The organism is Corynebacterium sp. TUM25020, assembly GCF_056388495.1.
The window spans coordinates 57,054-172,396 of record NZ_JBWJFG010000003.1 but is presented as its reverse complement, the minus strand read 5'-3'; the positions used below and the strand labels follow the sequence as shown (position 1 = coordinate 172,396).

The window sequence follows — 115,343 nt, the reverse complement described above, 5'->3', positions numbered from 1 at the left end:
GCTTGCCGACTTCCACCTGTCCTTCTACGGGCCCACCCGGCGCGAAAAGATCCACCCACTGAGTCGGCGCACTATATGGTGCGGGCACTCGCCCCTGATCTGCTGAAGTATCCTTGTCACCACTTCTTCCCGCAGCAGTACGGACCCCTTCTGCCGTTCCTGTCCGCGGGGATACTGCTCCCACTGCCAGCACTGGATCCAAGCTAGAGGGGAAGGTCGGAACTCCTGCCGGGCACTGACCTACGTTCCCGGTAGAAGCCACCAGTAGTACTCCGGCTTTGTCGGCACGCCCGATGGCCGCGCGTAGTTCCGCCGTATCTTCGCAGGCCACCATCGAAATATTAATGATCTTTACCCGGGTCTTCAGCGCTCGGTCGATTGCCCGAACAAGATCCTCTACCGTGCCCTCAGCCCGGTCGGGCGAGGCATTATGCCGAAAGGAAAATACTGTTACCTCTGGCGCCACTGCCCGCAGCACGCTAGTGACCATGGTCCCGTGCAGCACGCAAAAATCCCGGTCGCCCTTCACCCCTGGTGCGGCTGACCCCGTATCGATAACGGCCACGCTCACGTCGCGTCCCCGCGCCAAAGCATGCAAAGCGGGGTACGAGGGGGCGTCGATATCCGGTAAAGGCACAGTACCCGGTGCGGCGACGGTGCCTTCCTGGCAGGTGCCGCGCGGCGAAGAATCTTGAATGATCATCAGCCGATCCCCCGAATCGCCGCGAACAGCCCTGTAGTTTGCAGCGCCAGTGGGATGGCCACACAAAATGCGAAGGCTTCCACCATGTCGATGATCCGCCCCAGCATCGGTGAATTTATGCGCACAGCAGGTAGGGCGACCAGCACCAGGCATACCGCACCCCAATGCGTGTGGAGGGCTAACCACAGAAGCGTTGCAGCAGAGAGCACCGCTAGCGCGACCGAGTGTACAGGCCGAGTGCTCCGCGCGCTCACGCCGAGCACCGCCACCATAAGCAATAGCGCCATTTGCCAAATATTCAGTGGCTGCCCCCATGGAGTCAGCTGGTAAACACAGGCGCCCAACACCACCACGATGCCGACGACCAGGGCGGAGTGAACTTCCACCACCTGGCCCGCGTGCGTGGGCGTGGGCTTGGTGAACACACCGGTCGCAGGAACCTTCGGCAGCTTAATGCCAGCTAGTCCGATGGCGATCTGCCCAGAATAAGCCAGTGCAAACATTGCCAATAGCAGCGTGAGCCCTGGCCAGAGATTCACCGCTGCAAACACCACCCAGGTTATCGACACGATCCGTGCCGGGCCGCTGCGCCACACCAGGAGCGCGGCGACAAAACAGGCACATAGAACATTGACGTGCAGCCCCAACCCAAAGCCGAGGATCGCGGCGAGATAACTGAAATTGCGATGGTGCAAAGAAGCCGCCGCTGCAGCGAGAGCGGCCACTGCTGTAGCCACGAGCGTTGCGATGTCTGCGGTCGTACCCAGATTAGTGACGCCCCCAGGACCAATAAGCTGATTATCCAACGGGTGCCACGCAGGTGCCGTCTGTAAGCCAAAAAGCGCAATGATGGCTGCCGCGATCCAGGCTGCGGGGCTCGTGGGAATGGGGCCGGAGAGCTCTTCGACTGCCTCAGCCGGTGGAGCGGGGATGGTGGCGGTTTGCAAGGTCAATGACTCGCCGGGACGCACACCGGCCTCCGCTAGAGTGTGCTGTGGTTGAACCTGGCCGACGGCGCGGTGGAGGGTCCAATGTTCCCCTGGTTTCGCGTCGACGAGGTGTGGGATGAACTCCGCTACCGGTACATGATCGGCAATGGCGGCGTTGATGGTGGTGCCTTTGGCAGGCACGGAAATGCTGAGAGCCAGCACGTTATTCCCCCTGTTGAAAAAGTATGAACGCATGCAGGTGCGCATGTGGTGGGCACAAGATCCCCCCTGGATCTTGCGCCGATGTGGCTTACACGGCACAAATAGTAGCCGAGGGGAAAGGATTGCGCTTGCTCTGCGGAGCGAGCGAGGAAGGTTTAGAATCTAAAACCACATCCAAGGGGGTTGGATGGGGATTAACGGGGACAAACATAGAAATCGGGGGGATTTCTTAACATGCAAACACAGGCGCCACCGACGCTGCCTAAAGACAAACAACCTTTCCTCAGGCTGCTAATGCCTGCCGTCATGTTGGTGGCGGTGGTCGGTATGGTCGCCGCGATGGTGCTCTCTGGATCGGGGCGAAATCCCATCAGCTTTATCTTTCCGCTGATGATGCTGGGCAGCATGGCGATGATGTTCCAGCCGGGGGCGAACGTGGATGAGACTCGGCGTTCCTTTCATCGGCACATCGACGCCCTGAAAGATAGCGTGGAGCGGAGCCGCGAAGAGCAACTGCAGACCATGTTGGCAGCGCATCCACACCCGCAGTCACTGTGGACGCACGTGCATACCGGAACCGATGTCACCGCAGAACCGGGCGTGGTGCGCATCGGCACAGCAGTGCAAACTCCAGATGATCCTCTGGAAGTACCGGTCAGCTCCCCGCCGGAAGACTTAGAGCCGGTCAGTGCAATGAGCTTGCGCGAGGTTGTGCTGCGGTACGCCACCATCGAAGCGCCAGTGGCGGTGGAATTGGCTAGTTTCCACTGCATTGTGTTGCTCGGCGACGGTGCACCCGGATTGGCGCGAGCCATGCAAGCGCAATTGGCCATGCAGGATCCGGATGTCATTGGAATAACCGGCCCCTTTGAGCAGTGGCTTCCGCATGATGGGCCTCGCAAGGTGCATTTTTGCACGGGGGATAGCCCGGTGACCGCCGGCGCTATCGTCACGGACCCCAGCGAAGAATGGGTGGAAAACGCCAAAGGGAATGGCTTGCTGCTACAGGTGGATGGCACTGGTGATGGTTGCCTGCTCAGCGCCTGGACGCTCGACGGTTGGGTGCCCTTTGGAGTGGCAGACCAACTCAGCGAGGTGGAACTTGCTCACATTTGCCGAGCACGAGCAACGGTGAAATCCAGCACGTCATTGTTAGAACTTCCGGGCGGAGACTTGCGAGCGCCTATTGGGTTTTCCGGCGCGCCGGTATACCTGGATATCAAGGAATCCGCCTTGGGAGGTATCGGTCCGCACGGTCTCTGCGTAGGCGCGACGGGTAGCGGCAAGTCAGAACTACTAAAAAGCGTAGTGATCAGCTTCGCCCACCAGCACAGCCCGGAGGAGCTGAACTTTGTGCTGGTGGACTTCAAAGGTGGCGCCAGCTTTCTGGGAATGGATCGGCTGCCACACACCTCTGCGCTGATCACCAATCTGGCTGAAGAGGCGGGATTAGTTGACCGAATGCAGGATAGCTTGCTGGGGGAGATGCATCGGCGTCAAGAAAAGCTCCGCGCCGCGGGTTTGACCACAGCGGCCGAGTACAACCGCGTCTATCCGGGGCAGATGCCTGCACTGTTTATCGTGGTGGATGAGTTCTCCGAGTTGTTGCACGCCCGGCCAGAGTTCGCGGAGGTCTTCGCCGCGATCGGGCGATTGGGGCGAAGCCTGCGGATGCATTTGCTGTTGGCCACGCAGCGTTTGGAGGAGGGGCGACTGCGAGGCCTGGAATCGCATTTGAGCTATCGCATTGCTTTGCGCACGTTCTCGGCTTCCGAATCCCGCGCGCTGATCGGAACGACGGAAGCTTATGAACTGCCTGCGACTCCGGGTGCGGCGATCCTTTCGGCAGGCGACAAGGTGCGTTTTCATTCGGCCTACGTTTCAGGCCCCGAGCTGCCCCGGGATCAGCGACTCGTGAGACTACTCGGGACAACAGTGCATGCAGAGACAACGACCATGCAGATGGTGATCGACCGGCTGGCAGGCCCCAATAGGAATCCGGTGTGGTTACCACCGCTGCCGGAAGACCTGCCTGCCAGCGAGATCATTGAGCCCGGTGCGCCAGGCGTTGCTCGCATCGGCCTGGAGGATCTTCCTTTCGAGGGGCAGCAGGTGCCGTTGGATATCGACCTGCGCCGCAAGCATTGGGCAATAGTCGGCCAGCCCCGGACTGGCAAGACAACGGTGGTGCGCAGCTTGGTGCTGGCCTGGGCGTTGAGTTCACCTGGCTGGCCGGTATACATCTTTGATCCGGGTGGTGGGCTAAGAGACCTTGCTCGATTGCCTCAGGTAGCTGCGGTTGTGGGGCCAGCTGGGCTGCCACGGCTTTTCGACGAAATGGAGCAAACGGAGGGCCAGCGCCTGCTGATTATTGACGGACTAGATCAGGTGGGAGCCGCGGGAAATGGAAATGGCGAGGAAGAACAACGCTTGATCCGCCTGGCGACCACGGGGCTGGAACGCGGCTTGCATGTGGTGGTTACGGCTCTACGCTGGAATATCCGTCCGTCGCTGCGGGACGTGCTGACCGGGCAAATCGAACTGCGGATGACACCGTTGGATGCCCACTTCCGGGATGCACAGAAATCCTTGCCCGACGTGCCTGGACGAGGAGTGTCGCCCCGTGGAAAGCACGTGCAGTTCGCCAACTCCAACGCGCAAGACATTGAGCATGTCCGGATGGAAAGCGTGCAGCGTGGTGAGCCGGATCTAGCTATGCGCGTGTTGCCCGAGCGAATCGACTGGGAGGATTTGGGCGACTCTCAGGCCTTCGCCATAGGTGGCCCAAAGCTGGATCCAGTGCAGTGGGATCACGGTACTTTCCCTCACTTGGTCGCAATCGGCCAGGCGGGAAGTGGGGTGACGACCGCATTGCGCGCACTAATGCAGTCCGTGGCACAGAGCCAAAGCCATACCGGAGAGCCGCCGGAGTTCCTGGTCACGGACACACGCCGCGGTTTACTGGGCGTAGCGGGTTATCGCGTGCCGGAGGACTTCCGCAAAGACCTGGCCGAGTGGACCACTACGCTGCGGGCGCGAATTCCAGGTAGCGACGTGACACCCCAACAGCTCCGAGAACGCACCTGGTGGTCTGGCCCGGAGTTGTTCATCATCGTCGACGACGCGGACGCCGATCCCGGCCTTGACCAGCTTATTCCGCTGCTTCCCTATGCCGCCGATATCGGCCTTCACTTGGTGCTTGGCCGTCGTTCGGGGCAGTTCGCCAGGGCAGCCTATCAGCCCTTGATGCAGTCGATTCGCGACCAAAGCGCTTGGTTGCTGTTTTCTGCGCCCCGTGAGGATGGGCCGATTGCCGGGGTTCGTCTACTGCGACGCCCCCAGGGGCGCGCGGCTTATGTCCACAGTGAAACCTGGGAGGTACAGGTGGCGGAGATTGCCGATGAGAACTAAAAAGGCGCGCAATTGTTGACCAAGGAAACGACGGATCGGGGGACACAATGAGAGTAGATCAGAGGATCGGAGATTCCAGGAGCCTGCTGGCTGAAGCTGTGGCTTTGCAGGAATCGGGGATCCTGATTAGCGGTATGACGGTGACGGATCTTGCTACTGGCTTTGCCGTGACCGGTGATGCGCAGATGCAGCAGCCGGGGTATTTGCAGTATCGGGCTTGGTCCGATCCTACGGAGCAATCTCGCGGGAGACCGCTGGAAGAAACTGAATCGGAATGGGTAAAGGACGGAGAGGATAAAGACGTTGAATTCCAACGTTCCGGGCTGAGCCTAGGCAGGCTTTCGGAGCTTTATGAGATGCTCTGCGAAGTGCTCGAACAGCGTGCGGAACATCCCGACGCAGCGGCAGTGAACCCGCCAGAGTCACGTGAACGTTTCCCTTGGGGCATTGGTTTGCGGGAAGTAGACGTGCTGGTCACCGGAACTTTTGCCGTGAAGGTGGTGCATTATCTTCGGATTAGGGGAGTGCGAGCCCGATTGGTGGATAACGATACGGTGCTGCGGGTGGCTAGCGAACTGGCATTGGCGCAGCAAGAGTTGGAGCACCTGGAGCTTGAGTATCTTGACCCGGACAAACCTGTGCGGATTCAACGCGAGGGAAATGAATCAGCGGAAGAGCTCGAGGAAGCGGACATACGGGAAAGGCCTGACGAGGGGGCGTCAATAGATATAGAAAAAGCGGAGGAAAAGAGCGACCGGCGACTTCCGGCTGCGTTGGCAGCGCTGACGCTCTTCATCATCGGTGGGCTGGTGGCGACCTTCACTGTGTTTGATTCGCAGGCGGCTGATTCGCAGGCGGCTGATTCGCAGTTAGTGGACGCTCAATCAACCGATTCGCAAGCCGCAGACGTACAGGAGTCTGGCTCGTATGCCACCACTGAGGCGAATGAGCCATTTCCAGAACCACGCCGGAAAGGTTCAAAGGTCGCAGACTCAAGCGCGCGCCGGGCGGACATTCCAATCAGTGTGAATGTTGATGGGTGGCGGCTTGGCAGTGCAACGCGAGCACGTGAGGAATATGTCGGTGATGACGCGGGAATGCGTGTATTAGTAGCGGCGAAGCAAACACCCCTTAGAACACAGGATGAGCTGGATGCGGCAATGCTAGGTGCGCTGAAGGACGTGGAGGGGGTTGCAGGCGGAGTGACGGTTGTATCAACTCAGCCGGTGAGCTACGAGGAAAATTACGAGAACTCCACAACTAGGTGGCATGTACGGCTGGTGGATGGACACCAGATTTCAGTGGGGTGCCAGTACCGACAGTGGAATGAACAGCGGGAAAAGGTTTGCCAAGAGTTTGTGGATACAGCACGACCAAGGCGGTGAACCATTTTGGGAAGCCGTGAGTATAACTCTTGTGATGGTGCCTCTATAACGGGGAAGACCCGGCGCCATGAAGAGTGAAAACAGTATTTGAAATGGGGGAAGTTAGGGCATGAGCTTCAAAACAGATGTCACTACGATGAACCAAGCGGCAAGCAATGTCGACCGTGTGAAAGGCGAGGTTCAGGGTGAACTTTCGCGTCTGCGTGGTGTGGTGGAAGATGTATCCGGTAGCTGGAAGGGACAGGCGCAGGCTTCCTTCCATTCGTTGATGGAGCGTTGGGACGAGAATGCCCGCGACCTCAACGAGGCACTGCAGAGCATTGCGGACAACATCCGCTCCAACGCGGGTGACTTTGACAATACGGATGTCGATAACGCGGCGGCCTTTAACGCCTAGAGGGGGACAGTGATGATTCAGTACAACTTTGCTCAAATTGCCAATGCTGCGGATGACATCAATCGCGGAAACAACACCATTAATGGGTTGCTGGGGGATCTGAAACGTGACCTGCAGCCGATGGTGAACGAGTGGGAAGGCTCGGCAGCGGACAGCTATGCGGCTGCGCAGAAGAAGTGGGATGAATCCGCACGGGAGATTAACGATGTGCTGGGGCAAATCTCTCGCACGGTGCGTCAGGCGAATGATCGGATGAGCGAGATCAATACGAACGCTGCAAATAGCTGGGCATAGAGGATGATTTAAAACTTTTTAAATAATCTCTCAGCTTACCTTTTGGTCTTAATCTTGACCTAAGGGTGAGGCTGAGAGTTTTTGTTTTTCGACGTCCAGTTTGAGGAATTGTGGACTTTTGGAACGATGGGAGAAAATGTGACCCAATCGTGATGTGTGCTGCGAGCTGGACTTATGTATGTAGATAATTGTTTAGTGGCTTGGCGAAGACCATCTTGGTTGAAACGTTAATCATTTCATGCGTAGCGTCAATGACGTACGGGAAACGAAAATAATCAGCGACACCACTGCTGGTTCTACACCACTAAGTAATTCCCCACTGTTGGTACTCACCAAGCAAGACTTACCCCGTATTGCGTACCGACAAGGCGAAAGGATTTATCAACAAATGAGCAACGATATCAAGGATCTTTTCAAGGCAACCGCTTACGACAACGCCGGCGACAAGCTGGGCAGCGTCAAGGAAATCTTCGTTGACGACAAGTCCGGTCAGCCTACTTTCGTTGAGGTTAACCATGGTCTGTTCGGTATGAACTCCAGCCTGGTACCGATGCGCGGCCACAAGTTCGACGGCGAGAACCTGAACCTGGCCTTTTCTAAGGATCGTGTGAAGGATGCGCCGGACTTCGATGCTGATCAGGCTCTGACCCCGGAGCAGCAGAACGAGATCTACCGTCACTACGGCCTGGACAATGTTGAGGACACCACCCGTTACGGTGACACTGCAGGCGATCGCTCCGCTTCTGATGATCGCTCCACCCTGGATCGCCACGAGGCTGCTGATGGTCGCGGTGCCGCGGGCGCTGGTGCCGCGGGCGCTGGTGTGGCTGGCGCTGGCGTTGCAGGTGCCGGTGTTGCAGGCGCGAACACTGAGCGTGACAATACTCGCGACAACGCTGCTGAGCGCGAGGTCTCCGCTAACACCGCAGCTGCTGGCAACGAGGGTGAGATTATTCGCTCCGAGGAACAGCTGAACGTTCAGAAGGAGAAGGTGCAGACTGGCGAGGCTCGCCTGCGTAAGTACGTCGTCACCGACACCGAGACCGTTGAGGTACCGGTAACTCGCGAAGAAGTTCGCGTTGAGCGCACCCCGATCTCCGCAGAAGAAGCTGCAAACTTCAAGGGCAGCATCGATGAGTCCGGACAGGAAGCGTCTGTGACCCTGAGCGAAGAGCGCGTCAATGTAAACAAGGAAACCGTGCCGGTAGAGAAGGTCTCCCTGAACAAGGAGCAGATCACTGAGACCGAGCGTCACACCGAAGAGCTCCGCAAGGAGCAGATCGACACCGACATTGACGGTGACGTTCGCAAGTAAAACCAAGGGGCATTAGCCGCCAACACGATCGCGCGTTCCGCGAAGGTCGGTTAGTCGCCGACTAGCACTCAATCCCCGGTGCCTAGCTTCCCTGTAAAGAGGGAAGAGGTGCTGGGGATTTTTGCTGTCCAGAGGATTTTTGGTGTTCGGGACACTATGTAGTAAATTCCCAAGGGTTGTGTGCAATACGCGAACTTAGCTCTCGAGTCATTGCATTTCTGCGGGTCACAACCGGCCGCCGCAGAAGCACTGCACTAGATCGTTGCACGTGTTCATCTGGCTGGCAGTTCCAAGATCAAGACTTTAAGGAGTCCAGCGTGACTACTTTCCACCCAAAGAGCGGTGACATCACTCGTAAGTGGTACGTCATCGACGCCACCGACGTGGTGCTGGGTCGTCTTGCTGTTACCGCAGCTGACCTGCTGCGCGGCAAGAAGAAGCCCTACTTCGCACCGAACGTTGACTGCGGCGACAACGTCATCATCATTAATGCGGATAAGGTCCACATTTCCTCCAACAAGCGTGAGCGTGAGATGCGCTACCGTCACTCCGGCTACCCGGGTGGTCTGAAGACCATGACCCTGGGTCGTTCCTTGGAGCTGCACCCAGAGCGCGTTGTTGAGGAAGCTGTTAAGGGCATGATGCCGCACAACAAGCTGTCCCGCGCGTCCATCAAGAAGCTTCGCGTCTTCGCCGGCCCGGAGCACACTTTCGAGGCCCAGAAGCCTGAGACCTACGAGATCAAGCAGGTGGCACAGTAATGACTGAGTACAACGAGAATGTAACCGACGAGCAGAACGCTGCCGTCGAGGAGAACTTCGAGGGCGAGTACACCGCTACCGACGCAGTGAACGAAGAGTTCGTTGCCACCATCGGTGACTCCATCGCTTCCGAGGACGAGTCCGAGCAGATCGAGGCTGAGCCGGTTGTCTTCGAGGGCACCATCCAGACCGTTGGTCGCCGCAAGGAAGCTGTTGTCCGCGTCCGCATGGTTCCGGGCTCCGGCGAGTTCAGCTGCAACGGCCGCACCCTGGAGGACTACTTCCCGAACAAGCTGCACCAGCAGCTGATCAAGGCTCCGCTGGTTCTGCTGGACCGCGAGAACCAGTTCGACATTCAGGCAAACCTGAACGGTGGTGGCCCCTCCGGTCAGGCCGGTGCTTTCCGCCTGGCGATCGCCCGTGCTCTGAACAAGTACAACCCAGCAGAGCGCACCGAGCTGAAGCGTGCTGGCTTCCTGACTCGCGACGCTCGTGCCGTGGAGCGCAAGAAGGCTGGTCTGCACAAGGCACGTCGCGCACCGCAGTACTCCAAGCGTTAAATCGCTTCGCCCTTTTTGGTGGCGACGCCCCCACGCTCCAGCCGAGCAGTTTTTCGGCCGGGACGTGGGGGTTTCCCTTTATAGAAGCATTTATGACAATTTGCTGATATCGGGAGTGGCACCCGCCAGACCGGCGGGGTCGCCGGGTAGAATTGCGCCCCATGGGTAAATTGTTCGGAACTGACGGCGTCCGTGGTCTAGCGAACAGGAAGCTGACTGCAACGCTGGCAATGAAGCTGGGTGCTGCCGCCGCGCGCGTACTGGTATCCAAGGAAGAAGTGGGCGGCCGTCGCCCTACCGCTGTGGTGGGGCGCGACCCGCGTGTATCGGGGGAGATGCTGACAGCGGCGTTGTCAGCAGGTATGGCATCGCAGGGTGTGGACGTGCTGGACGTCGGCGTGATCCCCACCCCGGCTGTCGCTTTCCTTACAGATGACTTCGGCGCCGACATGGGCGTCATGATCTCCGCTTCCCACAATCCGATGCCGGACAACGGCATTAAATTCTTCGCTGCGGGTGGCCGCAAGCTGCAAGACGACGTGGAGGATGAGATCGAGGCCACGATGCTGGATCTGCCGGAGACCGGCCCTAAGGGGGCAGCAATTGGACGAATTCTTGATGAATCCGCAGATGCACTAGAGCGTTACCTGGCTCATGTGGGCACGGCCATTAATCATCCGCTGGATGGAATTCGCGTGGTGGTGGACTGCGCCAACGGAGCAGCCTCGACTGCCGCGCCGGAGGCGTACCGCCAGGCAGGTGCGGATGTCGTGGCTATCCACAGCCGACCCAATAGCTTCAACATCAACGATGGAGTGGGATCCACTCACATTGAGGTTCTGCAGAAGGCTGTTCTGGAACACCAGGCGGATCTAGGGCTGGCCCATGATGGCGACGCAGATCGCTGTTTGGCTGTGGACTCCGAAGGAAACGTGGTGGATGGCGACCAGATTATGGCGATCCTGGCCGTGGCCATGAAGGAAAACGGTGAACTGAAGCAGAACACCCTGGTGGCCACCGTCATGTCCAATCTGGGGATGAAGCTTGCCATGCGCGCCAACGGCATCAAGGTGCTGGAGACGCAGGTAGGTGACCGTTACGTGCTGGCCGAATTGTTGGCCTCTGATCTGTCGCTGGGTGGCGAACAGTCTGGGCACGTGATTATCTCCGAACATGCAACTACCGGTGACGGCACCCTGACGGGGCTTACGTTGATGGCGCGCATGGCGCAGACTGGCAAGCCGCTCTCCGAGCTGGCGAAGGTGATGACCGTTCTGCCGCAGACGCTGATTAACGTGCCGGTTGCAGACAAGACCGTGATCGCCGACGATGAGCGCGTTGTAGAAGCCATCGCCAAGGCAGAGGAGGACCTGGGAGATGCCGGACGCGTACTTCTGCGCCCCTCCGGTACTGAGGAATTATTCCGAGTGATGGTGGAAGCTGCAGACCCAGGGACGGCACGTCGCATTGCTGGGAAGCTGGCCGCCGTGGTTGCGGAGGTTTAGCGCCGTAGCTCTTTCCCACGGCTTTCTGCGGTTTCCCGCGAACCTTTTTTACATCCGCGCAGTCTAACTGTGTGGATGTTTTTGTTGTGCAGCGCCAATGTTGCGTGAATCGGGGCGAGTCTTCGAGCGGAACGAAGAACCCTTCGCCTGCAGGTTGCGTGTTTAGGGGATTGGCGGTGCCGGGGAGTTTCAAAAGGGGGAGTAAGAACAGTGGGAGAGCTACACATAGATCCACTATCGGCCGTTGATCAGGCGGGGAAGCTGCGGGAAGTACAACGGTGCTGGGCCGATCATTTGGGAGGGGTTCGTCCTTCCGTGCCAGCCTCAATCTTTGGAGCTGGCCTGCAGGATAAGGCCAAGCAGTTCCTATCACTGGTGGATCAGGGGCACACAGTCCGACTTAATCACGCGAAGCGTCTGGCAACTGCAGGGGATGACTTGGTGGGACTTGTCGGTCGAGTGGGGGATGCAGATATGGAGAGTTCCGCCAGCCTAAACGCAGGGGAGGGGTGGACATGACAGGCTCTTTGGATGTGCGTTTGCATGCTGCCCTCGGTATTTTGGCCAGCTTTGGGGGCCAGGTGGAAGGCGCGAAAACTGCGGCGTCATTTACTAACGGCATGAACCCCGAAGCGATTAGTGCCTCGCTTGGACCAGCGAGTAATGGCAAAGACAAAGTGCCTTTACTCGCAGGGCAGACTGACGATAAAGAGAGCTTCGATGGTGTGGCTGAAGGAAAGCCGGGAGAGGCCACGCGTAAGGCCGGCAAAGAGCAACTCAACCACGAGCGCTGTGTGCAGAACCGCTGCGTTGCTGTGCGGGACACTGCTGAGGTAATGGGGACTACATCGGAGTCCTCAGTAAGCACGATTGAAGGAATTGCGGAGAAACTCGAGTTCTTTGCAATTGCGTCGGGTGTTGTGGGATTCGTTGGAAAACCCTTGCTGGATCTGTTGGCAAAGGTGGCAGCGGAGGTTGCGGAGAACATTCTGCACAGTCGAAACAATTCCCTCGACCGGACGATTGACATGCTGATCGCAGATGCGAAACCCGCGGCAGAGCCGGGTAATTCGCAGAGCCCGGTGTGTCATGATCCGACACCTCCAAAAGTGAAGTGTCCCGAGGAGGTAAAGGAGCCACCAAAGTGTGAGCCTCCTGTGCAGCCTGCGCAGTGTACTCCGTTGACTCCACCTCCTCAGGCAGCAACGCCGGTGGTGACAGATTCGGCGCCTGCACCAGGGGTAGCTCCGGCTCAGATAGCCCTGCCGGAGGCTAACCAAACACTGCTGCCACCGCCTCCGCCACCGTTAGCTCCAGCAGCTCCATCGATGCCGTTGGCGCCTCCACTTGCGGGTAGTTTGCAGATCAATGTGCAGGGAGTAGCGAAGCTCTGGGCGGAGATTGTGCAATGTGCGACGGAAGCATTTGCGCCCCCTGCGGAAAGCTGTCCGCCGACTATCTCTGTTCCGGAACCGGAACTGGAATCAGAACCAGAGCCGATGCCGCCAGCGGAGCATTCATCCCAGCACGAAGAATGCGCAGTGGAAAAGCACACATGTACGGCCTCAACGGAGACGGAAACTGAGCAGAAGCCGGAGTCCGCGCCCAAGCCAGAACCAGCACCGGAACCGGAACCGGAACCGGACCCCAAGCCAGAGCCAGCGCCGAAACCAGAACCCAAGCCAGCGCCGGAACCAGAACCCAAGCCGGAACCGCACCGTTGCGAACCACCTGTCTCAGAGCACAAGGGATCCGAACACAAGGTGCCGTCTCCACCATCCGACCGGGGTGATCATAGTGAAACCAAGGATAAGCCGATCACACCTTCTAGTCAGTGGACCCCCGACGTCTGGGTATCAGCAGCAGGTACTGCGTCCATTGAGGTCACAGAGGCCTCCGTGGAGCTTGCGGGCGCCGGAACTGTGGCGGCGGGCGTCAACCTCGAAAGGAGCGGTGAGTGGTGACCCACAGAGAACAACTAGCAGCGCGCTACCAGCGCATCGTTGACGACTACATGGCCGAGGTCGAGGAATCCGTACGGGAGTTTGAGGAAACGCTCAAAGAATGCACGCGGCAGCTTGAAGAAGCGAAGAAAGCGCAGCGCGATGGCAAAGAAAATAAGACTGCTGCGCTTAGGGAACCCAGGAACGGATCAAGCGGAAGCGCCCGAATCCACGGAGCCCGCGGGATAAAGGGGAGAATCTTCGACTAGAAGATTTCCGCCAGACGCTCGTCCAGGTTTACGTTTTCCGGCAGGTTCTTGTACAGCTCATGCTGGGTGGATGTGCGAGTCTTTTTCAGCTCGGCGTGGCCATCGCGGAAAGACTTGTACTTGCCCTCGTGCTCGGCCAGTACGAAACCGGTCATCAGGCCACGTGCCAATTCCTGCTGGCTAAACTGCGGAAGGCCTGCGCCAAGTGCAAAATTGCGACCGTACTTCTCGTGGAAGCTGCTAGCGGAAGCACCCAGCAGTTCGCGATAGACAACGTCGCCACCCCAATGTGCGGCCATGCGCTTCGCATTGCCCTTAGGAGTCTCGCCCAAACGGCCGGCCTCCAGCACCAGGCCGGGAGCCTTCACATACTTTGCAGCCTCGGAAGCATCCGGGGAGCTATCAGCCGGGTAAACGGCCATCACGCCGGCGATGGTGGGTTGGGTGTCGTAGCCTTCGAGCTCGCTGCGGTGGCGACGACCCGTTGCGGCCAGCACTGCGGCGGAGGCACCCATGCCGTGGCCGGCGAGGTACAAGTCATTCGGCTGTACCGTCACGTTGCCGTTGCCCAGACGCACTCCGGCCAAGATCTGCAGGGCGGTCTCCAGATCCGCAGCGAAACCCCGGTGATTAGGAGTAAAGCCCTTTTCCGTGTCCGGTGCCGCCACCGCGAAGCCCCAGCTGGCCAAGTGTCGAAGCGTTGCATGGTAGGAATCCACACCAACACGCCAATCGTGACCGAATGCGATGCCGGGGATGCCGTTACCTTCTGCCGGGGTGTACACACGCCCGGGGATTCCAGCGAAGTTCAGGTCGCCGACCATCACGCGGTGCGGGCCGCGCTTGCCCAAGCGAGTAATCAGGTTCTTCATCTTATCTGCCACAGCCCCACAGCTTACCGAAATCGATCGCCCATTGTGTATCGTCAGAGGCATGTGTGCAATCGTTGGCTACGTAGGTAACTCCGAAGCGCTCCAAATCGGGTTGGATGCGCTGGAGCGAATGGAATACCGCGGATACGACTCCGCTGGTATCGCAGTTGTCGAGCAGGGGTCCCTGCATCTGGAAAAGAAGGAAGGAAAACTGCAAAACCTCATCGACCGCATCGATGAGGTCGGCCGTGATTCCTTCCACGGTTCTTCCTGCATTGGCCACACCCGCTGGGCCACCCACGGTCGCCCGAATGACGTCAACGCACACCCGCACCGCTCCTACGATGGCAAGGTCGCCATCGTGCACAACGGCATCATTGAGAACTTCTCCACCCTGCGCGCCGAGATTGAAGCTGCAGGAATCGAGCTGCAGTCCGAGACAGACTCAGAGGTCGCAGCACACCTGTTGGCATTGGCATACAACGAGGGGGAGACGGCAGGAGACTTCCAGGCGTCCGCACTGAAGGTTCTTTCCCGCCTCGATGGTGCATTTACCGTGCTGTTCGTTCACGATGATCACCCCGGAACCATCGTCGCCGGCCGCCGTTCCACTCCGCTGATCGTCGGAGTGGGCGAAGGGGAAATGTTCCTCGGCTCCGACGTGGCGGCTTTCATCGACCGCACCAAGAACGCTGTGGAGCTAGGACAGGACAATGCGGTGGTTATCACCGCAGATTCCTACGACATTTATGACTTTGCCGGTAACCCCGTGGAGGGCAAGCCTTTCACCATTGACTGGGATCTGGATGCCGCCCAGAAGGATGGCTTCGATTCCTTCATGATGAAGGAAATTCACGAGCAGCCCGCAGCCGTCCGTGACACCCTGGCCGGTCACTTCGATGGTCGTCGAATTGTCCTAGACGAGCAGCGCCTTTCCGACGAAGATCTGCGCGGTGTGGAAAAGGTGTTCGTCGTCGCCTGTGGCTCGGCCTACCACTCAGGTCTGCTAGCCAAGTACGCCATCGAGCACTGGGTGCGTTTGCCTGTGGAAATTGAGGTGGCCAGCGAGTTCCGCTACCGCGACCCAGTGCTGGATCAACGCACTCTCGTCGTCGCTGTTTCCCAGTCTGGTGAGACCGCAGACACTCTCGAAGCTGTGCGCCACGCAAAGATGCAGGGCGCTCGTGTCCTCGCAGTCTGTAACACCAACGGCTCCCAGATCCCGCGCGAGTCGGATGCTGTGTTGTACACCCACGCCGGTCCCGAAATTGGCGTGGCCTCCACAAAGGCTTTCCTGGCGCAGGTTGCCGCCAACTACCTAGTTGGCTTGGCACTGGCTCAGGCCCGTGGCACGAAGTATGCCGATGAGATCGCGGAGATCTACTATGCGCTGGAGGCAATCCCGGAAAAGATCGAGAAGACTCTGCATCTGCGCGAGCAGATCCTGGAACTCTCCAAGGAACTCGGCCCGGTGAAAACCATGCTGTTCCTGGGGCGCCACGTGGGCTTCCCGGTTGCGCTTGAGGGCGCGTTGAAGCTTAAGGAACTGGCCTACATTCACGCCGAGGGATTTGCCGCTGGTGAGCTCAAGCACGGTCCCATCGCATTGATCGAGGATGATCTACCCGTCGTCGTGGTCGTGCCCAGCCCGAATGGCCGTCCAGTGCTGCACTCCAAGATCGTGTCCAATATCCAGGAAATCCGCGCGCGCGGCGCCAAGACTATTGTGATTGCGGAGGAAGGCGACGAGGCTGTGCGACCGTACGCCAACTGGCTGCTGGAGATTCCGGGTACTACGTCACTGATGCAGCCACTGTTGTCCACGGTTCCGCTGCAGTTCCTGGCCGCGGATATCGCTCGCGAGTGCGGCAACCAGGACATCGATAAGCCGCGAAACCTAGCCAAGTCCGTGACCGTCGAGTAACTCGAAGCTCATTCTTTGTGACGCCCCCTGCCGTGCCCCCTTTCCCGGGATCCCAGGAGGGGTGGCTAAAGTTATGGACATGTCGGATCGTCACCTTGCGGAATTAGTCGTTGACCTGGATGCCATTGCGCACAATGTGCGGGTGTTCCGGGAAGCAGCGTCTCCCGCTGGTGTGATGGCGGTGGTGAAAGCCGATGCGTATAACCACGGGGTGGACAAAGTAGCGCCGGCAATGCTGGATGCCGGAGTCGAACAGTTGGGAGTGGCAACACTCGGGGAGGCCTTGCAACTGCGGGAGTTGTTGCGGGCAAAAGGGGAGCGCTATCGTCACGTCCCCATCACCGCGTGGATGTGGATGCCCACCGATGACCTAAGGGACGTTTTCGCCGAGGAGATCACCATAGGTATTCCCTCGTTGGCACATGCACGCACCCTGGTAGAGCAGGCCGTCCGCGCGGACGTGCCGGTGCGTGCATCCCTCATGGTGGATACAGGTCTGTCCCGTTCCGGGGTGAGTCCCGCCGAATGGGAAGCGACGGTGCAGCTGCTGGCCGCGCATACTGAACATGTGAACGTCACCGGTGTGATGAGCCATATGGCTAGCGCTGATGAGCCACAGTCACCGGCTAATGACCTGCAAGCTACCCGCTTTGCGGAAGCTATCGAGTTCTGCCGTGCCCATGGCTTGCAGGTGCCCCGCAATCACATTGCCAACACACCGGCTACGCTCAACCGTCCGGAGGTGCGTCACCAACTGGTCCGACCGGGCGTCGGGCTATATGGCATCGACCCGGCAGGGGCGGGCGTCGAGCTCAAAGAAGCGATGACGCTGCGCGCCCGAGTTATCACGACCCGTGTGGTGCCGAAAGGCGAGGGCGTGAGCTATAACCACACGTGGCAGGCTCAGCGAGATACCCGCACCGCAGTGGTGGCGCTGGGCTACGCCGATGGGCTGCCTCGCAGCGTGTCGGGGACGATGCAGGTGACAATCAACGGGCGTGCATATCCGCAGATCGGGCGGGTATGCATGGATCAGATCGTGGTGGAACTCGGCTCGGCAGAAGAACCCACCGACGTGCAGCCGGGAGACTGGGCGGTGATTTTCGGACCAGGTGGCACAAGTGTTGACGACTTTGCGGAGTTGGCGGGAACGATTAGCTATGAAGTGCTGACGATGCCACGCGGGCCTCGGATTGCGCGTGTCTTTAACGGTGGGGAGCCAGACTTTTCCGCCGACGGATCGCGCGACGTGGCCACTGCGGAGGACATGCGCCAATTGGGAAAACAACTTGGCGAGGTGCTGCAGGCAGGAACAGTCGTCGTGCTTTCCGGTCCGCTGGGAGCAGGGAAGACGACGCTGACTCAGGGACTGGCTTCCGGGCTCGGGGTGAAAGGGCGCGTGCAATCGCCGACTTTCACCATCGTACGAACCCACCGCGCTGGACAACGCGGTGTGGGACTGCTGCACATGGATGCTTATCGCCTGCTGGGAGCAGACGTGGACCAGGGAATCGAGCCTGGACGCCATATTGACCGCAACGAGGTGCTCGATGCACTTGAGAGTTTGGACATCGACGCAGACATCAATGATGTGGTTGTGGTTGCGGAATGGGGGCGCGGAGTGGTTGAACCGCTGAGCGAAACTGTGCTGGATGTGCAGATCGAACGAGGTAGTGTGGTTGGCGATGAAGGCGACGCTGCCGACACCCGTACCGTGACATGGCGCTGGAAGTAGCCTGCGGGTGGCGGAAACCTGGCAATTCCTTAGGAAAAACTGGGGAATCTCTCGGGTAGGTTTGCTCAGGTGGGGGTTGGTGTGTAAGAATGGTTGACGAATCACCGTGAGGGGTGTTTCACAAGACGCTGGCACTGATGGGCCTGATCAACCCGCCAGGCGTACACCGTCCCTGAGAGGTTTACTGCGAGAGCCTCTCAGGGACTTCTTGTTTTTAGCGGTGCCGCCTTGAACGTGAGCTATTTATTATCAATGTCTGGGGAGCGCTCCCGACAGATCAACAAATGCGCTTAAAAATGAGTAATCATGAGGCCGTGAGTTACCACATGGTTCTCAACAAACCAACCAAACAACAGCTGGATTCGTGGGCGCTGCAAACCCAAAAGCCTGGGGAAGCTGCATACAGAGAAGGCTTTGGCTCAGGTTCGCTGCTTGAATCCGGTTGGGTTCCAGCAGTCTGCTCCGCGGTATGATTCCCAAGGGAGAATGTCTGCGATAAACACGTTTCGAGGAGAATGCACATGACTACTTCAAAGAAGTTGCTGGCTCTGGGAGTTGCGGCAATTACCACGCTTTCAATCGCGGCATGTTCAGAGGATGAAGCTCCGCAGGCGGAGCAATCGTTTGAGGTGCAATCTTCGACCGCAGAATCTTCTTCCCCGGAGTCCACGGGGTCTGAGTCAGAGACTCCTTCCGCTTCCGCCAAAAATGAGAAGGAAGCCGAGCCAACTTTGGTTGATCCTGCAAATTCGCTTGAGCTGAGCAATGGAAAATTTCGCTTAACCAAGGACGAAGCCGGCCCCGGTTCTCCGGAGGACATCGTCACTTCATATCCGGAAATGCCCGATCATGGTTTTTCGGAGCTGCAGGTAACCGTGCCACGAGCTGAGAGGAACGGGATCATGCAGTATAAGAAGGGTTCAAAACTAGAGCTTAAGATTGCTGCGGCTGATCTCTCAAAGGTTCCTTTTGAAGAAAGAGAATGGGCGGCGCTGGACTTCAAGCTGCTGGACGAAAGCGGTGCTGACGTCTTAAAGGGACAGAATGTTCGTCCCGAATGGTTGCCGGGCTATCAAAATGTAAATTATGATGAGATCAAGTTTGAGAATAAGGATATTAAGCTATCGGATTACGCTGAGGCGAATGTTGCTTATAACCTTGAAAAGGAGGGGAAATTCACCCTGGAAATCGAGGTTGCAATCCCGGGCTACAAGCCATTTAACATCAGTCAGCCTTTAGTTGTTGCCTAAGTCGAAATGTTAGCTGCCACTGATGGTTCACACCTCATCGTCGATGATTTGATCGGAACCCGCAAGGTTTTATCTCAAGCAGTTAGTGTGACTCTTGGCCGGGCATCTGAATTCCCCATTGGAGCAGACGACCCTGCTATGCATCGCGCTTTTCTGCATTTCTGGTGTGACCATGGAATGTGGATGGTGCGCAATGTAGGCAGTTTCATCTCGGCCACTATCCAGCCGTCCTATGAAACCAACACGTATTCACCGGTTCGTCTCACTCCGGGAACGCAGTGGCCCCTCCCTACAGGTACTAATTTCATTCTGTTCGCGACTAGAAACCTGCGGTATGAGATTGAAGTAACGGTTGCCCGACCAGTCGATTCCGTTCCGCAAATGAATACTCCCTTGGCCCCATTCACAATGGGGACATTTGATCCAAATATCGAGCAGCAGCAGGTGTTAGCTGCGCTAGCAGCGCCGCTTCACCGTGACCCAAGTGCAGATCCGCGCATTGTGGTTCCTTCTGTGAAAGACCTTGCATGCCAGCTAGGCTGGGGAGAAAAGAAAACTTCACAGAAGATTCAGTACATGGCGGAGACGTTGAAAAGGTTGGGTGTTCCACAGTTTCAAGATGGAGTGAACATCCCGTGGCGCATCGTACTTGCGAAGTTCGCAGCGGAAAATCCGCATTTGTACTCTTAATTCTACTTGCTCGTATTCACCATGTTCACCATGAATTTTTCAAAAGCCCTTGTCCCTGAAGACTTTTTAAATGATTTAAGTGCCTTGGGGTACTCGAACGTCCAACAGCTTGGACAAGGTGGTATGGGCACCGTATTTCGTGCTTACAAGCGAAATCTAGATCGGACAGTGGCAATCAAGGTTGTTTCCCAGGATCGTGTTTCTAACCCTGAATATGTCCAGAGGTTCCACGCGGAGATGCGCACCATGGCGGCGCTTGATCATCCTGCGATCGTTCCTGTATACGACGGGGGAGTGACCACACATGGTTTTCCGTACTTCACAATGAAGTACATCGATGGTGAGAATCTTCATGACTTCTTACACCGACGTCGAGCATCGCGCCAGCTTCTTACTGTTCAGGAAGTTGTGCAGATTCTGGCTCCAATAGCCAGTGCGCTTGACTATCTCGCGGCGCTACCGAATCCTGTGGTTCATCGAGATATCAAACCGGCTAATATTTTGTTGCCCTCTTCAGGGATGAACGGTATTCCGGCTTTGCTAACGGATTTCGGTATTGCAATTGATCGAGAATCCACTCGTATGACTCGGGTAGGGATGCGTATCGGTACAGATGGATACATTGCACCCGAATTGTTGGTTACGAAAGACGTGTCGGAACCTCCGCAACCGGATGCGTTGAGTGAACAGTATTCCCTGGGCCTGGTTGCTTTTGAGCTGTTAACAGGCATTTACGTTCGTGGCTCCGTGACGTATGCACAGTGGGCTGTGAATCGACCAGTACCAGAGCTTAAAGGGCATTTGATAAACCCCGCGGATGCTTTACACGTTAAGAAGCTCAATGAGGTCTTCGCGAGAGTTTTGGATGGTAACCCGAAGAAGCGTTTTGCAACCGCCTCGGCCTTTATTTCTGCTTTGCGCTCCGCAGGAATGGAGCAGCAGTCAGCGCATGTGAAGCAAGGAGCGAAGCGCAAAGGAGTTCCGAAGAAACTACTAGTGCTTGCCACGGCGGGAATGGTGGTGGTCGCGATAGCTGCAGCAATCATTTCTTATCTGACCGCGTCCCAATGGGAAGGGGAAGATGCAGTTTTAGCTGACACTTTCCCACACATCGTGAGCCAGAATTCCGGAGGAGAAGGATGGCAATCTACGTCGTGCGAACATCGAGAACCAAGTAGTGGAGAGCTTGCCCGTATTGCCTGTAACTCGGGTCAATTTAGCGTGGTTGTTGCTCACTTCGAATCGGTGGAGGCGAGGAATGCCGTGATCCCAGTCGAAGGTGCTCAAACAATGAGATCAAGTCGATGCAGTGCGTTAACTATGCCGATGGGTTCGGATGATTCTGCCTATGGGGTGTTTCCACAAGGTGATCTGGCCGCCTACGGGTTTATTGTTTCTGGGGACAACGCAGAGGATCTGCGGTTGAAACTTCCGATCTGTTAGCCTCCTGCTACGTGTCGCCATTTTTGTTGCACTAAGTCGTATTAGTGCATTAATTCGAGCTGACTACACAAGAAGCCTAAACTTGGTCACCATGATTAACGTGCTGGCCGTCGATACCTCCACCAATTACGTCACTTGTGGTGTTGTCCGCATTTCCGCCAACGGCCAAGTCCGTGTGCTGGCGGAGCGTCTGGTGGATAACGTTCGCGGCCACATGGAACTACTCGCCCCCAATATTCAGGCTTGCCTGGACGAAGCCTCGCTTTCCCCGCGTGACCTGCACACCGTTGTAGTCGGTACCGGTCCAGGTCCGTTTACGGGGCTACGGGTTGGCATGGCTACAGCTGCTGCTTTTGGCGACGCCCTCTCAATTCCCGTGCACGGAGTTCCCAGCGCAGCTGGCACCGTGTGGGAACACGTAGTCTCCCAGGTGGGTGCGAAGGCCTTCGGCGATTACCTTGTTGTTTCCGATGCCCGTCGCCGGGAGTTTTACCACTCCCGGATCAGTTTTGTTCAGGGCGTAGCAGGGCAGTTGTGCTCGGAGGTGCAGGTTCCGGCTTCTGTCCACGCTCCCGATGTGGTGCTGGACATACAGCGACGACTGGATCGCTGGCCTCTACGAGTCCTGAGTGCCTCGGCGGTGGCTGATCAGGTTCAGGAGCTATGCGCCTGCCAGGAAGGTTGCCAGGTGGAGAGCCTGGACGCTCACCCCACGCCGCGTGGCCTCGTGCTTGCTGCGTTGGAATCTCGTGGTTCAGTCCCTGGGCTGCTCACAGATGCTCCAGCGTTGCGGGCACTGTACCTGCGCCGTCCGGATGCGAAGGAGCCCACGGCGAAGGCGATTTCGAAGGCACTGGATTTCTCCCGAGTTGGAGATCCGTATTCGGAGGTAAGCGAGCCTGAAAGCATTGCGGGGGTTGCCACGGTGACTAATGCAGAGCCCGCTGTGGATGCTTCCCCTCATGGCGCCCGGGTACGCCAGCTCAAGGTCACTGACGCGCCGGCATGTGCAACCATAGAGCAGCGACTTTTTACTGAAGATTCCCCCTGGTCAGCCGATGCGTTCGTTAGTGAGATTGCCGCGCCGCATACGCACTGTCTTGGCCTGGAGGTCGCCGGTGAACTTGTCGGATACGCCATCCTCGCAGTTGGTGGCCCGGCGCACGATCCGGAAGGGGAGATCCACACCATCGGTATCCTTCCCGAGTGGCAGGGCAAGGGATTGTCCAAACTACTCATGGATCCGCTCGTCACTATTGCCGACCGCCTGGGAGCCCCGATTTTCCTGGAGGTTCGCACCGACAATCAGCCCGCCGTTGGCCTCTACGAACGCTACGGCTTCGCCATCGAAGGCACGCGCAAAGACTATTATCAGCCTTCTGGGGCCGACGCCTTCACCATGGTGCGCCCTGGTTTTATTTCTGACGCCACCCCGGCTCCAGAGACCGAAAATCCAGATCGACCTCGCTATATCCTGGGTGTCGAAAGCTCCTGCGACGAAACTGGCGTGGGGATTATCGCCAGCACCTCAGCTGCCGACGGCGCCGAACAGCTGGAGATCATCGCGGACAAAGTGGCTTCCTCGATGGAACAGCACGCCCGTTTCGGTGGGGTGGTTCCGGAGATTGCCTCCCGTGCTCACCTGGAGGCCATGCAACCGACGATGCGCGCCGCACTGGCGGAGGCGCGCGCGAACGTCCCAGACTTCCACACTCCGGACGTGGTGGCTGCGACCGTAGGCCCTGGCCTTGCTGGTGCCTTGCTGGTCGGCGCCGCCGCGGCGAAGGCCTACGCGCTGGCGTGGGAGGTTCCTTTCTATGGAGTCAACCACTTGGGTGGACACGTGGCTGTGGGGACGCTCAGTGAAGGAGGGGCGACGGACACTACGGATACTACTGCCCCAGGTGAGGATCTCAACAATGCGATCGCTTTGCTGGTCAGCGGTGGGCACACACAGATTCTCCACGTCACCGGCGTGGGTGCCCCGATGGAGGAGCTTGGCAGCACGCTCGATGACGCGGCAGGTGAGGCCTATGACAAGGTCGCTCGTTTGTTGGGGTTGGGCTATCCCGGAGGCCCTGTTATCGACCGTCTAGCGGCTGAGGGGAACCCGCAAGCTATAGCCTTCCCGCGAGGTATGATGCGCCAGCAGGACTCGCGTTATGATTTTTCTTTTTCGGGCCTCAAGACCGCCGTTGCCCGTTATGTCGAAAAGGCCGATAGGGAGGGGGCAAGCGTTCCGATCGAAGATGTGTGCGCTTCCTTCCAGGAGGCTGTGGTGGACGTCCTCGTCACCAAAGCTCTTCGTGCCTGCGAGGATAAGGACGCTCGTGTGATGTTGCTCGGCGGAGGTGTTTCCGCAAACAAGCGTCTAAGGGAAGTTGCTGCCGCACGCTGCGGAGAAGTGGGCGTCACCCTAAAGATCCCGCAGGCAAAGCTCTGCACCGATAATGGCGTGATGATCGCCGCACTGGCCGCGCGTCTGGTTGCTGCAGGGGAGGAGCCGAGTGGTTTGTCGACGCCTACAGATCCCGCACTTGACGTGGAAGAGCCTATCCTGCGGAATCCCTAGTTTGCTGGCAAAATGTGTCTTGACTGTGTAAATATTCACAGATTCTTCTTCCTTTGGTTTCTTGGGAGACTTCATCCGGTGCCGTGTAGACAGGTTCAGCGGCATCAATAAACTCACGAGTTAGGAGCTCACAATGGCACGCAGCATGCTGGTCACGCCCGATCTTCAGGCGCGGGAACTCGACATTGATCTTTCAGAGGCCGCCGATGTCTTGGGCGGTAGCGAGCACGATCGCCTGCACGTGGTGTTCGTGGAGAGCGGTCTGACGGTCGCTGCTATTTACTCCTCTGATGCGCGTAAGGTTGAGAACCCGGAGCCGAACCCACTGGCCTCGATGGGGCGTAAGGAGCAGGAGACTGGTGATTCCAGCTTCATTTCTGATCCGGCTCGCGCGATCATCGGCCCGGTACTCTTCGTCGGCGACGAAGGCGAAGACCTGACGGACGAAGATATCGAGTCTATCCACAACGGCATCCGCGCGGTTGAGAACTACAAGACGGATAATGCCAAGGATTACGAGCTATGGCACAACGCGGTCATTAACCTGACCAAGGGTGTTTAGCACCGGGGTTTGTTGAGCGTTAGCACTTGCGAGGGTAGAGTGCCAGATAGGTTGTTTGACTCACAGTTGTTCACCCGCGACGACGGCTGTATCTGGAAAACCAACCGGCATAACAGTTCACAAGAGTGAAACCTACAGCTCGAATACACGGAGGTATTCAATCGTGGCTAACGTCAACATCAAGCCCCTTGAGGACCGCGTCCTCGTTCAGATCGTTGAAGCTGAGACGACCACCGCATCCGGCCTGGTCATCCCTGACTCCGCAAAGGAGAAGCCGCAGGAGGCAACCGTCATCGCAGTTGGCCCCGGCCGCTGGGCAGATGACGACGATCGCATCCCGATGGATGTAAAGGAAGGCGACACGGTCGTCTTCTCCAAGTACGGCGGCACCGAGCTGAAGTACAACGGCGAGGAGTACCTGCTGCTGAGCCAGCGCGACATCCTCGCAGTCATCGAAAAGTAAGCGGGTAGCTGCATGTCTAAACTCATCGCATTTGATCAAGAGGCCCGTGAAGGCCTACAGAAGGGCGTGGACGCCCTGGCGGACGCGGTGAAGGTGACCCTAGGCCCGCGCGGTCGAAATGTCGTGCTGGATAAGGCCTTCGGTGGCCCGACCGTAACCAACGATGGCGTGACCATTGCGCGCGACATTGACCTGGAGGACCCCTTCGAGAACCTGGGTGCCCAGCTGGTGAAGTCCGTCGCCATCAAAACCAATGACATCGCCGGAGACGGCACTACCACCGCCACCTTGTTGGCTCAGGCCCTCATTAACGAGGGGCTGCGTACCGTGGCGGCAGGTGCTAACCCGATCGCTGTGAACCGCGGCATCGTGAAGGGGACCGAGCGTGTATTGGACCTCCTACGCGAGCTGGCGCAGCCGGTTGCAGACAATGCCGCAATTGCCAACGTCGCCACCGTTTCTTCTCGCGACGAGAAGATCGGTGCCATGGTTGCCGATGCCTTTGACAAGGTGGGCAAGGACGGCGTTGTGACGGTTGAGGAGTCGCAGTCCATCGAAGACGAGTCCATCGTTACCGAGGGTGTCTCCTTCGACAAGGGCTACCTTTCCCCGTACTTCGTCACGGATCAGGAGACCGGCCACGCAGAGCTGGAGAACCCACTGATCCTGCTGGTGCGCGAGAAGATCTCCTCCCTTCCGGACTTCCTGCCGGTGCTGGAGAAGGTTGCTAATTCCGGTAAGCCGCTGTTGATCGTGGCGGAGGATATCGAAGGCGAGCCGCTGCAGATGCTCGTGCTGAATGCCATCCGCAAGTCGCTGAAGGTCGCCGCAGTGAAGTCTCCGTACTTCGGCGATCGTCGTGCGGCATTCATGGACGATCTGGCAATCGTCACCGGCGCTACCGTTATCGATAGCGAGCTGGGACACAAGCTCTCCGAGACCACCTTGGAGCAGCTGGGCACCGCGCGTCGCGTGAACATCACCAAGGAAGAGACCGTACTGGTCGATGGTGCTGGTTCTGCAGAGGCTGTCGAAGAACGTCGCAACCAGATCCGTGGTGACATTGAGCGCACCGACTCCTCCTGGGATAAGGAGAAGTTCGAGGAGCGCCTGGCAAAGCTCTCGGGTGGCGTTGCTGTCATCCGTGCCGGTGGCGCAACTGAAACCGAGGTTAACGAGCGCAAGCTGCGCATCGAGGATGCGATCAACGCAGCCCGTGCTGCGAGCCAGGAAGGCGTAATTGCTGGCGGTGGCTCCGTGCTGGTGCAGATCGCTACCGAGATCGAAGAGATGTCTCGCCAGGCTGAAGGCGACGAAAGTATCGGCCTGCGCTCCTTGGCTCGCGCCCTGCGCCGTCCAGCGTTCTGGATCGCGGACAATGCCGGTCTCGACGGTGCTGTAGTAGTTGCCCGTACCGCCGAGCAGCCGAATGGCTCTGGCTTTAACGCCGCTACCCTGGAGTACGGCAACCTGCTGGAACAGGGAATTATTGATCCGGTTAAGGTCACCCACTCTGCGGTGGTGAACGCAACGTCCGTTGCCCGCATGGTGCTGACCACCGAAACTGCTGTGGTGGATAAGCCTGCAGAGCCTGCTGCTAATGCAGGCGCACACGCAGGCCACGTGCACTAACCACTGCGAACCTGCCTAAAGCTAGCAAGGCAGATAAACAAAAAGAGGATGCTTCCCAGGATGTTGGGAAGCATCCTCTTTTTGCGTTGTGCACAGCGTGGATGATTGTGAAGCTTAAAAGATGTGGCGTAGTGGCCTTAGGAGGCTACGCGGCGGCCACGGTTGCGGGAAGTGGGGCGCAAGATTGCGTCGCGCTCAGATTCACTGAGGCCACCCCAAATGCCATAGGGCTCGCCCACGCTGAGGGCGTGGTTACGGCACTGCTCAATGACAGGGCACTCGCGGCAGATGGCCTTGGCACGGTGTTCACGCATGGCGCGAGCACGGCCACGCTCGCCGTCCGGGTGGAAGAAGACGGAAGAATCGGCTCCACGGCATGCGCCGTGAAGCTGCCATTCCCAAGTCGACGATGCTGGTCCCGGAAGCTGGCTGGGCTGTGGCATTAGGTGGAAACTCCTCGTGAAAAAGTCAGATGCTCACTTGTAGTGACGTCAGAGAGGTTCCAATCCTTAAGTAAATTTTAGGTAAAGGGTTGGTGCCCTGCGGGTGTCGGAAAGCTGTTTTGCTATACATTCTCCGAAAGTCTGTAGCTACTAACCTGCGGAAATGCGATTAGTTGAACAATTGATTAACTTGTTTCGTCGCCACGCCCAGATTCCCCCAAAGGGGGCTAAGAAAAATCCCGTACTGCTGTTTCCTACTGCGGGTGCGCAGCTCCGGTGTGGCTGAGCTAGAAGAGAGAGGAAAGGAAGAGGAGGGGAGGAGATGGGGAGACAGTGGGAGGTAAAGATCGGGAAACTCAGGAAATGTGGGAACATGGGTCGGGTTTAATTGATTGCACGCGTGTGAGGAGTATTCGAACAGTCCCTCCCTAATCGATCCGGGGCTGTCGGCGCGGTGTGATAGTTTCAACCCACATTGGTATTGACGTTCGAAAGCTTGACGGAGAAGAGGCGATGGCGGCAGCTTGGAATGCTGATAAGGAGATTCAAGATCTCCTGCCGGCGGCCATTGCACGGGACCGCCGGGCGGCTAATGACCTTATTAAGCTCATTTACCCCAGGGTGGTCGTATTCTGCCGTAGTAAGCTGAGCTCTCATGGCTATCCGACGCCGGAGGATGTCGCTCAGGACGTGTGCATCGCGGTAGCTAAGGCGCTGCCACGTTATCAAGACACCGGCGCGCCGTTTATGGCTTTTGTCTACCAAGTGGCGCGGAACAAGATTACGGACGCCTATCGCTCGCGTCAGCGGGACATGTCCGATCCGGCGGAGGAGCTTCCGGAGGAAGAATCTTTCCAGGATTCCCCCGAAGAGGTGTATTTGAGTCAGGATTCGTGTAACGACTTGGTTAAAAAGCTCGATATTCTGAGTGAGAAATCAAAAGAAATTCTTCTCCTCCGCGTGGTGCACGGCTACACAGCGGAAGAGACCGCGGAGATTGTAGGATCGAAGCCCACCGCCGTCCGGGTAGCGCAGCATAGGGCAGTGGCGAAGCTGAAGAAACACGGGATCATCCAAAGTAGGTAGTTACCTTCAAGTGATTTCAATAAAGAAAAGGGTTTAACGCCATGGCACAGAATGACGACTTCTGGGGAGACGAGGAGAGTTTCTCCTCGATCCTGGACTTGGATCGCATTCTCGATGCGATCGGTCGGGGGGAGTCGATCCCGGAAACTGAAAGCTTCGACTCCAACGATCCATTGTTTGCCGAGCTGGTTGCGACCCGCGAAGCGCTCCATCGGGATATTCCACCCGCACCGGACGTAAGCTTCCTCTTCCCGGACGAAGAACCCGAGTTGGCTGACGGTACGACCGGCCAGAATTCTCGTTTGCTGCGCACAGGTGCGAAAGCCGCAGCAGCGGGAGGCGTGTCCTTGACCAGCATGTTGGTAGCCGGTGGTGTGGCTGCCGCTTTGGCGGTTGGCGGCCTAGGGTATGCGGCGTATTCCAATTCCCAAGGAGCACATGTAAAGCACGAGGAATCGGCCGAGAGGGGGGCAGCCGAGGCGCTGAACTCCAGTGGTGTCGGTGAAGATGTCTCCGGCGGACAAGAGGGCGTCCTAAAGGAAGAGAACATCGCAGATAAGACCGACCGCGACGATAAAGACCGCGAAAAGGATAAGAAAGACAAAAAGGAAAAGGACGAGGCGGACAAGTCTACTGTCACCGAGTCCCGAGCTCCGCTCACCACCGTGGAGGAAATCCCGACCACCACTATTATTCTGGGCGGAACTGAATCCTCCATGCAGCCGGAGCCAGGTCTGCCAGTCGGCCCGATCGCGCCTACGAAGCCCAGTGAGCCAGTGGCTACGCCTCACCCGGAGAAGCCGACGCCGACCGCCAAACCCACGGTGTCGCACCCAGAGCCACGACCTACATTGGATGGCTATAGCGCGCCCGTAGATGCCCCAGCTCCGATTGAGGGCAGCTAACTTACTTACCCCTACAGAAACGGCGGGCGCAGGCCGTGGAACGCGAAATCGATAGCGTCCGCGTAGCCCAGGCAATAATCCCAGGTCACGTAATTATTTGGATTTGGCTGTGCCGATGGTTCGTGCACAGGGACAAGCTCATTGTTGAGCATCGTCGTGATATTCGACTCGATGATGTCCCAATCGTAGAAGTGCGTATCCTCGCAGTCCTCACACAACATCGCCACGCCACGAATCCCACGGGGCTCCAGCAGCTTGCGGAAATCACGGACATTTTTCAGATCTTCCCGCAGAGCCTGAACCTCGTCGGGAGACAGCGGCGGCACAGCTCCGTCGAACTCGTCAGGATCCAGGAAAGACGCTGGGTCATTGGGATCATCAGCGAAAGGATCCGGCGGCATTTGATCGTGGTTAAAGCTCACATCAACACCGTACCCTGTGGTCGGTGGTGGAAAGCAAAAACACGATTGGATTCGAGCCAGGGTCAGTACCCAACCCCGGGAAACAAAAATGCGCCTCAAGGGGTTATTCTGTAGTACATCGGCGAGAAGACGGCGAGAACTCCCTGGTGAGCAATCCCGGTGAGTTTGAGTAGCAGAAAATTCTAAAGGAAGGTCGGGCAACCCGTGACAAACCCTGAGATGAACGCGAACACCTACCCAGTTTCCACCGGTGGCGACGACCCCAACAAGGTTGCTCTGGTCGGACTGACCTTCGACGATGTCTTGTTGCTGCCCGCAGCGTCTGAAGTGATCCCCTCCGGAGTGGATACCGCCACCCAGTTCACCCGCAACATCAACTTGAACATTCCCGTGGCTTCCGCGGCAATGGATACGGTGACGGAAGCTCGCATGGCAGTAGCCATGGCTCGCCACGGTGGCATCGGCGTGCTGCACCGCAACCTCTCCATCGAGGACCAGGCACAGCAGGTAGAAATCGTGAAGCGCTCCGAGGCCGGTATGGTTACCGACCCAATCACTGCTTCTCCGGACATGACCATCCAACAGGTGGACGAGCTATGCGCTCGCTACCGCATCTCCGGCCTGCCTGTGGTGGACGATGAAGGCGTGCTGGTGGGAATCCTCACGAACCGCGATATGCGCTTCGAGACTGACTTCAGCCGCAAGGTCTCCGAAGCCATGACCCCCATGCCGCTGGTTGTCGCCCAGGAAGGCGTATCTGCCGAAGCTGCCCTCAGCCTGCTGTCTGAGCATAAGGTGGAAAAGCTGCCCATCGTCGATGGTGCAGGCAAGCTGACTGGCCTGATCACGGTGAAGGACTTCGCAAAGCGCGAGCAGTACCCGCTGGCTGCCAAAGATTCCTCTGGTCGCCTGCTGGCCGCTGCAGGCATTGGTACTGGCGAAGATGCATGGACCCGTGCTGGCAGCCTCGTAGATGCTGGCGTGGACGTGCTGATTGTCGACACCGCCCACGCACACAACCGTGGCGTGCTGGACATGGTTTCCCGCGTGAAGAAGGAGTTCGGCGACCGCGTCGACGTCGTCGGCGGCAACTTGGCTACTCGCGAGGCCGCACAGGCCATGATCGAGGCAGGCGCTGACGCTATCAAGGTCGGTATTGGCCCCGGCTCCATCTGCACCACCCGCGTCGTTGCCGGTGTTGGTGCTCCGCAGATCACGGCCATCATGGAGGCCTCCGTGCCGGCCAAGAAGGCAGGCGTGCCGATCATCGCCGACGGTGGCATGCAGTTCTCCGGGGACATCGCCAAGGCACTGGCCGCCGGCGCATCCACCGTCATGCTGGGCTCCATGCTCGCCGGCTCCGCTGAGACCCCCGGTGAGATCGTGACCATCAACGGCAAGCAGTACAAGCGCTACCGCGGCATGGGCTCCATGGGTGCGATGCAAGGGCGCGGCCTTACCGGCGAGAAGCGCTCCTACTCCAAGGATCGTTACTTCCAGGCAGATGTGAAGTCCGAGGAGAAGCTGGTGCCGGAAGGTATCGAGGGGCGCGTCCCCTTCCGCGGTTCCATCAGCTCCATCCTGCACCAGCAGGTCGGTGGCCTGCGCGCAGCGATGGGCTACACGGGCGCGGCGACGATCTCGGAGCTGCAGAACGCACGATTTGTACGCATCACCGGTGCAGGCCTGCGTGAGTCCCACCCGCACGACGTGCAGGGCATCATGGAAGCTCCGAACTACAACCCGAATCGCTAAAACCCAGCCTTAGCTAGTCAGAGCACACTTTTTAGGAGTGACACCCTCATGCAGGAATATGTGGACATCGGACGCTCGCGCACCGCGCGCCGGGTGTATGGCCTGAACCAGATCGACATCGTTCCCTCGCGGCGTACCCGCAGCTCGCACGATGTAGACACGTCGTGGAAGATCGATGCATATTCGTTCGATATTCCACTGATGTCCCACCCGACCGACTCGATCGTTACTCCTGAATTCGCTATCGAGTTCGGCCAGCTGGGCGGTCTGCCAGTAATCAACGCCGAAGGCCTGTGGGGTCGCGTGGAAGATCTGGACGCTGCCCTGCGCGGGGTCGTTGAAGCTGCCCAAAAAGCCGATGCTGCCCTGTTCGACGAGGAAGGTGTGGACGCCACCTCGGACTCCGGTATCTTCGGCGCCAACGCGGAGCTACAGCGCCTGCATTCCCTGGAGCTCAATGTGGATCTGCTGCAGGAGCGCCTGAACCAGGTGCGGGAATCGGGCGTGCGTTTTGCCGTCCGAGTTTCCCCACAGAACGCCCGCGAACTAGCTCCGGTGCTGATTAAGGCCGGTATGGATTTGCTGGTGGTGCAGGGAACCTTGGTCTCCGCCGAGCACGTGCACCGCGATGGTGAGCCACTGAATCTGAAGGAGTTCATCGGCAGCCTGGACATTCCAGTCATCGCCGGCGGCGTGGTGGATTACACTACCGCAATGCACTTGATGCGCACGGGCGCCGCTGGTGTGATCATTGGCTCCGGCCACACCACCAATAACGAGTCCCTGGGTATCGATGTGCCGATGGCTACTGCCATCGCCGATGCGGCTGCTGCGCGTCGTGACTACCTGGATGAGACGGGTGGCCGTTATGTGCACATCATCGCCGACTCTTCGCTGACCCGTTCCGGCGACGTGGCAAAGGCCATCGCCTGCGGCGCTGATGCGGTGTCTCTGGGCCTGCCCTTGGCTACCGCAGCTTCTGCAGGCGCCCCGAACTGGTACTGGCCATCCACTGCAGGTCACCCGCAGTTGCCGCGCGGTGTGGTGGAAGAAGTTGGCCTGGGTGAGCCACAGCCATTGAAGACCTTGCTTTTTGGTCCGACCTCCAACCCAGTTGGCGATGAAAATATTATCGGTGCTCTGCGTCGCTCGATGGCAAAGTGTGGCTACACGGATATCAAGAGCTTCCAAAAGGTCGACCTGGTCGTTCGCTAAGAAAAAGAAAGAACATAACTGATCCGCATGAAGATTTCCCAGTGGTGGCAGCGCACAACTGACCGGTTGCCGATGCAACTAGCGGTGCTGTCGTGGGCGTCAATAATAATCGGCGTGATCGGCATCATCGCCACGATCGTGCTCTACCTGGGCTACCAGCCGCAGCATGGCGACGAGACAGTGAAGATGAACGTCGGCGCGACTGGCGTGATGGTGGGGCTGTATTTCTTCGCCTTCGTGTTGTTCGGGGCGATGATTATTCAGGGGCGCACATGGGGTGTGTCGGGGCTGGTGCTCACGCACGTCACTTTGGTGCTGATTACGATTACGGTGATCCAGTCGGGAGTGTTCTGGCTGGCGGCAATCTTCGGGGTGGTGGCAGCGGTATCGTTGGCGCTGATTTTCTCTCCGCCGTCGATGGATTGGTACAAGCAGCGTTTCGCGGATAACCGGGGGTAGCGCCACCGGTGTGCTGCGCGGGGTGGACGTGCGTTAAGGTTAGGAACTGTGACTCAACAAGACCCAGCTGCCGCCGCTCCACGGCCCGTGCTTGTCGTGGATTTCGGTGCGCAATACGCACAGCTCATTGCCCGCCGTGTGCGCGAGGTTAACCTGTATTCCGAGGTCATCCCGCACACCATGTCTGCCGAAGAGGTTGCCGCGAAGAACCCTGCGGCTCTGATTCTTTCCGGTGGTCCTTCTTCTGTTTACGCGGATGACGCCCCCTCGCTTCAACCCGGACTGTTGGAACTGGGCGTGCCGGTATTCGGTATCTGTTATGGATTCCAGGCGATGACTCAGGCCATGGGTGGCACCGTTGCAAAGACCGGCCAGCGTGAATACGGACGTACCGAGCTGCAGATTCAATCGGAAGCTGGCGTACTCCACGCAGACATGGGCAGTAACCAGCAGGTGTGGATGAGCCACGGCGACTCCGTATCTGTGGCCCCGGAGGGCTTTACCGTGACCGCCCGCACCGAGGGTGCGCCGGTGGCTGCCTTCGAATGCCCGGAAAAGCGCATGGCGGGTGTGCAGTACCACCCAGAGGTGCTGCACTCTCCGAAGGGGCAGGAGGTGCTGCGCCGCTTCCTGCTGGAGACCGCAGGCCTGGAGCCGACGTGGACCGCGGGCAACATTGCCGAGCAGCTTATCGAGCAGGTACGCGAGCAGATCGGCGACGAAGGACGCGCGATTTGTGCCCTGTCAGGAGGCGTGGATTCCGCGGTGGCCGCTGCGCTTGTGCAGCGCGCAATCGGTGATCGCCTGACATGCGTATTCGTAGACCATGGCCTGCTGCGCGCCGGTGAGCGCGAGCAGGTGGAGAAGGACTTTGTGGCTGCCACCGGCGCGAAGCTGGTGACGGTGGATGAGCGCGAGGCATTCCTGAACAAATTGGCCGGTGTGAGCGAACCAGAGGCAAAGCGTAAGGCTATTGGCGCGGAGTTTATCCGCTCCTTCGAGCGCGCCGTTGCCGGTGTGCTGGCCGATGCCCCGGAGGGGGCCAGTGTGGACTTCCTGGTACAGGGCACTCTGTACCCGGATGTTGTGGAATCCGGTGGAGGCACTGGTACCGCAAACATCAAGAGCCACCACAACGTCGGCGGCCTGCCGGACGATGTGGAGTTTGAGCTGGTAGAGCCACTGCGCCTGCTGTTCAAGGACGAAGTACGTGCAGTGGGTCGCGAGTTGGGTCTGCCGGAGGAAATCGTAGCGCGCCAGCCATTCCCGGGACCAGGCTTGGGCATCCGCATCATCGGTGAGGTAACCGAGGAGCGTTTGGAGACTTTGCGCGCTGCCGACGCGATTGCCCGCGCGGAGCTGACTGCCGCTGGCTTGGATGACGTGATCTGGCAGTGCCCGGTGGTGCTGTTGGCAGATGTGCGTTCCGTGGGCGTGCAGGGCGACGGGCGCACCTATGGTCACCCGATCGTGCTGCGTCCGGTGTCCAGTGAAGATGCAATGACTGCGGACTGGACGCGCATTCCTTTCGATGTGCTGGAGAAAATCTCGACGCGTATCACTAATGAGGTGGAGGAAGTAAACCGCGTTGTGCTGGATGTAACCAGCAAGCCGCCGGGAACCATTGAGTGGGAGTAAGAAAAACTTCCGGAATTCTTATTTTGCGCCTCAAACTAGGTTAAGCTGTACCGCATAGTCATTTTGCATGGCTATGCAAAAGTTGGGTTTTTATTTCTATTTCGCATTTCCCATAGAAAAGGTACATATCTATGACTTCCAAGTTTGTTCGTAGCGCAACTGCCATCGCTGCAGCATCTGCATTGGCTTTCGGTGGGGTAAGTGTTGCTTCTGCAGCTCCGGCTGGTTCCCTAGGTGGACTGGTTGGCTCCCTTGGTGGCAAGAAGGATCTGGATGTTCCGCAGGGTGCCAAGGTTAAGCTGGGTAACCTTGGCGGTCCGGCCTTTAATGTTGATCTGTACAAGCAGGTTCACGGTGCGACTACCGTTGCTCCGGGGGCTACTGTAAAGACTCGCGTTGAGGTTCAGGGCGTCAAGGGTAAGACCACCGTTAACGAGATTATTGAGTGGATGCCTAAGGGGTTCCAGCTGCTCAAGGTTGAGCGTATTAAGGGAAGTCTGATCGGCGGTGACTCTGTCCACGAGCTGGGGCAGAGCGAGTATGCAGTGACTCAGAACAAGGACAAGACCGAGGTTCATGTTTCCTGGGAGGAAGGGCTGCTGATCAAGCACAAGCCCACTGTTGATACGGCCACTCCGCTGCTGCTGGACTTCACGTGGAAGGTTCCAGAGAAGGAAGGCACCTACAAGAACGGTGCTGGACTAAAGGTTGGTGCTGTGGTTAATAACTACAAGGTCTTCGACAATGGCACTCCGATTGTCGTGAAGAAGGGCACTGCTCCGTCTGGCTCGGGTGCTTCCGGCTCCTCGATCTCCGGCTCTTAACTTAAAGCCGAGAACTTTTCGGCCCGTCTCCGCCGCATGGTGGGGGCGGGCTGTTTCTTGTGTACTAGCGCTTCTTCTTGGCCGTACCGATTGGCTTGATGTGCGCCGTGCCGTCGATCTGTGGGTAAACGAACCAGGTGTATGCTCCTGCGATAACCCACGCGATAGCCATCAACGCCCACGAGCGAGTATTGAGTAGCGGTATCGCCATGAGGGCGATCCACAGTGGGAATAGTGGCGCAACCTGCGATGCGCTGGTGCGATAGCGCTCGCCGCGTTTTTCTACTTCTTCGCGCACCTGCCTGCGATATGGGTGGCTAAACGTTAGCAACAGCGCTGCACCGACGGTGGCTACCAAGACAATGACCTGAAAGCCAGGCGCTAGCGGAGCTGCCATGATGCCTACCGCTAGGCCGAAAAGTGCCGACCCAATGGCGCGCACGACGGTAGGTGGGGTAATGACGGGCTCGTTGCGGTTTTTGGAGCTCATGACTGCCCATTCTAGGTGACGCCACCTTCTCCGCCCCTTCCGGCCTGCGTCTTTAGTCGCGTGTTTGACGTCTCTTTAGGGGAGGGATATATTCGCAACCATCAAGATAGAACACGTGTTCTAATATGTGTTGTTGGTTGTGCAGCCATGTCCACGGGCACTGATAGAAGATGCCTAGAACATGTTGCGGTGGAACAGGGAAGGGAGGTGACGGGTATGGCTCAGGCCGAAACACAGGCGAGAAAGCAGACTACACGGCAGGTGGAGGCAACGACGATCGCCAGTTTGCGGCACAAGATGCGGCAGATCGAATCTGGAGGCGCTCTGACATCCGGTATTTCCAGCGCTTCGGTACTGGAGGTAGTGCCGACGGGGAACGAGGCGTCACAAAGAAAAGACAATGTGCGTGTTGCGCCGGTGCCGCAGTGGCTGGCCGAGCACCTACCGGGCGGTGGGGTGGCGCGCGGGCAGGCAACGCAGGTGTCGGACTGTCCCGCAGTATTGGTGGATATGCTCGCACATCTCACAGCGCAGGGGATGTGCGTGGCGGTGGTGGACTATCCGCGACTGGCGATTGCGGCAGTGGCTGCTGCTGGTGGGGATGTGGAAAGGCTAGTGCTCGTACCAGACTCCACACCACATACCGCAGCGGTGTTAGGGACGCTGGTAGAGGGGATGGATGCGGTGCTGTTCGCAGCCGGCGGGCAGAGCGGTGCTGTGAGTGCGACTTTTATGCGACCGGTGGAGGCACGGCTGCGGAAAAGCGAATGCGCCCTGCTGGTGTGTGGGCAGGCGTGGCCACAAGCGAGGATGCATGTGGATCTGCACGTATGTGGTGTGCAAGGGTTGCGCCGCGGTGGTGGGCGGATCCGCGCCGTGGCGATCGAGGGACGCGTGTGGGGGAAGGCCCAACCGCCACGTACAGTGCAGGCGACGATTGGTGCTGAGAATGTTGTGGATACAGGCGCAGCAGATGCAGCAGGTATAGAAGGCGTGACTTATGCCCACTCTGGGTAGAGCAGTGGGGAGAGCCTCGGGTAGCACAGCAGGGAGCGCAACACAGGCGCCCCGCAATGTACGAGTGGCTGTGCTGTGGTTTCCGGATTGGCCGGTGTATGTTCAGGCTCAATCACATGGGTGGGATGTGTTGGCGCCTGCTGCGGTGATTACGGACTACCGAGTTCTGGCTTGCAACGCGGCTGCGCGGAGCCACGGCGTCAAGATCGGTATGAAGCAGCGTCACGCGTTGGCGGCCTATCCACAGTTGAACGTGGCTGCGGATGATCCGAACCGGCAAGCGGCGGTACACGAGGATGTACTGAACGCACTGCAGGACGTTAGTGCGATGGTGGAGACCCTGCGACCAGGATTACTGGCCTTCCCTGTGGATGCACTATCCAGGTATTACGGTGACGAGGACACTGCGGTGGAAAAGTTGCTGGACGCTGCCGCACGGATTCACGCTGACTGTATGGCAGGGGTGGCCGACGACCTGGTGTCGGCGGTATGGGCAGCACGGCTGGGCAGGACTATCCCTCCGGGAGAGAGCACAGAGTTTATCGCCGAACTACCGATCGACGTGTTGGGAATTGAGCCGGAGCTGCGCGCCCCCGTACAGCTAAGCGCTACGTTGCAGCAGTTGGGGCTGCGTACGATGCGAGACTTTGCCGACCTTCCACGGGCAGACGTAGCAGCGCGTTTCGGGCAGGAGGCCGTGACCTGGCACCGCATTGCCAGTGGCCATGTGGATAGGGATGTCGCGCCCCGACGACGCCGCGAAGAATTAGAACTGCGCTACGAAGCAGAGGAGCCTATCGCCCGCACTGAAACCGCCGCTTTCATTGCCCGGCATGTGGCCACTGCGCTGCATAATAAGCTCTTCGCAGCGGGGGAGGCCTGCCTGCGCCTGGCTGTGCGGGCCTACTTGGAACCCCCAGCTGGCTATGCTGGGCCGACCGTTATTGAGCGGCTCTGGCGGTGCCGTGAGCCCCTCTCGGAACAAGACACAGCCCAGCGAGTGCGCTGGCAACTCGACGGTTGGCTCACCCGCCTGCGAGCAGGTGCGGGAGCTAACGCGGGTGCTGATGTTGGGGCTGATGCTGGGTTCGACTGGGCGGATAGCACCGCTGGTGTCACATGCATTGAGCTTGTGCCCGTGGAAACCGTCCCAGCAGGGAGCCTCGCCGCGCCACTATGGGGTGGACCAGACGAAGGCATCCGGGCCGCGCGGGCTGCCGCCGGACGGGCACAAGCGTTGATTGGTATGAACCGTGTGTTGCGTCCCATCCACCGCGGCGGTCGTGCAGTGGCGCGGCGCATCGTTACCGTTCCCTATGGAGAAGACGACCCAGAGGCCATTACCGCCCTGACTACTCGCCAGTGGGAAGGTCAGCTCCTGCACCCCCTGCCCGGCTTGATCGGGGCACCCGGATCACGTGACGCCTGCAACCCCAGCGCCGCACACCCCGCAGCACGACTGACGCTACTGGACCGCCACGAGAATCCAGTGCACGTTACAGGCCGGGGTTTGATGAGCGCACCACCGGAAACTCTGCGTTGGGGTGGCCGACGATTGCACATCACCGGCTGGGCTGGCCCCTGGCCCGTTGATGAACACTGGTGGGCAGAGGGGAAGCGCTATGCCCGACTGCAGATCTCTGCCCGGATGTCACCCCGTGAGGAGGAAACGCGCAATACCCGTCATGACGCGCCGGGCGAACAGGCATTTCTACTGGTGTGCAAAGGGAAACAATGGCGGATCGAAGCCACCTATTAGCAAAGCTATGCCCCCGTAACTTGCTACTCTAGATAACATGCCAACAACTAGAAACGCCCAGGCCGGACAGCTCAAAACCAGCGCTGACACCTTAGGCGGAGTCTACGCGGACATGTGCTCCCAACGGACCGATGAGACTCTTCCTGGCACCGCTAAGCCGGGTCGCTTGGTCCTTGCCCTGGAGCACCTCACCGCCTGGGGGCACGATATCCTCGACGGCGATGCCTTGGGGAAGGAGCTCAGCACAAAAATTGAGAAATTCCTCGCAGAAAACAATGCTCAGCTGCAGTTCATCCGGCGTCCCGGCCGGGAAGGCCAGCAACGTGCCGCCAACCCCACCCGCCAGCTCTACATCAGCTGGGCCGAGGGCTATGGCGATGATCCCACGCCCATTCTCGAAAGTCTGCAGATATCCGGTCCGGAGGCACTGCTCGATCTTGACCTCAGCGCTCCCGGCGCAGCCGGCGGCCAGCGCATCGACGGTCCGCTGTTACTGGTGTGTACTCACGGCAAACGCGACAAATGCTGCGCAGTATTCGGCCGTCCTGTCGCCGACGAGCTCACCGCCGAATACGGAGAAATAGTCTGGGAATCCTCCCACACCAAGGGGCATCGCTTTGCCCCCTCCATGATTCTGCTGCCGACCAACTACTCCTATGGCCGACTCGGCACTGCCGGAGCTCGCAGCATGCTGGAACGCGCCAAGCAGGGCGAACTGTGGCTGGAAGGCTGCCGTGGCCGCGGGCTGTGGGATCCGGTTGGGCAGGTCGCGGAGCTTGCCGTCGCGGAGAAGATGTCTAAAGAAGGCCGCCCCGTCAAACTGGCAACGATGCACGTTCGTAAGCCGGAAGCAGCCGAGGCTGAAGCCACGGACGCTGGCACCGAGGTGCGCATTGTGCGCGTTACCGACGAAGCTGGTGCACATAAAGAAATCACGGTGCGCCTGACTTCGCGCTCGGGTGGTACATCCGTTCCCTCTTGCGGCAAGAAGCCCAAACAGACCGTGACGTGGGACGCGGAGTTCTAAACCCATAGAAAAACCCCGGGGCAGTTCAGATTTGAACTAGCACCCGGGGTTTCGTCGCTAACTAGCGGCGCATGATCTTCTTCGATAGCCAGTTTCCGCCCAGCTGCGCGATCTGCACGATGACGATGATTACTGCAACGGTCGTCCACGTTACGGCGTCATTAAACGAGCGATAACCGTAGACAATCGCGAAGTCACCCAAGCCACCGGCGCCGATGTATCCCGCCATGGCGGACATATCGACAATGGCGATAAACATAAAGGTCAGGCCTAGGATCAGCGGCCCCAGCGCCTCAGGGATGATTACCGAGAAGATGATCTTCAGCGGCGAGGCACCCATCGCCTTGGCCGCCTCGATCACGCCCGGGTCGATGGCCACGAGGTTCTGCTCGAAGATGCGGGCAGCGCCGAAAGTCGCGGCGACGACCATACCGACGATCGCGGCCTCGGTGCCGATACGGCTCTGCACCACTAGGTCAGTTAGCGGACCGATCGCTGTCAGCAAGATGATGAACGGGATCGGGCGGATGAAGTTCACCAGGAAGTTCGTTACCCAGTAGACCGCACGGTTCTGCAGAATGCCGCCCTTGCGGGTGGTAAACAGTAGCAGGCCGATCATCAGGCCTAGAACCGAGGAGATCACAAGCGTGATCGAGACCATGTAGAGCGTGTCGAAAATGGCCTTTTGGAACGTGTTGCCGTAGCGATCCCAATCCATTTGCGCGAGGGTCATCGTGTTCATCGGATCTCCTCAATCTCGGTGGAGGACTGCATATGGCTGTGGAACTCCTCAATTGCCTGCTCGCCGGCGGCATCGTGCGCCGTCAAGCGCAAGGTAAGGCGACCGAAGCTGTGGTTTTGAAGGGTAGTGACGCCACCGTGGACGATGTTGACCGTCACTCCTGCAGCAGACAGCTTGGATACGGCGTCGAAGAAACCAATTCCCTCGGCCATAGTCACAGTGAAGAGGCGACCGTGCTCGGACTGTAGCGCCTCGGCCTCAACCATGTCCGGAGTGTTGCGCAGGGAAGTGGCCACAAAGTTGGCCGCAGTCTGCGTCTGCGGGTTGGAAAAGACTTCGTAAACGCTGCCCTGTTCCACGATGCGGCCGTTCTCCATCACGATGACGGAGTCCGCGATGGCGCGCACAACTTCCATCTCGTGAGTGATCACGACGATGGTGATGCCGAGCTCACGGTTGACCTTGCGGAGGAGCTCCAACACGTCGCGCGTGGTGGAGGGGTCCAGTGCACTGGTGGCTTCATCGGCCAGCAGCAAACTGGGGTTGGTGGCCAGCGCACGGGCGATGCCGACGCGCTGCTTCTGACCGCCAGAGAGCTGCTCCGGGTAGGCCTTGCCCTTATCGGAAAGGCCGACGAACTCCAGCAGCTCCTTCACACGTTCCTCGCGCTGCTGCTTAGGCATGCCCTGCAGACGTAGTGGGTAGGCCACGTTGCCTGCCACGTTGCGGGAGGAGAAAAGGTTGAACTGCTGGAAGATCATGCCGATATCGCTGCGCAGCTTGCGCATTTGCGATTCCGGTAGGGGAACGATGTCCTGGCCATCCAGCAGGATCTGCCCGCTGGTGGGGCGATCCAGGCCGTTGATCTGACGGACGAGGGTGGACTTGCCTGCACCGGAGTAGCCGATAATGCCGACGATGGATCCCGCCGGGATATGAGTGGTGATGTCCTGCAGGGCTCGAACTTCTTTCTTGCCCTGCTTGAAAACCTTCGTCACATCGCGGAAGACGATGTCTGTGCCAGTGTTGCTCGTGCCAGTGTTGCTCGTGCCGGTGGTGCCGGCACTGGGCTGGTCGACGCTAGGTTGCGCGTCTGAAGCCATAGGGAACCTCTTTTGAGAGTGGGGGTTAGGGAAGGGAGCTACTTCTTGATCTGCTTTTCGGTGTCCTTCAGGATCTTAGACAGCTCGTCTGGGCCCATCTTGACCTCGACGGAGGTGCCCTTGGACTGCTCGTTCAGCGCATCCTGAACGTCCTTGGAGTGCCAGACGTCGACGAGCTTCTTCAGATCCTCATCGTCCTTGTGCTCCTCGGTGGTGACGAAGGCGTTGATGAATGGCTTTGCAGCCTCTGCCTTCGGGTCATCCTGGACAATGGAGGACTTCGGGTCGATGTTGCCGCGCTCCAGGAAGGAGTTGTTGATGACGGCTGGGGTGCCGTCCTTGTAGGCGGTTACGGTCTGGGCGGCATCAACCGGGGTGACCTTGACCTTGGACTTGCTTTCATCAACATCGGCCGGAGTCGGGGAGAGAACCTTATCGTCCTTCAGCTTCACTAGACCGGCGGATGCCAGCACGTGGAGGGCACGACCCTGGTTGGTCGGGTCGTTCGGGATGGCGACCTCGCCGGCTTCCTCGATGTCCTTAACTTCGCTGTGATCCTGGTAGTACACGCCCAGCGGGATGATCTCGGTTGCACCGATCGGTACCAGGTTGGAACCGTTGTTGACGTTGAAGTCAGCCAGGAACATCAGGTGCTGGAAGTTGTTGACGACGATTTCGCCGTCCTGCAGAGCACGGTTCGGCAGGCTGTAGTCGCCGAACGGAACTAGCTCGACATTCAGGCCTTCTTCCTTAGCCTTCTGTTCGAAGACCTGCCACTGCTTTTGGCCCTGGTCGGTGGTGCCGATCTTGATCGTGTCATCGTCACCGCCGCAGGCGGAAAGGCTGAAAGCCATAGCTACCGCAGCTACTCCGGCTGCAACCTTTTGGCGAAGGGACATGGGAATCCTCCTGGATTGTCATGGGCCCGGATCTTTTTGGAACGTCCGGGCTGAACTGTGCGATTAAGGTAGCAGTCTAAACCAAAATGAACAACTTAGTCTAGTTTTAGTTTGAGCTTTTTCGGAAGCGGCCACATATTACCCATTAATAGAATATGTGTTCTATAGTTGGCCTGTGTCTAATGAGTCTCGCAAGCCACAGTCCAGGAGTTTCTCCCTAGGGTCACCACTGAGTTGGAGACAGCTCGAAAGCGTGCTGTCCGGACAAGGGCCTGGACTGCGGAACCTGCGGGCAATAGGAATAGGGGAGGAGACGGGAGTAACTGGGGGCGAAGGGGCGTCAACAAGAAAAACCGGAATCGCCTTTGCCGAGCTTCATGCCTGCAACACCTACAACTTCCTGCGCGGCGCGAGCCAATCCGAGGAAATGGTTGCAGCGGCGCGCGAACTGGGGCTAAGTGCTCTTGCATGTGTAGATCGCGATGGCTTTTATGGGGCAGCGCGCTTCGCAACGGCGGTGGCTGAGAGCACAGGGAGCTCCGATGCTGGCGAAACGAACCTCGCGACGGTGTTCGGTGCTGAGCTGAGCCTCGACGTGCCGCTCACGGTGCTGTGCAAAGGACGCGAAGGGTATGTGCGGCTAAGTCGCCTTATTACTGACGCCCGTATGGCCGACCCCGACAAAGATTCCGTACGGTACCCCGACCTCTCCCAGCTAGCAGAGGCAGCGGGCGGCCACTGGCTCGTGCTTCTCGACTGGCGGTGGGCAGAAAGCACGACAAGCGCATACACGGCAGCGCGGTTAATAAAGCTTTTTGGCACGGCCAATGTTGTGGTCGAGTTGCAGCACACAATGAACCCGGCGGATGCCGATCGCAACGAACGCCTCCACGCCCTGGCGATGCACTACGGACTGCGTGAGATCGTTAGCAGTGCCCCTACATGCGCCACACCGAAACACTCCCGGTTGGCCGGGGCGAAGGCGGCGCTGCGCGAACGCACAGACGTCGCTGCCGCAGAGCCGACCGTCCACCCGGTGGGCGGCTCGTGGCTGCGCTCGGGGGAGGAGATGCTGCAGCTCGCCGGCGATTGTGAGTGGCTAGCCCGTGCCGTCGAGACTTCCGTGCAGGTCGCCCGCGAATGTGCCTTCACCCTGGATCTTGTTGCGCCGAACCTGCCGCATTTCCCCGTACCGGAGGGATACACGGAAATGTCCTGGCTACGCGCTATTACCGCCCGCGGCGGAGCTGAGCGCTATGGACGGCGCGGTTCTTCTGCAGCCGCCAACCAGGCGTGGGCCACCATTGACCGCGAGCTGGAAACGATCGAACACTTAGGCTTTCCCGGTTACTTCCTCATCGTCCACGACATTGTCTCCTTCTGTCACGAGAACAACATCTTCTGTCAGGGGCGCGGGTCTGCGGCGAACTCTGCAGTGTGCTTTGCTCTGGGGATCACGACGGTGGACGCGGTGGCGTCGGGGCTGCTATTTGAGCGCTTCCTCTCCCCGGAACGCGACGGGCCGCCCGACATTGACCTCGACATCGAGTCGGGAAGACGCGAGGAGGTGATCCAATACGTGTACTCCCGCTATGGACGTGAGAATGCCGCGCAAGTGGCAAACGTGATTACCTATCGCCGCCGTGGCGCGATCCGCGATGCTGGCCGGGCTCTCGGCTACGCGCCGGGTCAGATCGACGCATGGAATCGTCACCCAGAACAAACCCCTGAGATTGTTTATGACCTCGCCGAACAGATGCGGGATCATCCCCGACACCTAGGAATCCACTCCGGGGGAATGGTGATCTGTGATCGTCCTATCGCACAGGTCGTACCTACAGAATGGGCGCGGATGGAGGGGCGCTCCGTGGTGCAGTGGGATAAGGACGACTGCGCCGCCGTGGGGTTGGTGAAGTTCGACCTGCTGGGGCTGGGCATGCTGGAAGCGCTTCACCATGCGGTGGATCAGGTGCGTGCGCACCGCGGACGGAACATCGAGCTTTGGCGCCTGGACCCTACCGAATCGGAGGTCTATGCAATGCTTGCCCGCGCCGATGCAGTGGGAGTGTTTCAGGTGGAATCCCGCGCACAGATGTCCACTCTGCCGCGTCTGAAGCCACGTACGTTCTATGACCTCGTAGTGGAAGTAGCGCTGATCCGCCCCGGCCCCATTCAAGGCGGCTCCGTGCACCCGTATATTCGCCGCCGCAATGGCCTGGAGCCCGTCACTTTTGACCATCCATGCCTGGAGCCCGCGCTGACAAAAACTCTGGGCATTCCGCTATTTCAAGAGCAGCTGATGCAGATGGCCGTGGATGCGGCGGGGTTCACCGGCGCCGAGGCTGATTCCTTGCGTCGGGCGATGGGATCAAAACGTTCTCCGCAGAAGATGGAGCGATTGAAAAAGCGCTTCTACCAGGGGTTAAAGAATAAAAACGGCATTATGGGCGCTATAGCCGACCGGCTCTGGGACAAGATCGTGGCCTTTGCCAGCTATGGCTTTCCCGAGTCGCACTCGCAGTCCTTCGCCTCCCTTGTTTACTACTCCGCGTGGTTCAAATATCACTACCCGGCGGAGTTCTGTGTGGCGCTGCTGCGGGCACAGCCGATGGGTTTCTATTCGCCACAATCCCTGTTGGCGGATGCTCGCCGCCATGGAGTGCAGGTTCTTCCCGTAGACGTGAACGCTTCTGCCGTGCAGGCCGATGCCGTCGTTCCCTTAGCGACGCCCCCACGTTCCAACCGACCAACGGGAGTTCATGGGCTAGGGCGCGGCACCGCTGAGCCGGTGGGGCAGATACGCCTGGGACTTAGTGGTGCCGGAGGAGTAAAGGGTATCTCCGCCGAAGTAGCGGGGCGCATTGTGGAAGCACGTGAAAGGCTCGGACGTTTCACCAGTGTGGAGGACCTATCGCGAGAGGCTGGCCTGACCACGGCTCAAGTGGAGAAGTTGGCTCGCGCTGGAGCGCTGGGGAGTCTCGGACTGACCCGCCGCCAGGCGATATGGGCTGCCGGGGTGGCTGCGACCGAACGCCCCGGAATGCTTCCGGGCACGTCCGGGGTACATGCGCCAGCTTTGCCGGGGATGAGTGCTTTTGAGATGGCGGCGTCAGAACTAGAAGCAACGGGCGTAACAACTGATGAGCATCCGGTGCAGTTACTCCGCTCGTATCTGAACCAGTGGCATCGACGCCCAAACGGTGCAAGTGGTGCAAGCAATGCAGGTGGTGCGGCAGTGGTGACCGCCGACAGTCTGTTGCACGTTCCCAATGGCACCCGCGTGCGCGTCGCTGGCGTGGTGACACATCGGCAGCGTCCCATGACCGCAGGTGGAGTGGTGTTCTTTGGGCTAGAAGACGAGACAGGGCTGGCGAATATTGTGGTCTCGCCAGGACTGTGGACGCGGCAGCGGGCAGTGGCATTGAATGCGAAGATCCTGGTCGTGCGAGGGATCGTACACAACGCAGAAGGAGCTGCTGCGGTGACGGCAGATCTATTGGAACAGGTGGAAACTCAGTTACGCCCGGCAGGCGAGATCGCAGGTGCACATGCGGGGGCGCGAGACTTCCGCTAAGCGGTAGCAGCCTTAGCGCACTGAACGGCTTAGTGATCTTGAACACGGGGTGCGGTGATTGACACAAGCGCAAGGGCAAAGAACAATCGTCCACGTGAACCGCCAACCTTTCGACTCCAGTAACCGCGACGCGCACCGTCGCGAGCGCGGAAACTCTGCTCGAAAGAAGCATCACCATCTGGCCGAGTTTTCTCAGGCGGGAAGCTACGGCGCACAATCGGCGCAGCACGCTCAACACACGCACCGCGCTCAGCACGCTGCGGAAAATTCTTGGCGGGGGAACAGACGGCGTCATAACCAGAACAATGAGGAAGCACCTGCTGGAAGGCACCGCAGGGAAGACGCCGCAGCGCATAGGCGGCCAACAGAACAGCAATTCCGCCGCCGCCGAATCGCGGCGACAACGTTTGCAGCATTCCTCCTGGTTTGTGCCGCTGGCGTGGGCGTGACAGTGCAGAAACTGACTCACGCTACCCATAAGGATCCACAGGCCCATAACACTGTGAAAGAACCCGCGGACTATGCCCCTACAGAGGCTGTGGCGATCCCGCCTACCAGTCAGAATGTGCAGGTCACGCCTGCGGTTGCGCGTATCCCGAAGAAGTTCCGCCCTATCCACGATGTCATGAAGCCAGGGCAGAATAAGACTCTGCTGGTCAATTCCAGCAACCGTGACCGCCGGTACATCATCAACGTGCCTAAGGGTGCAAAGCCGTACTCCAAGAAGGAAAAGTCCGCCAAACCCGGCAAGCCCATCCCTTTGATCTTTGCGTTTCATGGCTACCGTGAGCAGGCAGACCAGATGGCGCGCTACACGGGCCTGGCGGGCAAAGATGCGATCGTGGCATACCCACAGGGAGTGGGTAGTGCATGGGAGGGCGCCCCGTACGCGCGCGTGAAAAAGGGAGAGGATGTGCGCTTTGTCCGTGACATCCTGGACGAAATCTCGTCTACCTACGAGATCGACGCCAACCGTATCTATGCCACTGGCATGTCCAACGGCGGCGGTTTCGTGGGCAAATTGGCCTGCGAAATGCCAGATGAATTCGCAGCATTCGCGGCTGTGTCCGCCGCGTACTACTCGGGAACGTGGAAAGCCTGCGCAGAGAAGGGCTCAGATCCGAAGCACCCAGAAACAGTGCGTTTCAAGCGGGGAGCGACAAGCCCTTTTCTGGATATCCATGGACGCAAGGATCAGACGATCCACTACAGCGGTGGCCCGCGCTATGGCGACGAGTACTTGGGCGCATTTGAGTTTGCACAGCAGTATGCAAGTCGCTCTCGCTGCGTGGGTGCGCCGATCTCCACCCGCGTGACAGATGCTGTGCAACGCGTGCAGTGGCCGCATTGCGGACCAAACATGGAAGTCACTCACCTAGCCATCGGCGATGCTGGCCACACGTGGATGGGTGAGCGCACGGGCGAGGCAGGCGCGGCGGCCAGTGACCCTGAGAGTGAGAGAAAGTCGAATGCCGTGACGGCGACTGGGGAAGTCGCCGCGTTCTTTAAGGCGCACAGCCGATAAGGCCGCGCGCGTTTTAGGTAGAAAGATCCACGTCGTCGTATGCGATTGCGGGGTCGGTGAGCCAGGCGATCGCGCGGTGGCGTTCTACCAGCGTGGAGTGATCCTGGGGCTGTAGAACGCTAGGGCCGGTTGACATAGAGCCAGTAGGCGCCTGGGTCTGTTGCTCCACGGATACCCAGCGCAGGGAATAAACATACTCTGAGGCATCGCAGAGCTCGGAGAGGCTGCGCAGGTTGAGCTCGCTCGCGTCGCGTCCCTCACGATCGACGGCACGGAGGGCGCCCCGGAGGGCGGGAAGATCAACGGGGTTGAAGCCGAAAACATCAATGTCAAGGAGGCCTACTGACCAGGCAAGGAACTCTGCGGCGGTGTACGCCCAGGCCAGCTGGTAGGCATCTTCCTGCAGATCCTGACTGTATGCAAGGTTTCCGTCCGCACCAGCCTGCGCAGTCTCTGCGCGGTCAAGGAAGGCCTGCTCCACGGGGGTGAGATGTTCGAAGGAACGGCGGGAGCCAGCGCGGAGGGAGGCGAAGTCCACGGGCTCTCCATTGAGCACGTTTGCTGCGACCGTCGCCACTACGGCCAGGGTAACGGCTCGGTTGAAAACCTCCTCGGCCGGGCGGATCAGCAGCTCGCCTTCGGATCGCACTGGCGGCAACGTCGGCGCCACCTGGAAACCCTGCTGCCAAAGGCCACTGCGTACGCGCCGCATACGCTCCGCAGAGTCCGGGTGACGGGGCACAGAGTTTTCCTGCGCCCCAGTAGAAGAAGAGCTGCCGACCAGGGCTGGATCCAGCAAATCTGCCCCGCCGGCGTTGCGCACAGTGCCATCAGAAAGGAAGAAGACTGCATTCGCCTCACGAGCCCAGTCGGCGAAGTCTCCCAGATGGGAAAAATCAAAGTCGTCTTTACGCTCGAAGACGTAGTGGCGGCGCACATTATGGATGTGCTGCATCACAGCGTGAATATAGGAATTAAAGCTGCCAAAGCGCTGCTGACCTTGCTCGGCCGCGTATCCCTCGAAGCCCTCTAGATGTTCCAGCAGCTCACGGGTCTGCTGGTCATCATCCTCACTAGCGCCGTTGGCGGTGGTCTTCAAAAATGGTCGCTCGGTTTCCTCGAAGCACAGAGCGCGGGAGGCGATAGCGGGCTCGCCCGGCCCGTTGAAGGGCACGTCCGCTCGGACGGTGGAATAGGCGTTCACGTAGATGCTCATGTCTCCACAGCATAGAGTCTCTGCGCCAGATGTGCCGTGAACTTTCACCAGCCCACCAGCTGGGACCCACGTCACAGTGGCGGGGAAGCCTGCGCTAAAATACTAGAGTCATGCGCCATACGACTTCCCCCTCGCTTGCGCCCAACGGCACCGCCATTGCCTATATTGTCCGCGATGGTGGTTATCCTTACGCGGTTCAGGCGGCCCTCACCGAGGATGGAGTGGGGAAGGAACGACCCGTCCAACTGCCTACAGAGGGCCCTGTGACGCGCGTACTGCATTCCCCGGACGCGCAGTGGATCGCCTGCGAAGTATCCCCTAAAGGTTCGGAAAAGCTTGAGACCTTTACGGTTTCTACAGACCCTGGGGTGCAGGGGGCGTCACCACTCAGGAACACCTTTGACGCCCGCACGCGCCTGGTGGAGTGGGACCGCGACAACCTGGCTATGGACGCGGTGGCCGCCGACGGTATGACTGAGGCGCGTCTGGTGAACCCCAACACATCCCGCTACCTGGTGATGGACCGGCGCATTGATGCGCTGCTGGTCGCCGCCGAAGCCGGATATTGCCTGATGCGCGTTGGCCCGCGCGGCAACCGAGAACTTCTGCTGGTCACCCCGCAGGGCAGGTGGATGCCGCTGCTGTCACCGGAACCAGGCGCGACGACGGAGGACGGGCGGATACTGCCGATTGCGGATAATCGCCTGGTGATTCTGGTTGTCACCGACCACGGGGCGGAGCGGCGGCGTCTGCTGCGGCTGGTCGTTGATATTGAGGGCGAGCGTCCGGTGTGCGTTGAATCGGAAGAGTTGATTAGCAATCCCGAGGCCGACGTAGATGAATTCGTCATCAGTGAGGATCTATCGACCGCCGCGGTCCTGTGGAACCAAGCGGGGATTTCCAATCTGGAGCTTTTAAGCCTGGGCGACGAACAGCGCGTCCAGGTACGCCGCACTGTGGAGCTGCCGGGCATGGTGGCCGCCGGGCTTTCCATCACCGACGAAGGCCGATTGCTGGCTCTCACAGTCGAGGGGCCGAATCTGCCGCCGACGGTGGAGATCCTGCGACTCGAGTCCGGGCGCGTGGAACCACTGGACCCAAACCGAAGTGACCGCCTAGATGAGCGTGCTCGCCAGGGAGATGTGCCCGAGCTGGTTTATTACACTGCTCGCGACGGGCTGGAGCTTTCCGGATGGCTGTATCTGCCCGAGGAACCTGCGCCGGAGCGCCCCGTGTATGTGCACCTGCATGGCGGGCCGGAAGGGCAGTCGCGCCCCACGAACCACGATGTGCTCGCAGACATCGTTGCCGCTGGTTACACGGTATTTACTCCCAATATTCGAGGTAGCAAGGGCAATGGACGGGCATTCATCCACGCCGATGATCGCTATGGTCGCTTCGCTGCCATCGACGATGTGGCGGATACGGTTTCTTTCCTTTGTGACGCCAACTTGTGCACTCCTGGGCGGGTATTCCTCGGCGGTCGCAGTTATGGCGGGTTCTTGGCTGTGTTGGCGGCGGCTCGCTACCCCGACATGTTCCTGGGCGTGGTGGATGCCTGCGGTATGACGAGTTTCGAAACGTATTACGAATCGACGGAGCCGTGGCTGGCAAGCGCGGCGTCCCCCAAGTACGGGTATCCCATGCATGACGCGGAACTGCTGTGGGAGATCTCCCCACTGCACAAGGCCGAGCAGATCACCACCCCAGTACTGCTGATCCACGGGGCGAATGACTCGAATGTCCCACTGCAGGAATCCCAGCAGCTATATGACGCGCTGGTGTCGCACGGCCGCACGCCCCAGTTCTTGGAGGTACCGGGGGAGGGCCACCAATTTGTAAAGCCGAAGTCGCGGCAGCTGATCGGCGAGCGGATTTTGCAGTTCTTTGGAGAACTGAGTTAGCGCCTACCGAGCTAGATTCTTTAGCTATGGCGCGCGAGGGTGTGCAGGAGCCCCACGGCGAAAGTCAGTAAAGCGTCCTATCGTGGAACGCGTTGGATCCCTAGTTCCTCTAGAACGGGGACACAGCCCAAAAACACTTTGTTAGGAGAGCGAGCCTCGATGGCACACCAAAAGCGTCAGATTCCAAACCCCGTTGAGATTTTTGACCTTCTGAAGTTCAAGAAGCCGACCTTGGATTTTAAAGCCCGCCGCCTCAGCAATGCGCAGACGATTTGGGATCTGCGCGACATTGCGAAGCGTCGCACCCCGGCTGCAGCCTTCGACTACACCGATGGCGCTGCCGACAATGAGATTTCCATGAACCGCGCACGTAAGGCTTTCCGTGACGTGGAGTTCCACCCGTCAATTCTGAACGACGTCTCCCATGTGGACACGACTGCGGAGGTCTTCGGCGGTACGTCCTCTCTGCCTTTTGGTATTGCACCGACGGGCTTTACCCGCCTTATGCAGACCGAGGGCGAGCTGGCCGGTGCCGGTGCCGCCGGCCGTGCAGGCATTCCGTTCTGCCTGTCCACCCTGGGCACCACCAGCATCGAGGACGTGCAGAAGGCCAACCCGAATGGCCGCAACTGGTTCCAGCTATACGTCATGAAGGAACGTGAGATCTCCTACGGGCTGGTCGAGCGTGCTGCTCAGGCGGGCTTCGATACTCTGCTGTTCACCGTGGATACACCAGTGGCAGGCAACCGCCTACGCGATGCCCGCAACGGCTTTTCCATCCCACCGGAGATTTCTCTGGGAACGGTGCTCAACGCCATCCCGCGCCCCTGGTGGTGGTGGGACTTCCTAACCACGCCACCGCTGGAGTTCGCCTCCCTGACCAGCACCGGCGGCACCGTCGGTGAGCTGCTGGATTCCGCGATGGATCCCTCCATCAAGTTCGAGGACCTGAAGACCATCCGCGAGATGTGGCCGGGCAAGCTGGTCGTCAAGGGCGTGCAGAACCTGCCGGATTCTAAGAAGCTGGCCGACCTGGGTGTTGACGGCATCATCCTGTCGAACCACGGTGGCCGCCAGCTGGATCGCGCTCCGGTTCCTTTCCAGCTGCTGCCGGAGGTCGTCCGCGAGGTCGGCAAGGACGTGGACGTCGCAATGGATACCGGCATCATGAATGGTGCGGATATCGTTGCCGCCATCGCCAAGGGTGCGAAGTTCACCCTAATCGGTCGTGCCTACCTCTACGGCCTGATGGCCGGTGGCGAGGCCGGCGTGGATCGCGCCATCGAAATCCTGGCCAGTGAGGTGCGTCGCACCATGCGTCTGCTGCAGGTTTCCTCCCTCGACGAGCTGACCCCGGAGCACGTGACCCAGCTGAACTCCCTGGACATCAACCGGGTCAACGGAGTGGCAGCCGACGAGCAGAGCCTGTTCAGCTAGTCGCTGAACTTCATGCCCGCGTCGCTGAGGCGGCGCACGTAGGGCATCCCCAGGCCGGTGGCCGGAGTGAGCACTCCGCCGCCGGTTTTTCCTTGGTAGGCGGAGCCTGTCGGCAGTTCGGCGTCACAAAGAACAAGAGTGAGCGCAGCCTCGCTAAGCATCAGGGACGTGCCCTTGTACCCCGGGTCGGCGTCCAGGCTGATGGTGTTTGTGTACGTGCTGCCGCCGGCGCCGACGCCGTAGTGCTTAGCGTGGAAGAAACCGGCATCGCGTTCGGCCTCAGACGGCCCCTCGCCGGGCTCAGGTACCCAGCGAGAGAGGAACGTGCGCAGCTTGTCTTGGTTCAGCGCCGTCACTGCCGTGCCGAGCACTGCGCCCATGGTGAAGGCACGCATGCGCCCCTTCAGCCCCTTGCCGGTGTACTGATATTCGCTGTAGCGCATTTTATCGCCGTATTCGTAGCCGAGCAGCGCGTTCGAGCGGCGTACCACGCGCGTGTTGGAGCCCGCCATGATGAAAGGCCCGGCCCAGACGTCCTCGCTGCCGTCGCTAGCGCTAGCACCCCCGATGTCACTTTCCCGCACCACACCGAAGTCTGGCTGCTTGCCCAGCTCCGGCTCGTTGGCGCGGTCAGGGGAGAGGGTGTATGGGTCGGCCAGCAGCCGCTTCTTCTTCTGGCTGCCCTTGGCGGCGGCGAATTGTTCGCGCATCGAGTCGATCGTGCCGCCGGAGAGCCCACCCTTCATCTTCACGATCATGGTGGCGGACTTGAGGGTGTCTTTATTTTCGGCCGCCCTCTGTCCCAGCAGTAGCATTCCCAGGTCACTCGGAACGGAATCGAAGCCGCAGGCGTGGACGATGCGCGCTCCGCTGGCGGTGGCGCGGTCGTGGTAGGAATCAGCGGATTCGCGCATGAAGAGCGCCTCTCCGGCGAGGTCGACATAGTGCGTACCGTGGGTGGCGCATTCGCGAACCAGCGGGAAGCCGTGGCGGTAGTAGGGGCCGACGGTGGAGATGACCACGCGTGTATCGCGGACCAGCTTCTCTAGGGAGCGATTATCGCTGGAATCGGCGATAACCAGCGGGAAATCCTTGGCTCGCGGGTGCTTTGCAGCCAGCTGCTCGCGCAGGGCCTCCAGCTTGGTCTGGTTCCGGCCAGCCAGGGCGATGCGCACGTCGGCGGGGGCGTTGGCGGCCAGGTAGCCGGCGGTCAGCGCGCCGACGAAACCGGTGGCACCCATCAGGGTGATGTCGAAGCTGCGGGAGGGGGAGTTGCTCATGGCTACATTTGTACCGGTTAGATTGGGTGAATGACGTCTGAAAACCAGTTTGCGGGTGTGAACCCACCACTGCACGTAGTGTTCGACCGCCCGGAGATCCCCCCGAACACGGGCAACGCCATCCGCATGTGCGCGGGCACGGGGGCTTCGCTCCACCTGGCTGGGCCGCTCGCCTTCAAGTTCGACGACAAGCACGTGCGCCGGGCGGGGCTGGATTACCACGAACTGGCAGACGTGCACGTCCACGAGGGCATCGATGAGGCGCTGGCTCACGTGACTGACCCGGTACGTGGCTCGGGGCGGGTATTCGCCTTCACCGCGCAGACGGGCACGTGGTTCACGGAGGTGGACTACCGGCCGGGTGACGCGCTGCTCTTCGGCCCGGAGCCGACTGGCCTGGCCGACGATGTGTTGGCCGACCCGCGGGTGGCGGCGAAGGTACGCATCCCGATGCTGCCGGGGCGGCGCTCCATGAACCTATCGAACGCCGCGGCGGTGGCGGCCTACGAGGCGTGGCGCCAGTTGGGCTTCGCCGGCGGTGTGTAGCGGGGTGCCGGAAGGGGTGCCACTGCTGTCCGGTGAACTCAAGGTGTAGATTCTATTAAGAGTAGCCTAAATCACCTTTCGGAATATTGAGCGGAACCTGTGAAGCTTGTATTCTTGTTCGTGTAGGGTGCAAGCTTGAAGGCTTAACCTTCATCTCGCCAAGAAGGAGTGGGTATCCGTTTTTTAGGTAAACCTTAACAGGTGGGTCGAAGAACGGATCTAAGGCTGGAAAAGGATAATGGCTCGCGTATTAACCGGTGAAAACCTTAAGTTGGCCGAAGATCGCCAAGGGGCGGCGCTTAGTCGGGCATGTATTTGTCTTCTAACCGTTGCTGCCCTTCTGGGTGCACTCGTGACCATCGTGGGAGCCATTGGAGGAATTAATGTTCCTTCGGCGCAGGCGCAGACTCCAACGGGAAACTGTAAAGAAGAGAAACTGCTGGATACGCAGCTCTACACACCTCTTTCGGATGCGAGGAATGACGAAGATTTAAAGCAAGTTGCAAGTTCTACAAAGAGCAACGCCAAGAGGTTCCGCATTAACATCAAGAGTGGTACGCGGGGGGTGGATCTGCCGCTGACCCGGGTAGAAATTAGCACTACAAGGTCCTTTAATGTGGATCTAGGCGGGTTTTTTGTCACTAAGAAAGAGACCAGCAACGGGGTTGAATACAACTCGTCTACCACGCCACCGCCCGGAGGCGGTCGGATCGGCACGAACGGTAAGGCTGTGCAAACCACCGGTATTACGGTGCAAAGTCGTAATAGCGCAGGGAAGGTAAATTCCGTCTCTTTTGACCTTGAAGGTACAGGGACGGGATTCAATACTTGGCCAGGAAATACCCTACAGGTGTTGACGAATGCGCCGTCGACACAAGGTAACGATTACTCGGTCAAGGTTTATGGCATGGTCTCGGTGCCGTGTAAGTGTGAGGAGGCGACAACCCGTAAAGGTCCCCGAGAGCTCACCCAAGACGAACTCAATAAGGGCACGGCTGTTTACGTGTCGGCCACGCCGAATGGTGGACAGGCGGGAAACACGAGCACACAGCTCAACCTGCAGATCGAGGGTAGCAGTACTTTTACCCCCATCGGCAAGCCCTCCAACTGGGTGTACAACGCGCTGTCCTACAACACGAAGGATCACTGGATCTACGCCATAAGCCAGGCGAACCACAATTCGAGCCTCCAGGAATGCCACCCCGCGGGCCATCTTCTGCAGATCGATCCGGTCACGGGTGAGGTGTACGACCTCGGGCTGGTCAAGAATGCTCAGGGGGCGACCCTTTTCCACAAGGCGACCAGCGGAAGGCCAAACGACCTGGATCTAATCAACACCGGCACCTTTGACCTACGTGGATCGAACGAAGTGATGTGGGTGGGCAACACCGCAACATCCGGTACCCGACAGCTGTATAAGATTCCCCTGCCAGCGGTAGGTGCGAAGGATCCACGTGGCGAGATTGCCCGTAATCAAAACAACGCGCCTTTCCAAGCTGGAGCTGAGGATCATGTTGTCCTCCCCAGTGCCCCACAGTACCTCTGGGGTCTGGTGAGTCCCGCCCGCATGCAGCAAGACGGGGCGAACCCAAGGACACACGTCATGTTTGAGCGCATCAACATGGATACAGGAGAACGGAAGACGTGGACTATCCTCGCGGATCAGCTTCAAGACCCGTCTGGTAATACAGCGATCCCGGAGAAGGTCTGGGGTAAGGCCTGGTTGTACGGCAACGGCAACCTCGGCTTTGGTACCGGCGGAAGTACTGCCGATCAGGTGGGCATGCAGATTAGGGTTTTCGACCCAACCGGAGAGCATCCGAGCTTTCAGCTGGTCTCTCGGCTGTCGGACCTTCCTGCTTCCTACAACACCGATGCAACGAGTAACCCCGGGGTGCAGAACCCCTCGGATCTTAAGGCAAAGAAAACTACTTTGGAGCCAGGAGACCCCCGACTGGAACAGGTCTATGCTGCCGGCTTGCCCAGGAACAAGAAGTATTGGGCGCTGGAGGTTGAGAACATCGGAAAAGGTGCTTCGTCAGGTTTCACCTTGTACGACATTCTGCCGGCAACCTACGAAGGCCTCGTGGAGTACAACCAGGTTGTTTACGAGGGGTACGACGGTGGGAATGTCCACACTCAACCTGCCACCGAGAACCCCCAAACCGGTGAGATAACAAAAACCTACTTCTTCGGACCCATGCCTGCCGGCGGTAAGGCGACCGTCATCATTGGCGCGACATTGAAGTCCGGTGCGGAATGTCGCCCTAACACGGCGTCTGTGATTAACCATGACAAAGACGAAGACCCGACGAACGATACTGCTTACGATTCCTGTCCAGGTGCATTGAGCAAGACTGCCATCGACACCAACGGTGACGGAAAGGTCGGCTTCGACGACATCACTTCCGATACGGATGGCCAAGGCAATGTTACGTACACTGCCGCCTATGACGTGACGGTTAAGAGCTTTGATGACCTTAACGAATACGTTTACCCGGCGCCCACCGATACCCCGAAGCTGCCCAAGGGGGCGAAGCTCACCGGTGCGGAGGTGTACTTCACTGACGAATACACGTCCAAGGACAAACAACCGGGAGACACACCTTCGTGCGTGGTAGAATCTGACGTGCTGCAAACGGGAAGCTTCCGGCTAGACAACTGTGACCGAGAAGGTTCCGAGGACTCCCCAGAAATGCGGGAAAAGCGCACCATCGATGCAGTTGGACGGCAGGATTCCAAGCATGGCGACGGCACTCATCGGTACCGAGTCAAACTGAAGTTCACCCTTGATAAGGAAGAATACGATAAAGCTCGAACTGAATCGGCCGGAGGCGGGGAAGGTGGCGTCACACCCGGTGACGGTGACGACGTACCAGAATGCAGTGCAGAGCGCGGCGGCTTCGCCAATAGCGTGAAGATGGGCGACCTCGAAGACGAGGGTTGCTATCCCGGACCCGATAAGACCCGTTTCTATCTATGGAAGGTCGATTCGGACTCCGCAGGAAACATCACGACTATCCCCGCGCGCGACGGCGACAAATACGGGGCGCAGTTCGCGATCTACGACCAAGACCCCACGGGACCGGCGGCGAACAAAATTGCGGACCTCAAGGTCACAGAGGATGGAAAGTACCTCTGGACTGAACTGGACTACGGAACCTACTTCTTGTTGGAGACGAAGTCGCCGGACGGCTATCAGCTCTTGCCTACCCCGGTGAAAATCAGCATCAAACGAGATGCCAGTGGCAAGACGATCGTGGAGTCGGCCCAGCGGAGCGCGCTGTTTGCTGCGTCTAAGCCGAGTGACCTGCCACAGGACTATCCAGACGGTGCATGGCTGCAGGTGGCCAATGTGCACCAGGGCGTGATGCCAAAGACCGGTGGCGACGGTGTGATACTCCCCATTCTCGCGGGGCTTCTCATCGCAGCCACAGGAGCCATGGGCATACGCCGACGACTGAACTAACCCTGACGTGCACAACTTCTAAAGAGGAGAACAATGTTTCAACACAGTACCCCAGGCCGGTGCCGAGATGGACCCGGGTGGGCACGATGACCTGAAGCCAAGAAACCACATTGCTCACACAAGGATCCGTTACGAAGGCGCGCAGTGTTCACCGCAAGTAGCTCGCCACGAGTATTGCCAACCATGTGCCCTCGACCACTCGGATCAACTTCCACTACTCATTCACTTGTAAGAAAGAAGGACGTTCATGTCTAACGCAACTGTCGGCAAGCGCGTAGGTGCGCTGTCCGCTGCATTCGCTATCGCACTGGCTGCCGGCACCGTCGGCGCCGAAGTAGTCTACGAGGCCCCGACCGCACAGGCGCAGGCCGTCAGCACCATCGACAACAACCAGCCACTTTCCCTTACCCTGCACAAGCTCATCGGCGCTGAGGGCGAGCAGGGCAACGGAACCGAGATTGACAATCCCTCTGGTGAGCCAGCCGAGGGCGTCAAGTACAAGATTGAGCTGGTTCAGCCACTGAACAACAGCGGCGACTGGGAAAAGGCACGCAAGATTACCGACCCTTCCAAGGCAACGGCTTGGAACGGCGACGGTGCATACTCCAACGAAGGCACCACCGGTGCAAATGGCACCCTGAAGTTCGAAAACTTGCCAAAGGGTCTCTACAAGGTCACCGAAACCCAAGTCCCGGCTGATTCGGGTCTGGTGCCCGGTGCTCCGTTCCTGGTATATGTGCCGATGACCAACTCGGACAACAAGAGCTGGATCTATGACGTTCACGCGTACCCGAAGAACTCCAAGGTGACAATCACCAAGGAAGTTGAGGACCAGAACGCACAGGCAGGCCAGGACTACAAGTACACGATCACCACGGGCGTTCCGGCTGTTGCTAAGAATTCCACGCTGAAGAAGTACATCGTCAAGGATGTACTTGATCCGAAACTGGACGCTGTAAACGCCACTGTCGAGGTGAAGTACGGAGAGTCCGCTGACAAGGCTCAAGCATTGGTGGCAGGCACCGACTACCAGTTGGTAAAGGACGGCCAGGAGATCAAGGTCGAATTCACCGAAGCTGGCAGCGATAAGCTGAAGTCCACCGACCTCGTGTTCACCACCATCAAGACCAAGACCAACGGCTTCATCGAGCACGTTCCCAACGACGCAACGCTGATCACCAATAACGGCTCTTCCGAACACGACACTGAGAAGAAGTCGGATAAGGTTCACACCTACTGGGGCAAGGTCACCATCAACAAGACCGACGGCAACGATGAGAACAAGAAGCTGCAGGGTGCAGAGTTTGAGTTGGTGCAGTGTGTCGATGACGGCAACGGGGCCTGGAAGAAGAAGGAAGGCACCGATCCGCTGAACGTCCAGGGCCAGGACAAGTGGACCACCAACGACCAGGGCACTGTCACCATCGAGGGCGTACACGTTACCGACTTCGCCAACAACCAGGCCGACGAAGAGACCAACTACTGCTTGCACGAGACCAAGGCACCTGAAGGCTACGTGGCCAACGATGCGCTTGAGCACTTCGAGCTGAAGAAGGGCGATGTGGATGATAACGGTACGCCGACCGCCGACATCAAGTACACCGCCAACATCAAGAACTACACCGACGAAAACCACCTGCCGAACACCGGTGGCGCAGGCTTCTGGGCCATTGTTCTGGCTGGTTTGGCGATTATCGGTGGCGGTTTCTACGCAGCTCGCCGAAGCACCCAGCAGTAGGGGCTAGGCAGTTCGAACGGGAAAGCAACGGACATGACAAGCACAATTGGTAAGCATCGAAAGAGCGCACCGCGATCGCTCTTTCGTCGCACCTTCCTCCCCATCCTTTTAGTGGTGGTGGGGCTGCTTGTCATGCTTTATCCCGTTTACGCCACGCAGTGGAACAACCACCAGCAACAAAAGATCGCGGAAAAATACGAACAAGACTTGAAGGAAACGGATCCTCAAGTCCTTAGTCGAGCGGTAGAGGAAGCCCGCAGGTATAACACGACGCACAAGGACGGACCGATCCTGGATCCGTGGCTGGCTCGCGTCAGCGAGGATAACCCCGCATACGAAGAGTATCTTTCCCAGCTCTCTGGGCAGAGCGCCATGAGCCAGGTGGTTATCCCGTCCATCGAATCGCGCCTACCCGTTTACCACGGGACCTCCGACGAGGTTCTGCAAAAAGGTCTTGGGCACCTCTATGGATCCTCCTTACCTGTAGGTGGGAAGGGAACTCACGCGGTTATTACAGGCCATACAGGTCTGTCCAACGCCACACTGTGGGATGACCTCGTGGACGTGCGGAAGGGCGATGCGGTCTACGTGTCGACCTTCGGCGAGAAGATGAAGTACGAGGTGTACGACACAGAGGTTGTCTTGCCGGACGAGGTCGACAGCCTCAAAACCCGACCAGACGAGGACCTACTGACCCTCATCACTTGCACCCCCTACGGTGTGAATACCCACCGGCTCCTGGTGCACGCCCACCGCGTTCCAATGGATGAGGACGAAGGCAACGTGTTCGATGATCGCGGCAAGCTGATGCAGTGGTGGATGTGGCTACTGCTCGCCGCCGCAGTGTTGATCATCGCACTGATTACTTGGTGGTTCCTTCGCGAGCGGAAGAAGCAGAAAGCCAGACGATCCGAACAGGTAGTAGGCGAAGAAGAAATGGAAGAGGAATAAGCCGTGAACCTCATGAATACCGCGTCACAAGTGCAGCGGGCGCCGGTGCACCGTGCCGGGCTGCGCCGCTCCGTGTTCGGTTTGGGCGCAGTCGTGGCTCTGGTCGGCACTCCGCTCGTTGCCCCCGCTCCTGTCGTGCCGCAGGCTATCGCGAAGCAGCACACCATCACAGGCCAGGTCGAAGGCCTGGATGTGAAATTTATTGATGCCACCCGTCTCGGTACTCTCACTGTGGTGAAAAGCGAACCAAATTGGTGGGACGACCGAGGGGGCAAGAAACCCTTTGGGCCTATCGACAACATTCGCTTCACAGCGCAGCGTGTCCAGGGGATTGACCTCACTACCGAGAAGGGGATGAAACAGGCGAAGCGGCTCTCGGTAGCTGATGCTCGTCGGCGGGGATTCGATAGAACCTTTGAGGCGTACACAGATAGTTCCGGTAAGGCAGTGTTCACCGGCCTCCCGGTCGGCTTGTACTTGGTCACGGAATACGAGGGCGCGGATCCTACTAAGGAATACCGCCAGTCCAGTCCTTTCCTCATCACGATCCCTATCGGAGAAACCGGCAGCTGGAACTACAACGTGACGGTGAATACGAAGCCGAAGCCGGAGGACAATCCAGGAACGCCGCCGGACAATCCAGGAACGCCACCGGATAAGCCCGGAACGCCTCCGGATAAGCCCGGAACGCCTCCGGATAAGCCCGGAACGCCGCCCGATAAGCCAAGCACTCCAGGTACCCCGCCGCCGGAGCACCCGGATACTCCAGCACCGCCAAATAGCCCAGGCGGTGGTCATGAAGGCGGCGAGTCTTCAAGCATCATCGATCGACTGGCACAAACCGGAGCGCATCTGTGGTGGGTGGCGCTTATCGGAGCCATGCTCGTTGTTGTGGGTGCATTTACCTTGCTTCGCCGCCGACGTGATCTGGCTGAATCACAGGAGAAATAAAGTAGCTGTGGGAACATTCCCACCGTGCAGATTCTTCTATAAGTATGGAAGAAAAACCTCATCCCGCCCCGCGGCATAGTCCCAACGTGCCGCGGTTTTTCATGCTCTTGGCCATGTTCGCCCTAATGCCCAGAATCCCCAGCCAAAGTGTCCGCCTTCTGACAGGATCGGTGGCATGACGTACCCTCACTACGGCTCGCCTGCCCCTATGCCCGCCTACGGGTATGCCCCGCCGCCGCAAACCGGCCAAGACTCTCGCTTCATGCCTTTGCTGATCGGCTGGCTAGCTGCCTTCCTTATGCCGATCGTGTACTGCGTCTTGCGCTTCGTTTTCTATGGCAAGGACTGGGTGGGGATACTTCTAATCGCCGGCGCGGTCGGCCCGCTCTTCTTCGGCATTCAGTGCCTCCTCAATTTCGTGGCGCTCGCGATCCCGAAGTGGTGCAATGATTCCCTCGCTATCTTCTGGGGTGGCATGCTCGTATGGTGGGGCGGCGGTGCGGCTTTCGCAGTGGTGCCGGGGTGGGAGTTCCGCGAGGAAATCCGGGAGTACGGAGAGAAAGCTTGGCCCACCGGGGGACCTGACGACTGGGATGTAGCGACCACGGAAGATGGGCAGCGCTACATCGAAATCCTCGATACCTGGCTGGATACCGAAACGACTTTGCAGCATACTCTCACAATCCCCACCTTGGTCGCGCTGGCTGGAATCGCCATCGTCGTCATTGGCGTGGTCGTGGCCGCCATGAAACCTGCTCGTCCAACTGTCGCCCAGGCGCCGCACTGGCCGGGTAGGCCCTACTAGTTTCGTGCACTAGTTGCTCTCTTAGCCATGACGCCACCTCGATCCCAGCGAGCCCGCGTGGAATAATAGGCGGTATGGCAGCTACTAAATTGGATGGAAAACTCTACCGCGACGAGATCTTCGCCGATCTGGAACAGCGCGTCGCTGCGCTGAAGGAAAAGGGTGTGACTCCCGGCCTGGCCACCGTGCTCGTGGGCGACGATCCGGCCAGCCACTCCTATGTGCGCATGAAGCACAAGGACTGCGAGCAGATCGGCGTGAACTCCATCCGCAAGGACCTCCCGGCGGACGTTTCCCAGGAAGAGCTCAACGCAGTCATCGACGAGCTGAACGCTGACGATGCCTGCACCGGCTACATCGTGCAGCTGCCGCTGCCGAAGCACCTGGATGAAAACGCTGTGCTGGAGCGCATCGATCCGGACAAGGATGCCGATGGCCTGCACCCGGTGAACCTGGGCAAGCTGGTGCTCAACGAGCCCGCTCCATTGCCTTGTACTCCCAATGGCGCGATCCACCTGCTCAGCCGCTTCGGTGTGGAGTTGAACGGCGCGAAAGTTGTAGTCATCGGCCGCGGAGTGACGGTCGGCCGCCCGATCGGCCTGATGCTCACTCGCCGCAGCGAGAACTCCACTGTCACCCTGTGCCACACCGGCACGAAAGACCTGGCGGCGGAGACGAAGGCTGCGGACGTTATCGTGGCCGCCGCTGGTGTGCCGCACATGCTGACCGCAGATATGGTCAAGCCCGGTGCTGCCATCCTGGACGTGGGAGTGTCCCGCGGCGAGGACGGCAAGCTGAAGGGCGATGTGCACCCGGACGTGTGGGAAATCGCCGGCGCCGTTTCGCCCAACCCTGGGGGAGTGGGGCCACTGACCCGTGCCTTCCTCGTGCGCAATGTCGTCGAGCGTGCGGAGAATCTGCTGCGTGACTAATCGCTCCCGCCCCGCCCGCATTGGGGATGCGCGCCTGCGTTTACTCGATAACCCCCACGACCGGAATAACCCGCCATCCAGGCTCTCCCGTACTGTGCAGATGGCGCTGCTGGGGCTGTTCGTGTTGATGCTGCTGGCTGTCATCGCCCTTTTGCTGGTGGACAGGTGGCGTCGCGCCAGCGTGATGCTGGGCAGCGCTATGCTCTACCTGGCCGTCCTGCGCCTACTTCTGGATTCCCACATGCTGGGAATCCTGGCGGTGCGTTCACGCCGCTTCGATACGGCCTTCACCGCGGCAATCGGATTCGGCATTCTGTGGATTGCCGTGAGCGTCGACCCGCTGGTGAGTTAATTCAGTGGTGCTGCGGGAGCAGAACTTCCCTCGGCAATGATCTCCGCCTTAGCCAGGAATTTCGTTAACACCTGACCCATCTGCCGCGACTCGATCAGAAACCCGTCGTGACCAGTGGGGGAGGTGATTTTCGACATGCCAATGAAGTCGCCCAGATTGCGTGAAAGGTGTTCCTGCTGATGCAGCGGGTACAGAATATCGGTATCCACGCCCACCACCATCGTCGGTACTTCGCACGACCCTAGAGCTGCATTCATGCCACCCCGACCCCGACCTACATCATGCCTGTTCAGGGCATCCGTCAGTACCACATAGCTGCCTGCATCGAAGCGTGCGACCAATTTCTCTGCTTGGCGGTCTAGATAGCTTTCCACCGCGAAGCGCTGCTGTGGGTCGCGGTAGGGGCCGTAGGGGTTCTCATTCCGCTGCGGATCCACTCCGAAGCGTTCGTCTACTTCCAGCTCTCCGCGATAAGTCAGGTGCGCAATCCGACGTGCCTGCCCCAGGCCGTGTGATGGCACCTCGCCCGAGTCGTAGTAATCGCCGCCCTGCCAGGCCGGGTCCGCCTCAATGAAGCGGATCTGGCTGGACTGCAAGCCGATCTGCCAGGCCGACGCGCGTGCGCTTACCGCGATGGGTAATGCTGCGTTGATCATGTGCGGGTACATGAGCGACCACTCAAGCACCCGCGCCCCGCCCATCGAAGCGCCGATAAGGGCATGGATCCTTGTGACGCCGATACGCTCCAGCAACTGCCGTTCTGCCACAACCATGTCGCGGATCGATAGACCGGGGAATCGCGAACCCCATGCCTTGCCATCGGGATGTGGTGAGCTAGGCCCAGTGGACCCCTGGCATCCGCCCAGCACATTGGCGCACAGCACCAAATAGCGGGTGGTATCGATCGGCTTATTCGGGCCGACCATGTCCGCCCACCAGTCAGCGGCATTGCCGTCGCCAGTCAGGGCATGTTCGATCAGTACAACAGGTCGTTCCTCCGGGGATAGTCCCGGCTCGGGACCTGCGGAGAACTCGGCATAGTCCGCGTCGCCCTCCGAAGAGTCGTAGAACGCGAAGAAACGGAGTTCGGCGTCAACAATAGTCACACCCGCCTCCGTGACAACGTCGCCGATAGGCACCGTGCGCGACGTACCAGAAGCGGGGAGGAACTCGGGGTTCATGAGGTATCAGCCCAGTAAATTGTGTGTTCTAGATAGCCTCGAAGCCGCGCTTGAGGTCATCGATGATGTCGGTGATGTCCTCGATGCCAACGGACAGGCGGACGGTCGCATGGGAGACACCAGCACGAGCCAGGCCGGTCGCGTCGGACTGGGAATGCGTAGTGGTGGCTGGGTGCACCACCAGGGAACGCACGTCGCCGACATTTGCTAGGTCAGAGTGCAGTTGCAGGGCATCGATGAAGGTCCAGGCCTTAGCCTTTGCCTCTTCCGAGGTCGGATCGTCGACCTTCAGGTCGAAGCTCAAGACGGAGCCGGTGTACTCCAAGCCCAGCTCCTCCTTGACCTTGAACCACGGGGAAGTCGGCAGGCCCGCGTAGTTCACTGTGGCAACCTGCGGCTGGTCGGCCAGGAACTCGGCCACGGCCTTTGCGTTTTCATTGTGCTTGGCGATGCGCAAGGTCAGCGTATCTAGACCTTGAGCCACGACCCAGGCGTTAAAGGCGGAGAGAGTGGCGCCCGTATCGCGGATAATGCCGGCGCGGAGCTTCATGCCGAAGGCAGCCGGGGCCAGGTCCACGTACTTCAGGCCGTGGTAAGCGGGATCCGGGTTGACGAAGCTAGGGAAGACTGGCTGGCCATCGCGCTCGACGGACCAGTCGAAGGAGCCACCATCGACGATGATGCCACCCAGGCCGGAGCCGTTACCCGTGTAGAACTTCGTCAGGGATGCGACTACGACGTCGGCGCCGAGCTCCAACGGACGGGCCAGCGCAGCGGTAGCCAGGGTGTTATCCACGATTAGCGGAACGCTGTTGTTGTGCGCAACCTCCGCCACAGCCGGGATGTTCAACACATCGGCCTGGGGGTTTGCGAAGGTCTCGGCGAAGAAGGCCTTGGTGTTCGGGCGGACGGCGGCCTGCCAGGATTCCGGGTCGTCCGGGTTGTCCACAAAAGTCGTTTCGATTCCCAGCTTTGGCAAGGTGTGCTGCAGCAGCGTCTCGGTGCCGCCGTACAGACGCGGGGAGGCGACGATGTGGTCGCCGGTGCCAGCGAGGTTGAGGATCGCGGCGGTCTCGGCAGCCATGCCCGAGGCGAATGCCACTGCGTGCACGCCGCCTTCTAGGGAGTTCAAGCGGTTCTCCAGCGCTTCTACCGTGGGGTTGGTCAGGCGCGAGTAAATCGGTCCGAGGTCTTCTAAGTGGAAGCGCTGCTTGGCGTGCTCGGCATCGTTGAAGACGTAGCTGGAGGTGAAGTGGATCGGCAGGTTACGGGCGCCGGTATCGCCGACAGGTTGGCCAGCGTGGATCTGGCGGGTGGCGAAGCCCCACTTCTCTGCGTTTTCGTTGTTGTACTTGGGCATTGGGTGAGATCCTTTGAAGGTCTGTCGTTTTGCTTGTTATTTGGGCTTGTTGCTTTACGACGATAGACCGACATGCCATAAAAGTAAACCGCTCTGTCTACTTTTTTCTTCTCGACGCCATAAAATGCCAGGTAGTGGCGTGTTTAGCGCCTAGAAGTTATCCGTACCGCTTAGTCTATATTTGTATGGTTTGGTTGCGGGGGATAGCTCCGGGGGTTGCGGGGGAATGTCGCTAAAACGGGAATCTGTTATTAGAAGCCGTTGTCAAAACTCTAAAAGGCCTGGTCAGGAAGCTGCAACAAATTGTGTTTTGTGTAGACGCGTTACAGATTCCCGATCTAGCGACATTCGCAGCGTGAACGGGGAGGAGAGGGAGGAAACTGTGCATGAAGAAACCCCGGCGCCGGCATCCTAATGCCAGCTCCGGGGTAAAACTCGCAGCAATACTACTTGTTGGAGTTTAGGCCGTCGATGATCTCGTTGAAGGTCGCGGACGGACGCATCACTGCGAACGTCTTCTCGTCATCTGGCCAGTAGTAGCCGCCCAGATCCACCTCGTGCCCCTGAACATCCAGCAGCTCCTGGGAAATCTTCTCCTCGTTGGCCTCGAGGGCGTCAGCAACAGGCTTGAAGATTTCTGCCAGCTCCGCGTCGCGAGTCTGGTCAGCTAGCTCACGTGCCCAGAACTTCGCCAGGTAGAAGTGAGAGCCGCGGTTGTCGATCTCGCCGACCTTGCGGGACGGGGACTTCGACTCGTTCAACAGTGCCTCGGTAGCGGCATCCAGAGCATCGCCCAGAATAGGGGTGCGTGGATTGTTATCCGTCTCCTGCAGTTTGCGCAAGGATTCCGCCAGAGCCAGGAACTCGCCCAGAGAATCCCAGCGCAGGTGGTTCTCCTCGGTCAGCTGAGCCACGTGCTTCGGAGCGGAACCGCCGGCACCCGTCTCAAACAGGCCACCACCGGCGATCAGCGGAACCACGGACAGCATCTTTGCGGACGTGCCCAGCTCCATGATCGGGAACAGGTCAGTCAGGTAATCGCGCAGCACGTTACCCGTGACCGAAATAGTATCCTCACCAGCACGGATGCGGTCGATGGACAGCTGCATTGCCTCCTCCGGAGACAGGATGCGGATGTCCAGATCCGCGGTGTCGTGATCCTTCAGGTAGGTCTCTACCTGCTTCCTCACGTTCATGTCGTGCTCACGCTTTGGATCCAGCCAGAACACTGCCGGGGCGCCGGTAGCGCTAGCGCGCGTCACAGCCAGCTTCACCCAATCCTGCAGCGGAATGTCCTTGGTCTGGCATGCGCGCCAAATATCGCCCTCGGAGACCTCGTGCTCCATCAGTACGTCGCCGGCCTCGTTCAGAACCTGCACGCGCCCCTCGGCCGGAATGCGGAAAGTCTTGTCGTGCGAACCGTACTCCTCGGCCTTCTGCGCCATCAGGCCGACATTCGGGACGGTGCCCATCGTCGTCGGGTCGAAGGCGCCGTTCTTGCGGCAGTCATCGATAACTACCTGGTAGATGCCTGCGTAGGAGGAATCAGGCAGAACCGCCAGCGTATCCTGCGTCTCATTGTTCTTGTTCCACATCTGGCCAGAGGTTCGGATCATAGCTGGCATGGAAGCATCCACGATCACGTCGGAAGGAACGTGCAGGTTAGTGATGCCCTTGTCGGAGTTCACCATCGCCAGATCCGGGCCATCAGCCAGAGCCTTGTCAAAGGCCTCGCGGATTTCCGCTGCCTTGTCCACCTCTCCGGCGTCCAGCGAATCCAGGATTGCGCCCAGGCCGTTCTCGCCATTCAGGCCAGCCGGCAGCAGCTGGTCGCTGTACTGCTCGAAGACATCGCTGAAGTAAGCACGCACGGCGTGGCCGAACATGATCGGGTCGGAGACCTTCATCATCGTGGCCTTCAGGTGCACGGAGAACAGCACGTCCTCCGCCTTCGCGCGCGCCACCTGAGCCCTGAAGAAAGTGCTGAGAGCATCGGCACGCATCACGGTGGCGTCAATAATTTCCTTGTCCAGAACCGGCAAGGATTCCTTGAGCACCTGCGTCTCACCGTTCGGCTTGACCAGCTGGATGCGCAGGGTGTCATCACCATCGATGATGACGGACTTCTCGTTGTGGCGGAAGTCATCTGCCTCCATCGTCGCGACGTTCGTCTTCGACTCTGGCGACCACTTACCCATGGAGTGCGGGTGCTTGCGGGCAAAGTTCTTCACGGCCTTCGGCGCGCGACGGTCGGAGTTACCCTCACGCAGCACCGGGTTCACAGCAGAGCCCTTCACTGAATCGTAGCGAGCCTGTGCATCGCGTTCCTCGTCCGTCTTTGGCTCAGCCGGGTAGTCCGGCAAGTCGTATCCGGCCTTCTGCAGCTCCGCGATGGCGGCCTTCAGCTGCGGGATCGACGCGGAGATGTTCGGCAGCTTGATGATGTTCGCATCCGGGGTCTTGGCTAGTTCGCCGAGCTCAGCCAGAGCGTCGTCAACCTTCTGCTCCTCGGGCAGCACATCGGAGAACGCGGCAAGGATACGGGCGGCCAGTGAGATATCGCGGGTCTCCACCTCCACTCCAGAGGTAGAAGCAAAAGCCTCCACGATTGGCTTCAAAGAATAAGTCGCCAAGAGTGGGGCTTCGTCGGTGCGGGTGTAGATGATCTTTGCCATGTGGCGTTCGTCTCCCAGCCTCTAGTTAGTTAGTTGATCTTTTCGTGGTTTACGATCCAAGAATACGGCAAATAGCAAACCCGTGAATGATACGGGGTTACCGCCCACCGCGCGGCCAGTTTGTGGTTAAAGAGCAAAAATATTTTTTGTTACACCCACCCGCCGCCCAACCTACCCATGAAAGCAAGCGATGCCTGTGAATCGAATCCGCCAAAATAGCTCTAAATCTCGCCTAACCAAGCTGCCATCGCGCCGCCCTATACCGCGCCAAACGGAGATTTCCACCCGCCACCGTTATATAGCCATGATTGCGATGGCTCTGGGTGGTTTCGGTATCGGTACGACTGAGTTCGTGGCAATGGGGCTGCTGAACCTCATCGCGGATGACTTTTCCATCACCGAGGGGGAGGCCGGCCACGTAATCTCTGTCTATGCGCTGGGAGTGGTCATTGGCGCTCCGCTGATTACGACGCTTACGGGTTCAATTCCGCGCCGACGCCTGGCATTGATCCTTATGGGGGCTTTCGTTATCGGCAACGGCCTCAGCGTCTTTGCACATTCCTATTGGGTGCTGATGATTTCGCGCTTCATCGCAGGTTTCCCGCATGGTGCCTACTTCTCCGTTACCGCGCTGATCGCGGCGTCGATGGCCCCGAATGGCAAGCGTGGTAAGGCAGTGGCGTTGACGGGCATGGGACTTTCAATCGCCACGGTTATTGGCGTGCCAGTTGCGCAGGGCTTGGGTTCTGCCCTTGGGTGGAACGCGGCTTTCGCGATGGTTGCGGTCATCGGCATCATTACCTTCATTGCGCTGTGGTTCACGGTTCCGCACATGACGTTGATGCCCCGCACAAAGCCGATCACTGAGCTCGGCGCACTGGTTAATTCGCAGGTTCTTATGACGTTGGCTATCGGCACTGTTGGCTTCGGCGGTATGTTCGCGGTCTACACCTATATCTCGTGGACGCTGACGGAGAACGCGGGCTTCAACGCTGACCTGATCTGGATTCCGCTGATGGTCTATGGCATTGGCATGGTCATCGGTACGTACATCGGTGGCGTGCTGGCTGACCGGAACCTGGAGTATGCGATTCTTGGCACTCTGCTGACCTTGATCGTGGTGCTGTCTGCTTTCTACTTCCTGTCGCACAACGCAGTGCTGGGAATCATAAACTTCGGAGTAATCGGACTTTTGGGTTCCACCCTGGTGCCGAACCTGCAAACCCGCCTGATGGATGTGGCGGGCGATGCTCAAACCCTCGCTGCGGCGCTGAACCACTCCGCGCTGAATATGGCCAATGCGGCCGGTGCAGCGGTGGGCGGCGCCGTCATCTCCGCTGGTTATGGATATTCCACCCCGGCTCTGGCCGGTGCTGTGATGGCTGCCTGCGGCGCACTGCTGTGGGTTCCTGCCTACTTCTTACGACGCCGTCAGCTTGCGGCTGCTCGCGGGTAGATTCTTCGCGCTGCGCTATTGGCGCACTCGTCGGGGTGGTTGTCTGACCTACTTAGTAGGGTAGGGCGCATGAAGTCTTTGACTATTGCGACGGTGAACGTCAACGGTATTCGTGCCGCGGCGAAGGTGCGTCACGAGGATAATCAGGGGATCCTGCCGTGGCTGGAAAATACTCCGGCCGACGTGGTGTTGATGCAAGAGGTGCGCGCGGATGAAAAGCAGACGCGCGCTGCGCTGGAGCCCGTGTTGGGTGAGTGGCATCTGGAGCAGGCGCCGGCTGCCGCAAAGGGGCGTGCCGGGGTGGCCATTCTGTCCCGCATACCACTGCGAGAAGTGCAGGTTGGTTTTGGGGACGAGGAGTTCGCTGACTCTGGCCGCTATATAGAGGCCACGGTGGATGCCGGCGACCTGCCGGTGCGGGTGGCTTCCCTGTACTTGCCCAGCGGTGCGGCGGGGACGGCAAAGCAGGATGAAAAGTACCGTTTCTTGGATTCTTTCGGCGAGTACCTCAACAACCGCGCTGGGCAGGGGGAGCTGGTTATCGGCGGCGATTGGAATATTTGCCACCGCCGCGAAGACCTAAAGAATTGGAAGACCAACCGTAAGAAGTCGGGCTATCTGCCGGATGAGCGAGCCTTTATGGATTCCGTCCTGGGCACCTTCCCAGATGAAGCAACTCAGGTTGCGGACGCAGAGGACGCGGGCCGCAATGGCAACCCCGCTGGCGTGGCCGGGGACTTCTTCGGTGCGGTTGATTACGCGCCGGGCGAGATCGCTGCAGCTCGCCTGGCAGCCGGCGCTGCAAAGGATCCGCAGTATTTCGATGTCATGCGTCGGGTCCTGCCGGAGCAGGCCGGCCCGTACTCCTGGTGGACTTACCGCGGTCAGGCTTTCGACACCGACGCGGGCTGGCGCATCGATCTGCAGGTGGCCACCCGCGGCATGCTGGAGCGCGCACTCAGCGCGAATAATGTGTGGGTTGACAAAGCCGCAGCTTACGACCAGCGCTGGTCCGACCACTCACCGGTGTTGGTGGAGTACACATGCTAACCGTCCTCTACGTCCTGGGGCTTACCGCGGAGTCAATGACGGCTGCGTTGGCTGCAGGTCGACAGCGGATGGACATATTCGGCGTCATGCTCATCGCCTCAGTGACTGCCTTCGGTGGTGGAACGGTGCGCGACCTGCTGCTTGGCCACTACCCGCTGCGTTGGGTGAATGAGCCAATCTTCTTAGCCATCGTATTGGTCGCAGCATTGGTGACGGTGTTGGCGAGCTTCCTGATGGATTATTTCCGCACTATTTTCTTGGTGCTGGACGCGGTTGGCCTTTCCACCTTCGCGATTCTGGGCGCACAGGTGGCTTTGGATATGGGGCATAGCCCACTGATTGTCGTGGTTTCCTCCGTGGTTACGGGCGTATTCGGCGGTGTGCTGCGCGATGTTCTGTGTGACCGGGTACCGCTGGTGTTCAACGAGGAGCTCTATGCCTCCATCGCCATCTTGGTCTCGGCGTTGTACATGAGCATGCTGCACTTTGACCTGGATCAGACGATCGGCAGCCAATTCGTCATCGTCATCTGCCTGGTCTTTGCCTTTGGCCTACGTCTGTTGGCTATTTTCTACCGCATTTCCTTGCCCGTGTTTGAGTACCAAGAACGGGAATATGTACGCGACCCCGCTGGCCGATTGACTATGTGGGCGCTCAACAAGGCTGGCGTGCGCCGCCGGGAAATGCGCAGGCGCAGCGTAGGAGCGCCGCGAGGACCGAAGGACAAGAAGAGCAAGAGGAAGCGTAGAAGACTAAACCGGTTCGAACTGGTTGACCGGGGAGAATTCGAATACGAGGACGACGGGGCGTCCGAAAGCCCGACCACCGACCCCGAAACCCGCGACGAGTAAGGTTACCTACTATGAACCAACCTGCGAAGAAACAGCGCGTCGTCTCCGGCCTGCAGCCGACCAGCGATTCCTACCACCTGGGTAACTACCTGGGAGCGGTCAAACAGTTTATCCAGCTCCAGGACGATTACGAGACTTTTTACTTTATCCCCGATCAGCACGCAATCACCGTGCCCGGTTATAACCCCAAGGATCTGCGCAAACGTACCCTCGCGGGGGTAGCACAGCTATTGGCCCTGGGTATCGACCCGGAGCGGTCCACTTTGTACGTACAGTCCCACGTGCCGGAACACGCTCAGCTGGCATGGGTATTGATGTGCATCACCGGCGACGGCGAAGCGCGCCGAATGACACAGTTCAAAGACAAGTCCGCCAAGCAGGGCGGGGATAACACGACCTCTGGTCTGTACGCGTACCCCATGCTGATGGCTGCGGATATTCTGCTGTACCGCCCGCACCTGGTTCCAGTTGGCGAAGATCAGCGCCAGCACCTCGAGCTCACGCGCAACCTGGCAGAGCGTTTTAACTCCCGATATAAGAAGACCTTCGTAGTGCCAGAGGGGTTCATTCCCGAGGGGGCAGCGAAGATCTACGATCTGCAGAACCCGACGGCCAAGATGTCGAAGTCCACGGATAACCCCAAGGGCCTAATCAACCTGCTGGATGACCCGAAGGTATCGGCAAAACGCATTCGCTCGGCGGTTACCGACAACGACGGCGAGATTCGTTATGACAAGGAAAACAAACCGGGCGTATCGAACCTGCTTGTTATCCAGTCGGCGCTGGGGGATAAGAGCATCGACGAACTCGTAGAGGGCTACCAGCAGGCCGGCTCCGGTTACGGCGACCTCAAAAAGGACACGGCGGAGGTGCTGGAGGCGTTCTGTTCTCCACTGCGTCAGCGCTTTGACGAGTACATGGCCGACCCCGCGGAGCTGCACCGCATCCTCGCGGCAGGTGCGGAACGCGCCCGCGAAATTGCAGCCAAGACAATCGAGCAAGTTTACGAGCGTGTAGGTTTCCTGGCTGAACAGTAAAGCGCGGCGGCTCTCGCCGTGCTTTACTAATGTGAGAATCTTCGAGACGACCGGAAGGAAGGGCCGTCCCCTTGGCGACCACCGACCCCGATAAGAAAAACCTGGACTCCTACGGTGTGGAGCGATCCCGCAAAGACGAGCCGGGGCCGCTGGACAAGTACCGCGAAAAGTGGCCATGGCTGGATCATGTGCTGCGAATGCAAGATCGCTATTCCGAGCAAGGCGGTAACCAGTACGCAGCTGGCATTACCTACTTCTCCGTGATGACGATCTTCCCGCTCATGATGCTGACCCTGGCAGTGCTGGCCATGATCCTGGCAGGTAATGAGAAGCTTCTGAATGAAGTCATGGACAAGGTCGCCAATATGGGCGACGGCAACATGGGCGAAGTCCTAAAGACAATCATTGAGCAGTCCATTGAACAGCGAAACTCGGTGTTCTCCATTGGTCTGCTGTTAGCGCTGTGGACCGGACTGGGGTGGATTGCGCACCTGCGCATGGGCGTATCCGAGATGTGGAAGGTACCAGGCCAGGCGGACAGCTTCCTCTCCGGCAAGATCAAGGATCTGATCGGTCTAATTGGTCTGCTGGTTTCCCTGATTCTTGCCTTCGCGGTAACCACTATCGGTAATTCCGGCTTGACCGCTCAACTGCTAGACACCGTGGGACTGGCAGACGTCCCTGGCATTCGCTACATCACCTTTGCTGTGGCCCTGGTAGTGGCGTTGATCGCCAACTTCTTAGTTTTCTTCTGGATGATCCTCTATTTGCCACGCACGAAGGTGCCGCGCAAGTCCGCGGTGAAGGCAGCAATCATCGGCGCGGTACTGTTTGAGATCTTCAAACAATTCGCCACCATGTTCTTCTCCAAAGCACTTTCCAACCCGGCGGGCGCGGCCTTCGGCCCGATCATCGGTCTGATGGTGCTTATGTATTTCGTTTGGCGAATCCTGCTGTACTGCTCCGCATGGGCTGCCACCACGCCCGAGTCCCTGGCGAACCTGCGCCCCGAAGCACCCCCGGCAGCCGTTATTCGCGTGCGCCAGGAGGTGCGTACAGGAAGCACGGATGCGAACCGCGCTGGCCTTCTCGGCGTCGGCGCTGCCGCAGGTGTAGTAGCGGGTGGACTGGTTTCTAAGCTCTTCCGTCGCTAGTTAGCTCCAACCAGCAACTCTCCCGGGACGCGGATGTCGCTAGGATCGTTAGACATGATCGACTCTGACATCATCGCGTCCCTTCCCAAGGTAGAACTCCACGACCACCTCGACGGCGGGGTGCGTCCCGCCACCCTAGTCGAGCTCGCCGAGAAAATCGGCTACGAACTGCCCACCACCGACCCCGCAGAGCTGGAGCAGTGGTTCTACGAGGCAGCGAACTCCGGCGACCTGCCCACGTACCTTACGACCTTCGACCACACCACCGCCGTGATGCAGACCGCCGAGGGGCTGGTGCGCATCACTCGCGAGGCAGTTGAGGATCTGGCTGCCGATAACGTGTGCTACGCCGAACTGCGCTACGCCCCCGAACAGCACCAGGCCGATGGCCTTACCTTGCAACAGGTCGTTGAAGCCACCGTGCAAGGCGTTAAGGAAGGTGAGCGGATCGTAGCTGAAAAGGGCGGCCGCATTCACGTGCGTCTCATCCTGTGCGCTATGCGCCACGCCGATCGCTCCGAGGAAATCGCGCAGCTCACGGTCGATAACTACGGTGAGCACACTCCGGGTGAAGGCTATGTCGTCGGTTTCGACATTGCCGGTGCCGAGGATGGTTTCCCGCCGTCGAAGCATGCTGCCGCTTTTGAGCTGCTGCGCCAAAATCTTGTTCCTTTCACCATTCACGCTGGTGAGGCCGCAGGTGTGGATTCTCTTCGTGACGCCCTAGCGCAGGGTGCCCGACGTATCGGTCACGGCGTACGCGTGTACGAAGACTTTAATGCCACCATGAGCGGTATTGAGCTGGGGCAGGTAGCCCGCTTTATGCGCGACCAGCGCATCGCCTTGGAGATCTGCCCGACCTCCAACACACAGACGGGCATCTGCGACGATGTGGCGGAACATCCTTTCGGCCTGCTGTACGAGATGGGCTTCCTGTGCACCGTGAACACGGACAACCGCCTGGTCTCTGGAACCACGATGTCCCGCGAATTCGAGTTATTGGCCGAGCACTGTGACCTGGAGCTGTGGCAGCTGCTGGAGCTGACCAGCAATGCGCTACAGGTGGCCTACTGCGATGAGACTCTACGCGAAGACCTGGAACGTAACGTGATTTACCCCGCCTACGCCGAGGTTGGCAATAGCCTGCCCGACGATGCTTTGGATACCGAGGATGGCGAGTTGTCCAGCGGTATGCAGCGGCTGCACGGTCACGGTCAGCCACACGCTGCAGGTGCAGGGGCTGGGCAGCAGGACATTGAATTGTCGATGGAGAACCTCAAGGCCGAGCTGGAAGAGCTGGGGCTTAGCTTGGACGATGACGAGGGTGAAGGTACCGACGATCCTGACGGTTCCGATGGCTCAGAAACCCGCAGCTAGAAGCCTCTGAATGCTTTAAGTTATCTCGCCAGCAGTTGGGCTTTGCCCTTGTGACCTGGCAAGATGCTCTGCATGGCGAATTCTCGGGGAAAGTTGTTCAACCTCCGCCGCACTGCGGCATTGCTGCTCACGATCTGCACTGGCCTGGCTTTGACCGCATGCTCGGAAACCGGTGGCCGTCCGCGGGGAGGATCCTCCGGCGATGGTGGCGGGGGAGTGGATACTCCGCGCTACACCGTGGCGATGGTAAGCCACGGCGCACCGGGCGATACCTTCTGGGATCTTGTCCGTGCCGGCGCCGAGGATGCCGCCAAGAAGAACAACCTTGAGCTGCGTTATAGCTCGTCCCCGCAGGCGCCGGATCAGGCAAACCTGGTACAGAACGCCATCGATTCCCATGTCGATGGTCTGGCTTTGACCATGCCCACCCCGGAAGCATTGGGGCCGGTGGCTAAGCGCGCATCGCAAGCCGACATCCCCGTGGTCGGTCTGAACTCCGGCATGGAGCATTACAAGAAATACAACCTCAGCGCCTTTTTTGGTCAGGACGAGTCCGTCGCCGGTGAACGCGCCGGCGAGCGCTTGGCTAAGGACGGCGCCAAGAAGGTGCTGTGCGTGATCCACGAACAGGGTAACCCCAGCCAGGAATCCCGTTGCGCAGGCATCAAGAAGGGGCTGAACGGTGGCTCCGTTGAGAACCTCTATGTCAATGGCATGGACCTCACCAGTGTGCAGTCCACGGTGCAGGCCAAGCTGGCACAGCAGAAGGACATCGACTGGGTCATGGGGCTTGTCGCGCCCGTCGCATTGACTGCGGTGCAGGCCAAGGAACAGGCCGGCTCGGATGCGAAGATCTCCACCTTTGATACGAATGCGGAACTCGTCGCTGCCATCAAGAAGGGCACCGTTCAGTGGGCTGTTGATCAGCAGCCCTACCTACAGGGCTACATGGCCATCGACGCGCTCTGGTTGGCTAAGCGCAATGGTTCGACCGTGGGCGGCGGGCAGCCAGTACTCACCGGGCCGTCGTTCGTGGATAAGTCGAACGTGGATACGATCGCAGATGCCGCCAAGGAAGGCCTACGATGAAGGCTGTGAAACTGCTCAAGCGCCCCGAGTTCACCTCCGTGCTAGGCGCGGTGTTGATCTTCGCGCTGTTCATGTTCGTAGCCCCGTCTTTCCGCTCTTTAGACGCGCTTTCGACGGTGCTCTACTCCAGCTCCACCATGGGTATTATCGCCCTGGCTGTCGGACTGCTGATGATCGGCGACGAGTTCGACCTCTCCTCTGGCGTGGCCGTGACCACTGCCGCCCTGGCCGCCACAATGCTGAACTACAATTTCTGGCTAAACTCCTGGGTCGGCGTGTTCCTGTCGCTCCTGATCGCCTTGGCTATCGGCGCGTTTAACGGGTTTATGGTGATGCGCACTGGCATTCCCTCATTCCTTATTACTCTCGCCGCATTCTTGATGCTGCAGGGCATCAACCTTGCGGTGACGAAAATGGTCACCGGCCAGGTCGCCACACCGTCGATCGCCGATATGGAGGGCTTCGAATCCGCCAAAGCAGTTTTTGCCTCCTCGGTGGATATCCATGGCGTGGAAATTAAAACCATTGTTTTCTGGTGGCTGTTCTTTGTTGCACTGGCCAGCGTGCTGTTGTTCAAGACGCGCTTCGGCAACTGGATCTTCGCCGTCGGCGGTGATGCCGAGGCTGCCCGTGCCACCGGAGTTCCCGTCCGTCGCGTGAAGGTCATCCTTTTCATGTTCGTTGCCTTCGCCGCTTGGTTCGTGGGTATGCACAACCTGTTTGCTTTCGACTCCATTCAGGCCGGACAGGGTGTGGGCAACGAGTTCCTCTACATCATCGCCGCGGTTATCGGCGGCTGTGCGCTCACAGGCGGGCGCGGCACTGCCATCGGTACTGCTATTGGTGCATTGATCTTCGGTATGACGAACCAAGGCATTGTTTATGCAGGCTGGACACCAGATTGGTTCAAATTCTTCCTCGGCGCGATGCTCCTGTTCGCAGTGCTCACCAATAACTCTGTCGCCAAGTTCACTTCTGGGGGTCGTAGCTAAATGTCTTCTTCTATTGACGCCACCCCAGTCATCAGCCTCCGCGATATCACCAAGGACTATGGTGATGTCCACGTGCTGAAGGGCATCAACCTGGATATTTACCCTGGCAAAGTGACCTGCATCCTGGGTGACAACGGCGCAGGCAAGTCCACACTGATCAAGATTCTGGCTGGCCGTCACAAGCACACCAGTGGCGAGTTGCTGGTCGATGGGGAGGAGGTTCAGTTCTCTGGCCCGAAGGACGCACTGGAAAAGGGCATTGCCACCGTTTACCAGGATCTAGCGGTCGTGGGGCAGATGTCCGTGTGGCGGAACTTCTTCTTGGGCCAGGAGCTCACCGGTCGCTTCGGTATGCTCCGCGCTGATGAAATGCGTCGCATCACTGCCGAAGAGTTGGAGAAAATGGGCGTGCACCTGGATGATGTCGAGGTGCCCATCGCCAACCTCTCCGGTGGTCAGCGCCAGGTCGTGGCGATTGCACGGGCTGTGTATTTCGGCGCGCGAGTGATCATTCTCGACGAACCCACCGCAGCGCTGGGCGTCAAACAATCCGGCATGGTACTGCGCTTCGTTAAGGCCGCGGCGGAGCGTGGGGTGGGAGTGGTGCTGATCACGCACAATCCTCACCATGCATATCTCGTCGGTAGCCACTTCGTGCTGCTGAACATGGGCGAGCAGTCCCTGGACGCGGATTACTCTGAGGTCACCTTGGAACAGTTGACGTTGGAGATGGCCGGTGGTGGCGAGCTGGATTCCCTAAATCACGAGCTCCGGCGCTAAGTGGGTTGGGGTGTTAATCTACGGCGTAGGTAACGATCGTTTGTCCTCTTAGAGGCAAGACGTCTGAGTAAACATATGGTTTTCTGATGAACAACGAGAACTGGAACAATTGGAATAATTACCATCCGCCGGCACCAAAACCACAGCGTGCGAAGGAAACCTCGCCATGGGTTTATGCCAGTGTCGCAATTGCCGTGATTGCGCTCTTAGTCGGCGGTAGTGTGGCCGCCTTTGCAATCTTGGGCGACAGAAACGACGACGGTGATAATGGAGCAGCCCCAGCGCATTCCGCAAACAGCTCCAGTGAAGCGCCCGCCGAGGTCAATGAGTCCTCTGCCTCTGCTCCGAGTGGGGCTCCTGAAGCAAATGGAGAATCCACCGCTCCCCCGAAGAAGCCGACGCCCGATGCTCCCGAGGATGAAACGGAGAGCCAGGAAAGTAACCGCAGTACTGGCAGCGCCCAGTACTCCTTGAGTCGACATGGATGGGAAGGGAGCTCTGCCCACTGCAACTCAGATGACGAATGGCTCTACGCAGCATACGGAGACGGTGACTATGTGGTTGTCTGCAAGGTCGGACAGAAAGGCGATTACTACTACCGCGGTGATGTCGGTGGGTATGAGCTAGAGAAGGATGTCGATATGGCTTACGCCGATCCAGGTCGGGGAAGCTACCGCGTCCCAGTTGGTGGGGGAACGAGAATCGAGATCAACCAAAAGAGCTTGAAAGTTTTCGAGCATGGCGAGGTGGCCAGCAACATTCAGTTTGACGAGTACTTCGTAGAGAACCCCTAAACGTCCCATTCTGTAGGGAGGATTCCCCAATTGGAGTCGCCGGAAGGGTAGCTGAATGTAATAATTAGTCGGCTAGTAAACCACGATTTTTCGCAGAAAGATTGAGAGCATCCTTTATGAGTAACCCGAACCCTTACGGTCAGCCGGGGCAGAATTTTGGTGGCCCAAGCCAACCGAATCAACCTAACCAGGCATTCCCAGCGCAGCAGCCGAACCAAATGCAGCAGCCACAACAGCCGCAGCAGTTCGGCCCGCAGAGCCAGTTCAATCCGCAGGGGCCGAAGGGGCAGTCTCTGCAGTGGAACCAGATGGGTGCGATTGCCGCCGGAGTCTCTGCTCTATTGGTGCTGATCGTCAGCTTCCTTCCCTGGTTTGGCGTGGAAGCTAGGTATGAAGATACTAAGAATTCCGCGTCGATGAACGGCTGGGGTCGAGTTTCTGCCTCCTACGCAGATGCATCCGACGCTGAAAGGTACAGCGAGAGCCTAGGCATCCTGTTCATGATCTTGGTTCTGGGGTTGCTGATCGGCGCGGCGGTAATGCTATGGCTGAAAGCGCAGCCTCGCATTGCTGTCTTCATGACGATTGGTTCCGGGGCACTACTGTTGATCTGGAATATCGTCGCATATGTCCAGTTCAATGGCGACTTCAAGGAGGCGAAGGAGGAAGTTGATAAGTTGACGCAGTCAGTTCCATCAGGCTACTCGGAATATATGCCAACTCCTAAGGTTGACGTCTCCTTCGATGGTGGCCCTAAGTTCTGGTTGTTTGTCGCAATTCTCCTTGCTTTGGCGATCATCACCCTCGGCGTGATTGCGATCGTCAAGTATGGCCACCTTCTGCAGGGGCCGGGTAACAACAATCCGAACCAGTTTGGTCAGCCGCAGGGGCAGCCACAGAATCAGCCGGGTAACCAGTTTGGCCAACCGCAGGGTCAGCCACAGAATCAGCCGGGCCAGCCGGGGAACCAGAACCCCTTTAACCAGCCAGGGCAGTAGCTAACCCTGGGCATTAAAAAAGAGCTCACCAGTACATACTGGTAGAGCTCTTTTTGTTGTTTGGCGATATTCCGGCTAGAAGCGCGTAAAGCGCTTGGTCAGGTCTTCTTCCAGTGCTTTCCAGCCCTTGGCCTCCTCGTCAAAGGGGGCAGAGGGCTGCGAATCGGACGGGGAGCCGAGCATGTAAGCCAAGTAGTTCTGCAGCTTGGGGTAGCTCAGCAGAACCTTGTTCACGCTGTCATCACCCGCCCAGTCAGCAGCGTCTGCCAGCAGCTCGTAGGCGCGACCCAACTGGTCGGTATCCACCGCGTCGATGGATTCCGCGATGTCATCGTGCAGGCCGGCGAAGGAGTACTGGTTCGAGTCGTGCACCGTGACTTCCAGTTCACCAGCATTGGCGGCGCTGACAATATCGCCCCACGTCTCCAGCTCTTCGAGGTCGTGATCGTGGGCGTCGATAAGCCACCGCACCAAAGCGCGAGAGTTCGGGAAGGTATTGATCTCTCCGTGACGACCTAGGAAGCGCGGCTTGTCGCCGACGTAACAACGCAAAGTGTAGACGTACTGGCCACCCAGGCTGATCCGGATCGGATCAATGCCGGCGTCCGCCCAAATGGTCTTGTCGTAAGGGTCGGCATCGGCGCTGTCTTCCTTCTTGGCTGCGGCAGCTGCCTCCGCTTCCTTTTCCTGCAGACGCTTCTCGCGGGCCTCCTGTGCCTCGTCAATCCGCTTCTGCGCGTCTTCGACCTTGGCCTCGTCGACCTCGGGCTCGGTCAGGTGCTCCTCAACGTCGTTGAGCATGCCCTTCCAGCGATCTAGCACGGTACGTCCGACGCCCGACCACTCTTCCAGGCCGTTCTGCGACTGGTAGTGGTCCGGGCCACGGCGCACATTGTCCAGGATGGAATAAGAGTGGAACCAATTGTTCACGCTCTTTAGCCCCAGGACGTTACCCATGGAGCGTAGAAGGTCGAAGCCGCGGGATACAGCGGAGGTGGATTCATAACCCGGACGGAGGGACAGTTTCCGAGGAATCTCGATTAGGCTGATCTTGCCCGTGCGCGTGGGCACCACATTCGTCACCAAGTCGGTTTTAAACTTCGCCCACTTGGGGTGTTCGGCCAGCTCATTACGGCCACCGTTTTCCAGGAAAGCCAGCAGCTTGGCGGGGGAATCAAAGACGAAAAGATCGTCATCGTCACCTAGGAACCCCTGCCAGCGTTCGCCCTTGACCAGCCAATTGGGTGCCCACAGGGTGTACCAAGTACCGCTAGTGATCTCTAACTCGACGGCGACGATGCCGTTACCGAATGTCCTCAAGCCATTTTCTGCTGCCATGGAAAGGCATTCTACTAGGTTGGCATGCCGGAGTTGGTGTTAGTCCTGTGACTGATCTGGGCGCCGTGTGCGTAGCTCCGCAGTGAGCACCGCTGGTACCGTCTCGGGCATTTCGCCTAAGAATTGAGCTGCCAGATACTCCCGTGGAGGGGGAGTGCTGACGATGCGTGCCAGACCACTGCTGTGTGAACGTCCGTTGATAAGTGCCATGTCCTACTCCTTTTGATTCCAGCCCGTAACCTAGGCCGCCGTCGGCCGGTAGAAGCCCTTGAAGGGCATTCCGCTGTTTTCTTGCCGGATCGGGCTGATTTGTACCGGATTGCCTGCTTCGATCATGTGGCTGTCGTCGACGATCATTGCCACGTGGCCATTCCACACCGCGAGGTCTCCTGCTTGCACTGCCGATCTGGCGATCTGTGGCCCGATTGCCTGCTCACTCGACGTCCTGGGCAGTTCCACCCCAGCCTGTCTGTAGGCCCACTGAACCAGCCCACTGCAATCCAAACCTTTGCCGGGCACCGTGCCTCCCCACTGGTAAGGGGTGCCCAAGGCAGTCTTCGCTGCGGCAACTGCCTGCGATGCTTGCGAGGAAGGTGCCCCTTGAGTACCGGGTGTCTCGTGTGCAGCTGGTTCCAGTACGGGGGACGCGTCTGGGTTGCTCGCCGGCAGCCGCTCCGGCAGCTGTTCTTTGTGCACCTTGTGCACGTCGTTCGTTAGCCCGTGAAGTTCGGTCTCCAACGTGTGCACGCGATCCTTCGCCCGTTCCACGTGCCGCACCACCACCGGCATCGCTGCACCAAGACCGTTGATCCATCCCAACGGTCCAGCCATCCCACTACTTGCCACGGCCTGGCCGACCTCCCGCACACAGTCGCGCAGGATCACACCTAAGTCCCCGATTGTGCGTTTCACCGCCAGGGCAGCCTGGTTAGCCAACCCGTCCAGGGCTCCACCAGCCTTCACCACAGAAGCTACCGCTCGCCCTACCGCATCTAAAGATCCGTGGACACTTTTCCCAGCATTACCCTGCAGCGCCGCAGCCGCTATATCGCCTAATCCCTCCAGCCCGCGCACCGCTGGCACGCTCGCACTCAGACCTGGGCTAAAAGGCGAGGGGATAGCTGCAATCAAAGGGGCCACAAGACTCGCTATATCGAGCACTTCACACCTCCGTCAGCCCATTGAAGGCCCTGGAAAACTCGCCTTCGTGTCCCTCAAGGTCGCGGTTAATGCTGGCCAAGGCAAACGTGGCGTCATTAAAATAACCATCCGCATCCCGCAGCAACCCGTCGTGCGCGTCCCGTGCAGCCGACAGAGCCCGCAGGAAATCACTCAACGCAAGTGGCGCCACAGCCCCCGTTTCCCCATGAACCGGCGAAGCGCGCCCCTGCAATGCTGCGCCCACGTCCGTGGTACGGCTCTTAAGATGCGCAACTAGTTCCGGATCAGCGTGAATCTTATCCCCATAGAGCAAGAGAAACCCTCCCCAAACAAATGCTCAGACCCGTTAGACCGCGTTGTGAGGCAAAAGGTTCCGCGCGCCATCAACTAAAGTGGGGAACCATGGATATTCAGGTGGTAAAACATCCGCTCGTCGCAGCGCGCCTCAGCATTATGCGCGACAAAAACAGCGATAACGCACAGTTCCGTGCTGCCCTGGCCGACCTGGGCGCGATGCTGATCTACGAAGCCTCGGCAGATCTGGTAGCCGAAAAATTTGAACTAGAAACCCCGGTAGCCACCACCACGGGCACGCGATTGGAAAAACCCCCGATTATCGTTCCCGTCATTCGCGCAGGTCTGGGCATGATCGATCCGGCATTATCCATGATCCCCGACGCGCAGGTCGGGTTCATCGGCATGGCTCGCGACGAAACCACCCACGAGCCCGTGCCTTATCTCGAGGCTCTGCCAAATGACCTCCGTGATCAGCCGGTGTTCCTCGTCGACCCGATGCTGGCTACCGGTGGCTCGCTGCTGCACGCGATTCGCCTACTGGAGGGCCGCGGCGCCAACGACATCACCTGCGTGTGCATGGTCTCTGCCCAGCCCGGCGTTGATGCGCTCGTTGAGGCACAGGTGAGCGTTCGCAAGTTGGTCACCGCCACAATTGATCCGAGCCTGAACGAAGATGCGTATATCGTCCCCGGCCTAGGCGATGCCGGCGATCGCCTATACGGCCCCCGAAACATCGATCTTTAGGCGCTCCAGCAGTGCCCCCACGGCCTGTGCGTCTGCTCCCGGCTCGGCGCTGACCTCCAGGTAGAACTTTGCCTTCGGCTCCGTGCCGGAGGCTCGGGCGACCACGCGCAGCGCCAGATCATCCACATGACCCACGAGGCGCACTCCGTCGGTGCGGTTGCCCTCTGAGTCCTCGATCGGCCCGGCCTGCACCGCCGCGCCCGCAAGTGTTGCTGGCGGGTTTTTCGTCCAACGTTCGATCAGTTCGTGTGCCTGAGCCACGTCCTCGAATCGGCTGCTTACCTGCGCAGTTCTAAAGACGCCATAGGTGGCCTCGATGTTCTCCAACTCGGCGGCCAGGTCCGTCTCGGCTGCCCATGCCGCAGCGATCAGCGCCGTGGCAATACCGTCCTTGTCCGCCACGATGTGCGGAGCAGGAGCAGTGCCGATCGCCTCCTCATAAGCGAAAGCCAACTCCCCAGGGCGTCCGTCCGCAGCACGCGCGAGATTCTTAAAGCCCGTCAGCGTCTCTACATAATCCCAGCCTTCGGCGCGTGCCATGCGTCCGAGCAGCTGTGAACTGACAACCGTGGTTGCTACGACAGGTTTGTTTCCTGGTGACGCCCCCACACCTGCCAATACCCTGCGTGCCAGCAAGGGTCCGGTCTCGTCCCCGCGCAGCATGTGGTACTCCCCGTCGGCCCGCTTCAACCCCAGCATGCAACGGTCGGCGTCCGGGTCCAGAGCGATCAACAGATCCGCGTCGATCTCTCGCGCTTCGGCCAATAGGGCGTCCGTCGCACCGGGTTCCTTCGGGTTCGGAAAGGCCACTGTGGGGAAGTTGGGATCCGGCCAGCGTTGCGAAGCAACGGTGTGGACATTGCCAAAGCCGTTTTCGCGTAGAGCCCACTCCAGGGCGTTACCGCCCACGCCGTGCATTGGTGTGTACAGGATCTTCAGTTTGCGCCGTGGTGCCAGTTCGGATTGGCGTCCTGTGGCTACAAGGGTGCCCAAGTCAGTGACGTAGCCGGAGACCGCAGACAAATCGACCGACTTCGCCTCGGAGCGGGGGATGTCAGCCGCATCGGCGGGCTGAGCAGCAATGTGTTCTTCGATTTGGCGATCAGCGGGGGAGACCAGCTGTGAACCGCCATCGAGGTAAAGCTTGTAGCCATTATCCTGCGCCGGGTTATGCGAGGCGGTGATCTGCACGCCCACGTCCATCCGGCGGGACTTAACCAGCCACGCCAGCACCGGCGTAGGAGCTGGCTCCGCAATGAGGGTGACATCAAAACCCGCACCGGCGAAGGTCTCCGCCGTTGCGCGGGCTAGGGCGTGGGAGCCGTAGCGGGCGTCATATCCAACAGCCGCACGAAAAACCCCGTCGGCGCGCAAGGGTCGCTTGCGTTCCTGCAGCCAGGCGGCCACGCCGGCGGTGGCTCGGGTGGCGGTGCCCACATTCATCTCATCCGGGCCGGGTCCTACTTTGGCGCGCAGACCGGCGGTGCCGAACTTCAGTTCGCTCATAGGTTGTTCACCAGCTCGCGGAGCAGCCCACCCATGTCGTTGGCCGCGTCCTTACCCGCTTGCAAGACTTCTTCGTGGTTCAGTGGTTCGCCGGTAATACCCGCGGCCAGGTTGGTGACCAGGGAGATTCCCAGCACATCTACGCCTGCCTCGCGGGCGGCGATGGTTTCATAGACCGTGGACATACCCACCAGGCCCGCTCCCAGGGTGCGCAGCATGTGGATCTCTGCGGGGGTTTCGTACTGCGGCCCGGGCATCATGGCGTAGACGGCCTCGCGCATGCCAGGGCGCATCTCCTGCACCTTGGCGCGCAGGGTAGGGCTATAGGCATCCACCAGGTTGACGAAGTTTGCGCCGGACAGGGGAGTCTTCGCCGTGAAGTTGATGTGATCGGCAATCAGCACTGGCTCGCCTACGCTCATGCCCTCGGTGAGACCGCCAGCAGCATTCGTCAGCACGACCGTCTGTACCCCCGCGGCTGCGGCGGTCCGTACGGCATGAGTGGTGCGCCACAGCTCGTGGCCTTCGTAGGCATGGGTGCGACCCAACAGCACCAGCACATTGCGGCCACCAATTCTTCCGCTACGCACCGTGCCGCCGTGCCCTTGGGCGGTGGGGGCGAGGAATCCCGGAAGCTCCGACATCGGGAACTCCACCAGGTCTTCCGCGCCTTCACACAGCACGTCCGCTGCAGGGCGCCAACCGGAGCCGAGTACGACAGCACATTCGTAAGAGTCGAGACCCGTGCGATCTTTCAAAGCCGCCGCAGCGTCGTCGGCCAGCTGATAGGGATTTGGGGAAGCAGTCATGTCAACCAAGGGTACCGCAGGCGTTAGACTAGATAGGTCAATCGAAGTGAGAGGAATGTGAGTAGTCAAGTGCAAGACGGCACACAGCAGCGCACACAGGAGGACAGCGCACACTCCATTGCCGAGTTCGTGCGGGGCTGGGTGCGGGATAATTCCCAGCGGATCGTCGATTGGCGCCGTCACCTGCACCGCAATCCCGAGCTTTCGCACATGGAGACGGAGACGACTCGCTTCCTCACCCAGGAACTTGAGCGCGCCGGGCTGCGTCCGGTGGCTTTGCCCTCTACGGGACTCATTGCGGATATTGGCCCGATCGGTACACCTCGTATCGCCTTCCGCGGTGACATCGACGCTTTGCCATTGCAGGAGGTCACAGGCCTGGACTTTGCCTCTGAAATTCCCGGCATCATGCATGCATGCGGCCACGATATTCACACCACCGTTGTGCTCGGTCTAGCTGTCGCCCTCGCCGAGTTTGTGGACGCCCACGGGGAGGATGCGTTGGGAATCCAGGTTCGCTTTATCTTCCAGCCGGCTGAGGAAGTCATGGATGGAGGCGCAGTCGACGTGATCGAGGCCGGGGCTCTCAATGGCGTGTCCCGTATTTTCGCTTTGCACTGCGAGCCAAAGCTCAGGACGGGGGAGATCGGCGTGCGCACTGGCGCCATCACCTCGGCTAGCGATGTCGTGGAGATCATCTTGCGCGGTAGCGGTGGCCACACCTCCCGGCCACACCTGGCGGCGGATCTGGTGTACACAGCAGGGCTTATTGCGTCGCAACTGCCCGGCCTACTGTCCCGCACGGTGGATCCGCGAACCGGCACGGTACTGACTTTCGGCGCGATTAATGGCGGAGCGACGTTCAACGCAATGCCCCAGGAGGTTCGCCTGCTCGGTACGTTCCGCACGGCGGAGGTTGGAGTGTGGCGTCGTGGCGAAGAAACCCTGCGCGAACTGCTGGAGCACCTGGTCGCACCGACCGGAGCTCAGCTTGAATTGCGCTACACCAAGGGCGTGCCGCCAGTGATGAACGACGACGTCTCCACCGCCGCCTTGGCGCAGGCCGTGAACGACGTCGATCCGAATGCCTTGAAGGAAGCCCCGCAATCCACCGGTGGTGAAGACTTCAGCTGGTATCTGGAGCATGTGCCTGGCTCGATGGCACGCCTGGGCGCATGGACCGGCAAGGGGGAGCGCCCCGACCTGCACCAGCCCGATATTGTCTTCGATGAACGGGCGCTGGGGATCGGTATTCGCCTCTTCGCCGGGGTTATCGACCAGTTCCGTTAAAGCGCTTCTGGGCGAAATTCATCGCACTGCTGGTGAGCTCGTGAGTGCGCTGTTTGCGCTCGAACTTCCACTGCGCCTGTTGTACGCGCTGCTGCAGTTTGAGCTCCTGGAAGCGCTGCCGATCTAGCTGGCGAGGGCTGGGCTCGTACCACTGCTTCGGGCCGGCCTTCATAACGTAGAGCATGACGAAAACCATTGGGATGAGCAGCAATAGCACTGGAGAAGAGGCCCATACGCTATTGAGAACAATGGCCAGGCCTGTGCTGCCAATGACGGTACTGAGCAACAACCCGAGGCGGATATTCCGGCCACTTCGGTAATGGCGATCAACCTCGTTGGCAGAGTAATAGGGAACCACTTCGCGGGTAGGGGACAGCGGTGGAAGGTCTGCGAAGAGTTGCTCTAGTTCTCTTTCAGAGACAGCTTCGGTGGCCGGCTGCACGCGCTCCTCGTATTCGGACATGGCGAGCCGACCATCGGCGAAATGGGCACCGAGGACGCTGATTGCGTCGCTGCGGTCGATGTCAGAAACTCGAATCTCTCTGTGGGAGGGGTCGCTCATGCTTCTAAGCGTAGCATTGCGTCTTAGTCGGACTTCCAATCAAAAGTGCGCTCCACCGCGCGCTTCCACTTCGCAAAAGTGACCTCGCGCTCTTGGGGATCACCCTGGGGGAAATAGGTCTTTTCCTCCTGCCACAGCGACACGAGCTCGTCAAGATCCTGGAAAAAGCCCACTGCCAGACCGGCGGCGTAGGCTGCGCCAAGGGCGGTGGTTTCCGACACCTCCGGAACGGTTACTGGAACCTCAAGTTGATCCGCCTGGAACTGCATCAGCAGTGAGTTCACAACCATGCCGCCGTCGACGCGTAGGTTTTTTAAGTCCACCTTGGAGTCCGCGTTCATGGCTTCGACGACCTCGCGGGTTTGGAAGGCGGTGGCCTCCAGCGCAGCGCGAGCGATGTGTGCTTTTGTTACGTAGCGAGTAAGGCCGGCGATGATGCCGCGCGCCTCGGGGCGCCAGTGAGGAGCCAGCAATCCACTAAAAGCCGGCACGATGTAGCAGCCACCATTGTCGTCCACGCTCCGAGCCAGTGGCTCAATATCATCGGCGGTGTCAAAGAAGCCCAGGTTGTCACGGAGCCACTGCACTAGGGAACCCGTGACGGCGATGGAGCCTTCCAGGGCATACACCGCGGGCTGATTACCCAGCCGGTAGGCGACGGTGGTGATTAGCCCATGTTCCGACCACTGCGGTTCGGTACCGGTGTTTAACAGCAGGAAGTTCCCCGTGCCGTAGGTGTTCTTCGCCTCGCCTTGGTTGAAGCACACCTGCCCGAAAGCAGCGGCTTGTTGGTCGCCCAAAATACCGGCGATGGGTACACCGTTGACCGGGCCGCTGCGTCGTACCTTGCCGACGATCTCGGAGGAGCTCACGATCTCCGGCAGCATAGATTCAGGGATGTCAAAGAGCTTGCACAGTTCCGGATCCCATGTTTGCGTGTGCAAATCCATGAGCATCGTGCGGGAAGCATTGGTGACATCCGTGACATGCCGAGCGCTACCTGCCCGTCCCGCCTTGGACTTCTTGCGTGAGCGGCGCGTGAGTTCCCAAATTAGCCACGAATCAATGGTTCCAAAGGCCAGCTCCCCGCGCTCTGCTTTCTCGCGGGCGCCGTCAACGTTATCCAGAATCCATCGAATCTTCGGTCCGGCGAAGTAGGTAGAGGCATTGAGCCCTGTGCGCTCGAAGATCATGGTCTTCTGCTCTTCGCTTAGGCTCTCGATGATCTCGTCAGTGCGGGTATCTTGCCAGACGATCGCGTTGTAAATCGGTTTGCCGGTCTCGCGATCCCATACGACGGTGGTTTCACGCTGGTTGGTAATGCCTACTGCGGCGAACTCTTCCACGGGAATATCGTGGGAGGCTGCGGCGTCGGCCATGACGCGTCGGCTATTGCGCCGAATTTCCTCCGGGTCGTGTTCCACCCAGCCGGGCTGGGGGAAGATCTGCCGGTGTTCCATCTGGCTGGAGCTCACCATCTTCCCGCGGGCATCGAAAATGATGCAGCGGGTGGAGGTAGTTCCCTGGTCGAGCGCCAGTACGTAGCCCCGCTTGGAGCTCTTCCACTTTGCCAAAGTCCCGGTCAGCTGATTTGAGAGGGTTTCTGCCACTTAGTTTTCTTCGAGGTCGGCGTCGGATTCAGAAACAGTTTCGCTATCCTTCTTCCGCTGCTTCGCAAACGCGGCCAGGATCAGGATCGCCACGCCGGCTGCGCCACACAGCATCGTCACCCAGCGCAGTGCTTGCAGGGTGCCGGAAGAGAAGGTGGAGATGTAGATGGTTCCCTTGTCGCAGTTGTACTTAGCCTTTGCAACGTCCTCTTTGAACGTGATGGACGTGTACACGCCCTTGTTCTTGGTCAGCGGCAAAGAGACATCCGAGATCTCCAGATCGTCCTGGCTGAATTTCAGGTCAGCTTCGCGGATGCGATCGGCGAGATCCTTGTCATGTTCGTCGGTAAGGGTGCACTGGCGCGCGCTGAGAGCGTCCTCGTCGGCCAGCAGGTAGTATTCCTTGCCACCTGAAACGTCGTAACCCTTGCCGAAGTCCTTTACACCGACCAGCGAAACGATGGCAGTGATCACGGCAACTACCAGCAGGCCGAGCCCCAGAAAGATCATGCTCTTCGGCGTCTTGCCCTCCGTGGTGTCCTGGGGCGTTCCCTCAGTCGCGCTCTGATCTTCCTGCTCGGAAAAGTCTTCAGCTTTGTGGTGGGTCATGGGATACGTTTCCTGTCTCGTTAATTTATTCTGCGACATTATCAGCCGCAGGGTCATCCTTCAGTTCGAGCAGTGCTTGGTTCTTTGTGACGCCATCACCGCTTCCGACGCTCAGCGACTGCACCACACCGGACTTGTGCGCCTTGACGGCATTTTCCATCTTCATGGCTTCAAGAACCAGCAGTACGTCGCCCTCGGCCACTTCGTCGCCTTCGGAGACCTCTACCTTGATGACGGTGCCCTGCATCGGGGAGGCCACGGTGTCTCCAGTGATTGCGATGTCCGCGGCGTCGGCGCGGCGCTTCTTCGCCCGGCTCACCGAACCGCGACCCGCTAGGATCTCGCCCGGCACGAGCACCTCCACGCGGCGCCCGTCGACTTCCACGACCAGCTTCTCCTTCGGCAGTTCATCTTCCGCAGAAGCTGCGAGTGGCTCTTCGTAGGCGGGTAGCTGGTTATCCCATTCCTCCTCGATCCAGCGTGTGTACACGCGGTAATTGCCGTCCTCAGCGACGAAAGCTGGATCGGTCAATGCAGCCTGGTGGAAGGGGATAACCGTCGGGATGCCCTCGATCTCGTATTCCTCCAGTGCGCGGAGCGAGCGCTGGATCGCCTCGGTGCGGTCAGCGCCGGTGACGATTAGCTTTGCCAGCATGGAGTCGAACTGGCCGCCGATAACCGCTCCGGTCTCGATACCCGAATCCATACGCACACCGGGGCCTGCTGGTTCCCGATAGGTCTGGATGCGTCCAGGTGCGGGCATGAAGTTATTGGCTGGGTCTTCGCCGTTGATTCGAAATTCGATCGCGTGGCCGTGGATTTCCGGATCTTCAGTGCGGGAGAGCGTCTCGCCACGGGCGATGCGGAATTGTTCGCGCACCAAATCCCAGCCGGTGACCTCTTCCGTTACGGGGTGCTCCACCTGGAGGCGAGTGTTCACTTCCAGGAAGCTGATGAGTCCATCGGAGCCAACTAGATATTCCACCGTTCCCGCGCCGTAATAGCCAGCCTCGCGGCAAATGGCCTTGGCGGAAGAGTAAATGCGCTCATTCTGCTCGTCGCTCAAGAAGGGAGCCGGAGCTTCCTCAATCAGCTTCTGAAAGCGGCGTTGGGCAGAGCAGTCGCGGGTGGACGCTACAACCACATTGCCGTGCTTATCGGCAACAACTTGCGCTTCCACGTGGCGGGCGCGATCCAAGTAGCGTTCCACGAAACATTCGCCGCGGCCAAAGGCGGTGATGGCCTCGCGGGTGGCGGAGTCGAAGAGATCAGGGATCTCATCCATCGTGTAGGCAACCTTCATGCCGCGCCCACCACCGCCAAAGGCGGCTTTGATGGCGATCGGTAGACCATGACGTTCAGCGAAGGCAGTCACCTCTGCGGCGTCCGCGACAGGCTCTTTAGTGCCCGGAGTCATAGGGGCGTCAACAGTAAGGGCGATATTGCGAGCCGTCACCTTATCGCCGAGCTTCCGAATCGCCTCAGGCGACGGGCCAATCCAGTTCAGGCCAGCATCAATGACCGCCTGTGCGAAGTCCGCGTTCTCCGACAGAAAGCCGTACCCGGGGTGGACTGCATCGGCGCCCGATTTACGAGCGGCGGCAAGGATCTTGTCGATATCCAGGTACGTCTCTGCAGAGGTCTGGCCGCTCAAAGCCAGGGCTTCATCAGCCATGCGTACAAATGGCGCATCGGCGTCCGGATCCGCATAGACGGCAACGGTGGCGATGCCTTCGTCGCGCGCAGCCCGGATGACGCGCACTGCAATTTCGCCACGGTTGGCGATCAGTACCTTCGTCAAGGGAGCGGCGGTGCTGGAAGTCACGGGCAATCCTTTCGGGTAAATAATTAAAGGCTAGTTAATGAGGCTACACTGCGCGCTTAGCTGCGTTCGATGGGCACGCGCATCATATTTCCCCATTCGATCCACGAGCCATCGTAAACGCGCACATCGTCCCATCCCAAGAGGAAACGCAAAACGAACCATTCGAGAGCTGCCCGGGCGCCGTTATTGCAATAGACAACGGTGGGGCGGCTGCGGTCGAGTTCAGCGTGATTGGCTTCGATGTCCTTAACCGAGCAGAAACGTGAGTTCGCCAGTAGCGAGGAATCCGCACGCAGGTTTACTGCTCCCGGTACGTGGCCATTGCGGCGAATGGGGTAGCCCGGCAGCGTCACTTCGCCGGTGTACTCTTCTGCGTTTCGCAGGTCGATTACTTGGGAGCCTTCGAATTTCGTGCGTAGCTCGTCGACGAAGATGCGGTTTGTGTGATCGTTGCGACGGGAAGCCACGGCGTAGCCGGGCGGGTGGGGAACCTCATCCACGGCGTAGGAGATTTCCCGTTCCTCCTGCATCCAAGCGTCGCGTCCGCCGTCCAGGATGCGCACGTCGGGGTGGCCGAAGAGCTCGAAGACCCATAGCGCATAGATAGCCCACAGGTTGGCGTGGTCGCCGTAGAAGACCACGGTGTCGTCCCGGCTGATGCCCAGACGGTCCATGAGCTTTTCGAATTCCCGGGATCCAATAAGGTCACGCCACACCGGGTCGGAAAGATCTTCGTACCACTTCAAGCGTACTGCGGTGGGAATGTGACCAATATCGTAGAGCAGTGAATCCGCGTCTACTTCTACGACCTTCAGGCCGGGGGTGCCTAGCTTCGCTCCTAGCCACGCGTTCGTGACCAGCTTGTTTGGGTGGGCATATTGCTTCAGCTGAGGGCTGGGGTCGAACTCGATTCCCATGAATTACCTGCCTTTCGATCGAATGAAAGTCTAGCGCTTTAGATCACACTTATCTTCCACTGCCGTGCGGGCCAAGTGATCGTAGAATTATGTTGTTGGCTAAACATGGCCATACGCACTGCATTTTTACTTCTAGAGCTAGGGGAAACCGTGCACAAGAACATTGTTGTCTTTGAGGTTCAGGGCGGAAACGACAAGGGTGAGGACGGCCACCGCCGCGACACCATGCCGATCGTTGAGGCTATCCGCGAGAAGGGTTGGGGGGCCGAAGTTGTCTACTTCGACCCGGAGAAAGCCGACGAGATTTACGACGAGGTTGCTGCGACCTACGATGCCTACATTTCCCGCGTTAACCCGGGCCACATTCCCGGCGGCGAAAAGGGCTACTTCGACATGCTGACCAAACTGACGGAGCAAGCTGGCCTGGTTGGTATGTCCACCCCGGCTGAGATGATGGCATATGGCGCAAAGGATGCGCTGGTGAAGTTGAACGACACCGACCTGGTGCCGGACGATACCGCCGCTTACTACGATGTCGATTCCTTCCACAAGACCTTCCCCACCTCGTTGTCTTATGGCGAGCGCGTGCTGAAGCAGAACCGTGGCTCCACTGGCTCTGGTATCTGGCGCGTGCAGCTGGAGGATAAGCAGCTGGCCGAGTCCATCGAGCCGGGTACCGCCCTGCCTATGGACACCAAGCTGAAGTGCACCGAGGCTGTAGACAACCACACCGAGGTTCGCGAGCTCGGCGACTTCATGGATTTCTGTGACCAGTACATCGTTGGCGACAACGGCATGCTGGTGGACATGCGTTTCATGCCGCGCATCGTCGAGGGTGAGATCCGCATTCTGCTGGTTGGTCCGCACCCTGTGTTTGTGGTTCACAAGAAGCCGGCCGAGGGCGGCGACGCGTTCTCTGCAACTCTGTTCTCTGGCGCCAAGTACACCTACCAGAAGCCGGAGGAGTGGCAGGAGCTGGTGGACATGTTCGCCGAGGCTCGCCCGGTTATCGCTGAGAAACTGGGGGGTGACAACATCCCGCTGATCTGGACCGCCGACTTCATGCTCGCCGATGACGATGAGACGGGTGAGGACACCTACGTTCTGGGCGAGATCAACTGCTCCTGCGTGGGCTTCACCTCTGAGCTGGACATGGGTATCCAGCAGCTGGTTGCCGAAGAGGCCATCAAGCGCGTCGAGGAAAAGCACGCCTAAATGCCAACTGACGTTTCGGTGTCAAAAAATGTTTGTTTAGCAACATAGATCGTCGCGAGGCGTTAGGGTGAGGTGCATCACAGCACCTCCATCCCTGAAAGGACCTAACCCCCGCGATGATTAACCACGACGTTCGCGTCCACCCCTCGGCGGACGACTTTCCGCAGGAAGAACACCTCGCCTGGAAGGTTGCGCAGGTCGCCGCCGACCCGGTCGAGGTGCCGCAAGACACCGCGGACATGGTGGTCAACCGCATCATCGATAATGCGGCCGTCGCTGCCGCATCCATTCTGCGTCGTCCCGTCTCGTCGGCGCGCAGTCAGGCGCTGTGCCACTCTGGGCCCTGCGCCGTTTTTGGTACTGACGCCACAGTTTCCCCCGAATGGGCTGCCTGGGCCAACGGCGTGGCGGTGCGTGAGCTAGATTTTCACGATACTTTCCTAGCCGCCGAGTATTCCCACCCTGGCGATAACATTCCGCCGATCCTGGCTGTTGCACAAGCGCGTGGCCTGGGAGGGCGCGATCTGATCCGCGGCATCGCAACGGGCTATGAGATCCAGGTGGATCTGGTCAAGGGAATTTCCCTCCATAAGCACAAGATCGATCACGTGGCTCACCTGGGGCCGTCTGCGGCTGCAGGTATCGGCACCTCGTTGCGGCTGGATCCACAAGTGATTTACCAAGCCGTCGGGCAGGCGCTGCACACCACCACGGCTACTCGTCAGTCACGCAAGGGACTAATCAGTTCGTGGAAGGCTCACGCGCCGGCCTTCGCCGGGAAGATGGCCGTGGAGGCTGTCGACCGCGCCATGCGCGGCGAGGGTGCGCCAGCGCCGATTTGGGAAGGCGAAGACGGTGTGATCGCTTGGCTGCTGGACGGCCCGGATGCGCACTACGTTGTGCCCCTGCCGGAACCGGGAGAGCCGAAGCGGGCGATCCTTGATACCTACACCAAGGAGCACTCCGCGGAGTACCAGTCCCAGGCGCCGATCGACCTGGCCCGCCGGATGCGCGACAGGATCGGCGACCTCAGCCAGGTGGAGAGCATTGTCCTGCACACCAGCCATCACACCCACTACGTGATCGGTACCGGCTCGGGCGACCCGCAGAAGTTCGACCCCACTGCGTCGCGCGAGACGTTGGATCACTCCGTGATGTACATCTTCGCCGTCGCCTTGGAGGACGGCGAGTGGCATCACGAACGCTCCTATGCGCCAGAACGCGCTCAGCGCCCGGAGACCGTCGAGCTATGGCGCAAGATTTCCACAGTGGAAGATCCGGAGTGGACCCGCCGCTATCACTCCACCGACCCGGCGGAGAAGGCCTTCGGCTGCAAAGCAGTGGTCACTCTGTGCGATGGCACCGAGATCGTTGACGAACTGGCCGTGGCGGATGCGCATCCGCTGGGAGCCCGCCCCTTCGGCCGCGCCGACTACATAGCCAAGTTCCGCACCTTGGCTGAGGGAGTGGTGGACGAGGTGGAGCAGGATCGCTTCCTGGCCGTCGCTGAAGCCACTGCCGACCTGGCACCCGGCGAGCTCGGCCAGCTGAACCTAGTGGTCAGCGACGACGTGCTCGCACGCGCCCCGCAGATTCCCGGCGGCATTTTCTAACTCGAAAGGACACCTCACCATGACAAAGCCCATCAAGGTTTCTAACGCACCCTTCGACCGCGGACGCACCAACTTCACCACGCCCCGCGCCCAATCCAACAAGACGTCCAACGCCACAGGCACTGAAAAGAACATTAACAAGGGCCTTAACGGTGTGGTCGTGGATACCTCTGGTATCTCAAAGGTAAACCCGGAGACCAATTCACTGACCTACCGTGGCTATCCCGTGGAAGAATTGGCAGAGCACTGCACCTTTGAGGACGTTGCCTATCTTTTGTGGAACGGTGAACTTCCGGATTTCCGCGAGTTAGAACAATTCCGCCAGCGCGAGCGCGCCCTGCGTCCGATCGACCGCAGCATGCTGGACCTCATCAATTCCCTGCCCAAGACTGCGCACCCCATGGATGTGCTGCGCACAGCGGTGAGTGTGTTCGGCACCGAGGATCTCAACGCGGACGACCGCGCCCCGGACACAGTACGCCGCACAGGGCTGACTCTGTTGGCGAAGCTGCCAACGATTGTCGCCTACGACCTGCGTCGCCGGAAGAACCTGGAGTACATTCCGCCATCCCGCGACCGCGATATCGCCGAAAACTTCCTCTACATGTGCTTCGGAGACGAAGAGGGGAGCCCGGCCAATAACCGCGATGACGTGGAAGCATTTGATCAGTCACTTACTCTGTACGCGGAGCATGGCTTTAATGCTTCCACGTTCACCGGGCGCGTCATCAGCTCCACTATGAGCGATGTGTACTCCGCAGTCACTGGAGCCATCGGTGCCCTCAAGGGGCCGCTGCATGGCGGTGCGAACGAGGCTGTGATGCACAACTTCCTTGCTGTCGACGACCCAGCCACCGCTGAACAGTGGGTACTCGATCAGTGCGATGCGAAGAATAAGATCATGGGCTTCGGCCACCGCGTGTACAAGAAGGGCGATTCGCGCGTGCCGACCATGGAGGCCGCTATGCGTCGCACCGCCGCCAACCACGATGGCCAACGCTGGGTCGACATGTACGACAACATGCAAAAGGCAATGGATCAGCGCACCGGTATTCAGCCCAACTTGGACTTCCCAGCTGGGCCGACTTACTACATGCTGGGCATCGATATTCCGTTCTTCACCCCGATCTTCGTGCTGGCCCGCGTCGTTGGCTGGACCGCCCACATCGTGGAGCAGAATGCGGATAATGCCCTCATCCGCCCTCTATCTAGCTATGTCGGCCCAGAGCAGCGCTCCGTCAAGGCCGACTAGTCCCACAGGTCGGAGAAGTCATAGCCGAAGCTTGCCAACCCGCGGCGTAGCGCGGGTAGTGAAAGCCCAATCACGGCGGACGGGTGGCCGTCGATACTCTCGATAAACCACCCGCCGAGCGCTTCCAGGGTGAAAGCGCCCGCGCACTCCAATGGCTCTCCCGTGGCAGCATAAGCCTCGATGGCACGATCGGATACGTCGGCGAATTGGATCGTAGTGGCAACTACTTCCTCGTAAAGCTGACCCGTAGCGGCGTCAATTAGCGCATGCCCTGTAATAAGCTCCGCGCGCTTCCCGCGCTGCTGGCGCCACCGCCGCACTGTCTCTTCGTGCGTGTGCGGTTTGCCCTGGAGCTCCCCGTCGATGAGCAGCATGCTATCGCCGCCCAAGACCAGCTCTCCCTCGACCGCTCGCGCCTTGGCGGTGGCCAGATGCTGTACGTACTCAGCAGGGGAGGGGTTCACCAGTTTTGCTACCGCAGCTTCCTCGTCCACGCCCGGTGCGACCTTGCGCGGGTAGACCCCGGCGGCGTTCAGTACCTTCTCGCGGGCGGGCGAGGTGCTGGCCAGAGTGAGTTTCATACTTCTCGACCTGCCACTAGCCCCGCGGCATCCGCGGATTGCGGAAAGCCCCCGGGTTACCGTGTGGCATCTCGCGGCCATAGTGCCCACGGGTGTCAGGCTTTGCGTCGCGCAGTGCTGCGGCTTCGGCCGCTAGGTCGTCCACGATAAGTTGCAGCGCCCGGGTCTCTACCTCGTTCGGATTGCCCTTGATCACCTGAAAGTCTGTCACGCGCTTACTCCTAGAACGGCAGGTTGTCGTGCTTGCGCGGATAGCCATCCTCGGCCTTGCGCTCCACCAGGCGCAGCCCGTCGATAATGCGGACGCGGGTCTCCGACGGGGGAATCACGGCGTCGACCAAGCCCCGTTCGGCGGCGGAGTAGGGCTCCGCTTGGTAGCTATCGTCCTGCGCAATTTGTGCCGTGGGCCATGCGTAGACCAGGTCGGTACCCAGGCGCTTGGCCCCTAGCGAGAGGTACGCATCCCCGAAAGCCTTGCGGGTAATCACCGCGATCTTGCCGACGGATGCCGTTGCGGTCACTCCGATGAGTTTCGCGGTGCGGCGGAAGAGCGCGTCGGGTGCGTAGCCAACGGAGTCTACGAAGGTCACCAGGGGTACGTTGAATGCGTCGCAGAAGCGGATGAAACGCGCTGCCTTCTCGGCTGCCGTGGCATCGATCGCTCCTGCTTGTTGCTCAGGCTGGTTCGCAATGACGCCCACATTCCGGCCGCCGACCCGTGCCAGTGCCGTAATCAGGTTCGGTGCGTGGAACTTCTGCAGCTCTACTACGGTGTTAGCGTCTACCACCCGGTTGAGAACCGCGTGCATGTCATAGGCCTGTGAGTCGGAGTCCGGGATGAGGTTGTCCAGCTCGCCGGCCTCTGCCTCGCCATCTTCGCCGCGCAGGGGGAGTGCACGGTTATTGCTGGGCAGGTAACCCAGAATGTCCGCGACGATTCCCAGTGCGGAGGCATCGTCCTCGGCGTAGAGGTGGGCGGTGCCGTCTGTGGCGTCAGCAACGAGACCGCCTGCGTTCTTGACGGCAACGACGATGTCGGACAGAACTACCGAGTGCACCAGCGCGCCACTGGTGGGGCCGGCGACGAGAGCGATCTGCGGAACCACGCCGGAGAGCTTGGCCTGCAGGCTGTGGATGCGGGAGAAGTACTCCAGCGCGGTAATGCCCTCGTGCGGGCGGGCGCCGGTGCCCTCGTAGATGCCGATCAGCGGGGTACCGGACTTCACTGCCAGTTCCATGACTTTCAGGATCTTCTCGCCGGCGGTCTCACCAATCTGGCCGTCGAAGAGGGTTGCGTCCTGTGAAAATACGCAGACGGGGCGGCCGTCGATGGTGCCGTAGCCGGCGACGATTCCATCGGTGACGGGGCGGAACTTATCGGCCTTAAATGCGGTCGCGCGGTGGCGGGCGAGTGCGTCGGTCTCCACGAAGCTACCGGCGTCCAATAGTGCGTCCACGCGGCGACGAGCGCGCGGGATCTCGTCTCCCTGCGGCTTGTGGGTCTCCGCCAGGCGATCGCGGAGGTCGGCGATCTTCCCGGCGGTGGTTGATGTGTCGGTGGTAGAGCTCATGGTGGCCATAATACGGTGTAAAAACTCCCACGCCGTTATTGGTGGGGCTAGAGTGTCTTGGGAAAGGCATGTGAAAAGAAAGGACGGCACGGTTCATGCGCACTCCGCTGGATCCCCGCCATCTGGCCGAGCGCCTGGCACCACTGGGCTATCGGCATGTCGAAATAGTGGAATCCACCGGCTCCACCAGCACTGACCTAGCCGACCGTGTGCGCCGAGGCGAGGATCTACCCGACATGAGCCTGCTTATGGCCGAGGAGCAGACCGCCGGGCGCGGCCGCAAAGGACGTTCCTTCGAAGCCCCAGCGCGCAGCCAGTTGATTTGCTCTGTCCTGTTGCGTCTGCCGGATGTGCCGACCGACCGAATTGGGCTTCTGCCGCTGCTCACCGGATTGTCGATCGCATCCGGTATCCGCTCTTCCGCTGATATTCCGCTGCAGCTGAAATGGCCCAACGACTGCGTCCTGGATAGTCGTAAGCTCGTTGGGATCCTGGTAGAGGCCGTACATCTGAATCCGCACCCGGCCATCATCCTGGGATTTGGCATTAACTACGACCTGCAGGTCGAAGAATTGCCCGTCGCCCACGCCAGCTCCATTGATTTGGAGTGCGCCCGGTTGGGCGTTCCCTGCCCGAAACGCGAGGATATTGCGGTGGCAGTGTTCGCGGAATTGGCCGCGAATCTGGAGAGGTGGCGTCGATTGGGAGGAGCAGCACAGACCGTGCTGCCGCGATACCGCCAGCTATCCGCAACCATCGGTACCTCTGTGCGCGCCTTTCTACCCGGCGACGAGGTAGTGGAAGGACAGGCCGCTGACATTGATAACGATGGTGAGCTGCTCATTCGCACCGATACCGGCACGCGGGTAATCCGCGCCGGGGAGATCGTGCACCTGCGCGCCGACGGTAGCGGTGATTACGGGGGCCGATACGCATGAGCAAGATCACTTTTGACCCTGACGAACAAATTCTCGCCGAGCTCAGTCCCGCCCGTCGTTCCATGTTCTTCCCGGTACTGCGCCTACTGGTGTGGACGGGCTTGTTCTGGATGGGAATCGGTGCACTGGATCAGTACATGGCGACCCAAGCTTTGGACGCCCCCACGGTGGAGTCTTTTACCTGGCTCCGTCGGGGCTTGTTGCTCTTATGGCTGATAGTTTGCTGGAGGCGCTGCGTTCGGCACCTGGTTTTCCGCGCGCGCTCCCGAATGCTGTTGACTGACAGACGACTGATTACCGCCAGTGGACATGTGCGCAGCCGAATCGGCCAGATCCCGCTGGCCAATATCGTTGATTGCCGCGCATACCGAGGGGATGTTGCGGTGTACGTGGCCGGGGCGCGTGTGCCGCTGGTGCTCCATTCGGTGCCTTATACCCGTAAGTTTGAAAGGCTGCTGAAGAGCCAGATTAAGAGTGCTGGGGCAGGGAACTATAGTTGGGGGTTGTGAGTGAAAGCAATGGGAAGAATACTGCCGACTGGTCACTAGCCCGAGAGACTGCACATGCGCCGGGTGCGCCGCTGGTGACGATCATCGGTGACGGTCAGCTGGCGCGAATGACACAGCAAGCAGCCATCGAGCTGGGCTTGAGTTGCCGGGTGCTGGCCGGCGCCTCGGACTCTTCGGCTGCGCAAGTCACCGCCGACGTGGTGCTGGGGGATTACGCGCTGGAGGAGCACGTCCGCGAGGTTTCCCGCGACTCCGACGCGGTGACCTTCGACCACGAGCACGTGCCCAATCGTTTCCTGGATGATCTCATTGCCCAGGGGGTGAACGTGCAGCCACAGCCGGCGGCGCTGATACATGCTCAGGACAAGTTGGTGATGCGTAAGAAGCTGCGCGAGATGGGGGCACCGGTGCCTGCCTTCGCCGCTATCGAGTCTGCCGATGATATCGCCGGGTTCTTTGACGCCGTAGGAGGCCAGGTCTGTCTAAAGGCGCGCCGTGGTGGCTACGACGGCAAGGGTGTGTGGTTCCCCGCCACGGTGGACGAGGCTCGCGAGTTGGTGGAGAAGCTGCTGGACAAGGAGATCCCCCTGATGGCGGAAAAGAAGGTCGCGCTGGTCCGTGAGCTGTCCGCCATGGTGGCGCGTACTCCCTCCGGCCAGGTGCAGGCGTGGCCAGCGGTGGAATCGCTACAGGAAGATGGCATCTGTGTGGAGGCCGTGGCTCCCGCCCCGAACTCCACCCCAGAGATTCTCGCTGCCGCCGAACAGCTGTCCCGCGACGTCGCCACCGAGTTGGGCGTCACGGGTGTGCTGGCGGTGGAGCTATTCGAAACCACAGATGAGAATGGCCAGCCGGAGATCATCGTTAACGAGCTGGCGATGCGTCCGCACAATACCGGCCACTGGACGCAGGATGGCTGTGTCACCAGCCAGTTCGAACAGCATATCCGCGCCGTGTTGGATCGCCCGCTGGGTTCCACAGAACCCACCGCGCCGGTGGTGGTCATGGCAAACGTACTGGGAGCGCCCGAGGATCCGGCGATGCCGATGCATGAGCGTATGGATGCGGTATGGCGTCGATTCCCGAATGCAAAGATCCACATGTACGGCAAGGATTGGCGCCCGCGCCGTAAGATCGGCCACGTCAATATGCTGGGCGAGGATCCGGAACTCACCCGTGCACAGGCGCGCTTGGCCGCAAAGTTCCTGGAAACCGCCGAATGGGAGGACTAACCGATGACTGAGAACGCACGCACCCCGCTGGTCGGCCTGGTGATGGGGTCCGACTCCGACTGGCCCACCGTCGAACCGGCCGCTGAGGTGCTGGCCGAGTTCGGCATCCCCTTCGAGGTCGGCGTGGTCTCCGCGCACCGCACCCCGGAGCGCATGCTTGACTACGCCCGCACCGCCCACTCCCGCGGCGTGAAGGTGATCATCGCCTGCGCCGGCGGTGCCGCCCACCTGCCGGGCATGGTCGCCGCAGCTACTCCGCTGCCGGTGATTGGCATTCCGCGTGCCCTGGGCAACCTGGATGGCCTGGATTCCCTGCTCTCTATCGTGCAGATGCCGGGCGGAGTGCCGACTGCCACCGTCTCCATCGACGGCGCGAAGAACGCTGGCCTGCTGGCTGTGCGCACCCTCGCGGTGGCGGATGCAGCGCTGATGGACAAGATGGTCGAGTACCAGGAGAAGATGCGTGACGCGGTGCTGGAAAAGGACCGCGCCTTGCAGCAGAAGTTGATGGGGTGAAGCGTTCTAACTGGGTAGGGGTCGTCGCCCTGGCGATCGCCGAGCTCGGCTGGGGTGCACTACTCGCGCTCGGCGTGGCTTGGCCCGTGTGGTGGGCACACGTGGCGGTTCTGGCAGCCGTGGCCGTCTGGCAGCTGCCGATGGCTCTGCGCTCCGACAAGCGCGGCTGGGTGCACCTCAGCACCGTGGTGGCCGCGGCGGGCATGTTTACCTGGGGTTTTGGCGGATTGGCGCTGTTGGGGTCGCGGCCTGTGCTGGCCGTTGTGGGGCTACTGACTTGGGTATTCGTCGCCGGGGGATTGGTCCTCTTCGTTGCCGCCGCGTACCGCTCTAGGTCGGTCTCTCTTCCCGAAACTTGTGACGCCACAGTCGTTCTCGGAGCCGGCCTTTTCCGCGATCGACCTAGCCCGCTGCTGGCTTTGCGCTGTGACCAGGCGGTTCGGCTGTGCCCTCCCGGGGTGCCACTCATCGTCAGCGGTGGCCAGGGACCGGACGAGCCGTGCACTGAGGCTGACGCGATGCGCCGCTACCTTTCGGGCAGTGGACACACAGTCCTTTGCGAGGAAGCAGCGACCAAAACACGGGAGAATATTCTCTACTCGTTGGATTTACTGGGGCTCCACAACCCCCATATTGGCATTGTGACCAGTGATTTTCACGTCCTCCGTACTCGAGGCCTGGCTCGCGAGCTGCAGCAGGAACGTCCCTTCAGCTTCACCGTCGCGGGATCCGCCACGCCAGCCAGTGCCCGCCCGGCGGCTTTCTTACGGGAATTCGTAGCTTATGTACTCTGGCTACTGTAGTAGTTAGGAGTATGAAATCAATACTCGTTACTGGCGCGGCCCAAGGATTCGGCCGCGCAATCGCTGAGTCCTTCGCCGAGGCCGGCTGGACCGTCGGTGCCTACGACCTCGACGGAGACAAGGTCCGCGGCTGGGCTAAACATCCGAACATTATCCCCGGCACCCTCGACGTCACCGATCCCGACCAGTGGTCCACCACCGTCGCCGACTTCGCCGCCCGCGCCGGGGGAATCAATGCGCTCATTAACAACGCGGGCGTTCTCTACGGTGGCGACTTCATCGACCGCGGGAGCTTTCAGCAGGATTCCGCCCTCGTCGACGTCAACGTCAAGGGCGTGATCTACGGCTGCCGGGCGGCCTTCGAACACCTCAAAGCCGCCGGCAACGGCGTGGTCGTCAACGTCTGCAGTGCCTCCTCCATCTACGGCACCCCAGATATGGCCACCTACTCTGCCACCAAGTTCGCCGTCCGTGGCATCTCCGAGGCGCTGGATTTCGAGTGGGATAAGCACAACATTCGCGTCCGCACTGTTTTGCCCCTGTACTCGCGGACGGCGCTCATCGCCGATGTGGAAACGGCGGGCATGCGGCGGCTGGGGGCGTCCACAACCCCACAAGACGTGGCTGCAGAGGTAGTAAGGGCCGTGACCGCGCCGCGCCGCAGCCCCACGAAGGTGCATTTTCCGGTCGGTTGGAAGACGAAGCTGCTGGAGGCTACCAGCCACTTCTCGCCGCCGTTCCTCACCCGTTTCGTTAATGGCCTGCTCGTTTACGGCGATAGGGTGCGCCTGTAACTAGACTCTTCATACATGTCTTATGAAGCAGTTCCTCGCCCGGTGTGGTGGCGGGATGCCTCCTGGTGGGTGCTTGTAGCTGTTGTGGTCATGGTGTTCTTCTTTTTCGGTGCCGGAAGCACGTTTGGCACTGGTATGAATATCAACACCTGGCAGGTTGCTGTTGCCAGCACAGGTCTAGTTTTGGGGTTCATTGGCTTGCTCCTCCAACGCTTTCGACCCGAATGGGGTGTGGCAGTCACCGCAGTTGGCATGTATGCCTATGCGACGTCTGCGCTGTTAGTGTGGCCGCTTGGCTATTTGGTGGTGGCCTATGAGGCTTACTTCATCTCCGCAAGGCTGATGCTGCGCCGCAAGCTGTGGCTGACTTTGCTGTTGCTCGGCTCTTTCTACGCGATGGCGTGGGGGACCATTTACAACGCGCGCAAGGGAAGAGACGGTGATTTTGCGTGGGGCGGTGATGATTTTCGGACCGCTGAGTTTTGGGTGTTCTGGGGAGTAATCGCCCTTCTCGCCGCTGTGACCATCGCCCTGATGTGGCTGGCTGGCCGTTTTTCGTTGCGCCGCGACCAGGCGGTGGAGGCGCTGGCTGCCCGCGCCGAGCTCGCCACCGTTAGCGAGCGCAACCGCATCGCCCGCGAGTTGCACGACATCGTCGCACATTCCCTCACCGTCGTCATCGCGCAGGCGGACGGCGGGCGCTACGCGGGCCGTAAGGATCCCGACAAGGCCATCGAAGCCCTCGACACTATCGCCGCGCGCGGTCGCTCGGCCCTGACCCAGATGCGCGAACTTCTTTCTGTTCTTCATGATGACGCCCCTTCGCCGCGTTCTGCTGCCGTCACCCCTGGGGTGGCCAGTATTCCCGACCTAGTAGCGGATGCAAAGCGCAGTGGCGTTCAGGTGGAGCTGCACGTCACTGGTGAACCACGTCAGCTGGATGAGGTCCGCGACTTGAGTGTTTATCGCATTGTGCAGGAATCCCTGACCAATGTTCTGAAACATGCGGGATCTGTGCCCGCGCAAGTGAGGCTGGAGTGGGAGTCCACCCAAGTCACCATTACCGTGGACAATGCACCTGGCGACGAGCAGATCGAGGGATCTGGCCGAGGCTTGACGGGTATTCGCCAGCGTGTGGCGATTCACGGTGGTCAGGCCAAGTGGGGTGCCTCGGCGGTGTACCCCGGTGGGTGGAACGTAATGGCAACGGTGCCTTATGCGAAGGAGGATTAAGTGATTCGGGTGGGTTTGGCCGACGACCAGCAGTTGGTGCGTGCCGGTTTTGGCCTGGTATTGGATTCGCAGGACGATATTACTGTCGCCTGGCAAGCTGCTGATGGGAAGGATGCTTGCGAGCTGGCCGAGTCGGATCCTGTGGATATCATCCTCATGGATGTGCAGATGCCCCGTATGGATGGCATCGAGGCCACTCGCCAGGTTGTCGCTGGCGGTACCGGTGCGCGCGTTATTGTGCTCACTACCTTCGATAATGACAATTATGTTCTCGGCGCGGTTGAGGCTGGAGCTAGTGGTTTCCTGCTTAAGGACACTGACCCCGAGGATCTCATCTCCGCCGTTCGCACGGTGGGTGAGTCCGCGGCGGTTATTAGTCCAAAAGCGACCGCGCGCCTGTTGCGTACTATCCGCATGGCGCAGACCCCACAGCGCCGTGAGTCTGTAGAGCTCGACTTGCCTGATCCTCTTACTCCGCGGGAACTGGAGATCCTACAGCTTATTGGCCTGGGATATAGCAACCAAGAGATTGCCGACAAGCTCTATATCTCGCTCCCCACCGTCAAGACGCATGTTGGGCGAGTGTTGATGAAGACTCACTCGAGGGATCGTGTCCACGCGGTGCTTTTTGCTTTCAAGCATCATTTGGTGCACGCAGATGATCTTCTAGAGGGTTAGAACATATTATCTAAAACCTGCACTTTAGCTTTACTGGTATTCGTACTGTTTGAGCCGTTGGCGTCGTTAAAAAAGAAAAAAGGTTTGGATCGCTATTGACTTGGTTTGTTTGTGTGTTCTAATATTGTTCTAGGAAGTCTGGCGGCGGCACCACACCGCCAGCGCTGTACTTAGGGGAGTACCATGCACACAAAAGATCCCACCTCGCCACCATCGTTTCGTATAGCTACCTCGTCGGATTCGCTGACGGTCGCGGCGCGGCAGCTTAATCAACAGCAGTTTCATCTGATCATGGCATGTGCGCCGGACGGGCAGGACTTGGTGCCCGATTTCTGCACCCGCCTTGCCGTGCGGTTGGGAATATCGGCTGGGATGGCGGAGTCCTGGGCTGAAGCCGCCTTTGTGTTGCGTGATTACCCGCACCTCACCGAGCTCTTTAGCCGGGGGTGTTTCACTTCTCGCCATGTGCTGCGAGTAGCGCAAGATCTTCTCGCAGTGTCGCCCGACGATCGCGCGATGGTGGAACAGAAGGTTCTTGAGGTATTGACGCCCACACGTCCTAACCAGCACATCCCCTCTCCGCGGACGATCCACAACCGCATCTCCAAGATTTTGCAGGAGGTCGATCGTGATGTCATACCTAGGGATGAGGCCACTGTGATGGAGCCAGGCCTCGGCGTGGATTGTCGAGACCCGGAGTACACCACGTTTACGCTGCGAGTCACGCGAATGCAGGGAATTGAGATCGACAAGATCGTGCGCGCCACCGCCGCCAAATACGACTGTTCACAGCCGGAGGCAATCGTGCGACTAATCACGGATAAGGCCGATGTATCGGTGACGCTGAACCTTTACCACGATCCGGCGAATGACGGCGCGGTGCTAGGGGAGGACCACTGGCTGAACCGCTCCGCTTCCAAAACCTGGCTGCAGCGCGTGACGCACCTGTCCGCGCCGGGGTATGCAGAGTGTAAAGGCTATGCGCCAACGGAGAGCATCAAGGCGGCGGTTGCTGGCCGTGACCTGCACTGTCGTTTCCCAGGATGCGACGTGCCGGCATACAAATGCCAGTACGATCACGTTCGCCGATTCGGCAGTGGCCCGACGTCAACTTCGAACCACATTACTGTGAGACCTCATACCACCTGGGCTGGGTCAGGTTCCTATTAGCAGTTTGAGTATGTCACTGTCCTTTCAGACGGAGGGAACGGAATTAAACATAACCCGCCCAATCGGGTGGACAGGCTATGAATCTTCGGTGCCCTGAGGTGGAACTGCTAACAACGTAATGGGGGGGAGCTCGCTGCAAGATTCTCTTAAAAAGTTCCTAATAGAAACTTCTTGATCAGGCACGATTCATAACGTGCGATGGGGAGGCTGCACGGTCTGAAATTAGTTTCATCCCGGTGTTCTAATGGTCGGTATTAACATCTACTGACTAAGGAACTAAATGGGAGAATCTAAACAAGAGCACTTGATCGTTGGCGTTAGTCCGTTTAACCCACGTTTCACACCAGAGTGGCTATCTTCGGCTTTTCAATGGGGTGCAGAAAGATTTAGCACCGTAGATGTACTTCATCCTGGGGAAATTTCCATGTCGCTGCTTACGTCGACAGGTACGCCACTAGGGAGGGCAAAGAGAAAGGTGCGTCAGCAATGTAATCGTGACATGCGCAACGTTGAGCATGCCCTTGAAATATCAGGAATAAAGTTAGGACGTGGCAAGCCGGTACTGATTTCTGACTACCCTCAAACGCAAAGTTATCAATGCAGACGGCGCAGTGTGATAGCTGAATTTCAGAACAACCAGCTTTTTCAGGATGCTTGTCGTGCTATGAGTAGAGCTGCATGTCAGTCAAGACTGAGGGTAACAAACGTGAATATCGAGCCAGATATAGAAACTGCAGTCAAATACATATTTGACGAGCTACCCGCCTACACTCACTGCAGTGATCTCTTTGAATATGAAACAGCTGCATTGGGATATCCAACAGAATGGCCAATAGGGAAGTTAATAGAATCAGGTCTGACGTCACTGGGCCGGGATCCAAATAGCTCGTTTATTGTTATCGATTTCGAAAAGGAGCTAATCGATGATTAAGCACAACCAACCTTCTCTTTTTAGCTTATCAACCACAGATGATCCCTATTCGATTTATGAGAAAATGAGAAAGTACGGAGATATATATTGGGATGATAGAGCGAGCTCATGGTGCGTTTTATGTTTCGGTTATGTCCATAAAATTTTGAATGATGACTCGAATTTCAGTACAGACCATTTGGCAACAAGGGCGGAACCTGTGTTAGGTGATCGTGTTTTAGCGCAGATGACGGGAAAAGAACATTACGAGAAAAAAGCGATTGCTATGAGAGGCTTGGCGCAGATTGCCCTTGATGGTTACTATCTACCTATTGTAAGAGAAAAAGTTAATCATTTGTGGGAGGGGTTAGGGGAATTTAAGGAGGTAGATATCGTTAACAAACTGGCTGCGCCTTTCGCTCATGATGTTACCTGCCAACTACTCGGTATTGATGAACAATGGAAAGCGCAGATTGTTCCTTGGAATAGAAGCATTGTTAAGTTTATTACTTTATTACAGCAGCCGGCTACGGCACGAACAAAGCAACTAGCTGACGCAAAACTTTTTCGTCACTTCATGTTAAAGATGATAGAAGCGAGAAGAAAGGCTCCCCGTCATGACTTGATCAGCTTTCTTGCCGTACGGGGGTATAGAGAAGGGGTAAGCGACACGGAGATAGTTGCTCTAGCATTAAATATATTTTTAGCAGCCTCCGAGCCTCTCGATAAAACTTTAGCCTACTCTATCTTTGAGTTGCTACGAAACCCAGATTGCTTGGCCAGGGTGCAATCCGACAAAAAGTTTTGTGAAGCGATTTTATCGGAAGTTCTAAGGTTGCATCCTCCAGTTCAGATAATTCCCCGAGTTGCCGTCAATGATGTGAAAATTTCTAACTACAGAATTAAGAAGGGAGATACAGTCTATTGTCTAATTGGAGCTGCACATCGGGATCCGGCAAAATACAATGATCCTGCCACTTTTCTCCCGAATAGAGTGGAAGGTGTGCCTAGAAGCGCCTTTACGCCGTCAGCGAAACATCTTGCATTTGGTTCCGGTGTTCATTTCTGTATTGGTTCAATGCTTGCGAAACGACAGTTGTTGGCTGCGCTAGAATCTTCAATTCCGTATTTGGATCAGTGGCAGCTTGTTCCACACTCGCTTGTGGAAGCTGGGCTCTATACACGTGGACCTATCCGGCTTTGCTTAGAAAAGGTTGGGGGGTGATTGGTGGGATGAATTACTTAAACGGTCGCATAACTGTCGCACTCTTATTGGCCACCATACTGCCGCTGCTTGATTCGAGTTTAGTCAATGTTCTTTTGCCATCAATTAGCGCCGATTTCGGCGTTAGTGAAGCTTCGGCCCAACTAGGAATCTCTACCTATATGCTCGCCGCCACGGCGGGGATAGTTTTATCAACAACGTTGTTACGTCGTTTTGGGAGTAGGCGTATTTGGATAGCTTCTGTCGTGGTCTTCGTGGTCGCCTCTACGGCTGTCGGTTGTAGTACTAGCGTGGCTATTTTCGTCATCGCCCGGATAGTCCAAGGCGCAGCCTGCGGATTCATTATGCCTGCTGTACAGAATATAGCGGTGGAGTTAGTTGGTAAAGATGGAATGCGCGCGGTTCTAGCGACGATCGGGCTGCCTGCTGTAATTGCACCAGCCTTTGGCCCGCTTTTTGGTGGAGTTTTGGTTGAAACAATCGGGTGGAGACCAATGTTTATAGTGAACATTCCACTAGGTTTGACAGCTTTGTTGCTCGCCAATATTGAATTACCGAAGTCCTACGGCAGCCGTGTGCCAATAGGTATAAAACAAGCGTCTGCTGCGCTTGCTGGCATGGTCGGGCTTCTTTGGTGCATTTCCAGTATTGGCTCCATGACAGTCGGCTGGCTCTCGATGGTCTTTGTTTTATCGGTATCGTTTTTAACTCTATTTTGCTACATGGATTTAAAAGCGTCTGCTCCTTTACTTGATGTCGCGATTTTTAAAAATAGCCGCTTCGCGATAGCGATGATGCTTTGTTTTTTAGTCGGCTTAGTCTTTTATGGAACTCTTTTATCGACTTCTCTTCACATTCAAACAGATCTTGGTAAGCCTGCATGGTGTGCCGGATGTGTGCTTGCTGTTCAAGGTGTAGGTGCATGGGCTGTTCGTTCACTGATCAAAGGCCCGTGGAAAGCTGTTAATCCTTTCCAGGTGATTGCCGCCGGTCTTATTCTCAGCGCTATTGGAACTGTTGGGATACAGCTGGTGACACAGTGGTCCGCTGTGCAATTGGTGGTCTTGTTCTTAAGCGCTCTAATTAGAGGACTTGGCATTGGCGGATGCACCCTAATGGCGCTCTCAGCGGCATATGAAGTCGTGACTGCTGATGACGCGGGAGTTGTGGGAGCTCATACGAGATTGATGCTGCAATTGGGTGGCGCCCTGGGAGCTGCTGCGGTGGGAGTCTGGAGTGGATCGGCTATTGGTTTGGGTGTATTGACCGCAGTTATGGCATTCGCCGGTGCCCTCGCATCACTTATCTTGGTGATCAATCAACGACAGTCGAAAGTTTGAAGCGGATGGCCTAGATTGGCTCCATGGAAGATCACAGTTCTACCGGTGCCGAATTCGGGCGCCGGTTGAGGCATGCCCGGTTGGATAGGGGGCTTTCCCAAAATGCACTCGCCGAAGGTATTTGTTCCGCTAGCGCCATTTCGCGGTGGGAAGCCGGCGTGCATTTACCTCCGGAAGATGCAATTTGGTCGCTTGCGAACCGCCTTGGTATTGACGTTTCCGTTCTCACTGGGCTTGGGTTCGATACCCGGTTTGCTGAGTCACCTGACAGATTCGCAGAAGTAATTTCTGCAGGGGTTGAAGATTGCAGCACTTTTGATGATTGCTCCACGGCTCCACGCTCACCGATCGCAAACTGGTTGCAGTTGGCGCGTAGCTTGTTGAATTGTGTTGATCCGTGGAGCGGGCAGAGCTTTGGAAACGTTTTAGTTGATCGACTCGAAGCCGATCCTCTTACAGATTCCTCCCCGGTGGCTCTGGAAACCATGGAGTTATTTAGATCGCTCGTGGTGCTACGTGAAGATCCGGCACGGGCACAGCTTGAATCTCTAGTCAATACCTTGAAAATTACTCCGGATGCGCCACAAATTCTTCGTCAGAAGGCGGTAGAGATCGCAGTAGCTGTCTTGGCGTGTGAAAGCATGCCGCTGGCAAGCATTGAAGTTATTCGATCCGTGAAGCCAAAGGAAATTACCTACACAACGTGGTTCCTTTTGGGAATTAACGCTGCGGAGCGATCCAACCTGCCAACCGTAGCTAGAGCTCGAAGTACACGGGATAGAGCATTTATTCTGTTGGAAAAATTATGTAGCACTCCAGGAATCAGCCGGCACGATACACAGGAGATCCTTAATGCCGTGTCTGGAGAAGATAGGCTAGTTGGGGAGATTTTCGACCGGATGATGTGATGTGAACAAGGAGAATCTCACCCAGACGTTGATTGAAATTTTTTTTACTTTAAATCCTCCGTCTTCTTCATCGTCTTCACCATCGCCTTACTGACCTCCGTGATGGTCGAATTGTCCTCTTGAGCACCTGGCATGGAAATACCCACGATCTGCTCCGGGCCTAGGCCCAACCAGTTTCCACTGGTGGAGCCTTGTGCTAGGTTCGGTTCCGCGAACCATGGCACGTCGTTGACGGAAGTCAGGCGTTCCCCAGCCTTGTACCCATTGGGCATATCGAGCCCACAACGCACCACAACAGGTTCGCGGCGATCCGCGCGATATGTTGCCGAAAGGGCCGGGGCTTGGGCCGCCGCCGGATCGTCAGAACCCACGCGGGAATAATCGCCGAGCTTATCCGGAAGCGTGCTCAAGAACTCCCGGCAGACCTTCTCATTGGCCTGCTTCGCGGGTTGCTGCGTGGACATAGGGTAAGGCTTGCGTTCTGGAGCCGCGGCGGCGTCGGTATGCGAAGCAATGGCAGACGAGAAATCATCGAGGGCACCGCTGAAATCAGCCTCAGAGGTAATCGCTAACACAGGTCCGGCGCCCACAGTGTAATAGGTGCTGAGGTTCGAACCAGGAGTGGCATCCTTGATCGGCAGCCATTGGGTACCCTCGTGATCCTCGGTGATGCTGGCTTGGGTGAATTGATCGGGGGCATTAACACCGCAGCGAATCGTCAGCTCCACGCCTTGTTCATTGCGATATGCAGTCGCGCCCGCCGGGGCTGGTTCGCGCACATCGACCTTCCGGAAACCGGAGGCTTTATCCGGGAAAGCTGCGGAAAGACGCGGCACTGGGGTGAATCTGCCTGCGGGGCATCCACTGGTCCCATCGTCACGGTGGAGTATGTGTTGCGGTCGCTGATGACCTTCGCGCCACCGAGCACCCCCACAACGAAGATTACGCCCAACGCTAACGCCAGAAAGATGAAGAACCTGCACTTGCTGTGCAGCAAACACCACAACTTAAAGACCGCTGGTAGTTGGGACGTTGCACTGCACCCCGATGGGCATGAGGTGTGGACTTCCCACGGAGACGGTCACAGCGTGATCACCGAAGCGGAAGGGCCGCTGGGACGTGAGACCTTCGCCCAACGAAGCGTTCGCAAGACCCGGGCGCTTGCGGAATATCACCAAGCGATAGAGGAAAGAGGTGGCGGCCCGTCGTACTGAGGTAGGACATGAAAGATCAGTCCACCGTCCGATGTAGAATCCCCGCCTCGGGCGGAACCATGGAAACCATGATCATCGTGGAAAACCTCAGCAAGAGATACGGCAAGAAAACTGTAGTCAACGACCTTTCATTCACTGTCCCGGACGGGCAGGTGACTGGCTTCCTCGGCCCCAACGGTGCGGGCAAGTCCACCACCATGCGCTGCATGCTTGGCCTTGACAAGCCGAGCGCCGGCAAGGTGACCTTCAGCGGCAAGGGGTACGCCGGCGAGTTCGCAGGGCTTAATAACAAGTCCAGCATCGCTGGTGCCGTCCTCGACGCCGGTTGGTTCACCCCGGCCCGCAGCGGCCGCAATCACCTACGCGTCATCGCTAAGGGCGCGGGTATCCCCGACAAGCGCGTCGACGAATGCCTCGACATGGTCGGCCTCACAAGTGCCGGCAAAAAGAAGGTCAGCGGCTACTCTCTGGGCATGAAACAGCGCCTTGGCCTGGCCGCAGCCCTCCTCGGCAACCCGCAGCACTTGATCCTCGACGAGCCGGTCAATGGCCTCGACCCAGAGGGAGTGTCCTGGATGCGACGCATCATTCGCCAGCTTGCCGACGACGGACGCAGCCTGCTTGTAAGCTCCCACCTCCTCAGCGAGATGCAGCAAACCGCCGACCGCCTAGTCCTTATCGGCCAGGGCAAGCTCATCGGAGAGCAAACCTTGGACGACTTCCTCGCCGGGGGCGCCCACGTAGAGGTCGAATGCAAGGAAGCAGTTCTGCTCGCAGAAAGCCTGCGTGCCCATGGCTTCCAGGTCGATCTGGAGCGGGATCGGACGCTGCGAGTGGGCGTCAACAACATGCCCGAGCACGAGGTACGCGCGGCGATCGCAGCAACGGCGCTGAAGGAAAAATTCGCGGTAACCAAGCTCGCAACCACGGCAGAAAACCTGGAACAGCGCTTCCTCGCCGCGACGGCAGGACAGCAGGAATACCGCAGCCACTAGGCCAAACAACAGAAAGAGAACCACAATGTTTAAGGCAATTTCCTCCGAGATCACGAAGCTGCTGAGCCTCCGCAGCACCTGGATCTACGTAATCTTGTTCACAGGCTCGATCTATGGCCCGACCACGCTGTATATGCTTTTCAACGATTCTCCGCAGATTGACGCAGACTGGCCTGATCTGCTGATTGGCGGAATGATCTTCCTGATGATCGCCTGCGTATTCGGTGCCTCGACCACCGGTGGCGATATTAATAACCACATGACGGCCCACTCTTTCCTAACGCAAAAGAGCCGCAGTTCTTGGCTGCTGGCGCGTGCACTGGTGGTAGCAGCATTCACGGAGCTGAACTTCCTGCTGGGCGCAGCGCTGAGCTGGCTGGTGGCTACCGTCACTCCGGCGGGGCACTTTACTGGTGAAAACTCGCTGGTTCTCTGGGGCTATGTGGTGGCCGCCCCGGCGCTGGCTGTTATGACTGTAGGAATCGCGGCACTGCTGCGCAATCGAGTGGGTGCCATCGCGCTGCCGCTGGTGTGGATGCTGGTGGTCGAGGGGCTGCTGTACGCGGGCAGCGAGAAAATCCCCTTCCTCAAGACGCTGTACCAGCTGTCCCCGGGTAACCGCGTCCAAGACATGCAGTCGTGGGTCGTTTCGACGGACCATGCCGGAATGGCTTCTCCTACCTCCGGATTCGTTGTGCTCATCGCCTGGATGGTCGTCCTGCTGGCACTGGGTCTGTACAGCAACAAGGTGCGAGATGTGAAATAAGATTTGATAGCCTGACGGCATGATCGCAGTCAAAGAATTAACTAAAAAGTATGGGTCCACGGAGGTTCTCCATGGGCTCACTTTTTCTGTCCCAGATGGCCAGGTCACAGGCTTTCTGGGGCCGAATGGTTCCGGAAAGTCCTCAACGATGCGCTGCATTCTGGGGCTCGATACGATTGGCAGGGGAGAGGTCACTTTCGACGGCCAACCTCTGCATGCCTACCGCGCCCAGCGACCTCACATCGCTGGCGCTCTTCTCGAACCCACCTGGTACATGCCGGGCCATTCCGCCCGGACGCACATCCGCTCCATTGCTCAGGCGGCGGGGATCTCGCAGTCCCGCGCCGACGAGTGCCTGGAGCAAGTCGGCCTGACAGGGGTACAGAAGCGCAAGATCAAGAAGTTCTCCCTCGGTATGAAGCAGCGCCTCGGCCTGGCAGTGGCTCTGCTGGGTAACCCGAAGCATCTCATCCTCGACGAACCGGTCAACGGACTCGACCCCGAGGGCGTGCACTGGATGCGCGAGCTCATTCGTCGCAACGCGTCCGAGGGGCGCGCCGTGCTGGTCAGCTCCCACCTCCTGCACGAAATGGAGCTCACCGCCGACCGCTTGGTCGTCATCGGCAAGGGCTCCCTCATCGGCGAATACACAATGGACGAGTTCCTCCGTTCGGGTACCCAGCCCACCATCCGGATGCGCGTCGCCGATTCCAATGCTTTTATCGACGCCGCCTCGCGCTTGGATGGCATCAACCTCACCCAGCAGCCCGACGGCTCTCTGGAGTTCGCCTCCGAAGCTCCCGACCTGGACCGACGCCTCGGCGAACTGGCACGCGATACCGGTGCTGTGGTTCTGGAAATGGCACCCCAGCGCGCCGGTTTGGAGCAAAAGTTCCTGGACGCGACCGGGCAGGCAGTGGAGTACAAGACCCAGGGGAGGAGAAGCTAAGAATGCTAGGAGTTATCCGCAGCGAATGGACGCGCTCGCGCGCGATGTGGGGCACCTGGATCATGTTGGGCTTCGTCCTGCTGTTCTACGTGGGCGCCAACGTCTTGACCCTGAGCTACTACAGATCCGAGTACGGAGCCAACGAGCCCGAGGTGAACTTGGCGGAGC

General features: G+C 59.0%; 104 protein-coding genes and 2 pseudogenes (2 of these 106 cut by a window edge). 76 read left to right on the top strand and 30 right to left on the bottom strand.

All coding sequences use genetic code 11. From position 1 onward, the window contains the following. Together AC05K6_RS05240 and AC05K6_RS05235 are read right to left on the bottom strand one after the other, a co-directional pair. Positions 1-490, bottom strand: a pseudogene (locus tag AC05K6_RS05240) (S8 family peptidase); its annotated part reaches 134 nt to the left of the window's first position; the annotation flags it as partial. 212 nt (positions 491-702) lie between these two features. Then, positions 703-1,887, bottom strand: a complete 1,185-nt coding sequence (locus AC05K6_RS05235) for an EsaB/YukD family protein (RefSeq protein ID WP_476727966.1) — start codon at positions 1,885-1,887, stop codon at positions 703-705. Between the two features lie 201 nt (positions 1,888-2,088). Here AC05K6_RS05235 and AC05K6_RS05230 point away from each other — a divergent pair, with 201 nt between their 5' ends. The 11 genes from AC05K6_RS05230 to AC05K6_RS05180 all read left to right on the top strand — a co-directional run bounded on the left by AC05K6_RS05230 (position 2,089) and on the right by AC05K6_RS05180 (position 13,694). Continuing rightward, on the top strand, positions 2,089-5,265 hold the full coding sequence (locus AC05K6_RS05230; protein ID WP_476727965.1) for an FtsK/SpoIIIE domain-containing protein: 3,177 nt from the start codon (positions 2,089-2,091) through the stop codon (positions 5,263-5,265). 47 nt (positions 5,266-5,312) lie between these two features. After that, positions 5,313-6,650 (top strand): type VII secretion-associated protein, encoded by a 1,338-nt coding sequence (locus tag AC05K6_RS05225; protein ID WP_476727964.1) that lies wholly within the window; start codon positions 5,313-5,315, stop codon positions 6,648-6,650. Between the two features lie 109 nt (positions 6,651-6,759). Continuing rightward, on the top strand, positions 6,760-7,047 hold the full coding sequence (locus tag AC05K6_RS05220) for a WXG100 family type VII secretion target (protein WP_293790686.1): 288 nt from the start codon (positions 6,760-6,762) through the stop codon (positions 7,045-7,047). 12 nt (positions 7,048-7,059) lie between these two features. Next, positions 7,060-7,341, top strand: coding sequence for a WXG100 family type VII secretion target (locus AC05K6_RS05215; RefSeq protein ID WP_293790687.1), 282 nt, complete (start codon positions 7,060-7,062; stop codon positions 7,339-7,341). A 388-nt stretch (positions 7,342-7,729) separates the two neighbouring features. Further along, complete coding sequence (locus AC05K6_RS05210; RefSeq protein ID WP_473963696.1) at positions 7,730-8,656, top strand: PRC and DUF2382 domain-containing protein; 927 nt, start codon at positions 7,730-7,732, stop codon at positions 8,654-8,656. A gap of 317 nt (positions 8,657-8,973) precedes the next feature. Continuing rightward, positions 8,974-9,417, top strand: a complete 444-nt coding sequence (gene rplM / locus AC05K6_RS05205) for a 50S ribosomal protein L13 (protein WP_293790689.1) — start codon at positions 8,974-8,976, stop codon at positions 9,415-9,417. Continuing rightward, positions 9,417-9,977 (top strand): 30S ribosomal protein S9, encoded by a 561-nt coding sequence (rpsI, locus tag AC05K6_RS05200; protein WP_293790690.1) that lies wholly within the window; start codon positions 9,417-9,419, stop codon positions 9,975-9,977. Before rplM ends, rpsI begins: the two co-directional genes overlap by 1 nt. Positions 9,978-10,138: 161 nt before the next feature. After that, the gene (gene glmM / locus AC05K6_RS05195) at positions 10,139-11,482 is read left to right on the top strand and encodes a phosphoglucosamine mutase (protein ID WP_293790691.1); all 1,344 of its coding nucleotides are present in this window, start codon (positions 10,139-10,141) and stop codon (positions 11,480-11,482) included. 315 nt (positions 11,483-11,797) lie between these two features. Then, positions 11,798-12,001 carry a hypothetical protein gene (locus AC05K6_RS05190; RefSeq protein WP_293790692.1) on the top strand — a complete coding sequence of 68 codons (204 nt, stop codon included), beginning with the start codon at positions 11,798-11,800 and terminating at the stop codon, positions 11,999-12,001. Then, positions 11,998-13,446: a hypothetical protein gene (locus tag AC05K6_RS05185; RefSeq protein ID WP_476727963.1), complete on the top strand. Its 1,449-nt coding sequence runs from the start codon at positions 11,998-12,000 to the stop codon at positions 13,444-13,446. The genes AC05K6_RS05190 and AC05K6_RS05185 overlap by 4 nt, the downstream gene beginning before the upstream one ends. Continuing rightward, a complete protein-coding gene (locus AC05K6_RS05180) occupies positions 13,440-13,694 on the top strand; it encodes a hypothetical protein (RefSeq protein WP_476727962.1) in 255 nt (84 codons plus the stop codon). Before AC05K6_RS05185 ends, AC05K6_RS05180 begins: the two co-directional genes overlap by 7 nt. On the opposite strand, the gene AC05K6_RS05175 is transcribed toward AC05K6_RS05180, so the two are convergent. After that, positions 13,691-14,566 carry a dienelactone hydrolase family protein gene (locus AC05K6_RS05175; protein ID WP_476728035.1) on the bottom strand — a complete coding sequence of 292 codons (876 nt, stop codon included), beginning with the start codon at positions 14,564-14,566 and terminating at the stop codon, positions 13,691-13,693. The genes AC05K6_RS05180 and AC05K6_RS05175 overlap by 4 nt on opposite strands. A gap of 61 nt (positions 14,567-14,627) precedes the next feature. Here AC05K6_RS05175 and glmS point away from each other — a divergent pair, with 61 nt between their 5' ends. From glmS to groL, 9 genes are all read left to right on the top strand, one after another. After that, positions 14,628-16,490 carry a glutamine--fructose-6-phosphate transaminase (isomerizing) gene (gene glmS, locus AC05K6_RS05170; RefSeq protein WP_476727961.1) on the top strand — a complete coding sequence of 621 codons (1,863 nt, stop codon included), beginning with the start codon at positions 14,628-14,630 and terminating at the stop codon, positions 16,488-16,490. Positions 16,491-16,569: 79 nt separating this feature from the next. Continuing rightward, positions 16,570-18,225 carry an alanine racemase gene (alr, locus tag AC05K6_RS05165; protein WP_476727960.1) on the top strand — a complete coding sequence of 552 codons (1,656 nt, stop codon included), beginning with the start codon at positions 16,570-16,572 and terminating at the stop codon, positions 18,223-18,225. 521 nt (positions 18,226-18,746) lie between these two features. Continuing rightward, entirely contained in the window at positions 18,747-19,475 is a 729-nt protein-coding gene (locus tag AC05K6_RS05160; RefSeq protein ID WP_293790697.1) for a hypothetical protein, read from the top strand. 6 nt (positions 19,476-19,481) lie between these two features. Beyond that, the gene (locus tag AC05K6_RS05155; protein ID WP_293790698.1) at positions 19,482-20,165 is read left to right on the top strand and encodes an FHA domain-containing protein; all 684 of its coding nucleotides are present in this window, start codon (positions 19,482-19,484) and stop codon (positions 20,163-20,165) included. A 30-nt stretch (positions 20,166-20,195) separates the two neighbouring features. Then, positions 20,196-21,608, top strand: coding sequence for a serine/threonine-protein kinase (locus AC05K6_RS05150; RefSeq protein WP_476727959.1), 1,413 nt, complete (start codon positions 20,196-20,198; stop codon positions 21,606-21,608). A 91-nt stretch (positions 21,609-21,699) separates the two neighbouring features. Next, on the top strand, positions 21,700-24,180 hold the full coding sequence (tsaD, locus tag AC05K6_RS05145) for a tRNA (adenosine(37)-N6)-threonylcarbamoyltransferase complex transferase subunit TsaD (protein ID WP_476727958.1): 2,481 nt from the start codon (positions 21,700-21,702) through the stop codon (positions 24,178-24,180). 133 nt (positions 24,181-24,313) lie between these two features. Next, on the top strand, positions 24,314-24,742 hold the full coding sequence (locus tag AC05K6_RS05140) for a hypothetical protein (protein ID WP_293790701.1): 429 nt from the start codon (positions 24,314-24,316) through the stop codon (positions 24,740-24,742). A 163-nt stretch (positions 24,743-24,905) separates the two neighbouring features. Continuing rightward, on the top strand, positions 24,906-25,205 hold the full coding sequence (groES, locus tag AC05K6_RS05135; RefSeq protein ID WP_013889160.1) for a co-chaperone GroES: 300 nt from the start codon (positions 24,906-24,908) through the stop codon (positions 25,203-25,205). 12 nt (positions 25,206-25,217) lie between these two features. Then, entirely contained in the window at positions 25,218-26,837 is a 1,620-nt protein-coding gene (groL, locus tag AC05K6_RS05130) for a chaperonin GroEL (protein WP_476727957.1), read from the top strand. A 137-nt stretch (positions 26,838-26,974) separates the two neighbouring features. Here groL and AC05K6_RS05125 read toward each other — a convergent pair whose 3' ends face one another. After that, entirely contained in the window at positions 26,975-27,280 is a 306-nt protein-coding gene (locus AC05K6_RS05125; protein ID WP_293790703.1) for a WhiB family transcriptional regulator, read from the bottom strand. A gap of 456 nt (positions 27,281-27,736) precedes the next feature. Between AC05K6_RS05125 and AC05K6_RS05120 the strand changes: the two genes are divergently transcribed. Then, complete coding sequence (locus AC05K6_RS05120) at positions 27,737-28,366, top strand: sigma-70 family RNA polymerase sigma factor (protein ID WP_473963634.1); 630 nt, start codon at positions 27,737-27,739, stop codon at positions 28,364-28,366. 41 nt (positions 28,367-28,407) lie between these two features. Next, positions 28,408-29,271, top strand: a complete 864-nt coding sequence (locus AC05K6_RS05115) for a hypothetical protein (RefSeq protein ID WP_473963633.1) — start codon at positions 28,408-28,410, stop codon at positions 29,269-29,271. An 11-nt stretch (positions 29,272-29,282) separates the two neighbouring features. Here AC05K6_RS05115 and AC05K6_RS05110 read toward each other — a convergent pair whose 3' ends face one another. Beyond that, a complete protein-coding gene (locus AC05K6_RS05110) occupies positions 29,283-29,672 on the bottom strand; it encodes a DUF5319 domain-containing protein (RefSeq protein WP_293790812.1) in 390 nt (129 codons plus the stop codon). A 240-nt stretch (positions 29,673-29,912) separates the two neighbouring features. Here AC05K6_RS05110 and guaB point away from each other — a divergent pair, with 240 nt between their 5' ends. The 5 genes from guaB (at position 29,913) to AC05K6_RS05085 (ending at position 35,584) form a co-directional block, all read left to right on the top strand. Beyond that, positions 29,913-31,448, top strand: a complete 1,536-nt coding sequence (guaB, locus tag AC05K6_RS05105; RefSeq protein WP_293790813.1) for an IMP dehydrogenase — start codon at positions 29,913-29,915, stop codon at positions 31,446-31,448. Positions 31,449-31,496: 48 nt separating this feature from the next. Continuing rightward, positions 31,497-32,663: a GuaB3 family IMP dehydrogenase-related protein gene (locus tag AC05K6_RS05100; RefSeq protein ID WP_448308006.1), complete on the top strand. Its 1,167-nt coding sequence runs from the start codon at positions 31,497-31,499 to the stop codon at positions 32,661-32,663. Between the two features lie 27 nt (positions 32,664-32,690). Then, a complete protein-coding gene (locus tag AC05K6_RS05095; RefSeq protein ID WP_448308007.1) occupies positions 32,691-33,122 on the top strand; it encodes a hypothetical protein in 432 nt (143 codons plus the stop codon). 48 nt (positions 33,123-33,170) lie between these two features. Then, entirely contained in the window at positions 33,171-34,760 is a 1,590-nt protein-coding gene (gene guaA / locus AC05K6_RS05090; RefSeq protein WP_293790708.1) for a glutamine-hydrolyzing GMP synthase, read from the top strand. 131 nt (positions 34,761-34,891) lie between these two features. After that, on the top strand, positions 34,892-35,584 hold the full coding sequence (locus AC05K6_RS05085) for a hypothetical protein (RefSeq protein ID WP_448308008.1): 693 nt from the start codon (positions 34,892-34,894) through the stop codon (positions 35,582-35,584). Between the two features lie 64 nt (positions 35,585-35,648). Here the strand turns inward: AC05K6_RS05085 and AC05K6_RS05080 are convergent, their stop codons facing one another. Further along, positions 35,649-36,074, bottom strand: coding sequence for a hypothetical protein (locus AC05K6_RS05080; RefSeq protein WP_448308009.1), 426 nt, complete (start codon positions 36,072-36,074; stop codon positions 35,649-35,651). A gap of 216 nt (positions 36,075-36,290) precedes the next feature. On the opposite strand from AC05K6_RS05080, the gene AC05K6_RS05075 reads away from it, so the two are divergent. From AC05K6_RS05075 to AC05K6_RS05065, 3 genes are read left to right on the top strand one after another with little or no spacing between them, the layout of a single operon-like run. Continuing rightward, the gene (locus AC05K6_RS05075; RefSeq protein ID WP_448308010.1) at positions 36,291-37,091 is read left to right on the top strand and encodes a hypothetical protein; all 801 of its coding nucleotides are present in this window, start codon (positions 36,291-36,293) and stop codon (positions 37,089-37,091) included. Continuing rightward, positions 37,075-38,850, top strand: coding sequence for a Y-family DNA polymerase (locus AC05K6_RS05070; RefSeq protein ID WP_476727956.1), 1,776 nt, complete (start codon positions 37,075-37,077; stop codon positions 38,848-38,850). Before AC05K6_RS05075 ends, AC05K6_RS05070 begins: the two co-directional genes overlap by 17 nt. Before the next feature lie 37 nt (positions 38,851-38,887). Next, entirely contained in the window at positions 38,888-39,877 is a 990-nt protein-coding gene (locus tag AC05K6_RS05065; protein ID WP_476727955.1) for a sucrase ferredoxin, read from the top strand. A gap of 61 nt (positions 39,878-39,938) precedes the next feature. Here AC05K6_RS05065 and AC05K6_RS05060 read toward each other — a convergent pair whose 3' ends face one another. The 3 genes from AC05K6_RS05060 to AC05K6_RS05050 are packed head-to-tail and all read right to left on the bottom strand — an operon-like array spanning position 39,939 to position 42,621. Further along, positions 39,939-40,619, bottom strand: a complete 681-nt coding sequence (locus AC05K6_RS05060) for a methionine ABC transporter permease (RefSeq protein ID WP_293790714.1) — start codon at positions 40,617-40,619, stop codon at positions 39,939-39,941. Further along, entirely contained in the window at positions 40,616-41,722 is a 1,107-nt protein-coding gene (locus tag AC05K6_RS05055; protein ID WP_476727954.1) for a methionine ABC transporter ATP-binding protein, read from the bottom strand. Before AC05K6_RS05055 ends, AC05K6_RS05060 begins: the two co-directional genes overlap by 4 nt. A gap of 38 nt (positions 41,723-41,760) precedes the next feature. After that, the gene (locus AC05K6_RS05050) at positions 41,761-42,621 is read right to left on the bottom strand and encodes a MetQ/NlpA family ABC transporter substrate-binding protein (RefSeq protein ID WP_476727953.1); all 861 of its coding nucleotides are present in this window, start codon (positions 42,619-42,621) and stop codon (positions 41,761-41,763) included. 175 nt (positions 42,622-42,796) lie between these two features. Here AC05K6_RS05050 and AC05K6_RS05045 point away from each other — a divergent pair, with 175 nt between their 5' ends. Together AC05K6_RS05045 and AC05K6_RS05040 are read left to right on the top strand one after the other, a co-directional pair. Continuing rightward, positions 42,797-46,195, top strand: a complete 3,399-nt coding sequence (locus AC05K6_RS05045) for an error-prone DNA polymerase (RefSeq protein WP_476727952.1) — start codon at positions 42,797-42,799, stop codon at positions 46,193-46,195. A gap of 94 nt (positions 46,196-46,289) precedes the next feature. After that, positions 46,290-47,720 (top strand): CE1 family esterase, encoded by a 1,431-nt coding sequence (locus tag AC05K6_RS05040; protein WP_476727951.1) that lies wholly within the window; start codon positions 46,290-46,292, stop codon positions 47,718-47,720. A 13-nt stretch (positions 47,721-47,733) separates the two neighbouring features. Here the strand turns inward: AC05K6_RS05040 and AC05K6_RS05035 are convergent, their stop codons facing one another. After that, complete coding sequence (locus AC05K6_RS05035; RefSeq protein ID WP_293790719.1) at positions 47,734-48,936, bottom strand: DUF4272 domain-containing protein; 1,203 nt, start codon at positions 48,934-48,936, stop codon at positions 47,734-47,736. A gap of 110 nt (positions 48,937-49,046) precedes the next feature. Here AC05K6_RS05035 and AC05K6_RS05030 point away from each other — a divergent pair, with 110 nt between their 5' ends. Both AC05K6_RS05030 and AC05K6_RS05025 read left to right on the top strand, forming a co-directional pair. Further along, a complete protein-coding gene (locus AC05K6_RS05030) occupies positions 49,047-50,840 on the top strand; it encodes an alpha/beta hydrolase family protein (protein WP_476727950.1) in 1,794 nt (597 codons plus the stop codon). Between the two features lie 159 nt (positions 50,841-50,999). Beyond that, positions 51,000-52,277 (top strand): alpha-hydroxy acid oxidase, encoded by a 1,278-nt coding sequence (locus tag AC05K6_RS05025; RefSeq protein ID WP_448308018.1) that lies wholly within the window; start codon positions 51,000-51,002, stop codon positions 52,275-52,277. Here AC05K6_RS05025 and AC05K6_RS05020 read toward each other — a convergent pair. Next, on the bottom strand, positions 52,274-53,557 hold the full coding sequence (locus AC05K6_RS05020; protein ID WP_473963623.1) for a saccharopine dehydrogenase family protein: 1,284 nt from the start codon (positions 53,555-53,557) through the stop codon (positions 52,274-52,276). The genes AC05K6_RS05025 and AC05K6_RS05020 overlap by 4 nt on opposite strands. Before the next feature lie 30 nt (positions 53,558-53,587). Between AC05K6_RS05020 and AC05K6_RS05015 the strand changes: the two genes are divergently transcribed. The 8 genes from AC05K6_RS05015 (at position 53,588) to AC05K6_RS04980 (ending at position 63,301) form a co-directional block, all read left to right on the top strand. Beyond that, positions 53,588-54,103 (top strand): tRNA (cytidine(34)-2'-O)-methyltransferase, encoded by a 516-nt coding sequence (locus AC05K6_RS05015; protein ID WP_448308020.1) that lies wholly within the window; start codon positions 53,588-53,590, stop codon positions 54,101-54,103. 850 nt (positions 54,104-54,953) lie between these two features. Further along, the gene (locus AC05K6_RS05010; protein ID WP_476727949.1) at positions 54,954-57,572 is read left to right on the top strand and encodes a prealbumin-like fold domain-containing protein; all 2,619 of its coding nucleotides are present in this window, start codon (positions 54,954-54,956) and stop codon (positions 57,570-57,572) included. A gap of 247 nt (positions 57,573-57,819) precedes the next feature. Beyond that, the gene (locus tag AC05K6_RS05005; RefSeq protein WP_476727948.1) at positions 57,820-59,310 is read left to right on the top strand and encodes a SpaH/EbpB family LPXTG-anchored major pilin; all 1,491 of its coding nucleotides are present in this window, start codon (positions 57,820-57,822) and stop codon (positions 59,308-59,310) included. Positions 59,311-59,343: 33 nt separating this feature from the next. Then, positions 59,344-60,261 (top strand): class C sortase, encoded by a 918-nt coding sequence (locus AC05K6_RS05000; protein WP_269944006.1) that lies wholly within the window; start codon positions 59,344-59,346, stop codon positions 60,259-60,261. A gap of 12 nt (positions 60,262-60,273) precedes the next feature. After that, positions 60,274-61,212, top strand: coding sequence for a pilin N-terminal domain-containing protein (locus tag AC05K6_RS04995; protein ID WP_476728034.1), 939 nt, complete (start codon positions 60,274-60,276; stop codon positions 61,210-61,212). Between the two features lie 175 nt (positions 61,213-61,387). Next, a complete protein-coding gene (locus AC05K6_RS04990) occupies positions 61,388-62,017 on the top strand; it encodes a hypothetical protein (protein WP_476727947.1) in 630 nt (209 codons plus the stop codon). 74 nt (positions 62,018-62,091) lie between these two features. After that, positions 62,092-62,949 (top strand): bifunctional methylenetetrahydrofolate dehydrogenase/methenyltetrahydrofolate cyclohydrolase, encoded by an 858-nt coding sequence (locus tag AC05K6_RS04985; RefSeq protein WP_287861863.1) that lies wholly within the window; start codon positions 62,092-62,094, stop codon positions 62,947-62,949. Further along, the gene (locus AC05K6_RS04980) at positions 62,942-63,301 is read left to right on the top strand and encodes a DUF3017 domain-containing protein (protein WP_287861864.1); all 360 of its coding nucleotides are present in this window, start codon (positions 62,942-62,944) and stop codon (positions 63,299-63,301) included. Before AC05K6_RS04985 ends, AC05K6_RS04980 begins: the two co-directional genes overlap by 8 nt. Here AC05K6_RS04980 and metX read toward each other — a convergent pair. From metX to AC05K6_RS04965, 3 genes are all read right to left on the bottom strand, one after another. Continuing rightward, positions 63,298-64,482: a homoserine O-acetyltransferase MetX gene (metX, locus tag AC05K6_RS04975; protein WP_287861865.1), complete on the bottom strand. Its 1,185-nt coding sequence runs from the start codon at positions 64,480-64,482 to the stop codon at positions 63,298-63,300. The genes AC05K6_RS04980 and metX overlap by 4 nt on opposite strands. Positions 64,483-64,510: 28 nt before the next feature. Then, the gene (locus tag AC05K6_RS04970; protein WP_476727946.1) at positions 64,511-65,842 is read right to left on the bottom strand and encodes an O-acetylhomoserine/O-acetylserine sulfhydrylase; all 1,332 of its coding nucleotides are present in this window, start codon (positions 65,840-65,842) and stop codon (positions 64,511-64,513) included. A 446-nt stretch (positions 65,843-66,288) separates the two neighbouring features. After that, positions 66,289-68,517 (bottom strand): NADP-dependent isocitrate dehydrogenase, encoded by a 2,229-nt coding sequence (locus tag AC05K6_RS04965; protein WP_476727945.1) that lies wholly within the window; start codon positions 68,515-68,517, stop codon positions 66,289-66,291. A gap of 304 nt (positions 68,518-68,821) precedes the next feature. Here AC05K6_RS04965 and AC05K6_RS04960 point away from each other — a divergent pair, with 304 nt between their 5' ends. From AC05K6_RS04960 to AC05K6_RS04910, 11 genes are all read left to right on the top strand, one after another. Beyond that, the gene (locus AC05K6_RS04960; protein WP_476728033.1) at positions 68,822-69,973 is read left to right on the top strand and encodes an MFS transporter; all 1,152 of its coding nucleotides are present in this window, start codon (positions 68,822-68,824) and stop codon (positions 69,971-69,973) included. 69 nt (positions 69,974-70,042) lie between these two features. Continuing rightward, positions 70,043-71,023 (top strand): exodeoxyribonuclease III, encoded by a 981-nt coding sequence (locus AC05K6_RS04955; protein ID WP_476727944.1) that lies wholly within the window; start codon positions 70,043-70,045, stop codon positions 71,021-71,023. Further along, positions 71,017-71,874 (top strand): trimeric intracellular cation channel family protein, encoded by an 858-nt coding sequence (locus AC05K6_RS04950; RefSeq protein WP_476727943.1) that lies wholly within the window; start codon positions 71,017-71,019, stop codon positions 71,872-71,874. Before AC05K6_RS04955 ends, AC05K6_RS04950 begins: the two co-directional genes overlap by 7 nt. Positions 71,875-71,885: 11 nt before the next feature. After that, a complete protein-coding gene (gene trpS, locus AC05K6_RS04945; RefSeq protein ID WP_293790735.1) occupies positions 71,886-72,911 on the top strand; it encodes a tryptophan--tRNA ligase in 1,026 nt (341 codons plus the stop codon). Between the two features lie 71 nt (positions 72,912-72,982). Further along, positions 72,983-74,065 (top strand): YhjD/YihY/BrkB family envelope integrity protein, encoded by a 1,083-nt coding sequence (locus tag AC05K6_RS04940; RefSeq protein ID WP_476727942.1) that lies wholly within the window; start codon positions 72,983-72,985, stop codon positions 74,063-74,065. Positions 74,066-74,119: 54 nt separating this feature from the next. Beyond that, the gene (locus AC05K6_RS04935) at positions 74,120-75,442 is read left to right on the top strand and encodes an adenosine deaminase (RefSeq protein WP_476727941.1); all 1,323 of its coding nucleotides are present in this window, start codon (positions 74,120-74,122) and stop codon (positions 75,440-75,442) included. A 93-nt stretch (positions 75,443-75,535) separates the two neighbouring features. Continuing rightward, entirely contained in the window at positions 75,536-76,531 is a 996-nt protein-coding gene (locus AC05K6_RS04930) for a substrate-binding domain-containing protein (protein ID WP_476728032.1), read from the top strand. Then, positions 76,528-77,523: an ABC transporter permease gene (locus tag AC05K6_RS04925; RefSeq protein WP_476727940.1), complete on the top strand. Its 996-nt coding sequence runs from the start codon at positions 76,528-76,530 to the stop codon at positions 77,521-77,523. Before AC05K6_RS04930 ends, AC05K6_RS04925 begins: the two co-directional genes overlap by 4 nt. Then, a complete protein-coding gene (locus tag AC05K6_RS04920) occupies positions 77,524-78,303 on the top strand; it encodes an ATP-binding cassette domain-containing protein (protein WP_293790740.1) in 780 nt (259 codons plus the stop codon). It begins immediately after the preceding gene. Positions 78,304-78,389: 86 nt separating this feature from the next. Continuing rightward, a complete protein-coding gene (locus tag AC05K6_RS04915) occupies positions 78,390-79,097 on the top strand; it encodes a hypothetical protein (RefSeq protein ID WP_476727939.1) in 708 nt (235 codons plus the stop codon). A gap of 116 nt (positions 79,098-79,213) precedes the next feature. Continuing rightward, positions 79,214-80,095, top strand: a complete 882-nt coding sequence (locus AC05K6_RS04910) for a hypothetical protein (protein WP_476727938.1) — start codon at positions 79,214-79,216, stop codon at positions 80,093-80,095. 75 nt (positions 80,096-80,170) lie between these two features. On the opposite strand, the gene AC05K6_RS04905 is transcribed toward AC05K6_RS04910, so the two are convergent. Genes AC05K6_RS04905 through AC05K6_RS04890 form a run of 4 tightly spaced genes read right to left on the bottom strand, consistent with a single transcriptional unit; the run spans position 80,171 to position 82,907 of the window. Beyond that, positions 80,171-81,433, bottom strand: coding sequence for a hypothetical protein (locus AC05K6_RS04905; protein WP_476727937.1), 1,263 nt, complete (start codon positions 81,431-81,433; stop codon positions 80,171-80,173). Positions 81,434-81,472: 39 nt separating this feature from the next. Further along, entirely contained in the window at positions 81,473-81,643 is a 171-nt protein-coding gene (locus AC05K6_RS04900) for a hypothetical protein (RefSeq protein WP_293790744.1), read from the bottom strand. A 30-nt stretch (positions 81,644-81,673) separates the two neighbouring features. Continuing rightward, a complete protein-coding gene (locus tag AC05K6_RS04895; RefSeq protein ID WP_476727936.1) occupies positions 81,674-82,573 on the bottom strand; it encodes a C40 family peptidase in 900 nt (299 codons plus the stop codon). Positions 82,574-82,595: 22 nt separating this feature from the next. Continuing rightward, entirely contained in the window at positions 82,596-82,907 is a 312-nt protein-coding gene (locus tag AC05K6_RS04890) for a hypothetical protein (protein ID WP_476727935.1), read from the bottom strand. A gap of 89 nt (positions 82,908-82,996) precedes the next feature. Between AC05K6_RS04890 and upp the strand changes: the two genes are divergently transcribed. Beyond that, complete coding sequence (gene upp / locus AC05K6_RS04885) at positions 82,997-83,635, top strand: uracil phosphoribosyltransferase (RefSeq protein ID WP_448308037.1); 639 nt, start codon at positions 82,997-82,999, stop codon at positions 83,633-83,635. On the opposite strand, the gene AC05K6_RS04880 is transcribed toward upp, so the two are convergent. Then, positions 83,606-85,141: a phospho-sugar mutase gene (locus AC05K6_RS04880; protein WP_476727934.1), complete on the bottom strand. Its 1,536-nt coding sequence runs from the start codon at positions 85,139-85,141 to the stop codon at positions 83,606-83,608. The genes upp and AC05K6_RS04880 overlap by 30 nt on opposite strands. Next, on the bottom strand, positions 85,138-85,950 hold the full coding sequence (locus tag AC05K6_RS04875; RefSeq protein ID WP_476727933.1) for a purine-nucleoside phosphorylase: 813 nt from the start codon (positions 85,948-85,950) through the stop codon (positions 85,138-85,140). The genes AC05K6_RS04880 and AC05K6_RS04875 overlap by 4 nt, the downstream gene beginning before the upstream one ends. Before the next feature lie 57 nt (positions 85,951-86,007). Here AC05K6_RS04875 and AC05K6_RS04870 point away from each other — a divergent pair, with 57 nt between their 5' ends. After that, on the top strand, positions 86,008-87,240 hold the full coding sequence (locus AC05K6_RS04870) for an amidohydrolase (protein ID WP_476727932.1): 1,233 nt from the start codon (positions 86,008-86,010) through the stop codon (positions 87,238-87,240). Here the strand turns inward: AC05K6_RS04870 and AC05K6_RS04865 are convergent. Genes AC05K6_RS04865 through AC05K6_RS04845 form a run of 5 tightly spaced genes read right to left on the bottom strand, consistent with a single transcriptional unit; the run spans position 87,221 to position 92,763 of the window. Continuing rightward, complete coding sequence (locus tag AC05K6_RS04865) at positions 87,221-87,802, bottom strand: DUF1707 SHOCT-like domain-containing protein (RefSeq protein ID WP_476727931.1); 582 nt, start codon at positions 87,800-87,802, stop codon at positions 87,221-87,223. The two genes, AC05K6_RS04870 and AC05K6_RS04865, sit on opposite strands and share 20 nt — an antisense overlap. Before the next feature lie 23 nt (positions 87,803-87,825). Then, positions 87,826-89,376, bottom strand: a complete 1,551-nt coding sequence (gene glpK, locus AC05K6_RS04860) for a glycerol kinase GlpK (RefSeq protein WP_476728031.1) — start codon at positions 89,374-89,376, stop codon at positions 87,826-87,828. A gap of 36 nt (positions 89,377-89,412) precedes the next feature. Beyond that, the gene (locus AC05K6_RS04855) at positions 89,413-90,021 is read right to left on the bottom strand and encodes a hypothetical protein (RefSeq protein WP_473963609.1); all 609 of its coding nucleotides are present in this window, start codon (positions 90,019-90,021) and stop codon (positions 89,413-89,415) included. 25 nt (positions 90,022-90,046) lie between these two features. Continuing rightward, positions 90,047-91,846 carry an acetyl/propionyl/methylcrotonyl-CoA carboxylase subunit alpha gene (locus AC05K6_RS04850; RefSeq protein ID WP_476727930.1) on the bottom strand — a complete coding sequence of 600 codons (1,800 nt, stop codon included), beginning with the start codon at positions 91,844-91,846 and terminating at the stop codon, positions 90,047-90,049. 56 nt (positions 91,847-91,902) lie between these two features. Continuing rightward, positions 91,903-92,763 carry a sulfurtransferase gene (locus AC05K6_RS04845; protein WP_239317099.1) on the bottom strand — a complete coding sequence of 287 codons (861 nt, stop codon included), beginning with the start codon at positions 92,761-92,763 and terminating at the stop codon, positions 91,903-91,905. Positions 92,764-92,913: 150 nt separating this feature from the next. Between AC05K6_RS04845 and AC05K6_RS04840 the strand changes: the two genes are divergently transcribed. From AC05K6_RS04840 to AC05K6_RS04830, 3 genes are all read left to right on the top strand, one after another. Then, on the top strand, positions 92,914-93,978 hold the full coding sequence (locus AC05K6_RS04840) for a Cj0069 family protein (protein WP_476727929.1): 1,065 nt from the start codon (positions 92,914-92,916) through the stop codon (positions 93,976-93,978). A 116-nt stretch (positions 93,979-94,094) separates the two neighbouring features. After that, a complete protein-coding gene (gene prpD / locus AC05K6_RS04835; protein ID WP_476727928.1) occupies positions 94,095-95,591 on the top strand; it encodes a 2-methylcitrate dehydratase PrpD in 1,497 nt (498 codons plus the stop codon). 19 nt (positions 95,592-95,610) lie between these two features. Continuing rightward, positions 95,611-96,843 (top strand): bifunctional 2-methylcitrate synthase/citrate synthase, encoded by a 1,233-nt coding sequence (locus AC05K6_RS04830; protein WP_473963606.1) that lies wholly within the window; start codon positions 95,611-95,613, stop codon positions 96,841-96,843. Here AC05K6_RS04830 and AC05K6_RS04825 read toward each other — a convergent pair. From AC05K6_RS04825 to AC05K6_RS04815, 3 genes are read right to left on the bottom strand one after another with little or no spacing between them, the layout of a single operon-like run. Next, a complete protein-coding gene (locus tag AC05K6_RS04825; RefSeq protein ID WP_296212958.1) occupies positions 96,840-97,424 on the bottom strand; it encodes a Maf family protein in 585 nt (194 codons plus the stop codon). The genes AC05K6_RS04830 and AC05K6_RS04825 overlap by 4 nt on opposite strands. A 16-nt stretch (positions 97,425-97,440) precedes the next feature. Further along, a complete protein-coding gene (locus AC05K6_RS04820; RefSeq protein WP_293790761.1) occupies positions 97,441-97,635 on the bottom strand; it encodes an acyl-CoA carboxylase epsilon subunit in 195 nt (64 codons plus the stop codon). Between the two features lie 10 nt (positions 97,636-97,645). Then, positions 97,646-99,004, bottom strand: a complete 1,359-nt coding sequence (locus AC05K6_RS04815; protein WP_476727927.1) for an acyl-CoA carboxylase subunit beta — start codon at positions 99,002-99,004, stop codon at positions 97,646-97,648. A gap of 86 nt (positions 99,005-99,090) precedes the next feature. Here AC05K6_RS04815 and AC05K6_RS04810 point away from each other — a divergent pair, with 86 nt between their 5' ends. From AC05K6_RS04810 to AC05K6_RS04750, 13 genes are all read left to right on the top strand, one after another. Beyond that, a complete protein-coding gene (locus tag AC05K6_RS04810; protein ID WP_296212967.1) occupies positions 99,091-99,933 on the top strand; it encodes a biotin--[acetyl-CoA-carboxylase] ligase in 843 nt (280 codons plus the stop codon). Then, entirely contained in the window at positions 99,930-100,442 is a 513-nt protein-coding gene (locus AC05K6_RS04805) for a hypothetical protein (protein WP_476727926.1), read from the top strand. Before AC05K6_RS04810 ends, AC05K6_RS04805 begins: the two co-directional genes overlap by 4 nt. Continuing rightward, positions 100,439-101,674, top strand: a complete 1,236-nt coding sequence (locus AC05K6_RS04800) for a 5-(carboxyamino)imidazole ribonucleotide synthase (RefSeq protein ID WP_476727925.1) — start codon at positions 100,439-100,441, stop codon at positions 101,672-101,674. Before AC05K6_RS04805 ends, AC05K6_RS04800 begins: the two co-directional genes overlap by 4 nt. Before the next feature lie 3 nt (positions 101,675-101,677). Further along, positions 101,678-102,190 (top strand): 5-(carboxyamino)imidazole ribonucleotide mutase, encoded by a 513-nt coding sequence (gene purE, locus AC05K6_RS04795; protein WP_473963602.1) that lies wholly within the window; start codon positions 101,678-101,680, stop codon positions 102,188-102,190. After that, on the top strand, positions 102,187-102,993 hold the full coding sequence (locus AC05K6_RS04790) for a YdcF family protein (RefSeq protein WP_476727924.1): 807 nt from the start codon (positions 102,187-102,189) through the stop codon (positions 102,991-102,993). Before purE ends, AC05K6_RS04790 begins: the two co-directional genes overlap by 4 nt. Positions 102,994-103,004: 11 nt before the next feature. After that, complete coding sequence (locus AC05K6_RS04785; RefSeq protein WP_476727923.1) at positions 103,005-103,787, top strand: SDR family oxidoreductase; 783 nt, start codon at positions 103,005-103,007, stop codon at positions 103,785-103,787. 15 nt (positions 103,788-103,802) lie between these two features. Then, entirely contained in the window at positions 103,803-105,020 is a 1,218-nt protein-coding gene (locus tag AC05K6_RS04780) for a sensor histidine kinase (RefSeq protein WP_296212990.1), read from the top strand. Then, on the top strand, positions 105,021-105,698 hold the full coding sequence (locus tag AC05K6_RS04775; RefSeq protein WP_293790769.1) for a response regulator: 678 nt from the start codon (positions 105,021-105,023) through the stop codon (positions 105,696-105,698). It abuts the gene before it with no gap. 183 nt (positions 105,699-105,881) lie between these two features. Next, positions 105,882-106,868 carry an HNH endonuclease signature motif containing protein gene (locus AC05K6_RS04770; RefSeq protein ID WP_476727922.1) on the top strand — a complete coding sequence of 329 codons (987 nt, stop codon included), beginning with the start codon at positions 105,882-105,884 and terminating at the stop codon, positions 106,866-106,868. 280 nt (positions 106,869-107,148) lie between these two features. Continuing rightward, positions 107,149-107,799: a tRNA-dependent cyclodipeptide synthase gene (locus AC05K6_RS04765; protein ID WP_476727921.1), complete on the top strand. Its 651-nt coding sequence runs from the start codon at positions 107,149-107,151 to the stop codon at positions 107,797-107,799. Then, complete coding sequence (locus tag AC05K6_RS04760) at positions 107,792-109,003, top strand: cytochrome P450, cyclodipeptide synthase-associated (protein WP_476727920.1); 1,212 nt, start codon at positions 107,792-107,794, stop codon at positions 109,001-109,003. Before AC05K6_RS04765 ends, AC05K6_RS04760 begins: the two co-directional genes overlap by 8 nt. Further along, complete coding sequence (locus tag AC05K6_RS04755) at positions 109,000-110,343, top strand: MFS transporter (protein WP_476727919.1); 1,344 nt, start codon at positions 109,000-109,002, stop codon at positions 110,341-110,343. The genes AC05K6_RS04760 and AC05K6_RS04755 overlap by 4 nt, the downstream gene beginning before the upstream one ends. Positions 110,344-110,366: 23 nt before the next feature. Further along, entirely contained in the window at positions 110,367-111,251 is an 885-nt protein-coding gene (locus AC05K6_RS04750; RefSeq protein WP_476727918.1) for a helix-turn-helix domain-containing protein, read from the top strand. 44 nt (positions 111,252-111,295) lie between these two features. On the opposite strand, the gene AC05K6_RS04745 is transcribed toward AC05K6_RS04750, so the two are convergent. Both AC05K6_RS04745 and AC05K6_RS04740 read right to left on the bottom strand, forming a co-directional pair. Continuing rightward, positions 111,296-111,715: a DUF3515 domain-containing protein gene (locus tag AC05K6_RS04745; RefSeq protein WP_476728030.1), complete on the bottom strand. Its 420-nt coding sequence runs from the start codon at positions 111,713-111,715 to the stop codon at positions 111,296-111,298. An 87-nt stretch (positions 111,716-111,802) separates the two neighbouring features. After that, positions 111,803-112,179, bottom strand: a pseudogene (locus AC05K6_RS04740) (DUF3515 domain-containing protein); the annotation flags it as partial. A gap of 40 nt (positions 112,180-112,219) precedes the next feature. Between AC05K6_RS04740 and AC05K6_RS04735 the strand changes: the two are divergent. The 5 genes in view from AC05K6_RS04735 to AC05K6_RS04715 are tightly spaced (at most 59 nt apart) and all read left to right on the top strand, a layout consistent with a single transcriptional unit that may run on beyond the window. Continuing rightward, positions 112,220-112,465 (top strand): hypothetical protein, encoded by a 246-nt coding sequence (locus tag AC05K6_RS04735; protein ID WP_476727917.1) that lies wholly within the window; start codon positions 112,220-112,222, stop codon positions 112,463-112,465. A 59-nt stretch (positions 112,466-112,524) separates the two neighbouring features. Next, complete coding sequence (locus AC05K6_RS04730) at positions 112,525-113,460, top strand: ABC transporter ATP-binding protein (protein ID WP_296213163.1); 936 nt, start codon at positions 112,525-112,527, stop codon at positions 113,458-113,460. Between the two features lie 25 nt (positions 113,461-113,485). Then, positions 113,486-114,226 carry an ABC transporter permease gene (locus tag AC05K6_RS04725; RefSeq protein WP_296213009.1) on the top strand — a complete coding sequence of 247 codons (741 nt, stop codon included), beginning with the start codon at positions 113,486-113,488 and terminating at the stop codon, positions 114,224-114,226. Positions 114,227-114,245: 19 nt separating this feature from the next. Beyond that, positions 114,246-115,175: an ATP-binding cassette domain-containing protein gene (locus AC05K6_RS04720; RefSeq protein ID WP_293790773.1), complete on the top strand. Its 930-nt coding sequence runs from the start codon at positions 114,246-114,248 to the stop codon at positions 115,173-115,175. Between the two features lie 2 nt (positions 115,176-115,177). Further along, a protein-coding gene (locus tag AC05K6_RS04715) for an ABC transporter permease (RefSeq protein ID WP_476727916.1) crosses the window boundary here: on the top strand, positions 115,178-115,343 show its 5' end (the start). Its footprint extends 569 nt past the window's final position; only the first 166 of its 735 coding nucleotides appear in the window; the start codon lies at positions 115,178-115,180; its stop codon lies off the right edge, out of view.

Bases quoted from the DNA above. Each gene is read 5' to 3' on its own strand.
- AC05K6_RS05235 (WP_476727966.1), bottom strand. From the start codon at position 1,887: ATGCGTTCATACTTTTTCAACAGGGGGAATAACGTGCTGGCTCTCAGC.
- AC05K6_RS05230 (WP_476727965.1), top strand. From the start codon at position 2,089: ATGCAAACACAGGCGCCACCGACGCTGCCTAAAGACAAACAACCTTTC.
- AC05K6_RS05225 (WP_476727964.1), top strand. From the start codon at position 5,313: ATGAGAGTAGATCAGAGGATCGGAGATTCCAGGAGCCTGCTGGCTGAA.
- AC05K6_RS05220 (WP_293790686.1), top strand. From the start codon at position 6,760: ATGAGCTTCAAAACAGATGTCACTACGATGAACCAAGCGGCAAGCAAT.
- AC05K6_RS05215 (WP_293790687.1), top strand. From the start codon at position 7,060: ATGATTCAGTACAACTTTGCTCAAATTGCCAATGCTGCGGATGACATC.
- AC05K6_RS05210 (WP_473963696.1), top strand. From the start codon at position 7,730: ATGAGCAACGATATCAAGGATCTTTTCAAGGCAACCGCTTACGACAAC.
- rpsI (WP_293790690.1), top strand. From the start codon at position 9,417: ATGACTGAGTACAACGAGAATGTAACCGACGAGCAGAACGCTGCCGTC.
- glmM (WP_293790691.1), top strand. From the start codon at position 10,139: ATGGGTAAATTGTTCGGAACTGACGGCGTCCGTGGTCTAGCGAACAGG.
- AC05K6_RS05185 (WP_476727963.1), top strand. From the start codon at position 11,998: ATGACAGGCTCTTTGGATGTGCGTTTGCATGCTGCCCTCGGTATTTTG.
- AC05K6_RS05175 (WP_476728035.1), bottom strand. From the start codon at position 14,566: ATGAAGAACCTGATTACTCGCTTGGGCAAGCGCGGCCCGCACCGCGTG.
- glmS (WP_476727961.1), top strand. From the start codon at position 14,628: ATGTGTGCAATCGTTGGCTACGTAGGTAACTCCGAAGCGCTCCAAATC.
- alr (WP_476727960.1), top strand. From the start codon at position 16,570: ATGTCGGATCGTCACCTTGCGGAATTAGTCGTTGACCTGGATGCCATT.
- AC05K6_RS05160 (WP_293790697.1), top strand. From the start codon at position 18,747: ATGACTACTTCAAAGAAGTTGCTGGCTCTGGGAGTTGCGGCAATTACC.
- AC05K6_RS05155 (WP_293790698.1), top strand. From the start codon at position 19,482: ATGTTAGCTGCCACTGATGGTTCACACCTCATCGTCGATGATTTGATC.
- AC05K6_RS05150 (WP_476727959.1), top strand. From the start codon at position 20,196: ATGAATTTTTCAAAAGCCCTTGTCCCTGAAGACTTTTTAAATGATTTA.
- tsaD (WP_476727958.1), top strand. From the start codon at position 21,700: ATGATTAACGTGCTGGCCGTCGATACCTCCACCAATTACGTCACTTGT.
- AC05K6_RS05140 (WP_293790701.1), top strand. From the start codon at position 24,314: ATGGCACGCAGCATGCTGGTCACGCCCGATCTTCAGGCGCGGGAACTC.
- groL (WP_476727957.1), top strand. From the start codon at position 25,218: ATGTCTAAACTCATCGCATTTGATCAAGAGGCCCGTGAAGGCCTACAG.
- AC05K6_RS05125 (WP_293790703.1), bottom strand. From the start codon at position 27,280: ATGCCACAGCCCAGCCAGCTTCCGGGACCAGCATCGTCGACTTGGGAA.
- AC05K6_RS05115 (WP_473963633.1), top strand. From the start codon at position 28,408: ATGGCACAGAATGACGACTTCTGGGGAGACGAGGAGAGTTTCTCCTCG.
- AC05K6_RS05110 (WP_293790812.1), bottom strand. From the start codon at position 29,672: ATGCCGCCGGATCCTTTCGCTGATGATCCCAATGACCCAGCGTCTTTC.
- guaB (WP_293790813.1), top strand. From the start codon at position 29,913: ATGAACGCGAACACCTACCCAGTTTCCACCGGTGGCGACGACCCCAAC.
- AC05K6_RS05100 (WP_448308006.1), top strand. From the start codon at position 31,497: ATGCAGGAATATGTGGACATCGGACGCTCGCGCACCGCGCGCCGGGTG.
- AC05K6_RS05095 (WP_448308007.1), top strand. From the start codon at position 32,691: ATGAAGATTTCCCAGTGGTGGCAGCGCACAACTGACCGGTTGCCGATG.
- AC05K6_RS05085 (WP_448308008.1), top strand. From the start codon at position 34,892: ATGACTTCCAAGTTTGTTCGTAGCGCAACTGCCATCGCTGCAGCATCT.
- AC05K6_RS05080 (WP_448308009.1), bottom strand. From the start codon at position 36,074: ATGAGCTCCAAAAACCGCAACGAGCCCGTCATTACCCCACCTACCGTC.
- AC05K6_RS05075 (WP_448308010.1), top strand. From the start codon at position 36,291: ATGGCTCAGGCCGAAACACAGGCGAGAAAGCAGACTACACGGCAGGTG.
- AC05K6_RS05070 (WP_476727956.1), top strand. From the start codon at position 37,075: ATGCCCACTCTGGGTAGAGCAGTGGGGAGAGCCTCGGGTAGCACAGCA.
- AC05K6_RS05065 (WP_476727955.1), top strand. From the start codon at position 38,888: ATGCCAACAACTAGAAACGCCCAGGCCGGACAGCTCAAAACCAGCGCT.
- AC05K6_RS05060 (WP_293790714.1), bottom strand. From the start codon at position 40,619: ATGAACACGATGACCCTCGCGCAAATGGATTGGGATCGCTACGGCAAC.
- AC05K6_RS05055 (WP_476727954.1), bottom strand. From the start codon at position 41,722: ATGGCTTCAGACGCGCAACCTAGCGTCGACCAGCCCAGTGCCGGCACC.
- AC05K6_RS05050 (WP_476727953.1), bottom strand. From the start codon at position 42,621: ATGTCCCTTCGCCAAAAGGTTGCAGCCGGAGTAGCTGCGGTAGCTATG.
- AC05K6_RS05035 (WP_293790719.1), bottom strand. From the start codon at position 48,936: ATGAGCATCTACGTGAACGCCTATTCCACCGTCCGAGCGGACGTGCCC.
- AC05K6_RS05030 (WP_476727950.1), top strand. From the start codon at position 49,047: ATGCGCCATACGACTTCCCCCTCGCTTGCGCCCAACGGCACCGCCATT.
- AC05K6_RS05025 (WP_448308018.1), top strand. From the start codon at position 51,000: ATGGCACACCAAAAGCGTCAGATTCCAAACCCCGTTGAGATTTTTGAC.
- AC05K6_RS05020 (WP_473963623.1), bottom strand. From the start codon at position 53,557: ATGAGCAACTCCCCCTCCCGCAGCTTCGACATCACCCTGATGGGTGCC.
- AC05K6_RS05015 (WP_448308020.1), top strand. From the start codon at position 53,588: ATGACGTCTGAAAACCAGTTTGCGGGTGTGAACCCACCACTGCACGTA.
- AC05K6_RS05005 (WP_476727948.1), top strand. From the start codon at position 57,820: ATGTCTAACGCAACTGTCGGCAAGCGCGTAGGTGCGCTGTCCGCTGCA.
- AC05K6_RS05000 (WP_269944006.1), top strand. From the start codon at position 59,344: ATGACAAGCACAATTGGTAAGCATCGAAAGAGCGCACCGCGATCGCTC.
- AC05K6_RS04995 (WP_476728034.1), top strand. From the start codon at position 60,274: ATGAATACCGCGTCACAAGTGCAGCGGGCGCCGGTGCACCGTGCCGGG.
- AC05K6_RS04990 (WP_476727947.1), top strand. From the start codon at position 61,388: ATGACGTACCCTCACTACGGCTCGCCTGCCCCTATGCCCGCCTACGGG.
- AC05K6_RS04985 (WP_287861863.1), top strand. From the start codon at position 62,092: ATGGCAGCTACTAAATTGGATGGAAAACTCTACCGCGACGAGATCTTC.
- metX (WP_287861865.1), bottom strand. From the start codon at position 64,482: ATGAACCCCGAGTTCCTCCCCGCTTCTGGTACGTCGCGCACGGTGCCT.
- AC05K6_RS04970 (WP_476727946.1), bottom strand. From the start codon at position 65,842: ATGCCCAAGTACAACAACGAAAACGCAGAGAAGTGGGGCTTCGCCACC.
- AC05K6_RS04965 (WP_476727945.1), bottom strand. From the start codon at position 68,517: ATGGCAAAGATCATCTACACCCGCACCGACGAAGCCCCACTCTTGGCG.
- AC05K6_RS04960 (WP_476728033.1), top strand. From the start codon at position 68,822: ATGATTGCGATGGCTCTGGGTGGTTTCGGTATCGGTACGACTGAGTTC.
- AC05K6_RS04955 (WP_476727944.1), top strand. From the start codon at position 70,043: ATGAAGTCTTTGACTATTGCGACGGTGAACGTCAACGGTATTCGTGCC.
- AC05K6_RS04950 (WP_476727943.1), top strand. From the start codon at position 71,017: ATGCTAACCGTCCTCTACGTCCTGGGGCTTACCGCGGAGTCAATGACG.
- trpS (WP_293790735.1), top strand. From the start codon at position 71,886: ATGAACCAACCTGCGAAGAAACAGCGCGTCGTCTCCGGCCTGCAGCCG.
- AC05K6_RS04935 (WP_476727941.1), top strand. From the start codon at position 74,120: ATGATCGACTCTGACATCATCGCGTCCCTTCCCAAGGTAGAACTCCAC.
- AC05K6_RS04925 (WP_476727940.1), top strand. From the start codon at position 76,528: ATGAAGGCTGTGAAACTGCTCAAGCGCCCCGAGTTCACCTCCGTGCTA.
- AC05K6_RS04920 (WP_293790740.1), top strand. From the start codon at position 77,524: ATGTCTTCTTCTATTGACGCCACCCCAGTCATCAGCCTCCGCGATATC.
- AC05K6_RS04915 (WP_476727939.1), top strand. From the start codon at position 78,390: ATGAACAACGAGAACTGGAACAATTGGAATAATTACCATCCGCCGGCA.
- AC05K6_RS04910 (WP_476727938.1), top strand. From the start codon at position 79,214: ATGAGTAACCCGAACCCTTACGGTCAGCCGGGGCAGAATTTTGGTGGC.
- AC05K6_RS04905 (WP_476727937.1), bottom strand. From the start codon at position 81,433: ATGGCAGCAGAAAATGGCTTGAGGACATTCGGTAACGGCATCGTCGCC.
- AC05K6_RS04900 (WP_293790744.1), bottom strand. From the start codon at position 81,643: ATGGCACTTATCAACGGACGTTCACACAGCAGTGGTCTGGCACGCATC.
- upp (WP_448308037.1), top strand. From the start codon at position 82,997: ATGGATATTCAGGTGGTAAAACATCCGCTCGTCGCAGCGCGCCTCAGC.
- AC05K6_RS04880 (WP_476727934.1), bottom strand. From the start codon at position 85,141: ATGAGCGAACTGAAGTTCGGCACCGCCGGTCTGCGCGCCAAAGTAGGA.
- AC05K6_RS04875 (WP_476727933.1), bottom strand. From the start codon at position 85,950: ATGACTGCTTCCCCAAATCCCTATCAGCTGGCCGACGACGCTGCGGCG.
- AC05K6_RS04865 (WP_476727931.1), bottom strand. From the start codon at position 87,802: ATGAGCGACCCCTCCCACAGAGAGATTCGAGTTTCTGACATCGACCGC.
- AC05K6_RS04855 (WP_473963609.1), bottom strand. From the start codon at position 90,021: ATGACCCACCACAAAGCTGAAGACTTTTCCGAGCAGGAAGATCAGAGC.
- AC05K6_RS04845 (WP_239317099.1), bottom strand. From the start codon at position 92,763: ATGGGAATCGAGTTCGACCCCAGCCCTCAGCTGAAGCAATATGCCCAC.
- prpD (WP_476727928.1), top strand. From the start codon at position 94,095: ATGATTAACCACGACGTTCGCGTCCACCCCTCGGCGGACGACTTTCCG.
- AC05K6_RS04830 (WP_473963606.1), top strand. From the start codon at position 95,611: ATGACAAAGCCCATCAAGGTTTCTAACGCACCCTTCGACCGCGGACGC.
- AC05K6_RS04825 (WP_296212958.1), bottom strand. From the start codon at position 97,424: ATGAAACTCACTCTGGCCAGCACCTCGCCCGCCCGCGAGAAGGTACTG.
- AC05K6_RS04815 (WP_476727927.1), bottom strand. From the start codon at position 99,004: ATGGCCACCATGAGCTCTACCACCGACACATCAACCACCGCCGGGAAG.
- AC05K6_RS04810 (WP_296212967.1), top strand. From the start codon at position 99,091: ATGCGCACTCCGCTGGATCCCCGCCATCTGGCCGAGCGCCTGGCACCA.
- AC05K6_RS04805 (WP_476727926.1), top strand. From the start codon at position 99,930: ATGAGCAAGATCACTTTTGACCCTGACGAACAAATTCTCGCCGAGCTC.
- purE (WP_473963602.1), top strand. From the start codon at position 101,678: ATGACTGAGAACGCACGCACCCCGCTGGTCGGCCTGGTGATGGGGTCC.
- AC05K6_RS04785 (WP_476727923.1), top strand. From the start codon at position 103,005: ATGAAATCAATACTCGTTACTGGCGCGGCCCAAGGATTCGGCCGCGCA.
- AC05K6_RS04780 (WP_296212990.1), top strand. From the start codon at position 103,803: ATGTCTTATGAAGCAGTTCCTCGCCCGGTGTGGTGGCGGGATGCCTCC.
- AC05K6_RS04770 (WP_476727922.1), top strand. From the start codon at position 105,882: ATGCACACAAAAGATCCCACCTCGCCACCATCGTTTCGTATAGCTACC.
- AC05K6_RS04765 (WP_476727921.1), top strand. From the start codon at position 107,149: ATGGGAGAATCTAAACAAGAGCACTTGATCGTTGGCGTTAGTCCGTTT.
- AC05K6_RS04760 (WP_476727920.1), top strand. From the start codon at position 107,792: ATGATTAAGCACAACCAACCTTCTCTTTTTAGCTTATCAACCACAGAT.
- AC05K6_RS04750 (WP_476727918.1), top strand. From the start codon at position 110,367: ATGGAAGATCACAGTTCTACCGGTGCCGAATTCGGGCGCCGGTTGAGG.
- AC05K6_RS04745 (WP_476728030.1), bottom strand. From the start codon at position 111,715: ATGTCCACGCAGCAACCCGCGAAGCAGGCCAATGAGAAGGTCTGCCGG.
- AC05K6_RS04735 (WP_476727917.1), top strand. From the start codon at position 112,220: ATGAAGAACCTGCACTTGCTGTGCAGCAAACACCACAACTTAAAGACC.
- AC05K6_RS04730 (WP_296213163.1), top strand. From the start codon at position 112,525: ATGGAAACCATGATCATCGTGGAAAACCTCAGCAAGAGATACGGCAAG.
- AC05K6_RS04725 (WP_296213009.1), top strand. From the start codon at position 113,486: ATGTTTAAGGCAATTTCCTCCGAGATCACGAAGCTGCTGAGCCTCCGC.
- AC05K6_RS04720 (WP_293790773.1), top strand. From the start codon at position 114,246: ATGATCGCAGTCAAAGAATTAACTAAAAAGTATGGGTCCACGGAGGTT.